This is a genomic window from Rhodococcus sp. B50, assembly GCF_013602415.1.
Lineage (GTDB): Bacteria > Actinomycetota > Actinomycetes > Mycobacteriales > Mycobacteriaceae > Rhodococcus.
Genome location: NZ_WPAG02000003.1, coordinates 1 through 115,343 on the forward strand (window position 1 = coordinate 1; position 115,343 = coordinate 115,343).

The 115,343-nt window shown below is 64.7% G+C and carries 104 protein-coding genes, 16 pseudogenes and 1 riboswitch (1 of these 121 running past the window's edge); of the genes and pseudogenes, 60 read left to right on the forward strand and 60 right to left on the reverse strand.

Annotation, left to right across the window (positions count from 1 at the left end):
* Positions 1-283 (forward strand): hypothetical protein (locus GON09_RS24450; protein ID WP_213934634.1); only part of this gene is annotated, 283 nt, incomplete at its 5' end.
* Positions 284-372: 89 nt separating this feature from the next.
* Here GON09_RS24450 and GON09_RS24455 read toward each other — a convergent pair.
* On the reverse strand, positions 373-1,119 hold the full coding sequence (locus tag GON09_RS24455; protein ID WP_307854531.1) for a DUF3560 domain-containing protein: 747 nt from the start codon (positions 1,117-1,119) through the stop codon (positions 373-375).
* A gap of 351 nt (positions 1,120-1,470) precedes the next feature.
* Entirely contained in the window at positions 1,471-2,058 is a 588-nt protein-coding gene (locus GON09_RS24460) for a hypothetical protein (protein ID WP_213934635.1), read from the reverse strand.
* A gap of 181 nt (positions 2,059-2,239) precedes the next feature.
* Between GON09_RS24460 and GON09_RS24465 the strand changes: the two genes are divergently transcribed.
* Both GON09_RS24465 and GON09_RS29110 read left to right on the forward strand, forming a co-directional pair.
* Positions 2,240-2,503 carry a helix-turn-helix transcriptional regulator gene (locus GON09_RS24465; RefSeq protein ID WP_213934636.1) on the forward strand — a complete coding sequence of 88 codons (264 nt, stop codon included), beginning with the start codon at positions 2,240-2,242 and terminating at the stop codon, positions 2,501-2,503.
* 33 nt (positions 2,504-2,536) lie between these two features.
* Positions 2,537-2,686, forward strand: a pseudogene (locus tag GON09_RS29110) (translation initiation factor IF-2 N-terminal domain-containing protein); the annotation flags it as partial.
* 335 nt (positions 2,687-3,021) lie between these two features.
* On the opposite strand, the gene GON09_RS24475 reads toward GON09_RS29110, so the two are convergent.
* Positions 3,022-4,416 carry an IS1380 family transposase gene (locus GON09_RS24475; RefSeq protein WP_213934638.1) on the reverse strand — a complete coding sequence of 465 codons (1,395 nt, stop codon included), beginning with the start codon at positions 4,414-4,416 and terminating at the stop codon, positions 3,022-3,024.
* 121 nt (positions 4,417-4,537) lie between these two features.
* Positions 4,538-4,699 (reverse strand): hypothetical protein, encoded by a 162-nt coding sequence (locus GON09_RS24480; RefSeq protein ID WP_213934639.1) that lies wholly within the window; start codon positions 4,697-4,699, stop codon positions 4,538-4,540.
* 187 nt (positions 4,700-4,886) lie between these two features.
* On the opposite strand from GON09_RS24480, the gene GON09_RS24485 reads away from it, so the two are divergent.
* The 3 genes from GON09_RS24485 (at position 4,887) to GON09_RS29115 (ending at position 8,900) form a co-directional block, all read left to right on the forward strand.
* Positions 4,887-7,130 (forward strand): AAA family ATPase, encoded by a 2,244-nt coding sequence (locus GON09_RS24485; RefSeq protein ID WP_244867004.1) that lies wholly within the window; start codon positions 4,887-4,889, stop codon positions 7,128-7,130.
* Complete coding sequence (mcrC, locus tag GON09_RS24490) at positions 7,127-8,179, forward strand: 5-methylcytosine-specific restriction endonuclease system specificity protein McrC (RefSeq protein WP_213934640.1); 1,053 nt, start codon at positions 7,127-7,129, stop codon at positions 8,177-8,179. Before GON09_RS24485 ends, mcrC begins: the two co-directional genes overlap by 4 nt.
* A 481-nt stretch (positions 8,180-8,660) precedes the next feature.
* On the forward strand, positions 8,661-8,900 hold the full coding sequence (locus GON09_RS29115; protein WP_441347328.1) for a hypothetical protein: 240 nt from the start codon (positions 8,661-8,663) through the stop codon (positions 8,898-8,900).
* On the opposite strand, the gene GON09_RS24500 is transcribed toward GON09_RS29115, so the two are convergent.
* A complete protein-coding gene (locus GON09_RS24500) occupies positions 8,890-10,392 on the reverse strand; it encodes a hypothetical protein (protein ID WP_213934641.1) in 1,503 nt (500 codons plus the stop codon). The two genes, GON09_RS29115 and GON09_RS24500, sit on opposite strands and share 11 nt — an antisense overlap.
* Before the next feature lie 67 nt (positions 10,393-10,459).
* Entirely contained in the window at positions 10,460-11,674 is a 1,215-nt protein-coding gene (locus tag GON09_RS24505) for a hypothetical protein (RefSeq protein ID WP_213934642.1), read from the reverse strand.
* 116 nt (positions 11,675-11,790) lie between these two features.
* On the opposite strand from GON09_RS24505, the gene GON09_RS24510 reads away from it, so the two are divergent.
* Both GON09_RS24510 and GON09_RS24515 read left to right on the forward strand, forming a co-directional pair.
* The gene (locus GON09_RS24510; RefSeq protein ID WP_213934643.1) at positions 11,791-12,156 is read left to right on the forward strand and encodes a helix-turn-helix domain-containing protein; all 366 of its coding nucleotides are present in this window, start codon (positions 11,791-11,793) and stop codon (positions 12,154-12,156) included.
* A 71-nt stretch (positions 12,157-12,227) separates the two neighbouring features.
* On the forward strand, positions 12,228-12,755 hold the full coding sequence (locus GON09_RS24515; RefSeq protein ID WP_307854598.1) for an RES domain-containing protein: 528 nt from the start codon (positions 12,228-12,230) through the stop codon (positions 12,753-12,755).
* Between the two features lie 168 nt (positions 12,756-12,923).
* On the opposite strand, the gene GON09_RS24520 is transcribed toward GON09_RS24515, so the two are convergent.
* Both GON09_RS24520 and GON09_RS24525 read right to left on the reverse strand, forming a co-directional pair.
* Complete coding sequence (locus tag GON09_RS24520; RefSeq protein WP_213934645.1) at positions 12,924-16,340, reverse strand: Swt1 family HEPN domain-containing protein; 3,417 nt, start codon at positions 16,338-16,340, stop codon at positions 12,924-12,926.
* Positions 16,341-16,352: 12 nt separating this feature from the next.
* Positions 16,353-18,638: a hypothetical protein gene (locus GON09_RS24525; RefSeq protein ID WP_213934646.1), complete on the reverse strand. Its 2,286-nt coding sequence runs from the start codon at positions 18,636-18,638 to the stop codon at positions 16,353-16,355.
* A 236-nt stretch (positions 18,639-18,874) separates the two neighbouring features.
* Between GON09_RS24525 and GON09_RS24530 the strand changes: the two genes are divergently transcribed.
* Positions 18,875-20,269 (forward strand): IS1380 family transposase, encoded by a 1,395-nt coding sequence (locus tag GON09_RS24530; RefSeq protein ID WP_213934647.1) that lies wholly within the window; start codon positions 18,875-18,877, stop codon positions 20,267-20,269.
* A gap of 172 nt (positions 20,270-20,441) precedes the next feature.
* On the opposite strand, the pseudogene GON09_RS24535 reads toward GON09_RS24530, so the two are convergent.
* Both GON09_RS24535 and GON09_RS24540 read right to left on the reverse strand, forming a co-directional pair.
* A pseudogene (locus tag GON09_RS24535) lies at positions 20,442-20,843 on the reverse strand (DUF1156 domain-containing protein); the annotation flags it as partial.
* A gap of 116 nt (positions 20,844-20,959) precedes the next feature.
* Positions 20,960-24,439: a helicase-related protein gene (locus tag GON09_RS24540; protein ID WP_213935203.1), complete on the reverse strand. Its 3,480-nt coding sequence runs from the start codon at positions 24,437-24,439 to the stop codon at positions 20,960-20,962.
* Between the two features lie 333 nt (positions 24,440-24,772).
* Here GON09_RS24540 and GON09_RS24545 point away from each other — a divergent pair, with 333 nt between their 5' ends.
* The gene (locus GON09_RS24545; protein ID WP_213934648.1) at positions 24,773-25,267 is read left to right on the forward strand and encodes a DUF6932 family protein; all 495 of its coding nucleotides are present in this window, start codon (positions 24,773-24,775) and stop codon (positions 25,265-25,267) included.
* A gap of 122 nt (positions 25,268-25,389) precedes the next feature.
* Positions 25,390-26,310, forward strand: a complete 921-nt coding sequence (locus tag GON09_RS24550) for a hypothetical protein (protein ID WP_213934649.1) — start codon at positions 25,390-25,392, stop codon at positions 26,308-26,310.
* A 94-nt stretch (positions 26,311-26,404) separates the two neighbouring features.
* On the opposite strand, the gene GON09_RS24555 is transcribed toward GON09_RS24550, so the two are convergent.
* The 4 genes and pseudogenes from GON09_RS24555 to GON09_RS24570 form a co-directional block, all read right to left on the reverse strand.
* Positions 26,405-26,956 (reverse strand): hypothetical protein, encoded by a 552-nt coding sequence (locus tag GON09_RS24555; RefSeq protein ID WP_244867005.1) that lies wholly within the window; start codon positions 26,954-26,956, stop codon positions 26,405-26,407.
* A 77-nt stretch (positions 26,957-27,033) separates the two neighbouring features.
* Positions 27,034-27,267, reverse strand: coding sequence for a hypothetical protein (locus tag GON09_RS24560; RefSeq protein ID WP_213935268.1), 234 nt, complete (start codon positions 27,265-27,267; stop codon positions 27,034-27,036).
* A gap of 270 nt (positions 27,268-27,537) precedes the next feature.
* Positions 27,538-28,347: an N-formylglutamate amidohydrolase gene (locus GON09_RS24565; RefSeq protein WP_213934651.1), complete on the reverse strand. Its 810-nt coding sequence runs from the start codon at positions 28,345-28,347 to the stop codon at positions 27,538-27,540.
* A 573-nt stretch (positions 28,348-28,920) separates the two neighbouring features.
* Positions 28,921-29,163: pseudogene (locus GON09_RS24570) on the reverse strand (hypothetical protein); the annotation flags it as partial.
* Here GON09_RS24570 and GON09_RS24575 point away from each other — a divergent pair.
* Positions 29,163-29,396 (forward strand): annotated as a pseudogene (locus tag GON09_RS24575) (succinate dehydrogenase iron-sulfur subunit); the annotation flags it as partial. The pseudogenes GON09_RS24570 and GON09_RS24575 overlap by 1 nt on opposite strands.
* Before the next feature lie 13 nt (positions 29,397-29,409).
* Here the strand turns inward: GON09_RS24575 and GON09_RS24580 are convergent.
* A complete protein-coding gene (locus GON09_RS24580) occupies positions 29,410-30,450 on the reverse strand; it encodes an NAD(P)-dependent alcohol dehydrogenase (RefSeq protein WP_213934654.1) in 1,041 nt (346 codons plus the stop codon).
* Positions 30,451-31,711: 1,261 nt separating this feature from the next.
* Positions 31,712-32,161: a hypothetical protein gene (locus tag GON09_RS24585; protein WP_213934655.1), complete on the reverse strand. Its 450-nt coding sequence runs from the start codon at positions 32,159-32,161 to the stop codon at positions 31,712-31,714.
* Positions 32,162-32,239: 78 nt separating this feature from the next.
* Here GON09_RS24585 and GON09_RS24590 point away from each other — a divergent pair, with 78 nt between their 5' ends.
* From GON09_RS24590 to GON09_RS24600, 3 genes are all read left to right on the forward strand, one after another.
* Positions 32,240-32,464: a cold shock domain-containing protein gene (locus GON09_RS24590; protein WP_213934656.1), complete on the forward strand. Its 225-nt coding sequence runs from the start codon at positions 32,240-32,242 to the stop codon at positions 32,462-32,464.
* Between the two features lie 6 nt (positions 32,465-32,470).
* Positions 32,471-33,238: a hypothetical protein gene (locus GON09_RS24595; protein ID WP_213934657.1), complete on the forward strand. Its 768-nt coding sequence runs from the start codon at positions 32,471-32,473 to the stop codon at positions 33,236-33,238.
* 113 nt (positions 33,239-33,351) lie between these two features.
* The gene (locus GON09_RS24600; RefSeq protein ID WP_213934658.1) at positions 33,352-33,903 is read left to right on the forward strand and encodes a DUF2716 domain-containing protein; all 552 of its coding nucleotides are present in this window, start codon (positions 33,352-33,354) and stop codon (positions 33,901-33,903) included.
* Between the two features lie 96 nt (positions 33,904-33,999).
* Here the strand turns inward: GON09_RS24600 and GON09_RS24605 are convergent, their stop codons facing one another.
* A complete protein-coding gene (locus GON09_RS24605) occupies positions 34,000-34,356 on the reverse strand; it encodes an amino acid permease (protein WP_213934659.1) in 357 nt (118 codons plus the stop codon).
* Between the two features lie 101 nt (positions 34,357-34,457).
* On the opposite strand from GON09_RS24605, the gene pip reads away from it, so the two are divergent.
* Positions 34,458-35,417, forward strand: a complete 960-nt coding sequence (gene pip, locus GON09_RS24610) for a prolyl aminopeptidase (RefSeq protein ID WP_213934660.1) — start codon at positions 34,458-34,460, stop codon at positions 35,415-35,417.
* A gap of 87 nt (positions 35,418-35,504) precedes the next feature.
* Here the strand turns inward: pip and GON09_RS24615 are convergent, their stop codons facing one another.
* Both GON09_RS24615 and GON09_RS24620 read right to left on the reverse strand, forming a co-directional pair.
* Positions 35,505-35,678, reverse strand: a complete 174-nt coding sequence (locus GON09_RS24615) for a hypothetical protein (protein ID WP_213934661.1) — start codon at positions 35,676-35,678, stop codon at positions 35,505-35,507.
* A gap of 434 nt (positions 35,679-36,112) precedes the next feature.
* Positions 36,113-36,319, reverse strand: a complete 207-nt coding sequence (locus tag GON09_RS24620) for a hypothetical protein (protein ID WP_213934662.1) — start codon at positions 36,317-36,319, stop codon at positions 36,113-36,115.
* Between the two features lie 5 nt (positions 36,320-36,324).
* Here GON09_RS24620 and GON09_RS24625 point away from each other — a divergent pair, with 5 nt between their 5' ends.
* The gene (locus GON09_RS24625; protein WP_213934663.1) at positions 36,325-36,579 is read left to right on the forward strand and encodes a hypothetical protein; all 255 of its coding nucleotides are present in this window, start codon (positions 36,325-36,327) and stop codon (positions 36,577-36,579) included.
* A gap of 223 nt (positions 36,580-36,802) precedes the next feature.
* Here GON09_RS24625 and GON09_RS24630 read toward each other — a convergent pair whose 3' ends face one another.
* Positions 36,803-37,417 carry a DUF2510 domain-containing protein gene (locus GON09_RS24630; protein ID WP_213934664.1) on the reverse strand — a complete coding sequence of 205 codons (615 nt, stop codon included), beginning with the start codon at positions 37,415-37,417 and terminating at the stop codon, positions 36,803-36,805.
* Between the two features lie 149 nt (positions 37,418-37,566).
* Between GON09_RS24630 and GON09_RS24635 the strand changes: the two genes are divergently transcribed.
* A complete protein-coding gene (locus GON09_RS24635) occupies positions 37,567-37,908 on the forward strand; it encodes an ATP-binding protein (protein WP_213934665.1) in 342 nt (113 codons plus the stop codon).
* A gap of 134 nt (positions 37,909-38,042) precedes the next feature.
* Here the strand turns inward: GON09_RS24635 and GON09_RS24640 are convergent, their stop codons facing one another.
* The 5 genes from GON09_RS24640 to GON09_RS24660 all read right to left on the reverse strand — a co-directional run bounded on the left by GON09_RS24640 (position 38,043) and on the right by GON09_RS24660 (position 41,277).
* A complete protein-coding gene (locus tag GON09_RS24640; protein WP_213934666.1) occupies positions 38,043-38,402 on the reverse strand; it encodes a hypothetical protein in 360 nt (119 codons plus the stop codon).
* Positions 38,399-38,866 (reverse strand): hypothetical protein, encoded by a 468-nt coding sequence (locus GON09_RS24645; protein WP_213934667.1) that lies wholly within the window; start codon positions 38,864-38,866, stop codon positions 38,399-38,401. Before GON09_RS24645 ends, GON09_RS24640 begins: the two co-directional genes overlap by 4 nt.
* A gap of 160 nt (positions 38,867-39,026) precedes the next feature.
* Positions 39,027-39,476, reverse strand: a complete 450-nt coding sequence (locus GON09_RS24650; RefSeq protein ID WP_213934668.1) for a hypothetical protein — start codon at positions 39,474-39,476, stop codon at positions 39,027-39,029.
* A gap of 10 nt (positions 39,477-39,486) precedes the next feature.
* Complete coding sequence (locus tag GON09_RS24655; RefSeq protein WP_213934669.1) at positions 39,487-40,257, reverse strand: hypothetical protein; 771 nt, start codon at positions 40,255-40,257, stop codon at positions 39,487-39,489.
* A 9-nt stretch (positions 40,258-40,266) separates the two neighbouring features.
* Positions 40,267-41,277 carry a hypothetical protein gene (locus GON09_RS24660; RefSeq protein ID WP_213934670.1) on the reverse strand — a complete coding sequence of 337 codons (1,011 nt, stop codon included), beginning with the start codon at positions 41,275-41,277 and terminating at the stop codon, positions 40,267-40,269.
* Between the two features lie 226 nt (positions 41,278-41,503).
* Here GON09_RS24660 and GON09_RS24665 point away from each other — a divergent pair, with 226 nt between their 5' ends.
* The 5 genes and pseudogenes from GON09_RS24665 (at position 41,504) to GON09_RS24685 (ending at position 44,907) form a co-directional block, all read left to right on the forward strand.
* The gene (locus GON09_RS24665; protein WP_307854533.1) at positions 41,504-41,902 is read left to right on the forward strand and encodes an ArsR/SmtB family transcription factor; all 399 of its coding nucleotides are present in this window, start codon (positions 41,504-41,506) and stop codon (positions 41,900-41,902) included.
* Complete coding sequence (gene arsB, locus GON09_RS24670; RefSeq protein ID WP_213934672.1) at positions 41,899-42,996, forward strand: ACR3 family arsenite efflux transporter; 1,098 nt, start codon at positions 41,899-41,901, stop codon at positions 42,994-42,996. Before GON09_RS24665 ends, arsB begins: the two co-directional genes overlap by 4 nt.
* A gap of 57 nt (positions 42,997-43,053) precedes the next feature.
* Entirely contained in the window at positions 43,054-43,413 is a 360-nt protein-coding gene (locus tag GON09_RS24675; protein WP_244867081.1) for an arsenate reductase ArsC, read from the forward strand.
* 16 nt (positions 43,414-43,429) lie between these two features.
* Positions 43,430-44,477: pseudogene (locus GON09_RS24680) on the forward strand (ArsO family NAD(P)H-dependent flavin-containing monooxygenase).
* Between the two features lie 22 nt (positions 44,478-44,499).
* The gene (locus GON09_RS24685) at positions 44,500-44,907 is read left to right on the forward strand and encodes an arsenate-mycothiol transferase ArsC (protein WP_213934674.1); all 408 of its coding nucleotides are present in this window, start codon (positions 44,500-44,502) and stop codon (positions 44,905-44,907) included.
* A gap of 52 nt (positions 44,908-44,959) precedes the next feature.
* Here the strand turns inward: GON09_RS24685 and GON09_RS24690 are convergent, their stop codons facing one another.
* Positions 44,960-45,451 carry an ArsI/CadI family heavy metal resistance metalloenzyme gene (locus tag GON09_RS24690; protein ID WP_213934675.1) on the reverse strand — a complete coding sequence of 164 codons (492 nt, stop codon included), beginning with the start codon at positions 45,449-45,451 and terminating at the stop codon, positions 44,960-44,962.
* Positions 45,452-45,548: 97 nt separating this feature from the next.
* On the opposite strand from GON09_RS24690, the gene GON09_RS24695 reads away from it, so the two are divergent.
* From GON09_RS24695 to GON09_RS24705, 3 genes are all read left to right on the forward strand, one after another.
* Positions 45,549-45,908 carry an Rv2640c family ArsR-like transcriptional regulator gene (locus GON09_RS24695; protein WP_060654893.1) on the forward strand — a complete coding sequence of 120 codons (360 nt, stop codon included), beginning with the start codon at positions 45,549-45,551 and terminating at the stop codon, positions 45,906-45,908.
* A 547-nt stretch (positions 45,909-46,455) separates the two neighbouring features.
* Entirely contained in the window at positions 46,456-46,671 is a 216-nt protein-coding gene (locus GON09_RS24700) for a FitA-like ribbon-helix-helix domain-containing protein (protein ID WP_244867083.1), read from the forward strand.
* The gene (locus GON09_RS24705; protein WP_213934676.1) at positions 46,668-47,087 is read left to right on the forward strand and encodes a PIN domain-containing protein; all 420 of its coding nucleotides are present in this window, start codon (positions 46,668-46,670) and stop codon (positions 47,085-47,087) included. The genes GON09_RS24700 and GON09_RS24705 overlap by 4 nt, the downstream gene beginning before the upstream one ends.
* A 46-nt stretch (positions 47,088-47,133) precedes the next feature.
* On the opposite strand, the gene GON09_RS24710 is transcribed toward GON09_RS24705, so the two are convergent.
* Positions 47,134-47,388, reverse strand: a complete 255-nt coding sequence (locus tag GON09_RS24710) for a hypothetical protein (RefSeq protein ID WP_238588785.1) — start codon at positions 47,386-47,388, stop codon at positions 47,134-47,136.
* A 77-nt stretch (positions 47,389-47,465) separates the two neighbouring features.
* On the opposite strand from GON09_RS24710, the pseudogene GON09_RS24715 reads away from it, so the two are divergent.
* Positions 47,466-47,804 (forward strand): annotated as a pseudogene (locus GON09_RS24715) (metalloregulator ArsR/SmtB family transcription factor); the annotation flags it as partial.
* Positions 47,805-47,928: 124 nt separating this feature from the next.
* On the opposite strand, the gene GON09_RS24720 reads toward GON09_RS24715, so the two are convergent.
* The 6 genes from GON09_RS24720 to GON09_RS24745 all read right to left on the reverse strand — a co-directional run bounded on the left by GON09_RS24720 (position 47,929) and on the right by GON09_RS24745 (position 55,219).
* Positions 47,929-48,933, reverse strand: a complete 1,005-nt coding sequence (locus tag GON09_RS24720; RefSeq protein ID WP_213934677.1) for a DUF2637 domain-containing protein — start codon at positions 48,931-48,933, stop codon at positions 47,929-47,931.
* A gap of 226 nt (positions 48,934-49,159) precedes the next feature.
* Positions 49,160-49,846 carry a hypothetical protein gene (locus tag GON09_RS24725; RefSeq protein WP_213934679.1) on the reverse strand — a complete coding sequence of 229 codons (687 nt, stop codon included), beginning with the start codon at positions 49,844-49,846 and terminating at the stop codon, positions 49,160-49,162.
* Positions 49,847-49,875: 29 nt separating this feature from the next.
* Positions 49,876-51,057: an insoluble domain protein gene (locus GON09_RS24730; protein WP_213934680.1), complete on the reverse strand. Its 1,182-nt coding sequence runs from the start codon at positions 51,055-51,057 to the stop codon at positions 49,876-49,878.
* Between the two features lie 116 nt (positions 51,058-51,173).
* Positions 51,174-52,583 carry a ParA family protein gene (locus tag GON09_RS24735; protein ID WP_213934681.1) on the reverse strand — a complete coding sequence of 470 codons (1,410 nt, stop codon included), beginning with the start codon at positions 52,581-52,583 and terminating at the stop codon, positions 51,174-51,176.
* A gap of 2 nt (positions 52,584-52,585) precedes the next feature.
* Entirely contained in the window at positions 52,586-52,936 is a 351-nt protein-coding gene (locus tag GON09_RS24740) for a hypothetical protein (RefSeq protein ID WP_213934682.1), read from the reverse strand.
* Between the two features lie 126 nt (positions 52,937-53,062).
* On the reverse strand, positions 53,063-55,219 hold the full coding sequence (locus GON09_RS24745; RefSeq protein ID WP_213934683.1) for an FtsK/SpoIIIE domain-containing protein: 2,157 nt from the start codon (positions 55,217-55,219) through the stop codon (positions 53,063-53,065).
* A 998-nt stretch (positions 55,220-56,217) separates the two neighbouring features.
* Here GON09_RS24745 and GON09_RS24750 point away from each other — a divergent pair.
* From GON09_RS24750 to GON09_RS24785, 8 genes are all read left to right on the forward strand, one after another.
* The gene (locus tag GON09_RS24750; protein ID WP_213934684.1) at positions 56,218-56,526 is read left to right on the forward strand and encodes a hypothetical protein; all 309 of its coding nucleotides are present in this window, start codon (positions 56,218-56,220) and stop codon (positions 56,524-56,526) included.
* Positions 56,527-56,573: 47 nt separating this feature from the next.
* On the forward strand, positions 56,574-56,966 hold the full coding sequence (locus GON09_RS24755; protein WP_213934685.1) for a hypothetical protein: 393 nt from the start codon (positions 56,574-56,576) through the stop codon (positions 56,964-56,966).
* Positions 56,967-56,968: 2 nt separating this feature from the next.
* Positions 56,969-60,046, forward strand: coding sequence for an ATP-binding protein (locus GON09_RS24760; RefSeq protein WP_213934686.1), 3,078 nt, complete (start codon positions 56,969-56,971; stop codon positions 60,044-60,046).
* 98 nt (positions 60,047-60,144) lie between these two features.
* Entirely contained in the window at positions 60,145-62,214 is a 2,070-nt protein-coding gene (locus GON09_RS24765) for a hypothetical protein (RefSeq protein ID WP_213934687.1), read from the forward strand.
* Positions 62,214-63,050: a hypothetical protein gene (locus GON09_RS24770; RefSeq protein ID WP_213934688.1), complete on the forward strand. Its 837-nt coding sequence runs from the start codon at positions 62,214-62,216 to the stop codon at positions 63,048-63,050. The genes GON09_RS24765 and GON09_RS24770 overlap by 1 nt, the downstream gene beginning before the upstream one ends.
* Complete coding sequence (locus GON09_RS24775; protein ID WP_213934689.1) at positions 63,047-64,648, forward strand: peptidoglycan DD-metalloendopeptidase family protein; 1,602 nt, start codon at positions 63,047-63,049, stop codon at positions 64,646-64,648. Before GON09_RS24770 ends, GON09_RS24775 begins: the two co-directional genes overlap by 4 nt.
* 302 nt (positions 64,649-64,950) lie before the next feature.
* Positions 64,951-65,307, forward strand: a complete 357-nt coding sequence (locus tag GON09_RS28460) for a hypothetical protein (RefSeq protein WP_307854534.1) — start codon at positions 64,951-64,953, stop codon at positions 65,305-65,307.
* 145 nt (positions 65,308-65,452) lie between these two features.
* Positions 65,453-65,917, forward strand: coding sequence for a hypothetical protein (locus GON09_RS24785; protein WP_244867006.1), 465 nt, complete (start codon positions 65,453-65,455; stop codon positions 65,915-65,917).
* 257 nt (positions 65,918-66,174) lie between these two features.
* Here the strand turns inward: GON09_RS24785 and GON09_RS24790 are convergent, their stop codons facing one another.
* From GON09_RS24790 to GON09_RS24800, 3 genes are all read right to left on the reverse strand, one after another.
* Entirely contained in the window at positions 66,175-67,173 is a 999-nt protein-coding gene (locus GON09_RS24790; RefSeq protein WP_213934692.1) for a GAF domain-containing protein, read from the reverse strand.
* Between the two features lie 83 nt (positions 67,174-67,256).
* Complete coding sequence (locus tag GON09_RS24795; protein WP_213935205.1) at positions 67,257-68,621, reverse strand: cytochrome P450; 1,365 nt, start codon at positions 68,619-68,621, stop codon at positions 67,257-67,259.
* 858 nt (positions 68,622-69,479) lie between these two features.
* Positions 69,480-69,911, reverse strand: coding sequence for a helix-turn-helix domain-containing protein (locus GON09_RS24800; RefSeq protein ID WP_068166605.1), 432 nt, complete (start codon positions 69,909-69,911; stop codon positions 69,480-69,482).
* Between the two features lie 489 nt (positions 69,912-70,400).
* Here GON09_RS24800 and GON09_RS24805 point away from each other — a divergent pair, with 489 nt between their 5' ends.
* From GON09_RS24805 to GON09_RS24825, 5 genes are all read left to right on the forward strand, one after another.
* On the forward strand, positions 70,401-71,012 hold the full coding sequence (locus tag GON09_RS24805) for a hypothetical protein (protein WP_213934693.1): 612 nt from the start codon (positions 70,401-70,403) through the stop codon (positions 71,010-71,012).
* Positions 71,009-71,515 (forward strand): hypothetical protein, encoded by a 507-nt coding sequence (locus tag GON09_RS24810; protein ID WP_213934694.1) that lies wholly within the window; start codon positions 71,009-71,011, stop codon positions 71,513-71,515. Before GON09_RS24805 ends, GON09_RS24810 begins: the two co-directional genes overlap by 4 nt.
* Before the next feature lie 140 nt (positions 71,516-71,655).
* A complete protein-coding gene (locus GON09_RS28465) occupies positions 71,656-71,814 on the forward strand; it encodes a hypothetical protein (protein WP_244867008.1) in 159 nt (52 codons plus the stop codon).
* 350 nt (positions 71,815-72,164) lie between these two features.
* Complete coding sequence (locus tag GON09_RS24820) at positions 72,165-73,607, forward strand: replication protein (protein WP_213934696.1); 1,443 nt, start codon at positions 72,165-72,167, stop codon at positions 73,605-73,607.
* Positions 73,608-73,898: 291 nt separating this feature from the next.
* Positions 73,899-74,147, forward strand: a complete 249-nt coding sequence (locus tag GON09_RS24825; protein ID WP_213934697.1) for an excalibur calcium-binding domain-containing protein — start codon at positions 73,899-73,901, stop codon at positions 74,145-74,147.
* Between the two features lie 617 nt (positions 74,148-74,764).
* Here GON09_RS24825 and GON09_RS24830 read toward each other — a convergent pair.
* A complete protein-coding gene (locus tag GON09_RS24830) occupies positions 74,765-74,932 on the reverse strand; it encodes a hypothetical protein (RefSeq protein ID WP_213934698.1) in 168 nt (55 codons plus the stop codon).
* Between the two features lie 48 nt (positions 74,933-74,980).
* Positions 74,981-75,727 carry a glycosyl hydrolase gene (locus GON09_RS24835; RefSeq protein ID WP_213934699.1) on the reverse strand — a complete coding sequence of 249 codons (747 nt, stop codon included), beginning with the start codon at positions 75,725-75,727 and terminating at the stop codon, positions 74,981-74,983.
* A gap of 372 nt (positions 75,728-76,099) precedes the next feature.
* Between GON09_RS24835 and GON09_RS29020 the strand changes: the two are divergent.
* A pseudogene (locus tag GON09_RS29020) lies at positions 76,100-76,285 on the forward strand (hypothetical protein); the annotation flags it as partial.
* A 48-nt stretch (positions 76,286-76,333) separates the two neighbouring features.
* On the opposite strand, the gene GON09_RS24840 reads toward GON09_RS29020, so the two are convergent.
* The 3 genes from GON09_RS24840 to GON09_RS24850 all read right to left on the reverse strand — a co-directional run bounded on the left by GON09_RS24840 (position 76,334) and on the right by GON09_RS24850 (position 79,530).
* Complete coding sequence (locus tag GON09_RS24840; RefSeq protein WP_213934700.1) at positions 76,334-77,359, reverse strand: methionine synthase; 1,026 nt, start codon at positions 77,357-77,359, stop codon at positions 76,334-76,336.
* Between the two features lie 26 nt (positions 77,360-77,385).
* Entirely contained in the window at positions 77,386-78,357 is a 972-nt protein-coding gene (locus GON09_RS24845; RefSeq protein ID WP_213934701.1) for a putative oxygenase MesX, read from the reverse strand.
* A gap of 219 nt (positions 78,358-78,576) precedes the next feature.
* A complete protein-coding gene (locus tag GON09_RS24850) occupies positions 78,577-79,530 on the reverse strand; it encodes a LysR family transcriptional regulator (protein WP_213934702.1) in 954 nt (317 codons plus the stop codon).
* A gap of 226 nt (positions 79,531-79,756) precedes the next feature.
* Here GON09_RS24850 and GON09_RS24855 point away from each other — a divergent pair, with 226 nt between their 5' ends.
* Positions 79,757-81,151, forward strand: coding sequence for an IS1380 family transposase (locus tag GON09_RS24855; protein ID WP_213934638.1), 1,395 nt, complete (start codon positions 79,757-79,759; stop codon positions 81,149-81,151).
* A gap of 384 nt (positions 81,152-81,535) precedes the next feature.
* On the opposite strand, the gene GON09_RS24860 is transcribed toward GON09_RS24855, so the two are convergent.
* The 5 genes from GON09_RS24860 to GON09_RS24880 form a co-directional block, all read right to left on the reverse strand.
* Positions 81,536-82,318: a hypothetical protein gene (locus GON09_RS24860; RefSeq protein WP_213934703.1), complete on the reverse strand. Its 783-nt coding sequence runs from the start codon at positions 82,316-82,318 to the stop codon at positions 81,536-81,538.
* Positions 82,315-82,587 carry a hypothetical protein gene (locus GON09_RS24865; RefSeq protein ID WP_213934704.1) on the reverse strand — a complete coding sequence of 91 codons (273 nt, stop codon included), beginning with the start codon at positions 82,585-82,587 and terminating at the stop codon, positions 82,315-82,317. Before GON09_RS24865 ends, GON09_RS24860 begins: the two co-directional genes overlap by 4 nt.
* A gap of 77 nt (positions 82,588-82,664) precedes the next feature.
* Positions 82,665-82,845, reverse strand: a riboswitch (cobalamin riboswitch).
* Positions 82,846-82,897: 52 nt separating this feature from the next.
* Positions 82,898-84,147, reverse strand: a protein-coding gene (locus GON09_RS24870) for an IS3 family transposase (protein WP_213934705.1) whose coding sequence is annotated in 2 segments (ribosomal slippage) — positions 82,898-83,817 and positions 83,817-84,147 — 1,251 coding nt in all. Because the reading frame shifts where the segments join, the coding sequence is not laid out codon by codon here.
* 150 nt (positions 84,148-84,297) lie between these two features.
* Positions 84,298-85,110 carry a hypothetical protein gene (locus GON09_RS24875; RefSeq protein WP_213934706.1) on the reverse strand — a complete coding sequence of 271 codons (813 nt, stop codon included), beginning with the start codon at positions 85,108-85,110 and terminating at the stop codon, positions 84,298-84,300.
* A 211-nt stretch (positions 85,111-85,321) separates the two neighbouring features.
* Positions 85,322-86,580 (reverse strand): IS3 family transposase gene (locus GON09_RS24880; RefSeq protein WP_153008518.1). Its coding sequence is split into 2 segments (ribosomal slippage): positions 85,322-86,235 and positions 86,235-86,580, totalling 1,260 coding nucleotides; the frame shifts between segments, so codons are not numbered across the junction.
* A 69-nt stretch (positions 86,581-86,649) separates the two neighbouring features.
* Between GON09_RS24880 and GON09_RS24885 the strand changes: the two genes are divergently transcribed.
* A complete protein-coding gene (locus tag GON09_RS24885; protein ID WP_213934707.1) occupies positions 86,650-87,294 on the forward strand; it encodes a hypothetical protein in 645 nt (214 codons plus the stop codon).
* A 133-nt stretch (positions 87,295-87,427) separates the two neighbouring features.
* Here the strand turns inward: GON09_RS24885 and GON09_RS24890 are convergent, their stop codons facing one another.
* Entirely contained in the window at positions 87,428-87,808 is a 381-nt protein-coding gene (locus tag GON09_RS24890) for a hypothetical protein (RefSeq protein ID WP_213934708.1), read from the reverse strand.
* 107 nt (positions 87,809-87,915) lie between these two features.
* Between GON09_RS24890 and GON09_RS24895 the strand changes: the two genes are divergently transcribed.
* Together GON09_RS24895 and GON09_RS24900 are read left to right on the forward strand one after the other, a co-directional pair.
* On the forward strand, positions 87,916-88,647 hold the full coding sequence (locus GON09_RS24895; protein ID WP_213934709.1) for a TIGR02391 family protein: 732 nt from the start codon (positions 87,916-87,918) through the stop codon (positions 88,645-88,647).
* Positions 88,644-89,174 carry a hypothetical protein gene (locus tag GON09_RS24900; protein WP_213934710.1) on the forward strand — a complete coding sequence of 177 codons (531 nt, stop codon included), beginning with the start codon at positions 88,644-88,646 and terminating at the stop codon, positions 89,172-89,174. The genes GON09_RS24895 and GON09_RS24900 overlap by 4 nt, the downstream gene beginning before the upstream one ends.
* A 196-nt stretch (positions 89,175-89,370) precedes the next feature.
* Here the strand turns inward: GON09_RS24900 and GON09_RS24905 are convergent, their stop codons facing one another.
* Positions 89,371-89,694, reverse strand: coding sequence for a hypothetical protein (locus GON09_RS24905; protein WP_244867009.1), 324 nt, complete (start codon positions 89,692-89,694; stop codon positions 89,371-89,373).
* A gap of 961 nt (positions 89,695-90,655) precedes the next feature.
* Here GON09_RS24905 and GON09_RS24910 point away from each other — a divergent pair.
* A pseudogene (locus tag GON09_RS24910) lies at positions 90,656-92,027 on the forward strand (ISL3 family transposase).
* A 12-nt stretch (positions 92,028-92,039) separates the two neighbouring features.
* Here the strand turns inward: GON09_RS24910 and GON09_RS24915 are convergent.
* The 4 genes and pseudogenes from GON09_RS24915 to GON09_RS24930 all read right to left on the reverse strand — a co-directional run.
* Positions 92,040-92,963, reverse strand: a pseudogene (locus tag GON09_RS24915) (IS1634 family transposase); the annotation flags it as partial.
* 167 nt (positions 92,964-93,130) lie between these two features.
* Positions 93,131-94,248, reverse strand: a pseudogene (locus tag GON09_RS24920) (CaiB/BaiF CoA transferase family protein).
* Between the two features lie 68 nt (positions 94,249-94,316).
* The gene (locus GON09_RS24925) at positions 94,317-95,096 is read right to left on the reverse strand and encodes an enoyl-CoA hydratase (protein WP_213934711.1); all 780 of its coding nucleotides are present in this window, start codon (positions 95,094-95,096) and stop codon (positions 94,317-94,319) included.
* 315 nt (positions 95,097-95,411) lie between these two features.
* A complete protein-coding gene (locus GON09_RS24930; RefSeq protein ID WP_213934638.1) occupies positions 95,412-96,806 on the reverse strand; it encodes an IS1380 family transposase in 1,395 nt (464 codons plus the stop codon).
* Positions 96,807-97,016: 210 nt separating this feature from the next.
* Between GON09_RS24930 and GON09_RS24935 the strand changes: the two are divergent.
* The 12 genes and pseudogenes from GON09_RS24935 to GON09_RS24985 all read left to right on the forward strand — a co-directional run bounded on the left by GON09_RS24935 (position 97,017) and on the right by GON09_RS24985 (position 105,663).
* Positions 97,017-97,817 (forward strand): annotated as a pseudogene (locus GON09_RS24935) (crotonase/enoyl-CoA hydratase family protein).
* A gap of 123 nt (positions 97,818-97,940) precedes the next feature.
* Positions 97,941-98,558 (forward strand): annotated as a pseudogene (locus tag GON09_RS24940) (IS701 family transposase); the annotation flags it as partial.
* Positions 98,559-98,669: 111 nt separating this feature from the next.
* A complete protein-coding gene (locus tag GON09_RS24945) occupies positions 98,670-99,278 on the forward strand; it encodes a helix-turn-helix domain-containing protein (protein WP_213934712.1) in 609 nt (202 codons plus the stop codon).
* Complete coding sequence (locus GON09_RS24950; protein WP_213934713.1) at positions 99,275-99,802, forward strand: transposase; 528 nt, start codon at positions 99,275-99,277, stop codon at positions 99,800-99,802. Before GON09_RS24945 ends, GON09_RS24950 begins: the two co-directional genes overlap by 4 nt.
* Before the next feature lie 3 nt (positions 99,803-99,805).
* A pseudogene (locus tag GON09_RS24955) lies at positions 99,806-100,390 on the forward strand (lipoyl synthase); the annotation flags it as partial.
* A 53-nt stretch (positions 100,391-100,443) separates the two neighbouring features.
* On the forward strand, positions 100,444-101,586 hold the full coding sequence (locus GON09_RS24960; protein ID WP_213935207.1) for an IS701 family transposase: 1,143 nt from the start codon (positions 100,444-100,446) through the stop codon (positions 101,584-101,586).
* A 230-nt stretch (positions 101,587-101,816) separates the two neighbouring features.
* A protein-coding gene (locus GON09_RS24965) for an IS5 family transposase (protein WP_374195417.1) occupies positions 101,817-102,613 on the forward strand; the annotation gives its coding sequence in 2 pieces (ribosomal slippage) (positions 101,817-102,152 and positions 102,155-102,613; 795 coding nt in all).
* An 11-nt stretch (positions 102,614-102,624) separates the two neighbouring features.
* A pseudogene (locus tag GON09_RS24970) lies at positions 102,625-103,074 on the forward strand (lipoyl synthase); the annotation flags it as partial.
* Positions 103,075-103,140: 66 nt separating this feature from the next.
* Positions 103,141-103,368, forward strand: a pseudogene (locus tag GON09_RS29025) (helix-turn-helix domain-containing protein); the annotation flags it as partial.
* Between the two features lie 106 nt (positions 103,369-103,474).
* Positions 103,475-103,648 carry a helix-turn-helix domain-containing protein gene (locus GON09_RS28470; RefSeq protein WP_307854536.1) on the forward strand — a complete coding sequence of 58 codons (174 nt, stop codon included), beginning with the start codon at positions 103,475-103,477 and terminating at the stop codon, positions 103,646-103,648.
* A 149-nt stretch (positions 103,649-103,797) separates the two neighbouring features.
* Positions 103,798-104,223, forward strand: a complete 426-nt coding sequence (locus tag GON09_RS24980; RefSeq protein WP_213934715.1) for a transposase — start codon at positions 103,798-103,800, stop codon at positions 104,221-104,223.
* Between the two features lie 214 nt (positions 104,224-104,437).
* Positions 104,438-105,663: pseudogene (locus GON09_RS24985) on the forward strand (transposase).
* A 182-nt stretch (positions 105,664-105,845) separates the two neighbouring features.
* Here the strand turns inward: GON09_RS24985 and GON09_RS24990 are convergent.
* The 8 genes from GON09_RS24990 to GON09_RS25025 form a co-directional block, all read right to left on the reverse strand.
* Positions 105,846-106,154: a transposase gene (locus GON09_RS24990; protein ID WP_213934716.1), complete on the reverse strand. Its 309-nt coding sequence runs from the start codon at positions 106,152-106,154 to the stop codon at positions 105,846-105,848.
* A gap of 179 nt (positions 106,155-106,333) precedes the next feature.
* A complete protein-coding gene (locus GON09_RS24995; RefSeq protein ID WP_213934717.1) occupies positions 106,334-106,624 on the reverse strand; it encodes a helix-turn-helix domain-containing protein in 291 nt (96 codons plus the stop codon).
* Positions 106,555-106,812, reverse strand: a complete 258-nt coding sequence (locus GON09_RS25000; protein WP_374195418.1) for a helix-turn-helix domain-containing protein — start codon at positions 106,810-106,812, stop codon at positions 106,555-106,557. Before GON09_RS25000 ends, GON09_RS24995 begins: the two co-directional genes overlap by 70 nt.
* A gap of 153 nt (positions 106,813-106,965) precedes the next feature.
* Positions 106,966-108,231 (reverse strand): cytochrome P450, encoded by a 1,266-nt coding sequence (locus GON09_RS25005; RefSeq protein ID WP_213934720.1) that lies wholly within the window; start codon positions 108,229-108,231, stop codon positions 106,966-106,968.
* Entirely contained in the window at positions 108,231-109,682 is a 1,452-nt protein-coding gene (locus GON09_RS25010; protein ID WP_213934721.1) for an aldehyde dehydrogenase, read from the reverse strand. The genes GON09_RS25005 and GON09_RS25010 overlap by 1 nt, the downstream gene beginning before the upstream one ends.
* Positions 109,679-110,905, reverse strand: coding sequence for an NAD(P)/FAD-dependent oxidoreductase (locus GON09_RS25015; protein ID WP_213934722.1), 1,227 nt, complete (start codon positions 110,903-110,905; stop codon positions 109,679-109,681). The genes GON09_RS25010 and GON09_RS25015 overlap by 4 nt, the downstream gene beginning before the upstream one ends.
* On the reverse strand, positions 110,902-111,093 hold the full coding sequence (locus tag GON09_RS25020) for a ferredoxin (RefSeq protein ID WP_213934723.1): 192 nt from the start codon (positions 111,091-111,093) through the stop codon (positions 110,902-110,904). The genes GON09_RS25015 and GON09_RS25020 overlap by 4 nt, the downstream gene beginning before the upstream one ends.
* Positions 111,094-111,106: 13 nt before the next feature.
* Positions 111,107-112,204, reverse strand: a complete 1,098-nt coding sequence (locus GON09_RS25025; RefSeq protein WP_213934724.1) for an NAD(P)-dependent alcohol dehydrogenase — start codon at positions 112,202-112,204, stop codon at positions 111,107-111,109.
* A gap of 369 nt (positions 112,205-112,573) precedes the next feature.
* On the opposite strand from GON09_RS25025, the gene GON09_RS25030 reads away from it, so the two are divergent.
* A complete protein-coding gene (locus tag GON09_RS25030) occupies positions 112,574-113,209 on the forward strand; it encodes a TetR/AcrR family transcriptional regulator (RefSeq protein ID WP_213934725.1) in 636 nt (211 codons plus the stop codon).
* Positions 113,210-113,940: 731 nt separating this feature from the next.
* Positions 113,941-115,343: the 5' portion of an acyl-CoA synthetase gene (locus GON09_RS25035; protein WP_213934726.1), read on the forward strand. 295 nt of this gene lie beyond the right edge of the window; 1,403 of the gene's 1,698 nt are visible here — the first part of the coding sequence; it begins with the start codon at positions 113,941-113,943; the stop codon falls past the right edge of the window.

The following is a 115,343-nucleotide window of genomic DNA, read 5'->3' on the forward strand; positions in this document are numbered from 1 at the left end:
GGACAACTCAGTGCGAGGGACGCGAATCGTCCACGGCGAGACGGTACCCACGGCCACCGGCGGTGGTGTGCAGGCTGTCGATGTTGATCGACACGACACGTCCGGGCTCGGTGGTCTGCCCGGTGTCGGTGTCGCGGGAGCGGATGACGGTGCACACCGCGCGCGAACCCAGGTTCCCCTCGCGAACGAGGTCGTCGATGCGCAGCGTCCGCACGGTGGTGCGGCGCGGATCGTCCGTCCACAGCTGCCCGACGGCGATCTCGTCGCCGCGGGCGGTTGGTGAGCGTCTTGGTCATGTTTTCTCCCATCGTCTCCATGTCGCGAGGCCGGGGCGCTCGGGCTGTCCGAGCGCCCCGGGAAGAACGACACAGGTCAAGCCGCGCCGGTCTCGGTGCTGGTCTCAGGTTCGGTCACCCGCGTGCCGTCGACGATCCGCACCACCTGGCCGTCGGCATCGCGCAGTCCCCGGATCTCGGTGTAGGGGACGCGATCTGTCCACGAACCTCCGACGATCGAGCCGACGGTCACCGATTTCGCATTGACCTTGAGGACTCGGTGGAAGTGCCCTGCGTACCGCACCAGATCGCCCACGGCCACAACGTCGCGGCTGTAGGCGGCGGCGGTGCCTGCGGTGATCTGATGCGCGCGCACGCCTTCCCAGTAGGCGAGCTCGTCGGCGGTGTGCTCGATCTCGGCGAGTACCCGCTCGCGGTAGTCCCTGGTTGCAGCTTCGTGGGTCTCGACGTACTTGTGGCCGGTCTGCTGGTTGGTGTGCAGCGTCCGGGTGTATCCGTCGCGGTCACGTTCGAGGCGGCGCAGCTCGGCGGTGAGCTTGTCGATCCGGCGCGCGACGGTGACCGGGGCGTACCGACGGTCGGTGGTCTCGGCGGCGGCGTCGGCGCGGCCCCGCGCGGCTGCGGCCTCACGCTCGGCTGCCACGGCCTTGCCGAGCGCGTTCCAGGACTTTTCCACCGCGCGGCGGTGCCGGGCCTCGCTGTGGTGGCCGACCTTGATCGGCTCGCCACCCTCGGGCAGCGCATCATGCGCGGCCTGGTCGGCGGCCCACGCGGCCTCGGCGGTGCCGGCCTTACGGTCGGCCTTGGCATCGAGAGCGTCCACGCGGGCGGCCTGGCGGGCGATCTTGTCGGCCTCGACATCGGCAGTGGGCCGGTAGGTGTCGTCGATGTCGACGTCGACGGTGAATCCGGCGGCGCGCAGCGCGGCGGCGGTGGCGTCGATCTGGGCACGCTTGGCGCGGCGGTCCCGCGACTGCGGGATGTACCCGGACCCGAGATCCTCAAGGACCAGCGCCAGCGCTGGGCCTTGAGGATCTCGGCGGAGCCGTCACCACGGCTCGTGCCGTCGATCAGGGTGCCGTCGGCGTGGGTGTGGGTGATGGTCAGTGCGGACATGAGTGGTCCACCCTTTCTGAGCGTGTGTGCGGATGAAGTGAGCCGGAGGAAGAGGCGGTCAGCGCACGAACCGCCAGGCCGAGCGCGCGGCGCGGGCACCGGGAACCTTGCGGACGGCGATGTTGGTGGCGATCTTGGCTGCGCGCTTGCCGTAGACGGCACCGCGCGAGGGCCCGGCCGGGCGGACGGGGACGCGTTTGGCCACGGGGCGGACAGACGGAGTCGGGACTGCGGGAGCGGTGTCGGTGGTCAGTTCCCGCTCCCACTGCGCGAAGTCGTCGGCCTGAGAGTGAATCCGGCCGGGGGTCGACTCCGGCGTGCTGCCCGTAGCGATGCGGCGCGCATGGCGGTGCTCGTAGCCGCGGACCGGATCGAGATAGCGCAACGGCGTGCGGATCACGATGTTCTCGGCCAGCCGCGAGGACCAGGTCCGGGTTTTGTAGGCGGTCAGGAAGTGACCGGCCAGCCACAGCGCCGCACCGACCAGGAGCAGCGGCGCGCGGGTGGCGATCGGGTCGCCGGAGACGATGCACAGCAACGAGGCGATCGCCAGCAGGGCGCCACCGAGGCGAGCGATCGGAGCGCCGATCGTCCAGACGAGCAGTGCCGCCAGCGCAATCGCTGCCATAACGGTGATGATCGACATCCGATTCCCCTTACCTCGGTCGTTCTTTCGCTCACAACTTTACAATACTTATTTGTATTGTTGCAACTCCGGGCACGCCCACACGTTTCCACAAAGCAATTCCGCTATGTAAAGTTTCGAGAACCGGACCCCGGCACACCCGGCGATGACCGTGGCCCCGAGAAACGAAAGGCCAGAAGCAATGGCGAACCCGAACCGCCTCACGGCACAGCAATGCGTCGAGGTACTGAAGGAAGAAACCGGCAACGAGATCAAGCCGGTGACCTTCCACTCCTACGTCAACCGAGGCCACGCCCCCAAACCGGTCGAGAAGATCGGCAACACACCCCTGTGGAAACGCAGCGAGATCGTCGAATGGGCCCGCAACCGTCCAGGACGCGGCGCACGCACCGACCTACGCCAACCCCGCCGGCGCACCAAGAACACCGGCACTGACTCCGAATAGTCTCCACACTCAAAGAACTCAGGCAGGGTCAAAATGGGGAAGCTCCGAGTACACCAACTCGCCCAAGAGCTGGGCGTCACATCACGAGAAGTACTTCACGCCCTTAAGGAACAAGGCGAGTTCGTCAAGTCCGCGTCTAGCACCGTAGAGGCACCTGCGGCCAACGAGCTGAGGAAGCGCTTCCCACAACCGGCATCAGCCCCTCAGAGGCAGGGACCGGCGAGGGCAGTTCGCCCGAGCCTCCAGCCGGCACAAAGTTCGACCGAGAAATCCATCTATGGGTGGAGCGCTAATCCAGTCCGAGAACCGACTGCATCGGACGTAATCAATAACATCCGCCAGCTAGCCTCAATCTTTCGTGAGTCCCGCGTGCCGGCCTGACCAGTTCGGATTCGATGGTGGAGGCGGTGGATCCGGTGTGCATCCACGCTTGGTCGCCCGACACGGTCGGGTGACGTCGGGGTCCACGGCCCCGAACTGAGTGTCCTTTCGACTCGATAAATGAAGATTCGTGCAGGTCACACAGGTGCAGGTAGCGCGGTGAGCCGGTTCAGGCCGGCCACGAGAACATCGACACCGGGAGCCGTCGCGGCCAGCCGCAGCCGAACCTGACGGGCATGGCGGGCGATCTTCCCGGCGATCGACAGCACCCGCAGCCGCAGCCGTTTCGGCTCCCACCGCCGCGCCGGGACCTCGGTGAATGCCAGCATCTGCATCCACGCGGTCAACTCGCATGCCAGTTGCACGAGCGCGAGCCAGATCCGGTTCTGATCGAACCCGTGCAGCGGAAGATTCTGCAGCCCGGTTGCTTTCGCTGTCCGGATCCGGTCCTCGCACCGAGCCCGACGGCGGTGCCGCAACTCCAGATCGGGGAGTTGCCCGCGGCGGGTGTTGGTCACGAACGCCGTCAACCGCAGGCCGTCACGGTCGGTGAACCGCAACTGCGCACCCGGATGCGGTCTCTCCTTCCTGACGATCACGCGCATGCCGGTCGGCCACGTCGACAGGTCGAGCAGCCCGGTGATCTCGGTGACCCAGGCCCCGTCCCGGACCTGCCCGTCCGAGTCGTAAGCCGGAGTCCATGCCTGCTCGGGAACCAGATCGATCGCGGCGGCATAGGCGTCGGTCAACCCGAATCCCACCGAATACGAGAGCCTGCGCTTGGTCAGATACTCGATCAAGGAGTGGGTGCCACCGGCACCATCGATCCGGACCAGCACCTTCTTCCCGACCCGATATCCCGGGTCGAACGGCAACTGCGCCAGGGCGCCCTGCACGACAGTGACGTGATCGGCGGCGGTGTTCGAACCGGCATTGCCCGGGCGCAGCAGCATCGCGACGGGTTCACCGGTGCCGTGCTCACCGTGGTCGACGAACGCACACAGCGGATGAAACCCGAAGCCGCGTTTGAAGTTCGGGGCAGCAGATTCCTTGTCCGAGTGCGCGGTGACGAGGGTGGCATCGATGTCGATGACCAGCGGTGTGTGCTCGTCGATGGCGTGATCGGGTGCCACCGACCCGGCGGCGGTCCAGGCGTGGGCGCGGGCGGTAGCGCGGGCCCGTCCGATCGCGGCGAGAGCGGTGTCGGCATCACCGGCGAGGGTGGTGATCAGGCGGGAGACAGTCGGGTCGGAGGCCACCTGGCCGAACAGTTCGGGGTGGGCGCGTAGTTGGTTGATGTCGGCGAGGCAGTCCCCGCCGATCGCCAGGGAGAGCGCGAGGTCGAGGAGGATCTTGCCAGGATCGTGGCGTGCCAACGGTTTCCGGAACTGAGCGAGTTCGGTCGTCAATGCTGTGGTGAGGCCGGTTTTCTCGGCGGTGCGCAGCAGCAGGACAGCGCCGGCATGGGACACGACGCCGGTTCCGGTACCCGATGCGGACAGGTGTGGGTAGGGGGACGTAGACTTGCTCACCTGAAGGGTGCTCCTGGCTCACGCGATTGTTCAACCTTAGACAAGTCGAATTATCGCAGGTCGGAGCACCTTTCTTTCTGTGTGACACGGGTTGAGGTCGAATTTCCGTGAAAGCCCCGGGCTAGTTGCTGCGATTGGATCCGCTGAGTTCAACCTTCTGCCGTCGACACGGCACCTGCCGATACGCATCCTTCACACACACATCACGCAACGCGCAGTCGATGCTGCGCCCCCACACCAACGACACGCGCTCACTCTGTTCATCGACGAGCAGCACCGTCACCGGCCCACCTGGGAGAACCGACACGACTTCGTCGGCGACTGAACTGGAACGACCCGCTCACCGCGTCGCGCGGCCGCTCCGGCGGTGTGACACGCCTGCTACCAACGTCCCGGCCGAGTAGAACTAGAGGGTTTCATCGCGAATCGCGGGGCGCCCCTATCTTGCAACGATCCGGCAGACTGCAGACATGTCCAAAGGTTACTTCGACGTCGACTCAGAGTTTGCCCTCGAAGCTTCACGGCCGGTCCCTGACATGAAGATCGCGCGCGAGATCGGCGAGGTGTTCACTCACATGCTCGGAGACGGTCGGTCCGTGATCGACCCGACGACCACGATCTGGACAGCTGAGGCGGCAGAAGAACTTCGGACCAGAATTGGGGACAACCCCATCGTCGGAAAGGACCAGGGCCAATGGGAGAAGCTCGACCGGCAACTCCAAGGAGCATCTCGTGAGGTCGTGCTCCTTGCAGCCGAACTCGTCTTCCTACGAGAGCACGCAATTCGGTCGGCCCGCCCCGAGACACGCAAGGCCCACGTCGACCGGGTGCTGACGCATCTCGACTCCCCCTTGGCAATCCCGGAGCCAATGTCTACCTGGCTGGCCCGCCCAGCCGGAACCGCAGGGTTCGAACCGGGCTCCTGGTACAACGGGGCACTGTGGCGACACGTCATCTGGGCTTCGACCTTCGTGCGCCACTGGAATGACCTGTCAGAGGCCGAGCGCAAATCGGCCCGAAGCGATCCGTGGGAGCTGCAGCGCGTCATGCTCACCTCCGGTGACGACCGCTCCGACATCCGCAACGCGCTGCAGTTCCTTGCGCGACCCGATGTGTTCGAGCCGATCTCTTCGGCCTCGATGAAGAAGAAAATCCGTGATGGTCTGGCCGATCGGATCGGCGGGGCATCGGGCGACACTCCCGGCTCGATCGACCGCGATCTACTGGCGATCCGCGCCGCCCTGGCTCGCGAGGTCGCGGGACCGTTCCATTTCTGGACGCCTGGGGTAGCAGAGCTCTGGGACGCCTCCCGCGCTGAATCCGCCCTCACAGCAGCGGAGATCGCTGAGGTGGCTGAGCCTCGTCCACGCCACTACTGGCTTTACTCCCCGGGCCGGCAGGCCTCACAGTGGGACGAGTTCTCCTCCAGCGGCATCATGGCGATCGGTTGGGACGAGCTCGACGATCTCGCTACATACCCGAGTCGAGAGTCGATTCGACAGGCGCTCGACGTCGAGGGGACCGGCGGGACGTTGAGAAACGACGTTCTTGCGGTATGGGAGTTCCAGAACGAGATCGCCGTAGGCGACATCATCTATGCCAAGCGCGGGCGGCGCGAGATCGTCGGGCGCGGCGAGGTCACCTCCAGCGCTCGGTTCGAGCCGGGTCGCACCTCGTATCGCCACGTGCGCTCAGTGAAGTGGACCCATACAGGGTCCTGGGAGCACCCTGGGGATGCCGCAATCAAGACGCTGACCGACATCACGAGCTATCACGACTACGTCGAGAACCTTGAAGAGCTCATCGCCGGCGAGGAAGAGCCGGAGTTGCTCGAAACTCCGACGCCCCTTCCAACCTACGACAAGGCGGCATTCCTCAAGGAGGTCTACCTGTCAGAGGAGCGATACGAGCGTTTGCACTCCCTGCTGGCGCGGAAGAAGAACGTCATCCTCGCTGGCCCGCCCGGTGTCGGGAAGACCTTCGCGGCGAAGCGCCTGGCATACTCGATCATGGGCGTGAAGGATCCGAGTCGGGTCCAGATGGTCCAGTTCCATCAGAGTTACTCGTACGAGGACTTCATGATGGGATACCGGCCCACCGAGACCGGTGGTTTCACGCTCGCTGAAGGGCCGTTCTACCGATTCTGCGAGAAGGCACGCGCTGACGACACCGACCGGCCGTACTTCTTCATCATCGACGAGATCAACCGCGGCAATATCTCCAAGATTTTGGGCGAGCTGCTCATGCTTATCGAAGCCGACAAACGCGGACAAGAACTCCGACTGTTATACAAGAACGAGAGATTTTCGGTCCCTGCCAACGTCCACATCATCGGCATGATGAACACCGCCGACCGCAGCCTTGCCGTCCTGGACTACGCACTGCGTCGTCGCTTCGGTTTTTTCGAGATGACCCCAGGCTTCCACTCGGCCGGGTTCACTCGCTGGCAACAAGACGCTGGAAGCCCCACCCTCGACCGTCTCGTCGAAGTTGTCATCGACCTCAACAAGACCATCGCCGACGACCCCGCACTCGGCCAGGGCTTCGCCATCGGACACAGCTTCCTCTCCAGCCCTCCAGACGACGCCACCGACGACGAATGGCTGTACTCGGTGGTCGAGGACGAACTCATCCCCCTTCTCGACGAGTACTGGTTCGACGAGCCGACCACGGCCGAGGAGTGGGCCGGCCGACTCAGGGCCGCCGTCGCATGACCCAGAGGTCCATCGCCATCCGCAACGTGTACGTGATGATGGCCTATGCCTTCCGAGCGATCCGCAGCGAAGGCAACGACCGAATCACAGCCGAGGCCTTCGACCATCTTCACGATCTGTTCGCGGAGATCCTCGTGCGTGGCGTCGGCACACAGGTCAAGCGCGGTCTTCACCGCGACTACCTGCACCGCAGCGAAGCGCTCGCCACCATTCGCGGACGTATCGATATCACTCGCACCGCAGCCACTCGCTCTACGTTCCGAGGAAAGCTGGTGTGCGAGTTCGATGAGTACGAGCTCGACACGCCCCACAACCAGGCGCTGAAGTCGGTCATCGTCCTACTCCTCCGCCACGGTGATGTCGCCGCACCCCGCCGGGCTGCGCTGCGTCGGCTTCTGCCGTACCTGGACGCGGTGACGCTGATCGCGCCGACATCGATCCGCTGGCGCACGCTGACCTACCACCGCACCACCGCCACATACCGACTGTTGCTCGGCGTTTGTGAACTGATCGTCCGCGGGCTCCTCCCCACACAGGACGCCGGAAGCACCAAGCTCACCTCATGGGTCTCGGACGACGCGATGAGCAGCTTGTACGAACGATTCCTGCGCGAGTACTACATCGTCCACCACCCCGAACTCTCCCCCACCGGCTCCACCGTCAAGTGGGACTACGACGATGCAGGCGCACTCGGAGCCGAACAGCTCCCGGTAATGCGCACCGATGTCACGCTGCGGCGTGGACACCGGGCACTCATCATTGATGCGAAATATTACGGCCAATCGATGCAGGCCGGGATGTGGGGCAAGTCGACTGTCCACTCGACCAATCTGTACCAAGTATTGACGTACGTGAAGAACGCCGATGTGAACCGTGACGGCTCAGTCAGCGGGCTATTGCTCTACGCGCGTACCGAAGCACCTGCGCAGCCCGGACTAGACGTCGTCGTCCAAGGCAACCGCATCGGCGCGCGAACACTCGATCTCAACCGTCCATGGAACGAACTCAGCGCTCAGCTCGAAGACGTTGTCACATGGCTTCAGAGCTAACACATTGTTCCTACAAGGACGTGATGCATCGAAGCTGACTTCAATCCCGTACTCCGCCGGCCGCCATCACCAACCCCCCGTGCTCGGCGCTCTCGCACTCCTCGCCGGAACAACGCACCGGGGCGTTCACCGGCCCGCATCACACCGTTGCGGCCACCGCACGCGACGTGCTCGACCTCTGACCACAAGCCCACCAGGATTGGTCGCACACCGTCTGATCCCCAGGAGGGACGGCAGGCAGCACCGTCTCCGTCCGCGCGGAAACATAGTCCGGGATAGGCCAGCGATGCGGGACTGACATGCAGGACACGTAACCGGGACAGGTGCGGGATCGTTCCGCAAGGTCGAGATTCCTCCCTCGACCTTCCCGAGCCGTCCCGTCTAAGGATCGTCTTACAGCACACCACTGAGACCGCGCGAATCGGCACGCCATGATTGTCCCGGCCCTCATCGGAGGCTCTCGGACTTCCGAGCAACCTCGATGGCAACGGTTGTCTTCCCTGTGGTCCAGATAGTGGAGTGCAACCTCATCCGCGAACGCACCCAGGTTGGGTTGGCTGCGGCCACCGAAGATGACCCCAACAAGATCCGGCAGGCGAAGTTGATTCGCGACAACGGGATGAGTCAGACCGGAGATCGCGGAGATCCTGGGGGTCGGCCGCACGACGCTGTACCGGCACTTGAAGTAAAGGAAGTGACCGGAATAAAAGTCAGCCGCTGACAAAAAGGGCAACCAGGGCGATAACCACGGCACAGATTGTGAATGCAAGTATCATACGCTGCAGATTAGTATCTGAAATAGATTGCAGGAGTTGGCTGGAGGACGAGATTGATCGAATCGCGGCATCCGATTCATCCACCAGGTCGCTAGCAGATTTGTTCAACTGTTCGCGTAATTCTTGTCGAAGGTATTTAGGCGGAACTTCAGCATCTGAACTATGTTGAAGTTGATTTACATCGATCAACGGGTCGATGCGGTGTCCGAAGTAGCTGTCTTTAGCGGTGAGGCGTGCGACATCTTTCGCGATGATCGTTGTATCATTTCCATCGGTCCAGAGAAATTCATTCAGACGCCGAGCCGTTCTAATCGATGATCTGTCCTGTGTGATCGAATCACGAATACTGCTGATCTCATGTCGATAGCGGTCGAGGAGTTGCGCAAGCGCCCAGACCCCTATCAATTCGGTGTGGTTACGAGAGAACGCGTCGACTAGCCCTAAGATCGATGCTTGGCCAGCAGACCTGTCGGCACCTGTCACAGAATTGAGGTTATCGCGAGTCGCGGCGATCACGGCAACTCGCCGCTCTTGTGGCCCGTAGCTGTCACCAAGAGCGAAATAGTAATCGTTCCGGCTCTCGTAGCTCCACAGTTGGGTTGAATAGTCCAGGTCGACGGCTTGGAGCGCGTGTCGTCGGTCGCCAAATGGCTCGATGCCCTCGGTTACGAACAGTCTCATCGACGGTCGGTCATCTAAGGGGATGGAACCGAATCGGCCCACACCCATTCCGGACATCCATTCCCAGCAATGCGCTTCGAGGTATGCAATTTTCGTATCGACTGCCTCGCGCTTCAGAATGGACGGATATGCGACATGCATCGAGTAGTACGGGTTCTTTGCGCGTGACCATGGGTTTTTTGCGCGTACTGTGCCCATCGGTCCCGGAAGTCGAATGCGAACGTTTCGCACCTCATTTGGAAAGTCTTTTGAAAGGATCGGGCTGAAATCGCCATCTGAATCATGAGGAATGAACACCGCGACAATTAGCGTCACTGAAGGGGATGCCATCATGGCAAAGAGATGCACGGCTTCGATTGGATCTGGAACGTTCGAGTCTTTCACAGCCGAGCCAATGAACCGGTTTCCGGGTTTGGTGAACGTCGTTACGGACTGCCACGCACCGTATCCTGAAGATGACCTCCAGTTCGCAATTTTTCTTTTCAGGTCATTCTTGTATGCGGGGGGATTTACTGGCCAAGAATCGATAGCGCCATACAGTCGCTGTATCGAAGCCGGAGTGAACGCTTCTGCAAGGATGAGCGCACCGAGTCGTACCGTCTCATCCTCTGCGAGGCGGGTTCGATCGTTCTCGGATTCAACGAATTGGTCGGGACGAGCTGCTTCTGCAACCAGCCGTTTCCGTTCCTCTGCGAGCGTCGTTCGTTGCCACCAACTCGGGATGGAGCCCTCACGGAGCGGTCCGGATCCTTGCACCTGCGGATAATAAGCCCTGGGTCTTCGGTGCGGTCGCGGTGGTGTGGGCGACAGCTCGGGTATGCCGTCAGGCGACCTTGCGGAAGCGGCCGTCGTGACGGCGGTGATGCGCCACCGTCCGGATTGCGGTCAGCGGGGCCAGGTCGACCCGGCAGACGCCGGGGTCGGTAGCGGCGATGCGATTGACCTTCTCAGCAAGGCTCACCGCGGCATCCGCCTGATCGGCGAGGTGGTGCCATTGCCACACCGGCTGCGGGATGGTGTCGAGATGGGCGAGGGACAGGGCGCGACTGACCACGGCATGAGCGCGGGCATCATGGAGCATGGCTGTCCCGGCAGGCGGGCAACACCGCTGGTCGGTGCACAGCACATCACGCCACAGGGTCCGGTGTGCATGTAGCGCCGCCACCGTCTTGGCCGGCACGCTGTGACCGAGAGCGCGAACATAGACCGGCCGGGGTCCCGGGCCGGTGCCGGACGGTGGACGTCGATGTTCGGTCATCTTCGATTGCAGGTCGCACTTCTCTCGCCAGCCGATACCGGTTTCGTACCCGGCGGCCCCGGCAACGACACACGCCTGACCCAGGACTCCTTGTTGCCAGGCCAGCACCGGATACTTCGGGCGTAGCCGTTCGATCATCAAGATCAGATCTATCAGGCGATCGGCGGGTTTGACTCCCGCGCCGACCTTCGAGGTTGCCAACGCAACCTCGGCGGGGGCAAGCATGTCCAGCGCCGACAGCACGGGGGCGAGCGCTTTCGGTCCCTGTACCGGATGCAACAGTCGCCATCCGAGCGCGAACACCGCCGTCACCGGCAGCGCGAGGCCGCTGCCATCCAAGTACCGTCGGGTAGCGCGCCACAGCTCGGCCTGCACCTCGATCCATTCACTGGTCGGTTTCTCGAGATGGACGTACGGCGGAATGATCGCGGTCGCACCATGGGCGATCTGGTGCTCGATGCTGCGCTCGATCACCGCGTGTCGCCGCGCCGGGTGGTGCAGGTCCCCTGGTGTCATCCGGGCGGGGTCGGCGAAGGGCAGTTTCGCCCACTTGTCCTCCGGATGCTGCCGATCCTGCAGATAAAACGTCTGTGGATCGATGAGCAGCGGCACTCCGGCACGACGGGCGATGGCGGCGATCTCCGAGCCACCGACCGGGGTGTGGGCGTCGACGACGATCCGACTGGGCACCGCGGCGGCGCGGCAGGTGCCGCCGAGCCCGTACAGCCGCCGCAGCAGGGCGGCATCGTTGACTGTGGCGCGAATCAGCAGTTCAGTCATGATGCTCTCCTCGTATCCCCACTAGAGTAGCAGCGAAATACGAAATTGAATCCGCAACTTGCACCGCAACTGGGTATGCAGCATGATGATGCTATGACGGAAAGGGCACGTCGGCGATGACCGACCGCGGCAGGCGAGACACCGACTCCGGCGGTTCGTTGACCTACATGCGGGTGATCGAGGAGGTCACCCGGTCCGGGATCACTCAGACCGAGCTGGCCCATGCCGTGGGCGCCAGCCCCCGGTCTGTGCAGAACTGGGCAAGCGGCCAGAACACGCCCCGGGGCAAGTCGGTGGAGAAATTGCTCGATTTGCGAGCGATCGTCGATCTGCTGAACGATTCGTATACCGAGGAAGGCATCGGCATCTGGTTGCACTCGCGCAACCGCAACCTCGATCTGCAACGCCCGATTGACCTGCTCGTCGAGGGACGGATCGACGAGGTCCTCGACGAGGCTCGCTGGGTCGCGGGAGGCATGTAACCGTGGACTCCCTCGCTGTCCGACTGTCGCAGGCGACACCAACGCAGGTTTCCGGCACTTGGCAGCGGCACGTGCCGTTCCGGTACGCGCACGCCGCTCTTGACGGACGTGTAGCCCTCGGGCGGTGGGGTACCGCGGACGGATTTCCGGTGCTGTACCTGGGACAACCGCGGAACTCGGTGATCGTCGAAGCATACCGACACCTGGTCGACCCGATCGACGATCCGGCGATCGCCGCAAACATCGCCCCGCGGGTGCTGGTGACCGCCACCGTGGCCGTCACCGAGATCCTGGACCTGCGTACCGCCACGAACCGGACATTGGCGGAACTGTCGATGGCGCAGCTTCAGTCTCCGCCCCGAGATCGTCGCGCCTACGCCGCCTGCCAGAACGTGGCCGCCGCCGCGCACCAGCTCGGATTTCACGGCCTCATTGCCCCTGCCGCGACGGACATGGGACACACCCTGGCCTTGTTCACCGACCTGCTGCCGCCGGAGGAAGAACCCACCGCTGTCACCCAAGAGCCGTGGATGCAATTGCCTGCCGACCCCCGCAAGCCCGGCCAAGGACGGCTTCGGATCGTCCGAGACATCAACTGAACAGTCCGCCCACACTCGCTGGCGTCGGTTCCACACCGAGAACCAGTAGAGGTGGCGCTCGATGGCCCCTAATGCGTAACCGTCAGCAATCCACGATTCCCAACCGTTCTCATCTCCGCGAGTAGGCCTCCGTAGCTGGGCGCCTACGGCACCTATCACCCGCTCGATTCAGTCCATTTCGAACCCGGCCTGATCGAATTTGAGGACGGTGGCGTTCTCGCTGACCGTGCGGATCTTGTTCTCGTCGAATCCGTTCGGCGTGGTGGCCGTGATCTCGACGCGCACTTCGAGGTGCACCCCTTCGGCGGCGGCGAGGTGCTGGATGATTTCGTTGGTGATCCTGCTGAAGTCGCGGGCGTAGAAGTCCGGGTGCAGGGCGGTGGACCCGAAGAATCGGGTTCTCGCCGCCGGCGCGGTCTCCCCTGTTTCATTGCGACTACCCGTGCGTGTGCCCGTGGTGGTCTGGACCGTCGCACCGCCAATCGGTGAGGTGTCCTCGTCACCGCCGGGGTGATCACCCTCGCGCTGAGATGCGCTCTCATCCTTGGCTGCCTCGTGCTCGGCGATTTCGCGTGCGCGTTGCGCCTCGGCACGGTCAGGCTGGACCAGCAGCAGCGCATCGGTGATCTGCGGCACGCTCACCTGATCGGACGGCAGCACCAGTCCGAGATAGTTCTGTCCGTCCCAGTCCACAGCCAGCGCGAAACCGGTCTGCTGCCAGTACATCTCGCGAGAGACCGACAGCACCCCCTCTTCGAGGACGGTGCGATCACGCAGCCTCGCCAGATACGGGTAGGTGGTGTAGTAGTCCCACAACTGGCCGAAGCTGATGTGTCCCTCGCGGTCCCAGGCGGCCTTGAGGGTGCCGGACAGGTCGTGGCGGATCAGACCGGCGCTGCGTTGGAGGGTCAGCAGCGATTCGTTACGTAGCTTGGCGGCGGCGCGGGCGGCCAGATCGGTGGTGGTGCCGTCGGCCTTGAACGCTTCGATCTCGAGGCGTTTGGTGGCATCACGCTGGGTGGGAGCGAGCACCCAGTGATAGGTCTGCAGCAACCGGTCGGCAACGGCCTGATTGTGGGTGGCGACCCGGTCGACGGCCTGCTGGCGTTGCGCGGCAGTGAGGTTCAGGTCCTTATCGGCGTTATCGCGGATGTAGGACCAGGCCAGAAAGTCCCGAACCGCACTGTCGAGTTCGGCCCAGCGGGCGTCATCGGCGGCAAGGAAGGCGACCATGTTGCGGTGGGCGCGGGCGGCACTGCCGCGGTGTTCGGTGACGTCTTTCGCCCAGATCGCCGCCGGGGAGTCGGCCTTGGCCTTGCGGTTGTGCAGATGCGCGGGCGGCACGATCACCAACCGCACCTCCGGCACGTCCGGCACATCCGCCGATGAGTCGGGGGCAACGTGCACGCCGGCGAAGCCGTCCGTCGCGGTCTTGCGGTGCTCCTGCAGGCGGCGCACGACCTCGGCCCACACGTCTTCCTTGTGGAGGCGTTCGGCGTGGTCGCGAGCGGTGCGGGTGGTGTTGGCTTGGGTGTCGTACCAGTACAGCGACCCGGAGTTGTAGAAGTAGGTGGCGGTATTAGCCAGGTGGTTCAACGCCGAATGGAAGTTGCCCGGCACATCCCCCGGCAGGGCGGTGCCGAGGAAGATCCGCTGCTTGTCCAAGCCCTTGTGCGCCGATGTCAGCGTCGGGGTGGCCCCCATGAACACGGTGCGAGCCAGGCGCTGGGTGGTCAGGCGTTGGCCGAGCAGTTGGTTGGTGTTGTCGACCTGGGCGGGGGCGGAGTTCGGTCCGTCGACGTCGGTGTCGATCAGGGCCTTCCACTGGTCGTCGAGGTACTGGGTCAGTTCGGTGACGACCTTGTCGGCGCGCAGCGGGATCGAGCCGGGCATGATCAGCGGGGCGGTGTCGTTCTCGCGCCAGAGCTGACCGACGATGACGTTCATCAGCCGCAGCACACCGCGGGTGCGCTGGAACCGCTCCAAGGTGGACCAGTCCTGATACAGCCGATCGAACAGTTCGGGGTGGATCGGATAGGAACGGCGGATGCGTTCCTCATAGTCCAATTCGCGGACCTCGCGAGGGAATTCGCCGCTGTTCTTGACGTAGAACGCCACCATCGCCTTGGCGGTGGCGTTGATCTTCGCCAGGGCGGTGCTATCCGGGGTTTCGAACAACCGGCGCCGGACGATGTGGAAGCTTTCCTCGGCGTTGGCGGCGCGCCACTGCTCGGCGACACGGCCGACGGCCTTGCGCAGCATCTTCAATGCTTCGCGGCCGTTTTGCCCGCCGACCTCTTCCTCGTCACCGACGTACTCGCCGTCCTTCATCTCCGCCGAGGCGGGGATGGAGATCAGCACCAACGTGCCAGGCACGGCCTTGGCCGCCTCCGTGAGGGCTTGGGCGAAGGTGAACTGCGCATCGAAGGTGCCGTCGGGTAGCTCCTCGTGGCCGAACAACAAGCGGGCGTAGGCCACCCATTCGTCGATAAGGATCACCGACGGGCCGAACCGCAGGAACAGCTCGCGCAGTGCTTCACCGCTCGGGTTGAGCCGGTTGGTGTCGGATTCGGCGACCATCGCATAGCCTTCAGGGCCGCCGAGATGCCAGGCCAGCAAACCGCCGATGGTGTTGATGCGGGTGCCATCGGGCATCACCTTCACCGCACCGGCCTTGATCTGGGTACCCACCAGCGCCACCCGCCGGGCAGCGGGAAGCTCAGTGCCGGCGAGCAGATCCTGGACTTCCTGCGGATAGTCCACCAGCGGCCGGCCGGACGCCAGATGCCATACCGCCAGCATGGAGTGGGTCTTGCCGCCACCGAAGTTGGTTTGCAGGTTGATGATCGGCGCCGCATTCGGGTCACCGGACAGGCGCCGCATCGCGGGTACGAGCAGATCCTTCAAGCCTTCGGTCAGATAGGTGCGGGCGAAGAACTCCACCGGATCGGTGTATTCAGGATCGCCTTCACCGCGGGAGACCATCGCCAGGTCCGCGGCAAATTCGGCCGCGTGGAAGTTGCCGCTCTGCACATCCTGATGCGGGCTGAGCACCAGCCGCCACGGCTCGAGACCGTCGGCGCCGACCTCCGCCGCCGCAGAGGTCTTGACAACCTTGCGGTCCTGCTTCTCCGAATTCAGACGCATCAGCTCGATCCGTGAGCGCCGGGCCTCATCAGCCTGATCCGGAGCCCCAATCGCACGCGGGAACCGCTCGGCGGTATCGAGCGCCCGGTAGGCATCGTCGGCGGTGAACGATCCGTTGTGCGCCCAGGTGTTGCGCACATCCTTGAGTTCCGTCGCCCAGGATTGCTCAGTGCGGGAGAGATGATCGGTGAACGGATACCACCCTTTCTGGATCTGGTTGGGGATCTGCTCGGTGATCATCCGCAGCCCGTTCTGCGGGTCGGTACGCACATAGGTCTTCGCCGCACCGGCACCCTTGGTCTTGTCCCGCGCCGCCAGGAGCGCCGTCCAGTCCCCGCCCTCCAGTTTCTTGGCGAGCACGTAGGTGTGGAACTCGTCCAGCGCGGGACCGAGAAGCTCGAAGATCCGACCGATCCGGTCGCGGTTGCTCACAGCCATGACAGGTTCCTTCTAGGTGTCCAGCATCAGCTGGGTAGAGGCGGTGCGGGATTCGGCGACGATGTCGTTCCATGCCGTACCGAGGGAGTTGAACTCGATCGCCACCTGGGTACGCTTCGAGTCCTCGGCGATGGTGAACAGCAGGAACGCCAGTTCCTTGCACAAGTCTCGATCGATCGACTCCGGTACCCGGGACAACAACGCCGCAGCGACCGGTACACCCTTCTCCGTCAGAGCGCGAGACAGGTGCATCACCACTTCCCACGTGCTGATGTGCGGGTCGGCGGCCGGATCGTACTCTTTGTCCGAGTAGATCTCCCCCAACGCCTCGGGGGAGAGTAGCGCAACCTTGCCAGCACGACTGGTCAGAATGCCGGACCGTTCCAAGTGTTCGAGGGAAGCGTTACGGGCACGGGCCATGTTGTCGGCATCACCGAACATTCCAGCGTCGAACCCGTACTGGCGGAACCATGCGATCGCGAACCGAGTGTCCGGGTCGAAGTCGCCTTCCTGCTCCGCTAGGACCTCGTCGAGGATCTCATTAATTCGGGCTAACGCGGCACGCACCGTCATCTTCGACCCGTCGTCTGTCAGCACACCCGAGAATCGGGAGAACACAGCCATACCTGGACCAATAGCTGCCTGTGGCAGATCCACCGGGGCGATCGCACCTTGTTGAAGTTCACGCAATGCGCCAGGCAGCTCATCTTTTAGCGCGTTAATGAACCCACGACGATCAATAGTCGGAGCGTTGTCGGGCCTAGCTTTAAGGGCAAGAACAATCGATGAGGCAAGGGCATTCGTGCCAGCACCGATCATTCGGCTACCCATCTCGCTTCGAACTGGCCATGTGGCTGCCACCGTCCAACCCGCACGAATCATGCCCTCCAAAAGGGTTTCCCATCCCGTCGAGGCCTCACCCTTGGAATCAATTTCTTGTTGCTTGAAGGCGTAATACACCGTCATAGGAAATTCCGAAATGGCAGCTTTACGCGCATTTGCAAAGACTCTCCGAAATCCATTTTCGAAGAACTGGTGAGCACCTTCTCTTCCGTTGTGCCGGTACGGATTCGCAACAAGTTCCTCGGCTTTAGGAACAAGCATCGTACTTAGCAACGAGGGATATACGGGGCGGAGAGACTGACGTAGCCACACGTAGAAGAAGTCGGACAGGTCCGAGTATCCAATATTGTCGTAATAAGGCGGATCGGTCGAAATAACGTATCCGGCGCCAATCCGGTCTTCAGCTGTAGCCTGCCGCGCCTCCGATTTTGACGCATCGGGTACCCCCAACGTAGTTAGCGTTTCGAGAACCTCGCATTCCGACTGAAGAACTGCTGGAAATCCTCCGCCAAAGTTCTCCAGAGGATGAGCTTCGGCGTAGTCCCATGTCAGTGGAATCGCCTGGCGCTGGAACGATCCGCGGAGCCGATCCATTCCTGTTTCCCAGGTGCACATTGTATTGTTGCGAGCTGTCGATTTCGAAAGGGTGAAACCCAGATAGGTTGTCACTGCGTCCGCGTAGGCCGCTGCTCCTGTGCCGTTTTCTTCGAGAGGGACATCTTCGGGGATCCCGGCAGTAAGCGCGTCCGCATGAATGCGTTCACGAACTTCACGGACTAGGTCGCTGAAGGTAGTAAGGGCCGTGAGCTGACGTGGGGTAAACAAGTCAGCGAAGGTCGTCAACCCATACGGCGGGGTCCAAATGTCCTTGGGGTGGTAGCCAAGTTCCTGATCTGGCACGTCTCCAGGTCGATCGACCTGTGCTGTTATCTCATGCTCTGGTGTCGGTGCCAAGTAAATCCGTGTGCGCTTCCCTTCAGCTACGGTCGCCATGAGCTGTGCACCCATCCGTCCCGACCGGCCTTCGGATTTGATGTGTTCTCGATCAACAGCTGCCCCACAGCCGATACACACTGCGCCCGTGCGCTTGACTGTGCCGTCGTTGTCCTTCGTTGGCGCCTTTTTGGGATCGTGGGCAATAGTGAATTGGACCTTGCCGTCCACAACCGTGGGGACGACATAGGCTTCCTTGTTCTTTTTCTTGCCAAGCCACCAGGAGCGAACGAGGGGCATCGCGATCCCGCAGGCAGGGTTGGGACAGGTGACGGTGCGAGCCCAGATCCATGCAATGACGGTGGCTTGCGATCCGTCCGGCAGTTGCGCCTTCGGATACAGGTGGCCGATACGTTTTTCGGCTTCATCGCGTATCCACTGTCCGTAGCGTCGAACATCTTCGGCGAGTCCCGTTGCCCGGGGCCATGTGGTGATTAGAGCGTCTGCAGCACCGGGATACACCGGGGGCCGTCCGGCGAACTTCGGGGGGATCTGAATTAGGGCTTTGTTAATGAGCACCGCGACCGGATTGAGGTCGGAGGCGTGAGCTTCGAGGCCGAGGCGTTGAGCTTCTAGCCTCGGGCTTTCGCGGAGATAGCGAACCGACCGAGTGTCGCATACAAAGAATGGTGCTCTGAACTGCGAAGATGTGACTTGTCTAGGGTCATATCCGCCGCAGTTCGAGGAGCACCATTCCGGTGAGCAAGTCTACGTCCCCCTACCCTCGCGTGTCCGCATCGGCCACCGGAACCGGCGTCGTGTCCCATGCCGGCGCGGCTCTGCTGCTGCGCACCGCGGAGAAGACCGGCCTCGCTGGGGCGTTGACGACCGAGCTCGCACCATATCGAAAACCGCTGGCCCGACACGATCCCGGCAAGATCGTGCTCGATCTCGCGACGGCATTGGCGATCGGCGGAGACTGCCTCGCCGACATCGCACAACTGCGGGCGCACCCGGAGATCTTCGGTGCGGTGGCCTCGGATCCCACCGTCTCCCGCCTGATCAGCGTGTTGGCCGCCGACGTCGACACCGCACTCGCCGCGATCGGACGGGCCCGCGCCACCGCCCGAGCCCACGCCTGGGCCGCTGCCGGCACATCGGCTCCCGACCACGCCATCGACGAAGCCCATCCGCTGGTCCTCGACATCGATGCCACCCTGGTCACCGCGCACTCGGAGAAGGAACAGGCCGCTCCGACGTTCAAGCGGGGCTTCGGGTTCCATCCGTTGTGCGCGTTCGTCGACCACGGCACCGGCGGTACCGGTGAACCCGTCGCGATGCTGCTGCGGCCGGGCAACTCCGGGTCGAATACTGCCGCCGATCACATCACCGTGGTGCAGGACGCACTCGCGCAGTTGCCGTTCGACCCGACATATCGGGTCGGGAAGAAGGTGCTGGTGCGCGTCGACGGCGCCGGCGGCACCCACGGATTGGTCGAGTATCTGACCAAGCGCAGGCTCTCGTACTCGGTCGGATTCGGGTTGACCGACGCCCACGCCGAAGCGATCGACCTGGTTCCTGACCAGGCGTGGACCCCGGCCTACGATTCCGACGGCCAGGTCCGCGACGGGGCCTGGGTCGCCGAGATCACCGACCTGCTCGATCTGTCGACGTGGCCGGAAGGCATGCGGGTGATCGTCCGGAAGGAGAGGCCGCATCCGGGTGCACAGTTGCGGTTCACCGACCGCGACGGGCTACGCCTGACCGCGTTCGTCACCAACACCCGCCGAGGCCAACTGCCCGATCTGGAGCTGCGGCACCGGCGTAGGGCTCGGTGCGAGGACCGGATCCGAGCAGCGAAAGTCACCGGGTTGCAGAATCTTCCGTTGCACGGTTTCGATCAGAACCGGATCTGGTTGGCGCTCGTGCAACTCGCATGCGAGCTGCTCGCGTGGATGCAGATGCTCGCGTTGACCGAGGTTCCGGCACGGCGGTGGGAACCGAAACGGGTGCGGCTGCGGCTGCTGTCGATCGCGGGGAGGATCGCCCGACACGCCCGCCGTGTTCGTCTGCGGCTGGCCGTCACAGCTCCGGATGTCGATGTTCTCATGGCCGGCCTGAACCGGCTCGCAGCGCTTCCTGCGCCTGCGTGACCAGTTCTTATCTGTCCGATCGAGACGAAAGGAAACCGTTCTCGGGGCCGTGGACCTCGGCGTCACCCGACCGTGTCGGGCGACCGAGCGTGGATGCACACCGGATCCACGGTCTCCACATCCAATCCGAAGCCGCTCAGGCCGGCACGCGGGACTCGCGAAAGATTGAGGCTAGAGGGATGGTGCCACCACCGGCAAATGGGTCGAGAATCGGCGGCGGGTTCCCGTCAGTAGAGGCGAGGATCTCATCATGAGCACGGCGCAGCAGGTTTTCGTCGCCGGCATTCTCCCAGACCACCAGCTGTTCGATGATCTCGTGGAGTCGCTTACGTTCCTTCGCGACAGCCTCATCCGTAGGGAACCGGTCCGGAAACGACGACGGGTCATCGACGAGCTGGGCGAACAGCACGGCTCGGGCGGCGGCGAGGGGTCGGCGGGCCCACCATAGATGCAATGTGGAGGGGTGACCGTGGCGGATCGACTTCTCGCGGGCCGATTCGGCGTTGATCTTCTCCAGCGGCAACGCGACCTCGATGAGCTTGCGACGGGGAACAGCGGTGGTGTCGGCGGTCACGAGGCGGGTCCTTCTCTACGTACATCGGTGCTGCTGGGAGCCTGGTATGGGAAACAGTAGTGTCGGGCGTGCCGTGATCCAGCGGGGGTGCCCGATCGGGTGAGACCGTGAGGCTGCTAGGAAGGTGGTCCGCCTTTCGCCCAGGTTTTGGCCCAGTGCAGGCGCACCTCGGTGGCGGCAAGATCGCCCAAGTCGATGCGCCGGAATGGTTCGTGCACATACCGCAGCTGATCGTGGTCGGGGCCGCGGTCGCTGACCGAGACCATGGCCAGGCGGTGCCGGTCGGGGACGTTCTTTCCGTAGAGGACTTCGTTGAAGGTGACGGTGAAGTCCTCGGCGCCTTCGATGCGGCCTTTGACCTCGATGAACACGTAGTGCCCGTCCTGCGGGTCGAGGGAGCGGATGTCGTAGCCCTTGTTGTTGTGCGGCATCTCCTCCGGAATCCGCCCCAAAGCGTGTTCGGCGGCGAGGACCTTGTCGACGGCGCGGCGTTCGATCCGCGCGGTGTCCTTGGCGTGCTGGGCGGGAGCGCCGGGCAGCCTTCCAGCGGGAATGACGAGCACGGCGCCGGCGATCTGTGGGGGTTTGGCGGCCAGGAGGGACTGCAGGTCGAGTTCGGTGGTGCGGGCGGTGAGGCGGGCTTCGAGGTCGCGTGCGCGGGCTTCGAGGCGTTCGGGGCTGTGGCGGGGTTTGGCGTGCCGGCCCTGGGTGCGGGTGGCCAGGACATCGCGCAGGCGGGCGGCTTCGCTGTCGAGATAGTTGATTTGCTGAGTGAGTCGTTTGTGCACCGCGGCGCGGGTTTTGTCGAGCAGCGGCACGATCCGCTCGGTCACCTGGGCGAGATGTTCGGGTTGGGCGTGGGTGATGGCCCATCTGGCGGCGAGTTGCTCGACGCCGCCGGCAAGCCAGCGGTGGCCGAGGACCTCGTCAGCGACGGTACGTGCCTCGGCGGGAAGGGGCTGCAGGTCAAGATAGGGGGCGGGGCCGCACACGGTGGCGGTGCCGTCGGGGGTGAGGGTGATGAAGTCGAAGCGTTTGGACACCACGGTGCCGGTGCCGTCGGTGATCTCGCCGGTGACGGCCACGATCAGCCGGGGGTGTTCGGCCGGGTCGTGCGGGTCGAACAGCATGGTGCCAGTCTCTAATGCCCGTTGGTGGGTTTCGATGGTGGCGTCAAGGACGGTGTCGAGCAGCGGATGGCCGGGGGCGAGCAGTTCGGCGCGCGGTGCGGTGGGCTCGCCCAGGTCGATGCGGTCGGGATCGAAGGTGACCCGCTGATAGCGCGAGACGATCGGCACCGCCGCACCCGGACGCTGCCGGGCCCGCAACGCGGCGGGGACGTGGGTGGTCTCGAACCGGCCGGCTTCCCGGCGCGGTAGCCGTCCGCCAAGGCGGGGGAAGGCGTCGTGGAAGAACGCGGCGATGTAGTGCGGTTGTAGCCGGCGGGCGCGGGCTTCGTCCATCTCGCGGCGCAGCCGCTCGAGTTCGTGCGGGGCGAGGGCTTCGTGGGCCAGGGCGCGTTCTTCGATCAGGGTGTCCAGGCCGCGGGAGACTTCGGCGTCGACGACCTGGTCGAGGGCGGCCAGGCGGGCCGGGTCGTCGCCGTAGCGGATCGCATCGAGCAACAGGGTGCGCAGCGGGCGGTCGGTGAAGGCGTCGCCGAGGACGTCGAACAGGCGGCCGCCGTAGGCGCGGCGCTGGGTTTCCATCTTCTCGAGCAGCCGGGTGAACACGTGGCCTTCGCGGGTGCCGTCGGCGACGAGATTCCAGAGTCGGCAGGTATGGCGTTGGCCGATGCGGTGGATCCGGCCGAAGCGCTGCTCGAGCCGGTTGGGGTTCCACGGCAGGTCGTAGTTGATCATCAGGTGGGCGGCCTGCAGGTTCAACCCTTCCCCGGCGGCGTCGGTGGCGATGAGCACCTGGGTGTCCGGGTGGTGAGTGAACTGCTCGCGGATGGCGCGGCGGTCTTCGCGGCGGGTGCCGCCGTGGATGGTGACCACCGCGTCTTCACGGCCGAGGATGTTGCGGATCTGGGAGGTCAGATAGTCGAGGGTGTCGCGGTGTTCGGTGAACACGATCAGCTTGCGCGGTGCGCCCTGGGCGTCGCGCAGCAGATTCCGGTCCAGCAGCAGCGAGCGCAGTTCGGCCCACTTGCGGTCCTCGCCGGAGTCGCGGACCTGCTCGGCGAGGGCGACGAGCACCCCGAGGCGGGCGATTTCGATGTCGAGTTCGGCGACGGTCTGCGCCGCGGTGGCGGCGTCGACGACCTGCTCTTCCATCTCTTCGCGTTCGCCGGCGTCGTACTCGTCCGGATCGTCGAAGTCGATCCCGGTCAGGGCGAAGTCGTCGACCCGGCTCGTCGGGGTGGGGGTGAGCAGGTCGCGGCGTTTGGCGCCGAGGCGTTCGCGGCGGCGTTGCAGCGAGCGGACGATCGCGTGCGGGGAGGACGCCAGGCGTCGTTGCAGCACGGTCAGGGCGAAGCCGACGGTGCGGGCGCGGGGGTTGTCGGCACCGAGACGGTCGGCGCGGTTCATCTCCTCGCGCACGTAGCGGGTGACCTCGTCGTAGAGCTGGCGTTCGCCGTCGGAGAGGGTGTACGGCACGGTCTCGGCGATCCGTTCGGGGAACAGCGGGGTGCCGTCGAAGGTGAGCAGTTCTTCTTTGACCATGCGGCGCATCAGCCCGGAGGTGTCGGTGGTGTGCGCGCCGGATCGGTATTCGCCTTCGAAGCGGTCGGGGTCGAGTAGCGCCATGAACGCCTGGAAGCTGGTTTCGTTGCCGTTGTGCGGGGTGGCGGTCATCAGCAGCAGGTGCCGGGTGATCTGCCCGAGACGCTGGCCGAGCTGGTAGCGGCGGGTCACATCGAGTTCGCCGCCGTACCAGGTCGCCGACATCCGGTGTGCCTCGTCGACGACCACCAGATCCCACTCGCTGGTGTCGAGCAAGGCGAGCAGGTCGTCGTTGCGGGCGAGCTGGTCCATCCGTGCGATCAACAGCGGATAGCGTTCGAAGGGGTTCGCGTCCGGGCTCGAGGCGATCATCTCTCGCGAGAGCAGCTGGGCGTCGATGCCGAACTTGGTGGCCAGCTCGTCCTGCCACTGCTCGACCAGCGAGCCGGGGGCGACGATCAACATGCGGGTCAGGTCCCCGCGCAGCATCAGTTCTTTCGCGTAGAGCCCGGCCATGATCGTCTTGCCGGCGCCGGGGTCGTCGGCGAGGACGAACCGGAGTGGGGTGCGGGGCAGCAGTTCGCCGTAGACGGCGCGGATCTGGTGCGGCAACGGATCGACCGCGCTGGAGGAGACCGCCACCATCGGATCGTGCAGGCCGGCCATGCGGATGCGGAGTGCTTCGGCGGCGAGGCGGAAGTCGGCCGGATCGGCATCGAACGACCAGCGGGCCTGCGGTGTCTCGATCCGCAGGCGTTCCTCGTCGGTCCGGTACAGCAATTGTTGACCCAGACCGCCAGTGGTGTCCTTGAACGTCACCGTCACCGCGTCGGGGCCGTGCCGGTCGACATCGACGAGGGTGACCGGACCGGGTTGCAGACCACAAAGCAACTGACCGCGGTCGAGATCCTCGAGCCGCACCGGCATCCCCTCCGGCGATGATCCCGACACTGTCCGTACTCCTTCTCCCCTGCGGCGTCGTTGCCGTACGTGTGTGATCGTTCGCCGGGCGAAGAACGTCACACGCACCCGGAATTACAGATATTCCGATCCGACTGTGCGGACTCTGTCAGGCATGTTCCTAGGGTGTTCTCGTTGCTCGGGGTCGGACAGCGCAGGTACGCAACGCTAGTTGCGATGCTCGGGGGTCGTCGCGGGATTCCCGGGCGTGCCCGGTGCTGTCGCAGTACCCACGCCAAGTGCCACGGTATGTTGACGCACGAAACTGCTTCAATCAGGCAAGATGAGGGGAATCTACGCGTGATCCCGGCGACCGATCCGATGAGTGGATATCTCCCTGTCGGGAGATATACCTGCACACTTGAGGAAGTTCAGCGTGTCTTCGTTGAAGATTCGCAGTTCGCAGGATCTGTCACCCGCCGCAAGCTGTTCGCAGGCCTCGTGCGCTACATGGCCGAATGGGAACGCCTCGAGGACATGGTTGGTACGAGCGATGTACTTCGTCGAATCTGGGTCGGCGGCAGCTTCACCAGCGCCAAGCTGGATCCCGACGACGTTGACGTGTCACCGATCTTGGACGGCCCCAAGCTTGACGCAATCAAAGGCAAGCCGGGCTGCGGGAAGATAGGCAAGCTCTTCGGGAACCGGGAACCGGGAACCGGGAACCGGGAACCGGGAACCGGGAACCGGGAACCGGGAGTCGGTTGTACGGGATTTCGGGGTAGAGCCGTTCCCGGTCACCTGGTGGCCCGTCACGACGATGCATGCGCGCGAGATATCGATTCTCGAACATGACTATGTGCTGGTCCGCGGATTGATGGATGATTTTTGGCAGCGCGTCCGTTCATCTCCGGTGAAGGGGCCACTTACCGTCGCAGATTCGGCGCCGCGCCGCGGGTACCTGGAGGTGATCAGAGATGGGCTTGGCGGATCGCTTTCCTCAGCTGCTGCGTGACTACCAGTCCCCAGCCTGGCTCGACACCGATGACAATGACGATGACGTCGACCTCGTCTCCGGTGCTCGTCGCTCACTCGCGACGTCACTTCAAGCGATCGAGCCGCGAATGGGCCTGCCGACGCTGATCAGCCTGCGTATCTTCGGAGCGAATGTCGAGAATGGCAGCTTGACCAGCAACATCGCGTTCGTCCTACCTCGGTTTCAGAAAGAGATCGAAGCGGCACTGCCCCAGGACGCTGTGAAGCGTGGAATCGGCCGCATCGAAGCGGTCGGTTTGCGCGAGGGAAGTACGATCATCGACCTTCGCCCGGTCTTTCCGGAGCCCGCACCCGAAGGGTCGATAGGCGAGGACGCAGATACGGAGTTCGACTTCGCCGTGCGTCGCGTCCTCGCAATCCACGATGGCCTTGAGCAGGGGGAATTACCCCTGAGCTGGAAAAATGGGGACAAGGAACTCCTCAATGCGGTACGCATGATGGCCGACGATCTCCGGACTGCGGGCGTCGGCCTGGAAGTGACCGCCTTTCAGCACAGGGGGGACCGGCGGAGATCGCGACTCTCCATGGCCGGTGTCAGGCATGCCAACGAGGTGTTCAAGGGTCGACAGCGCACCACCCCTGAAGAACTGGGTGGTTATACGCACAGCATCAGCATCGACGGCAAGCTTGTCCTCGCGACCCGCATGGCGCCACGGGCGAAGAAGCACGAAGTGGTTGGAGTCCCTCAATCGCTGATCAAGGAAAATCAGATCCCACTGGGTGAGTACATCCGTGTGGAAGTTGATCAGACGATTACTTCCGATCGCACAGGAAAAGTGCTCGACACCACCAATGTGTTCCGGCGGATCATCCAGCACGACGAGAAGCTACTGGACGGCTGACGGACACGCAGGTCAGCGAAATGTCATAAGAGGCCGATATCGGCGGCTATCCACTCGGCGTCAGGATAGGCACGTCCAAATGAGCTGACGGCGGTCAGTGGCGCCACTTCGGTCGGTAGTGCCGGGCGCGAGCGATCCCATCGTCGTAATCGTCGACGTACTCCCCCGCCCCCGGCGTGTAGTCGCCGCCGACGCGATCCCGGTCGTAGGCCATGAACACCACATCGGGACGCCCGTCGTTGTACGCACGGAAAGTGTTGTAGTCCCATCCCTCGGGTGCGTAGTCGTCGTTCCACTTCAGCCGCGCAACGGGCACGAATCCCGCATCGGCATACAGATCGGGCAGGACCGTGTCGAAGCAGTCCAGGCGCCGGCCGCCAAGCGCGGTGGCCTGGGAGAGCATCGACTGCACGGCCTTCGGGTGCGCGCAGTTCCTGTGGGCGAACGCCGAGACGATCTCGTCTCCTTTGAGCGCGACACCGGCCCGTCCGTCGTCGGTCACCAGAAGACGCATCTGTCGGTATTCGTCCTCGTCGTAGACGTACACCGACGCGGCGTAGGGATTCTTGCGGGTCAGTTCGAGCATCTGGGCGCGATAGACACCGGAGTCGGATGGATCGAGCTCGTAGAGCGTCGGCACCGACATGCCAGCGGAGGTGAAGCGTTCACGTTCGGTGTCGGGCAGGTTGTGCTCGGCAGCAGGGGTGATCCGCTGCCCGTTGATCAGAAGCCCAGAGCTTCGGCTTCCTCGATCTTCGGGTCGGTGAAGCGCTGCTCGATCTTCTTGCGTTGGTCCTCCGGAAGCTCCGGGCTCCACCCGTACTGCCTCCAGAACTTCTCGCGGCGTTCCTGCGTCATCGGTTCCTCGTTGTGCATCGTCGGTTCCTTCCTGATGTGTCTGTCCTGCGCGGGCGCGGCGCAGCGCGTCGGTTTGCTCAGCTCGTAGTTTTTCAGCATCGCGCAGACGCTCGGTCAACGCGTGCCGGGTATTCGGGTCGGTGGTGGCAGCGACTGCTGCTCGGAGCTCGCTCTGCCCGCCGGGCGTGGCGTCGTACAGCGCCAGGGCCTGAGCATGGTCAGCTTCGGCTGCCACGAGTCGTTGTTGCAGCCGCAGCTGAGCCGGGTTGTCGGCGAGCCGCGCGCGTGCGGTGTCGACGCGGGCGGCGGCTTTGGTGAGGCGGGCGCGCATGTGCGGGGTGCAGCGGGGGCCGGGTTTGGGTTTACACATCAGCTGGCTACCTGTGCGGTGATCGCGTCGATCAGGTCGGCGAGGGCGCGGCCGAGCCGGTCGATGCGCGCAGTATCGGGGGTGCGCGGATCGGTGAGGTAGGTATCGCGGCGCAGCTCGATCATCACCGAGCTCACGCGTTCGTCGCGGCCGTAGTGGCGCAGCGGCACGTAAGTTCCGCCGTAGGGGGTGTTCTCGGCGATCTGATCGATCTCGGACAGGGAGGCGAACGCACTACGGACGGCGTCGATCAACCAATCGGGGGTGTGGACGGTGTCGGTGCCGATGCACAGCGCCGGACGCTCGGCGATGGGGTCCTCGAACCCGGACGGGGCGGCGGGATAGGAGTGCAGGTCGATGATCACCGCCCGCCCGCACGTGTGCAGGCGGTCGTCGACGGCGGCGGTGACCGCATCGGCGTAGGGACGGAAATAGGCATCGATCAACTCGGCGGTGCGCGGATACGGCTCGGCGCGCAAAGGGCCGCCGGCGCAGGTCCGGGTGTAGACCGCGCCCCGGCCGAAGACATTAGCCGGCTCGCCGGCATCGGGGAACCGTTCGGGGTCGACCACCAGCCGCGAGAGGGTGTTGACCACGGTCGTCGGTTTCAGGCCGGTGTGGCGTAGTGCTGCTGCCGCGATCTCGTCGGTGGCGGTGTCGGTTGCTTCGTCGAGTTCGGCTGCGAGTTCGATATCGGTGAGCAGTAGGTCCGGACGCAGTTCGAAAGGGATCACACGGGAGGCGTGCGGTACGTGGATCAGTACCGGGGATCGGTCGTCTCCTCGGGCGAAGAGTGCGGAGTTGGGCACGTTGTGTCTCCTCTGCGGGGTCCTTGTAGCGAGTGTGCGTGCGGCGGTGGGGCTAGGGACGCGAATTGTCCTCGAGGTGGTAGCGATTCACCAAGCAGGTGGGACGCACGTTGCGCTGGCCGTGTGCGGGATGGCCGGTTTCCGGCTGCTCTTGTGGCTGTGGAGCGAGGCGGGAAGCGAAGAGTTGTCGATCATCGACACTCACCACAGAACTGCAGGTCGCGCGCTTCGTACCCGTTATCAAAACCGCTGCGACGCCGCAGAATACGGACTGCGCACTTCATCTCGATCGGCTCGAGGATCCGTGATGCATACACGCCATGTGCGCAGTCGAGGAATTGGACACGGTCGTGGTCTGCGAGCTCGGCTCCGGTAGGGCGGTTGTGGTGGGAAGAAATGTTCAGGTTGGACGTCGCTGCCTCATAAGACGGGTCGGGTTCGATCAACCGCCCCAGCCTCATATCTGCCGACACACTAGTCACGTCGACGGTCGAGCCGCTGGAGAACTCCTCATCCGAGTGTTCGAGACCCCTCGGTCAGTTCGTCGGCAGGTTCTCGCTCACGTTCCTACCATCACGTCATCGAGTAACGGCCGAGGAACTGCTCGCCCAGCGCACCGGCGGCCGGGACAGTATCCGATGTCACGTCGTCGAAGATGGCGATGGTGGAAGTGCGCGGCGACCGCAGCTGCTCGACCAGCTTCGCGATCGCGACACTGGTCTGGTCCTGGGCGCAACGAGCGACGGCAAGGGTGGTGAAAACGATTGTCAGGTGCGCTTCGATGGAGTTGCGGGTGCGGTGGAACATCGGTCGTGCTGAAGGAGTGCTGCACTATCTCGTGCCCGGTGTACTGGAGCGACGGCAGCTACTTCGGTCCCGCGCCATTGTCAACGCGCACCGGTTCATCTTCGACAGCCGTGAGCAGGCGTTGCCGAGCGTCTCGACATCTTCAACGACGTCGAAGACTTGTGGCGCTGCCGCACCACCGTGAACTGCACCGACGCGTGACCCGCGGCATCCAGGTGACGAAGGCGATCCAGGAGGCCAAGTGCATTCTGGGGATTAGCCCGGGACGACCACGCCGCGACCACGGATGCTGCCCTCGCGCAACCGCCGGTAGGCCGCGGGCCCCTCGTCGAGAGTGAACGTCTCGGTGTGGATGTCGAGGCGGCCCGCGCGGGCCAGGTCCACGACCTCCATCAGCTCGGACCGGGTGCCCCAGTACGGGGTCACGACGGAGGCCCCGAACGGGATCATGAAGAAGCCGACCTTGGCGTGTGCGCCGGCGTGGATGCCCACGATCGAGATGTGCCCGTCGATCGCGACCACCTGCTGCGCCGTGTCGATCGTCGACTGAGCGCCGACGAAGTCGAACACCGCCGTCGCGCCCTCACCGCCGGTCAGTTCCCGGATCGCGTCCGCCGCACCGGCGCCCGACTTCACCGCCGCGTCGGCGCCGACCTCGCGGGCGAGCGCGAGGCGGTCGTCGTCGAGATCGACGGCGATCACGCGAGCCGCGCTGACCGCGCGCAGAATCTGGATGCCGACGTGACCGAGTCCCCCGACCCCGATCACGACCGCCGTCGAACCGGGCCCCAGCAGCGGCAGGACCCGCGAAATCGCGTGGTACGGCGTCAAACCGGCGTCGGTGAGCGGAACCGCGGCGACGGGGTCGAGGTCCCCGATCGGGACGAGGTGGCGCGCCGAGTCGACAATCATGTACTCGGCCATCGACCCGGGCGAGCCGAGACCGGGCGGGGTGATACCCAGCTCGGTGGCGCGGGTGCAGTAGTTCTCGCGGCCACGCGCGCACGCGTGGCACGCACCGCAACCCCACGGCCCGTACACGGCGACCGCGTCCCCCGTCTCGAATCCGGTGACGCCGTCACCGAGTTCGGCGACGGTGCCGACACCCTCGTGACCGAGAGTGAGGGGAAGACCGTAGGCGTACTGCTCCGCCGGCATGTCCATTACGAAGATGTCCGAGTGGCACAACCCGGCCGCGGTGACCTTCAACAGGATCTCACCCGGCCCGGGCGCCGGAGTAGGGAGGTCGACGACGACCGGCTCGGAGCCGATCTCGGTGTACTGGAGGGCTTTCATGCGCCCGACTCTACGACCGGGAGTGTGGGCCTGCCCGGCACTGCAGCGAATCTTCCGCTATACGACGCCGGCCGTTCCGGCTTCGGACGTCAGACGGTCCGGACGAGGACACCGACGCCGAGCCGGTTGTAGGCGAACACGAGCATGTAGAGCAGCCGGGCGTTGATGCCCACAGTCCGTCCTGGACCGGCGAGCTCGTCGGTCTTGTGCGTGGTTGGGCCCGATAGCTGACGGCTTCACCCGTGGGCCACGTCCGCGATCTGCGCAACGGGCGTCGGCATCGCGTTTACGTGCAGCCGAACAGTTCCGCTGCGCCCGGGAGTGATTCCCCTACAAAGGAGTTCACGACTTTTTCGGCTCCCGCGAGTGCCACTGCACCCCGAACAACAGCGGTCCGGTGTGGGGAGGAATGAAGATCTGGGCCGCGCACTCGACGCATCTGTAGGTGCGATGACCTCTCGCACCTGATGGTCGCAGGGACGACTCGCACCAGCAGGCCGTCCATCCCACTATCACGCGCTTCGGTCCCAGTCGATGCCCGTTCGGGCAGAACTTCGGAGCGCGCTCGTAGGACGCCATGTGCACGATTTTCGCACATATGTTCGATTACGCACGTTAGAGTGAGACTTGGCAGGCCGATGGAGGGACGCGCCCAGCGGACTTCGGGGAGCATTGGCCTGCCGCCTTGCTTCGGCGCGCCAAGGTCGAGACCCCTCGAACCCGATGACCAAGCGGTCGAGTCCAGGCCGAGAACCCCATCGACTTCCCACCCGAGGAGCGAGAAGTAGCGGCCCCGCTCACCCGCTGGACGGGACTACAGCCCACTCTGCGGACCGACCGGTACACGTTCCAGGGATCGCAATCAGGGCAGAAGAGCGAAGTAAAGGGGACGGGCCTTCATCACGTAGATGAGAAGTTCGTTGCCGATGCCGAAACGGCAGGACGACCAGTTCCAGGAGGCGGCATCAGGGTCGAAGCCGGAGGCGGAATTTTCGTGCGGTCGGGACCGGGTTTGACGTCCCGGAGGGCATTGAACGCCTGTCGTGCCTGTTCTTGCTCCACGGCACTAGGATGTTCGATCGCAGACATGCACACCTCCTACAACTGAAATGTGTGCAGCAAACGAAACAAAACGCACAGAGACCGGTGCTCGAACCGTGAGGCCGTCGGGCGGAAATCCGCACGGGCCCGCTGGGCACGGCCACGAGTGTGCTGTTGAACGATCGTCGACAGCACGGTCCGAAGAACCCGAAGACCTTCCCTATTCGCCTCGTTGCTGCTGGTGCACCCGTTCGAGAAACGACTGCGCGCTGACCGAGGTCGTAGTGCCTCTCTCCGCCAAGCGGCGATGGAACCCGGCGAGCACAGTGGCAGCCACCGCAGTGGCGACCAGCATCATCGCGACACCGCCCACCATCACGAGGGCCACGATTGCAGCGACAACCAGCGTCCCCACCGTCGCCCACGCCACGCTTCGTCGCGGGACAACCACCGGAACGGCACACAGCACAGTCGGCAACAGCATTGCCGCGATGTACCCGGCACCGCCCCGATCGGTCAACGATTCGCTGCACGCGACGGGATCGTAGGCGGGGTCGATCTCGCAACTGGTGAACTCGGATTGGGGCCAGGACGCCACGTACGTGGCGGTCATCGCGAACCCGCCCACCGCGAGCACCAGCAACGACCACGCAGCTCGGATCATCCTCATGCCCCGAGCCTGCCAGTGGCCTCACCGGACGGTTCACCCAGCACGTGGACGACGGATCGTCGTGGCATCGTGAGCGGCATGAGTCGGACAATCGGAACGGTGCGGGAATGGCACGGCGAGCTGGGATGGGGAGTGCTCGACTCACCCGACACTCCCGGCGGATGCTGGGCGCACTGGAGCAACATCGACGGAACCGGATTCCGCGCACTCACGGTGGGCGCGACCGTTCAGCTCGACTGGGAACACGCACAGCAGGACGGATTCTCGTTCCGGGCCACCCGCGTCCACACGCCGACTGAGTGACCCGCGATGACCCCGCACGACGAGGACCGGGAGCTGGTGTGGCAGGCACACGACGTCCTCGACGATGTATCTGCCGGTGACTGGGTCACCGCCGAGCTGACCCGCTTCGGTTCCACCGTCGGATCCTTGGTGCCGTCGAGCTACCCCTCCTACACGCGGGTCCTGCATCCCGCGATGCGCGTCGAGCGCGACTCCGGCGAGTCGGTGCCGGTGCGGTGGGCCGAGGTCGCGGCCGCGACCGGGGCGGTGATCCATCCGACCGTCGAATGGTTCTCCCTGCTGCACGCCGGGACCATCCGCGGCGTCGGGGACGGCCAGGGCACCGTATGGGACGACGGACCCGAGATCGGGGACATGCCCGAAGAACAGTTCGCCGCACTGGCCGCGGTGCTCGCTAAGCACACCGCCACTCCGGACGACTGTTGGTTCGGGTTCTGGGAAGGGCGCGGCGCAGCGCAAAGCCTGGGGCTACCCCGGTTTGGGCCCCGGGTGAGGATTCCGGATGGGGAGAACTTTCTGGTCCACGGCACGGTGCGCGATGCGGTGCGCACCCTCGACTCGTGGGGACCGAATCTGTGGTGGCCGCAGGACCGAGCGTGGTTCGTCGCTACCGACATCGATCTGATGTCGACCTATGTCGGCTCGTCCCTCGACTGCGCCCGGGCGTTGCGTGCCTGCTCTGCTGTCGAGGCCGTCGACACCACCGCTGCGAATTCGGTGACCTGGACCAGTGACGGCATCAACCCGCTCCCCCCGAACCCGTACATGCGGTGACGAAGCCGGTCGCTGACATCGAAGGGCGGCGTGGACCCCGTGAAGCTCCTTCGCGCCGACAGCAACTCTGTGCAGGAACACCGGGGCGATACCCAGCGGCAAGGAGGCCCACCATGATGAGGCACACGCTCGACTTCGGTAGTCCGCTCCCGCCGGGCTGGACCACACTCGACGAGAAACATCGGTCTCGGTACTGGGATCGGTTCACCGCTCGGTTCGGATTCCGTCCAGGCCTTGCCGAGCCGGATTGGCCGGCGATCACCGAACCGACACCCTCGATCACGTTCGATCTCACCGCGCCCGGCGATGTTGCGGGCGCATGGTCGAGCCGATTCGATGCGGTCAACGCCGAAGCACTGCGGTGTTTCGTGACCGAGTTCGCCGACGATCCGATATTCGTGGTGCTGGACTGGCAGCACACCTGCTACCGGCTCGACGCGGCCGTGCATGCGAGCACCCCGGACACCGAGTGGCGGGTGCCGGTCTACCCGAACGGCGACTACTACATCTTTCTGCGCGACGACCTGAGCGAAGGCACCTTCGGGCACCCGTGGGAGCAGACCCTGTGCGTGTTCGGCGAACGGCTGCTGGCCACGCTGGGCCGGACCTTGGCGACGTGGCTGCCCGTCACACGAATCGACGGCCGCCGACCCGAGGATGCGTAACGTCACCGAACATCCCTGAATACCGCAACGTCGTTGCCTTGCTTGTCATTTCAGGTAGTTCGCAATGTCCTGCAGGACTCATCGACGATGGCGGTGTCACAACCGACGCCGCCGCCAGGCCCACACGCACCACCCGATCCCCACGAGTGAAGCCACCGGCAGCACCCATCTCCACCGGTGTAGTGTCGCGAACCGCTGGTACTGCTCGTTCGACAAGAACTGCAAGCCGGGTCGATTCGCAGTGGGCGGTTCCCACCAGTAGCTTCCCGAGCCGGTCAACACCTGAGGCCACGCGAAGACGCCGATCGTGGTCGCGATGATGATGCAGGTGGCGGGGAACGCCACCCAGAACCACGGGAACCCTGGGGCGCTGCCGAGCCGGGCGCGTCGCGGCACCACCACGCCCGCCACTACCCCCATCAGTGCCAGAACACCCAACATCAACCACGCCATGTGGTCGGACGATACGGCGCTTCTACCGGCAGGTCCGGACATGACGCACGGTGTGCTGTCGGAGAGTCCGAACAGGGAGATGCCGTGACACACTCACCCGAATGGATCTGTTCCCGGCAATCGAACCCTACGACTCGGGACATCTCGCGGTAGCCGACGGCAACATTCTCTACTGGGAAACTGTCGGTACCCCGTCGGGCCTTCCCATCGTGTACCTCCACGGCGGACCGGGGTCAGGCTGCACCGCGGGTACGCGCACGTACTTCGATCCGAGCGTGTTTCGCGCGGTGCTGTTCGATCAGCGCGGCTGCGGACGCAGCACGCCCCGAGCCGATGATCCGAGCACCGACCTCTCCACGAACACCACCGATCACCTCATCACCGATATCGAGTGCCTCCGCGAACATCTCGGGATCGATAAGTGGGTAGTGGCCGGGGTGTCCTGGGGCGTGTGCCTCGCATTGGCCTATGCGCAAGCACATCCCGACCGAGTGGCCGCCATGGCGCTGGGAGCGATCACGACAGGTAGCCGCCGGGAAGTCGAGTGGATCACCCGGGACATGCGGCGGATCTTCCCGCGCGAGTGGGAACGGTTCGTCGAACCGGTGCCACCGGCCGAGCGAGACGCAAACCTCGCGGCTGCCTACGCGCGCCTGCTCGCCCATCCCGACGCGGCCGTTCGGGAGAATGCGGCGCTGCGCTGGTGCGAATGGGAGGACACCCACGTCTCGCTCGTTCCCGGATGGGTGCCCTCCCCCCGCTACCAGGATCCGACGTTCCGGATGATGTTTGCGCGCGTGGTGACCCACTACTGGGGCAATGACCACTTTCTCGGTGAGAACCAACTGCTCGACGGCATGCACCGGCTGGCGGGCATACCGGCGGTTCTTGTTCACGGCCGGTACGACATCTCCGGTCCGCTCGACACCGCGTGGGAGCTTTCGCGCCGGTGGGACAGTAGTCGCCTCGTTGTGGTCGAGGACGCCGGTCACGGCGGGGGCAGTTTCACCGGCGAGCTGGTCGAAGCGATCAGCAGCGTGGCCGAGACGACGCGAAGGTGAGGACGGTGGTTGTGCACGCGCTTGCTTCCAGGTGCCGGTACAACGTCATACGGCCCATCCAGAAGATCTCCGCGATCTCGGATTGATTCATCCCGTTGTCGCGCACCACCCGCGCCAGCTGATCTTCTTCGCCGTCATCGCCGGCGGCCGGTCCCCGACCCCGGTGCCGGCACGGACCGCGGCCAGGCCGTGTGGCTGGAAGTGCGGGGCCAAGAACAGTCCGGGGTGGGCCTCGAAGGCGCGCGCAGCGACGGCGACCACGCCGACATCAAGCGTGTCCGCGCTGCACGACGGGTGCCGTCAGCCAGGCGCCCGCCTGCGAACGACTGGATATCCGGAGCTCCGACAGGCGACGAGCCATGGCAACGACGAAAACGTCCCACCTTGACGGTGACGTCGAGGTGGGACGTTTGTGCGGCCTGAGAGGTCGGGGGTCGCTCAGGTCGCAATTGGATCATTGGCGATGTGTGCGCACAGCGCAGCTGAACGGCTTGCCGGTCGTGACTTCGTGACGCGATCGGGACCCGATGGTTGCGGGATGCCCGCCTCGCCCTCCCCCGATCGAAGGCGAGACGGGGCGTGTTCCGAAATCCCCGACTAGAACACGTTATCGCCGAACTCGGAGTCTTGCAGGTCGTTTCGGGAAGCATGCGGTGTGGGCGGTGCCGGACGTCAACGTTTGACATGCCCATCGATCAGCCCGGGTCGATGCCATAGAACCGGCGGCCGTCGGCCGTAGTGACCTCGGCGATGACCCTGAAGTCAGGGTCGTAGACGACTTCGATATGTACGGCGCGCTCGGACGGCTCGTCGGGCTCCCGGCTATTGTCCGAACGACCGTCGGTAGTCATCGATCCATCCATCCAGTCAGCGATGCCAGTATCGATGTGCAGTGTGATCACCCTGCATGGTGATCGGCTACGAACGGGACCTCCGCAACCAGATCGGGACGTTGCCGCAAGCACGTGGCCGACAGGTGATGTCCGGCAAGATCTGGCTTCGGTGCGTACGTGCAGGTCTCGGGTCTGCCCCGTTGCAGCCATGCGCCGATTACGAGGTGCGCTCCTTCAACGCTGCGGACCGGTCGAAGGGGGCGGGTATCCCCCTCACCATGGGCTACGTGAACTGGTTCGAGCTGTTCATGGTGAACGGAACCGGGTGACTGAACGTCTGAACGCGGACTTCTCGGAAATGCCATGGTGCGTCGGGCCGGCCGCTGAAGCGGATATATGCCCTCGAGTGTTCTGGCCAGCGGTGGCTACGTGAAGGATCTGCGCACGCTATTTGCTGTCGCGTTCCACGAACGTTCGGGCGCGCAGAACTCAGCAACACCCCTCGTGCAGGACGGTGGCGGGAGTCTGCTCCGGCATGAGCTCCTGCTGCGCTCAGAAGGTGTCGTTGATGGTGATCCTGTCGTACGTCGCTGGGAACTTGTCGCCACTGGAGCAGTTCAAGGACGTGGTTTGACCGACCGGGATCTGTTCTGTCGTGCAGTCGACGAGCGCCACTACTTCGTTTCCGTCCATGAACTTGATCTCCACGAACGCACCGTCCCTGTCGCCTCGCGCATTGGTCACCTTCAGGCCCTCTATCTGGACGTAACCGAGTCCGTCCTGCGTGACGGACCATCCGGGTGCGTACTGGAAGCCCGAAACCTCGAAGGGTTGACCCTCGGAGATCGTCAGGGGGTTGTCGGGCCCGCCAGGGGCGGAGTCCTGGGCCTCCGCGGTTTCGATTGCCTCGTTGACCTCGTTCGCGGCGACAGCGAGGAATGCGATACAGCCGCCGATCGCCAATACACCCACTGCGACCAGCGCCAATAAGATGTTGCGCACGGTGTGCGATTTCTTGGGCGGCTGGGGTGCCGACGGAGGCGGTCCGCTGTTCTGTACGCGATCGGTCCACCGGCTTCCATCCCACCATCGCATGACACCGGATGGGTCGGGGTAGTAGCCGGGTGCGGGCGAACCGGCAGCGCCGGGATTCGATGCGTCGGACATCAGTGGAATCCTTTCCGCTGGTGGATGTTCGGTTTCCACCGAACGTAGTCACGGGAAGTACGTTCGGTCGCGTTTTCGGTCACGATGTAGTCCCGCATCGGTGAGATGAATCCTTCGAGATGCACAGGCGCTTTCCGGTTGGGGTCTCGATGTCGCCGATGTTCAGGAGGATCCCTGAGCATCTCGATGGAGCGACCCGCACGACCATCAGCGCGATTGCCCGGACCGAGTTGCTCGTCGTGGGCGAGATCGGGATGCTGCCGCCGGGGTCAGGCTGCCGCCGAAGCGTTCACTGTCTCATAGGTGCTGCCGATGAGCGGCGCGGCGTCGTGGTGATCAGCAACCTGCATCTGTCCGGGATCGACACGATCGTGCCGAAAACTCTCGCATCGGCTGCCACCGTCGCGGGCTGTTTGCAGCGCGGCGGTACCGCGGCCCCCGCGAGATCGAAACACGGGCGCACACAAAGGAAGCAGTACGCGCCAAACTGATTCCGCGTCGACAGATGCATCAGTCGGCGTGACGGTCGATAAACCTGTCTGCGAAACGAAGAACAACGCGTGACTGTGGTCCGCGTAGTCACACAGCCGAGTACGCATTCGATGACAACGCCCGCCTTGAAAGATCACTCCATCTTTTCCGGGTGCGCTGTACCGGCATACCTCAACCACAACGTGCACCGCTCGACGTCCATCAGATACCAGATTCGCCTGTCGGCAGTGACCTCGTACTGCCACTGCTCCCTCTCACTACCGTTGCGCACCCCGGACGCGAGCGTGCCTTGGAGCCGGTGATGACGCGTGGTGGGCACTTGCTCGACCTCGCGGCGCCGCATCTCCTCGTAGGCCACCAACGTGTTCGCCGGCGCCTGCCGACACAGCTCGTCCCAGCCTTTCGCAGCCTCGCGGGTCGCGAACCGCAGCTCCCACAGAGAATCGGAATCGGATGCCGGCAGCGCGACCTGCTTCCCTCGTTCAGGGCTCACAGCTCCGGCACCGGCACAGTTCCGAAATCGCCCTCGGATGGCGTCGACAGGATGCGGGCGAGCTCCGGGTCGGCATACACCTCCGCGGTATGACGCCACATCTCGATGGCGCGGGCCGCGAGAGCCGGATTGTCCAGGGATGAGCCTGCGCGCAGCGATGTGATGAGCTCGTTGATGAAGTCGGCGCCTTCCTCGTCGGAGAGGTAGCTCACCCACGGAAACGCCGCCTCGACGACCGTGCGGACAAGCCCGGGATTGTTCGCGTGCAGCAGGGCATCGACCATGGCCGTCGCCGCTGTCAGGACCGCACGTTCCTGCTCGGCTCGGGTCGCTGTGATCAGGACCAGATCTTCGTCATCGCGTCGGGTCACGCGCAGCGGGCGTGCGCCTGAGCGCTGCCACGCCGACAGCGTCGCTTTGCCCTTGTTCTGGATGTCCGAGAACGGAACCTCATGCGCCGACATACTTTCAATTTACTTTTAAAGTATGTCTTCGGCGAGGTGGTCCTAGGGGTAGGCCGTGCTCGGTGGGAGTCAGCCGAAGTCGACGCCGATCCCGCTTTACCGTGCGCGTCGTTCCAGCGATCGGGTCGAACGCGCTCGCGGGGTTGAGAGGGTCACTGGCTCACGTGTGCCGGCGCTGACGCTGCGTGGGGGCGCTCCTGGTCGTCGTGGAAGCCGGTTCAAGGGTGACCTGCACGCTGATCTGAGGTCCTTCTCGCTTGATCTCGACGCGGACCTGCGCCCCCGTAGGCGCCGGGGATGCCTTGTCGAGCAGGTAGGCGCAGATCAGGCGGTCGTGGATTTCCGGCGCGACGCCGAGTGCGACTGTGCTCGAGATGGCTGCAGCGCCATTCGATGCGCGGAAGGCGGTAACGAGTTCGTCGACGATGCGGTCGAGCCGCAGCGCGGTTGCTGTGGTCACCTTCTGGCGGCGCACCAGAGTGTTGGGTGCACCCTGTCGGGATGCGACCCATCCTGCGCTGCCGAGTGTGGAGGTTCGGCGCGCGGCATGGGCACGCCGAAGTGCGGTGGACGCAGTCCGTGCGCGCAGCGGCAGAGACGATCTCGTCATCAGTTCCGCCCTATCCGTGGATGTAACGCTGGATCAGGGCGCTGAAGCGCGCGTGCGCCATGCGCAGGCCGGTAATGCGTTGTCCCTTGTCAGCCATAGTCGCTAAGCCTCGGAGGACACGCGCGGCGTCTTTTCGAGAACCTGTGCAGGGTTGGTCGAGTTTCCAGACCCGGAGGTCGTCTCGGTGTTGGTGGACGATGGCCATCAACGAGCTCAAGTCTTCGACATCCTTCGGGTGATGGCGGCTGTTCCAGGCGAGCGCTTTGAGCACGACCGCCGATTCCACGTCCGGTATGCATACGGTGAACGTGGTGGACTCACCGTTGTAGAGCTGGGCGTGGACCGTCACATCGAGCGGCTGGGAGTGCAGGGCCAGGGACAGTCCGGGAATGGCGTCGAAGCCGAATTTCTTGTCGCCGAGGAATTTTGTTTCTCGTCCTTGGCCGGAGGTCGCTGGTACCAGCAGGTCGACTGCGAGGGGATGGTCGGGATCGCCGGAGGGAGCCTCCCATCTGTTCCCCCGGACGCGCGTGTATCCGCGGCCTACGAGTTTGGTGTCGAGGTCGGGACTTCCTGCGATTTCTGGCGAGATGCCGGCGTCCGCGTCGGCGGTGGCACGTTGGTGTGCGTCGCTGGTGGGATAGACGTAGGTGAGCAGATGGACCATGTGGCCACCGATGACCCTATAGTCGAGACCTGCGGCTGCGGCGGCCAGGTCCGCAAGGGCGCGAAGACCGAGATCGGCTGCGTTCGATGCTGATTGGACGACGATGTCGGTCACTGCCGGCGGCTATCTACGTACCGCGCCATGAAGGATCGCGTCCTGTAGGTGTTCGGCTGCGTCGAGTGCGTCTGTTCCTTCACCATGCATCACATCGTGCAGCGCAATGATCGGGTCGACGAAGTCGGGGGTCGAGTCGGTGAGGACTGCGGCGGTATGCCAGAGGGTGGGATCTTCCGGGACGGTTGCTGTGAATGTGTACTCCTCGCGTGAAGCGACGCTGAAGCCGGCAGGAACGAAATCGAGAAGTTCGCGCATATAAATAGCCGCAGTGACCGGCATGCGCCAGGGAGCGTAATGGTCGGCGGCGATGTCTCCTGTCTGGAGGCAGTCGATGTCCATGTCGCGGCACAGCTGTCGTGCGTGGGTGATCTGCCCAGTGGGCGCGTCGAGTCCGTACCAGTAGGTGCAGGCACCTCCCGGGCCTGGATATTCGTCGAGGAAGCGGGTCAACAGCTCCTGCCGCCGGTGGACCGTCCAGCCGCCTTCTGCCGGTTCGACATACTCGTGGCCTTTGAGAGCTTTCGACACAGCCTGGGGTGTGGTGTGCAGATGATTGGCCACAATCGTCTGGGGCAGCGGTTGGGGGGACAAGAGCAGGAGGCGTTCGATCGCCCACCGGATCCACGGCGGTCGCCCCCTGCGGCGGAGCGGTATGTGGTCGGGTGTGGGTTGATTGATCGTCGTGGAGTAGTCGGTGCCGTCGACGATCAGACGCCGTTCATCTACAGCGAGGAGGTGGACGACCGAAGCGTGGGCCAGCTGCGTGAGATGTGAAGTGGCGCGGGCGACAACGAGAAAGAGCTTCACGTCGCGTTGCTTGTTATGTTGCGCGTCGACAAGTTTTTTCAGGGCGCTGGGTGTGGGCGGCGACGCAGACGCTTTCATTCGCACGGGTAGTGCCTGCCGACCTGGCGGGGTGAGCACCCAATCCGCGAGCGAGCCGTTCGTTTCCGCCCGGAAGTCGGCAGCGCGAAGCACGCTCAGCGCGTCTGTGATCAGGTCGCTTGTCGACTGCATGGCACCTACCAGATCTATAAACCATATGCAAACAACCTATAGTGTAGACGATTGGATTACGTTGATCGACGCGCCGCGCTGAATCCACACGCGGGCACACAAGAGTTCTGCGTCAGAGCTGCAGTCTCGGCGGTAGATGGCAGTGAAGAGTCTGCGAGACGGTCCTGCGCCGATGGCGGCCGTAGCCCGGTTTGCCCGCTGATTCGATCACTGTCAATATTGATGGGTGTCGATTCAAACTGATAGCGGTGACCTTTGTTGTGCACCACTGGTACGGGAACCTCTGACGGAGGACTGGGCCGGGGAGCTGGCTCGGATGTTCAAGGCGATCGGAGACCCGGTGCGCCTACGGATGCTCAGCCTGATCGCCAGCCACGAGGGCGGCGAAAGCTGCGTGTGCGACATCAGCCCGGCCTTCGACCTGTCCCAGCCGACCATCTCGCATCACCTCAAGGTGCTGCGCGAAGCCGGTCTGCTCGACTGCGAACGCCGCGGAACGTGGGTGTACTACCGGGTGATCCCCTCGGCCTTGACCCAGTTGTCGGCCGTGCTGTCCCCGGAACGCGGAGTCGTACCGGGCTCGGACTGCGCCGTCGTCGACAATGCCGCGGAGGCAACGCGATGACCACGACGAACACCGAGCACCCGGCGGTCGTCGGGAAGATGTCGACCCTCGACCGATTCCTGGCCGTGTGGATCGGCGCCGCCATCGTCGTCGGCCTGCTACTGGGCCGGATGATCCCCGGACTCGGTGAAGCATTGAGCTTCATCGAGATCGACGGCATCTCCCTGCCGATCGCCCTCGGCCTGCTGATCATGATGTACCCGGTGCTGGCAAAGGTGCGCTACGACCGCCTCGACACCGTCACCGGCGACCGCAAACTCCTCATCAGTTCCCTGATCCTGAACTGGATCCTCGGACCCGCCCTGATGTTCGCCCTCGCCTGGCTTATGCTGCCGGATCTGCCCGAGTACCGCACCGGCCTGATCATCGTCGGTCTCGCGCGGTGCATCGCCATGGTCATCATCTGGAACGACCTCGCGTGCGGGGACCGCGAGGTCGCGGCGGTGCTGGTGGCGATCAACTCCGTCTTCCAGGTGATCATGTTCGCCGTCCTCGGCTGGTTCTACCTATCGGTGCTTCCCGGCTGGCTCGGTCTCGAACAGGCCGCCCTCGATGTCTCGCCGTGGCAGATCGCCAAGTCGGTGCTGATCTTCCTCGGCATCCCCCTGATCGCCGGTTTCCTCACCCGCCACTTCGGCGAAAAGGCCAAGGGCCGTGAGTGGTACGAGGACACCTTCCTGCCGAAGATCGGGCCGTGGGCGCTGTACGGTCTGCTGTTCACCATCGTGATCCTATTCGCGTTGCAGGGCGAGCAGATCACCTCCCAGCCGCTCGACGTCGTGCGGATCGCGCTGCCGCTGCTGGCGTACTTCGCGATCATGTGGGGCGGGGGTTATCTGTTCGGCGCCGCGATCGGCCTCGGCTACGAGCGCACCACCACCTTGGCGTTCACCGCGGCGGGCAACAATTTCGAACTGGCCATCGCCGTGGCGATCGGCACTTTCGGGGTGACCTCCGGGCAGGCACTGGCCGGAGTGGTCGGACCGCTCATCGAGGTTCCCGTCCTCGTCGCTTTGGTGTACGTCTCCCTCGCCCTGCGCAACCGCTTCACCCGCCGTGAGTCGGCACACCTGCCCGCATCGAAAGAGGTTTGATCCGTGAGCACACCGAGTGTGTTGTTCGTCTGTGTCCACAACGCCGGCCGCTCGCAGATGGCCGCCGGTTTCCTCACCGCTCTCGCCGGGGACCGGATCGAGGTGCGCTCGGCCGGCAGCGCACCGGCCGATCAGGTCAATCCGGCCGCGGTCGCGGCGATGGCCGAGGTCGGCATCGACATCTCCGAGCAGAATCCGAAGATCCTCACCACCGAGGCGGTGCACGCCTCCGATGTGGTGATCACGATGGGATGCGGGGACACCTGCCCGGTGTTCCCGGGCAAGTCCTACCGGGACTGGGTGCTCGACGATCCGGCCGGTCAAGGCGTCGAGGCGGTGCGCCCGATCCGCGACGAGATCAAGGCCAAGGTCGAAGCCCTCGTCGCCGAGTTGACCACCCCGTCCACCCCGCGCTGACCTGCGCGGTTCTTCGATGACGACGAACGTCGAGGTGCTTGTGATCGGTGGTGGGCAGGCGGGTCTGGCTGCCGGTTACTACCTGCGCCGGGCTGGGCACCGCTTCGTGATCCTCGACGATCAGCACAGCCCGGGCGGGGCGTGGCCGCACATGTGGCCGTCGCTGCGGCTGTTCTCCCCGGCGGACTTCGCGTCGCTGCCGGGGTGGCCGATGCCGCGGTGGCCGGACGGTTTCCCGCCGGCACGTCATGTCGGGGACTATCTCACCGGCTACGAAGCCCGCTACGGCCTGCCGATCGAGCGGCCGGTGCGGGTGCAGGCGGTGCGCCGCGACGGCCCCGCTCTGCTGGTCGACACCGACCGTGGGCAGTGGCGGGCGCATCGGGTGATCAGTGCCACCGGCACCTGGCAGCGACCGTTTCGGCCGAGCTATCCGGGCGCGGGTCTGTTCGCCGGGCGGCAACTGCACACCGTCGACTACCGCACCCCGACCGAGTTCACCGGCGCCGATGTCGTCGTGGTCGGGGGTGGTAACTCCGCGGCTCAGCTCGTCGCCGAGATCTCCACCGTCGCGGCGACCACGTGGGTCACCAACCCGTCCGCCGCGGTTCCTGCCCGATGGTGTCGACGGCCGGGCCTTGTTCGAGCTCGCCTCCCGCCGTGCGGTGGCCTTGGCTGCGGGCCGGCCCGATCCCGGTGGCATCGCCGCCCTCGGGGACATCGTGATGGTTCCGGAGGTCCTCGCTGCACGTGAGCGCGGCGTCTTGACCGCGCTGCCGATGTTCGATCGGCTCACCGTCGACGGCATCGCCTGGGGTGAGCGTCACCAGCGGGCTGATGTCGTGGTGTGGGCCACGGGTTTTCGGCCTGCCCTCGCGCATCTGCGGCCGTTGCGGTTGCGCGATCACACGGGCACGGTGCCGGTCGGCGGTACCCGCTCGTTGAAGGAGCCGCGCTTGCATCTGCTCGGTTACGGCGATTGGACCGGTCCCGGTTCGGCCACCATCCTCGGCGTCGGCCGCACCGCCAAGGCTGCCGTCGCCGACCTCGATCTCGACAATTGACCTGCGTGAAAGGGCCTCGCCTGTGAGCACACCCTCGGTGTTGTTCGTCTGTGCGAAGAACGGCGGAAAATCCCAGATGGCCGCCGGGCTGATGAAAGCCGCTGCCGGCGACACCGTCGCGGTGCACTCCGCCGGCACGAAACCCGGTACCAGCATCAACGCCTTGGCGGCCGAGGTGCTGCTCGAAGTCGGCGTCGATATCACCGGGGAGATCCCGAGACCGGTCGATCCGCACTTGGTCCGCGATGTCGATTTGGTGGTCACCCTCGGCCGCGAGGCTCGTCTCGAGCCGGTGGCCGGGACGCGGTTCGAGAACTGGGACACCGATGAGCCGTCCGAACGCGGCATCGACGGCATCGAACGGATGCGGTTGGTCCGCGACGACATCGCCGCTCGTGTCGCCGACCTCGCCGAGCGGCTTCGTCGCTGACGACATCGATGTCGGCCACCCGAACCTGGGTGGCCGACATGAGGTGGGTTGTTCAGCAGCAGGACGTTGTAGTTGGGGTCTGCTGCGTCCCTTCGGTCGGGGCGGTGGCGGTGCCGCAGCACACGCCGCCTTCGGCGGGGGCCGGGTCGTCGAGGTGCTGTGGGCTCGAGCCGAAGGTGTCCGAATCGGCGAGGACGGTGTAGACCTCCCATTTCTCCCCGGCGGGGCCGGTGACCCACACCTTGTCCTGGGTGGCGAAGCAGCAGGTGGTGCCGATCTCCTCGTCGGTGAACAGTCCTTCGCCGGTCAGGCGGGCGATCTCGGCGTGGACCTTCTCGCTCGATTCGACCTCCACTCCGAGGTGGTTGATGGTGCCGCCCTTGCCGGGGTTCTCGAGCAGTACGAGCTTGAGCGGCGGTTCGGTGATCGCGAAGTTCGCATAACCGGGCTTGAGCTTGGCCGGTTCGACACCGAACAGTTTGGTGTAGAAGGCGACCGCTTCGGTCAGGTCGTCGACGTTGAGGGCGAGTTGTGCGCGGGACATGACATCCTCCACCTGTGTGACATATATCGAAGTACTGGGCGCCTACAGAATGCGCCACCTTTTCGACGTATGTCAAGAAAGTAGATAAGCTCGAAGGATGCCGAAAGCCCTACCCGTCATCGACGTCAGCGCCCCCATCTGTTGCGCGCCGGTCTCGGCCGCCCCCATGAGCGACGATGCGGCCCTCGAACTCGCCCTGCGGTTGAAGGCCCTCGCGGACCCGGTCCGCATCAAACTCGTGTCGATCCTGCTCACCGCCGACGACGGCGAAGTGTGCACCTGCGATCTCGCCACCGGCGTCGACCTGACCGAATCCACCGTCAGTCACCACCTCGGCCAGCTCCGCAAGGCCGGCATGGTCGAATCCGAACGACGTGGGATGAACGTCTTCCACCGCGCCCGCACCGAAGCCCTCGACGCGTTACGTGCGGTGCTGGACCCGAACTGCTGCCGCTGACCCCTCATCGACCGCGTGGGCCGATCGTGTTGCCCGGCGTTCGAGGGCAAGCCGCCGCGCAGCAGTGGCGGGGAAGCACCAGGAACGGGTGACCGCTCCCGCCCGAACTCACCGATCGAGCTCTGGTCCGCGCCCTCGGTCGACTCCGCAGGAAAAGGCGCCGTTGTCGTCGGCCCTCGGGGTCACCCTCGAGGACCGCCCCAGCATCTCCCGGAATGCTGCGGGGGTGAGCCGTCGCTGCGGCCGAAAGCCCGTCGAGCACAGCGCGATAGTTCTCGGCCGAAGGCTCGGCAACCGACTGCCCCACCTCCGCCGCGGGTGCCCGATCAGGAAGGAACGATCCGAGCCAGTTCGTCACGCGGGTAAGGACAAGATCGCGGTCATCGGTATAGACGGCCAGCCACTGAATTCCGACCGCGGCGATGCGGTCCAGGATGTCGCCAGCGCCGACGATGCCGTCCCGGATAAATCACCGGGTCGCGGTTCTCCGACATTCCTGGGTGATATCACTAGTGTGATATCGGAGGTGGTCACGGTGGAACAGATCCTGATCCGCAACCTTCCCGCGGGAACCAAGGCTGCCCTGCGGGCGCGTGCTGAGCAGCATCACCGGTCGGTCGAGGCGGAGGTACGCGACATCCTCGGCGAGGCCCTCGAGCGGGAGCCAGTCACGCTCGTCGACCTCTTGAGCACCGATGAGGGTGCCGACATCGAGTTCGAGCCCAAGCGCCTCGGTTTGACCGCCCGAACCGCCGAGTTGTGAAGTACGTTCTGGACACCAACGTGGTGTCCGCGCTGCGAGTTCGGGGCCGTAACCGGTCGGTCGAGGTTTGGGCGGCGTCGGTGCCGGTGGCCGACCTGTTCGTGACGGCCATGACTATTGCCGAGATCGAACGAGGCGTAGTCGCCAATGAGCGATCCGACCCGAATCAGGGAGTGGTCCTGCGCCGGTGGTTCGACGAACGGGTCCGGCCCGCCTTCGCTGACCGTGTGTTGCCGTTTGATCTGCCGGCCGCCCGGGTGCTGGCCACCTACCGGGCGCCCGAACATGCGCCGTTCGACGCCGCTCTCATCGCCGCTGTCGCCCAGGCCGCCGAGATGACCGTGGCGACGCGCAACACCAAGCACTTCGACCCGCTCGGTGTCCGGTGTGTCAACCCGTGGGAACCGAATCCCTGAAGGCCCGACTTCGGTGCAAACGCCCGTCGACCGGGCTCGAGTGCAGTCAATGAGGCTCGCTGAGCTGTCCGGTACGGTCGGCCTCGCTCGGCGGACGAATCGGGATGCCGTATTGCTTTGCGCTCCGGCTCATCTGCGGCACGCTGCACCCCACCTCGTGCCCGAGTTCCCGCCGCGTTCGCCGCTGGGTGACGTACTGGTCGTGGAACCATGCCGGATCGATCGGCGGGCCTGCGGCGATCGGCGTAATGCGGTGGTGTGGTGCCAGCCGGCCTGCTGCCTTCCTGTTGACGCCGATCATCGCGGCGATCTCGGCAAGTCTGACGAGCGAGCAGTCGCTCCCGTAGACGGCGGGCGTTTTCCCGAACGTTCGGCGTTGTGTGCGGACGAAGTGAGCGGCGAGATGCCGATTGGGACGTCGAGGTCACCCCCATGAGCGACGACGCCGCCCTCGAACTCGCCTTATGCCTCGAGGCCCTCGCCGATCCGGTCCGCATCAAGCTCGTATCGATCCTGCTCACCGCCGACGGCGGCGGAGTGTGCACCTGCGATCTCGCCACCGGCGTCGACCTGACCGAATCCACCGTCAGTCCCCACCTCGGCCAGCTCCGCAGGGCCGGCATGGTCCAATCCGAACGACGTGGAATGAACGTCTTCTACCGCGCCCGCGCCGAGTCGCTCGAGGCGTTACGTGCGGTCCTGGACCCGAACTGCTGCCGCTCACCATCCCAGAGCATGAGGCGTCGACGCATGACATCGCCCCGAAAGTGGGGACGCGAGCGGGAACGCGAAGTCGGGAAGGTTGCCGCGTCATGGACCGCAGCAACCCCTAAGACATGAGTTATGCGGGTTGCAGTTCCCGCACTCGTCCGGTGCTGTCGGCCGCCGGGAGCGGCGGCACGGCGAAGCCTTCAGCTTCGGCGGCCGCAACGAACGAGCGCCACCGACGACTGACCGTGGACTTATCGACGTGCAACCGCCGCGCAACCTGGGTTTGCCGCAGGTGCGGCTCGTCGATGAGCATCGCCGCCACGCGTTTGACCGAGTCGGTGAAACTGCCGTCGGCGAGGAACTGCTGCAACCCGGCCGCGGTATGCGGGTAACCGTTGCGCGTTGCATCGGCGCCGCGGGCGTTCACGACAACATCGGCGTCCACGGTCGTCTCGGCGAGGGCAACCCCCGCAACGCCGGACTCGTGTGAGGTTCCGGGTGATGCACCATTCGCTTCCTGGTGCACCTCGTGGGCGCGGCCTGCATCGGTTGCGCTCTCTCGCGTTGCCACGGCGACGAGCGTGAAATCATGCTCCGTCGTCTTCTCGGTCGCAGTGCAGATCGGTGCAGCGGTGTTGCCCTCGCGTTGCACGACATGAGCCACCGTTGCAGCATCACGGCGTTGGGTGCGTTCGTCGATGACAACCTGCAGCATCATGGTGAACAGGTGAAACAGTGCCAGCCACAACAGCGGGAAGATCGCCGCAATGATCGCGGCAATGGCTGGGGGTTGCGGGATGAACCCGAGGTGCTCCCCTGCTGCAACGCGTGCGAGGTTGCGGGCGGCGAGTTGATAGGAGTGGTACGAGTTGCCCACCACACTCAACGCGACGGTGACGACCGCCAAGCTCATGCAGTAGCGCCGCGCCCAAAGGTGCCGGTTGGCAACGCGGAAGATGACGTAGCCGGCTGTTGCAGCGGCCTGTGCAACGTCGATGGCAACCGGGGCCATCCATGCACGACTCGGATGCACGTTGATTTCGATGGCCAGTGCCCGCAACGCATCGAACGACAGCGTGAACGCCAACGCCGCAAGAAGCAACGCCATCGTTGCCACCGCGGCGACACCGAGCATCTTCGAACGCACCGGCCGCGCATCGTGGTGCAACGGCGGTGCGGACTGAGTGGAGTCATCGGACACGACGGAAGCCTCTTTCTACGAAATTCTCTAGAGGGGTGCTGATTCGACTACTGACACGTGCTCTTGGCGTCTGACTCCCCTCCCGCCCCGGTGCGGACAGGACATGGACGAGGTGCGCCGCACGAACCACACGGAAACGGGCGGGTTGCAAGGTCGGTGGTCAGTTGAAGACGTCGACGAACCAGGTGCCGTCGATCTGCTGGGTGGTGACGGTCTGGGTGATGCGTTGCACGCCGTCGGGGCGCAGTTCGGACAGGTCGACGAGGTAGACATCCTCGGACAGGGCCTTGGTGCGGACGCAGTAGTTGGTGCCGACGGGGATCTCGTCGATGAACGGCTGCAATTGCTCGGCCGGGACGACGGAACTGTTCGGGGTGGCCAGGGCGCGCGCGGCGACCGCGTCGCGCCGGACGTAGTAGGCGTAGTTCCAGGCGGCGATCACCCCGGCGCCACTGCGCTGGTCACCCCGGTCGGCGCGGCACTCGTCATCGAGATCCGACGCCGGCGCCGTCGGCGTTGCGGACAGTTCGAGAATCGGTGTCCCCACATTGTCGGACGTCGGTGCTGCCGTTGCGGACTCCTCGCCGCGTGCGCTCCACATCACCCCTGTGGTGACGGCGGCAACCCCCACTGCAATGGCGATGGCAACCACTGCAACGCGGCCTGTGCGCCTCGATGTGCGCGGCACAGGTCGCTCGTGTGGGGTCACCGCCGGTGCAACCAATGCACCGTCGATCGCATCGCCGGGTGCAACCGGATCGGCGGTTGCACCCGAGCGTTGGGTGGGTGCACCGCCGAGAAGGTCGACGACGGCCGGATGCCGAAATGTTGTCTTGCCGAGTTTCATCGGGGTGCACCCACATCCTTGTTGTGCGGTCAGGCGGAGGCCGGGGCGCCAGCGCCCTGTCCGACGGCGGTCGAGATCATCTCGGCGGCAGTGCCGGCCGAACCACCGAAGAACGCCTCCAGGGTGGAGTCGACGGCGGCGATCACGTTCTCGCCGCCGAGTTGCGCCGTGACCCATTCGCGGGCTTGTGAATCGATGTGAGGTGCTGTCTGCACCGCGCTGCGCACGACCTCCGCAGTGGCGGCACCGACCGGTCCGGAGGTCTGCCACTGCTCGACCGTCGCCGCGGTCTGCTCGGTGATCACGTCCTGCTGCACGTCCGGCAACTCGACCTCGATCGGCTGTCCTTCGTCGTCCCCGGCACCGAAGGCGGTACCGGCAGCCAACCCGATCGCACCACCGACGATCGCGCCGGGGACTGCGCCGACGGCACCGCCGATCGCCGCACCGGCCGCGGTGCCTGCGACACCGGTCGTGATCTCGGGCAGCACCGGGATCGGCAGCGGCACCACCCCGCCGAGGGCGGCGCCGCCGATGCCGCCGATGGTGCCGCCGATCAGCGCACCCGGCACCGCACCGGCCACGACACCTGCGGTCGCACCTGCGGCGACACCGCCGATCTGTGCGGCGGCGACGCGGTCGGCGCGATCAGCACCGACACCGACGGAACGCCAGAAGGTGGCCACCTGGGATCGGGTCAGGCCGGCGGTGTTGTTGGTGCGCTCGCGGTCGGCGTCGGTAATCCAGTTCGGCTGGGTGAGGTGGTAGTCGCCGATCATGATCTTCGCGGGCGGGGCGATGTAGATCGGGGCCTGCTCGACCGGGGTCGGAGCGTGCAGCGTCGACAGCTCCAGCGGCGGGGTGTACGTGGTCTGCCGGTTGTAGCGGCCGGTGTCGTAGTCGTAGTTCGGCAGCGGCTCGTACTGCGGCTGCACTGCGGGCGGGGCGGACCAGTAGATCGGCTCGGACGGCGCCTGCGGCACAACCTCCACCTCGGGCTGCGGTGCCGGGGTCGTGGTGGTGCCGCCTTGCGTCCCGCCACCGGTAGTGCCGCCCTGGGATGGGGCCGCCCCGACGGTCGGGGCCAGCACCAGTCCTGCCGCCACTGCCGCGGTCGCGACGAACGCGGCCGTGGCCTGACGCTGGACTGTGCGGTGGCGACTCGTTGCGCGGCGGGCGGCGCGATTCGGGGTGGGATTGTCGTTGCTCATCGGGCATTGCCTTTCATCGATCGGCCACAGAGATGGCCGGGCCTGGTCGGGGATCGGAAAAGGGTCAAGTGGAGCGGCCTCGCGCCCGGACCGAAAACGGTTCCGGACCAACGGGATCAGGGGGCGTCTGCGATCAGATCGACGACGGTGGCGGCGAGGACGGTCAACGCCTCGCAGGTACCGCGCCGTAGCTGGCTCAAGGTGATGCGCCCACCGGAGGCGAACAACGGCTCGAACGGCATCCGGCACACCGGCACACCGAGCGCGGAGAAGGCATCGACGGCGTCGATCTCGACCATCGGCACATCCCCCGGCCCCTCGGTGATGACCACGACCGTGCGGGCGAGCACATCCGGGCGGACGGCATGGATCGCGTCCAGGGTGCGCTGGGCAGCGACCGCGCTGTCGCGGCGCAGCGGCACCGGAACGATGACGGCGTGCGCGGCGGTGATCGCCCACCGCCAGCTGCCGGCGTGGCGCGAGTTGCCGGTGTCGGCGACCAGCAGGTCGTAGTGGTGTCCGAGGATCGCCGCCAACGTCGCGGCGTCGTCGTAGCTCACCGGTGCCGCCGCCCCGATTCCGCCGGCGACGACATACGAGCCGCACGGCTGACGGGTCAGATACCGAGTGAGCACGGACGGGCGCACCGGCTGCACCTGGTCACCGAGATCGGCGAGCAGCGACGCCACGTCCTGCCCTGCGGCCGGGGGAAGCGCGATCCGATCGGTGAAGCTGCCGCCGACCTCCCCGAGGTCCAGGCACGCAATCGTGGCGGGGCCGCGATACTCGGCCAGTGTCTCGGCCAGAGCGATCGCCATCGGGGTTTTACCGACGCCGCCTTTGATGTTGGCGACGGTGACGAGCGCGCCGTCCGGCAGCGGCCGGGCGATCGTGGTGTGCGCCGCGCGCAGCCGCATCTCGACCGAGTCGGGTTTCGGTGCAAGCCCCAGGCCGAGCATCGCGTTGAGCCGTCCCCGCATTCCGAGGCGGGCGGGTTCGCCGGCCGCTGGGTTGACGCGGGGTGCGGACAGCGCCGACAACGCCTCGATCCGGCCGCTGAGCGGCTCTGTGGCCAATTCTGGGGGTAGCGTGGACTTCGAACCCGGCGACCGTGTCGGCGCGGCGTGTACGGGCTCCTGAGCGGGCGTCTGGTCAGTCGGTGCGGGTGTCTCGTGGGTGAGCGGTTCGGTAGCCACGGTCACCGGCCCGGCCGGCGCCGCGGAGGCAGCCTCACTGGCCGCCGAAGCGGGTTCGCTCACCACGACCGGAATCGGGACGCTCGGAGCACTTTCGGTGAGCTTGCCGTCAGGGCCGACCGTGAGGAAGCGAGTGTCTTTGCCGGTGCGGTAGACGACCTCGACGGCGGACTGCTGTTTCGCTGCGAGGGTGCGCACGAAGTCGTGCACGACAGCGGCCAGTGCCCTGTCCTCGGTTGCCGCCAGTTCCATCGGGGGCACGTCGGCGCCGGTGAGCCTCGCGCGCGCGGTGGTCGCGGAGGTCGCCTCGATCTCGACGGTCGGCGCCATGGTTAGTTGATCCCGCCGAAGGCGCCGGCGCCGGCCAGTGCGGTGTCCATCTCGTCGATGACAGCATCGGTCTGCTCGAGCTCGGCCAACGCGTTGGTGCGGGCTTTGCCGTCGGGCAGCGCTTCGATGACCACGCGGCGCTTGGCCGACGCCTCACGGATCTCGGCGAGGCGTTCGCGCGTGAGTTCCTGCTTCTCGTCAAGTTTGCCCAGCCACGCCGGCGAGGTCTGTTTGAAGTACTCGCGCAGCGCCTTGATCACCGGGTCGTTGGCGCCCTTGGAGACGAACGGTCCACGCAGCGCGGCGACGTCCTCGGCAGTAGGGGTGATCGACTGAGAAATGCGGCGAGTCATCGGGGTTCCTTCCGGTGGTGATTACGGGCGTGGTTCACAGGGCCGACGAGCGGCCACTACGGGGGTTGATGCGATCGCGACGACACGGACAGCGATCAGACGCTCGTGCGGCGTGCCGTCCGATGCTCATGCGCTGTGACCGACGAGGTCGGGTTCGGGTAGGACAACGACGCCGTTCGCGTCGAAGGCAATGCGGGTGGTGACCCGACCGGCGCCGATGGTCAGGACAGTCTCGATGACCTCGCCTCGGTTGCCGCGACGCACATCGACGGCATCGACAGTGACCGGCACCAGGTCACCGTCCTCGTCGTCGATGAGCACGGTCTGCCCTGCGGTCACACTCGAGGCCGGGATGACATCAGCGAAGTCCTCATCCGCAGACTCAGGTTCCGGTGCGGCTTCGGCGCCAGCCTTGGCCATCGACACGGTGCCGACACCGCCCGTACTCGTACCGCCGAGGACGATCGGCTCGGGCACGCTTCCGTGGTTGCGTGCCCGCCGCGCCAGGGCGCGTTCGGATTCGATGAAGTCGGCCAGCTCCGGCGAGTAACAGGTGAACTGCGGCGCCTCGGCCGGCATCAACCCGTCGATAGTGGATTTCTCGCTCTCCGACAGCTGGTTCCACTTGTTCGGATGCTTATCGACGTTCGGGGTCCACCACATCTGTGCATCGACCGGTGACCCGTCGTCACCGAGCGCGATCCCGCGGCCCTTGACCGAGGTGTCGACCTCACGGCCCACCGTCGAATCACCCCACATCATCAACGCGCCGTCCTGCGAGAGATTGCCGAGCGAGATGCGGGTGCCGAAGTTGTCACGCGCATTGCCGGAGGCACCACCGAACAGGGACGCATCCGGACGCTGCACACCGAGCAACAACCGGATGCCGGCCGAGCGCGCCAACACTGCCAGATCCGCCCACGCCCCGAGCGGATCGAGTTCCTTGAGCAGAGTCTTGGTTTCGTCGTCGCCGGTCTTGGCCAGGCGCTGCCACTTGCCGGAGAGGATGAAGAACTCGTCGAGCACCGCGATCATCAGCGGCAGCTGCGAGCCTTCGATCTTCATCTGATGGATGTAGGCGTTGCGCGCCATCATCTCCGTATGCAGGGCGCGCACGAACATCGCCGCGCGCAGCGCGTCGTAGATGATCGCCCCACAGCCGGGGTAGCCCTCGAGGCCGTCGAGTTCGATCATCTTCGGATCGACCCCGACGAACGGAACCCCGCGACGTGCCGCTTCGGTGAGCAGCGTGCGGATCACCGAGGTCTTACCGCCGCCGGTGGGTCCGACGATCAGGCAGTGTGGCTTGTTCGAACTCGTCGAGACATCCCAGAACATGATCCGGTCCGCCGCGCCGGTCGCATAGGGCAGGTGCCGCAGGTTCTCATCGACCAGTTCCAGGGGGTGGTCGACGCGCTCGGGCATGGCGGTGACCAGCCGCATCACCAGATAGCCCTTGTTCGGATACCAATCGCAGGTCCAGTTCCGGCCGGATTCGTGCGGGCCGGCGAGCGAGGCGAGGGCTTCGTCGACCTTGGCCTGGAAGCCGGGTGCGCCGGCGTTCATCGACTTGGCGAAGGCGATGCGGTAACCGGTCTCGATGCCGTCCTCGTCGATGGTGTCGACGCTGACCTTGGGGCTTTTGAAGATCGTGGCGCCGTCGAGCGCATCCTGCAGGACCTTCTGTCGTTCGCTGCGGGTGTCCGGGGTGATCGGCGTGCGGGTGATGACGAGCCGGTCGCGGTGCGCGTCGTGCCGCACCGTCACCGCCGAAGTCTCGCTGGTACCGAAGGCCGATTCGACCGCACACGAGAGCGCCTCGAACTGTTTGGGGCGGATCACTGCACCGCGCGAGAGCTTGATTCTCGCGCCTCGGATCGAGCGCCCGGTGGTGGGCCGCGAGATCGAGATCTTGGTGGGTATATGCCCGGTGCTCTGTTGCACCATCGCGTCGAGCATCTGTGACCACTGGTGAGTGAGGTGCCGCGAAATGTCGAGGGCGATCAGCGGAGCGGTGACTACTGCCAGCGGCCACCGGTAGTCGTGCAGCCCGGTCAGCGCCTCGACGACCGAAGCGTTTCCCGCGACAGAGGCAATAAGGGTCGGGCTGGAGAAGGCAGCTGCGGCAAAGGTTGCCGTCAGCGGCGAGAAGGGCACGAAGCGGGACACGCAGGTCATCCGCCCGTCGCCGGTCCGATCGCCGCGAGCGTCGGTGGTGTCGCCGACCGTGTCGCGCCATGCAGCGACGAGCCAGTCCTTGAGAGGGTCTGGAGTTGCGCTCACTGCCTGCGCCTTTCACTCGTGCTCGTCTTCGCCGGATGCCGTCCGGTGCGGTGTGCGAGCACAGTGGCAGAGGGCCCGAGTTTTCACCAAGCAGGTGACGGCGTTGCGAACTGGTGCAGGTGATGCGCTCGGATCCGTGAGTGTCCGGCTCGATGAAATTGCGCCTCAACGTGTTCGGCGCTCAGCAGAGAAGACCTCCACCACAGCGCTTGCAGCGCTATGTCGCCGGGTGTTCATTCGAGTGGTGATCACAGCGCGCGCATACCGGTTCAGCGAGCGTTCATCCGAGCATGCGTGTGGGCACTCGTACGTGGTGTGTCGAGCGCTCCACACCCCGACTTCCCGTGCAGTTATCAAGCATGGGCACGACCGCCGCAGTGAGCGCTCCGAAGAGCGTTCGACGTGGTCGGTTGCGGATACCGTTGGCGCCGCGCGCAATTCTGGATTACACTCCCCCCAAGGAACGCCGGGGGGAGTGACCCCGTCAGGGGTGGGCGTCGCGAGCGCTCTGCGCAGCACTGGGATTCACCGCTCGAATCCACCGCCCATCTCACGCGCTCTGTCGAGTGCCATGATGCGCACTCCCCCACTCCCCCACTCCCCCACGATCACCCCTGTTTCCCCCAGCCCGATCACGGCCCTGCGAACCTCTCTCGCACAGGGCACACACCTGGCGTTGAGGCATGTTCGTCCACCGCCCCGGCCGGCCCTATCGCTCGGGTCGCTGTTCAGGCATCGAGAGCGCATCGACGATCGCCTCGCTCCATGTGCAGTGACGGCGCGCGTGAACATCGCTGCTCCGCACTTCCCGCCACGTGAGCTCGGCATGGCTGTCCGGTCTCGATCGTGGAGGTGTTTCTCGCGCTCGTTCTTCCCCGTCGACCTCGCCGGATGTGTCCGTTGTGTGCGTTCACCTGTTTGGGCGAGATCGCGTGCTCGTTTTACGTTCTCGGCCGTCGCCTTTCGGGCGTACCGACCGAACCATCACTGGAGTGCTCATGTCTCTCGCGCCAAGTCTTGCCGAACTGGCGATCACGACCATCCCGCGTGGTGACGTGCTCGCCCAGACCACCGAGGTCAACACGACCGGGGTCCGCGCTTGGATCGAAGACAACATCGTCTTCACCATCCTCGTGTTGATCGCGTGCGTGGTCCTGATGGGTGGGCTGCGCGGCAACCTTTCGAAGGTCGTCACCGTCGGCGGCCTGTCGCTGGTGGGCATGGCGTATCTGGGCATCGCGACGAACACCACCGCGGCAACCGGCATCGGCAATTGGCTCCTCGGTCTGGTCGGCATCCAGGTCTGACCACCGCACGCAAGCATCGGCCGACGACCGAAAAAGGGGTACCGATCGTGATCGACAACGACGACATGCTGCACCGCGTGGACCGGCACTATCTCGGCCCGACCGGCTTCACGCTGCCGTTCCGCCTCCGATATGCCGCAGTCGGACTCGGCGCGCTCATCACCGCGACGGTGTTCGTCATCGCCCGCGCGGTCGTGCAGGTGCCGCTCGGCTTCCAGTCTCTGGTGGTGATCGTCGGGATCGGTGTTGTGATCACCGTGCGGGTGACGAAGTACGTCAACGCCGACCGTTCGGTCCGGTCGGTGATCCGAGCTGCGTGGAACGACCTGATCGCACCGCGCCCACCCAAGGCAGGACAGACCGTCGTCCTCGCCATTCCCGCTGCCATGCGTGCCTCGCGCGGTACGCACGCCGCAGCGTCGAGCGAAGGGAACTGCTGACGATGGCTGTTCAGCCCGACAACGACATTGCCGCGTTGTTCGACCCGAACTTCGACGACCCCGAACCGACCGTGGTGCCGCCGGGTGCGTTACCCCCGTCGTGGGCGGCGGCGATGGCAGCACACCGCACCGCCTCCCCACCCTCGGTTCCGGATCCGAATGCGGACGCGACGCAGGCCGCGGAGCTGGCGTGGTCCCAGGTGCCCGACAGCAGCATCACCGCCCCTGATGCGGTGACCGCTTCCCCCACCGCAGCGAGTGCAGACGCACCGCCCGCACAGCGCAGGCGCGGACGCACCAAGCGCGGCACGTCCGCCGACACCGACGCGGAGTTCACCCGGCAAACCAAGGCCGCCGCCAAGCGCGCCGCTCGCACGCGCAAAGTAGTGCGGCTGCAACTGATCGGGGTCGAAGGAAACATCACGCGCACCCGTACCCAGTCCACAGCGTGGTTCGTCCAGCCTCCGGGGCCGTGGAACATGCGCCCGGTGGGCCGGCAACGTCGCTACATCCAGAATGAAGCGCTGGTGTTGGCGAACCTCGCCGAAGCCGGCGTCATCGGAGTGCACCGCCGGCTGGTGCGCACCCCGTGGCCGGTACGCCAGTGGGCGCAAGCTCACGACGGGTGGGCCGAACCGATCGCGGATGTGCCGGGCGCGTTGTCGTGGTCGGACTATCTGCGCGGTCAGCAGCACGCCATGCTGTGGGGCAGCCCCACCCTCAAAGGCCGCTACTGGGGCATCGAACTACCCCCGCGCTCGACACTGGCCAGCGGGCTCGACACCGTCTCCGACTGGTTGCTGCCCGCCGTCGAGGTGCCGCTGCTCGGCCGCGTCGCAAAACTGGTCCGCGCGTGGGCGCGCACGGCGTTCTTGGGCGAGCAGAAGGCGCTCGCCGAGCATCTCGCCACGATCGAACGCATCCTCTCGGGACAGGGGGTGCGTGCCAATCCCGCCACCGCCGCGCAGATGGACTATCTGCTGCTGCGCTCGGCCTCATTGGGGTTGCCGCTCGATGCCGAGGGCGTGATCTCCGGCGGCGGTGACTGGGCGCAGTCCGATGTTGCTGCGCTCGAGGACCTCACCGACCTCGAATTGACCCCCGGTGACGGGTACACGACCGTGCGCGGGAAGGTCGGTGGCTGGGACTACACCGGCTACGCGATCATCTTGACGGTCGGGCGCATGGCGCCGTTGCCGATCCCGGAGCGGATGCTGCCCTGGCAGGTCATCGGCGACTCCTCCGGTGAACCGCTCGAATGGTCCGAACGCATCCGGTTGAAGACCACGAGCCAGACCATCCGCAGTCTGCGCCGGCTCACCGCGCGCATCGAGGCGCAGTTCGACCACTACACCGTCGAACACGACCAGGTGCCGCCGCAGGAACTCGCCGAACAGCACGCGCTCGCGCAGCGGGTGATCTCCGACATCGAGGACGACCACTCGGGGCTGTCGGTGCGTACCGAGGGCTGGTACCGGGTGCTCGTCGTCGGCTCGTCCCCGGACGAGGCGAAGCAGAAGGTCTCGATGCTTCAGGAGATGTACGCCCCGCGCATCCGCCTCGAACACGAGCATGGTCAGTACCAGTTGCTGCGCGAGTTCATCCCTGGCGAACCGTTGGCCAATATCGCGCACTGTCGGCGCATGAGTGTCGAAACCGTCTCCGCCGGGATGGCCGCGGTCGGCGACCGGATCGGGGACCGCACCGGCGTGGTGATCGGCGAGACCGCCTCGATCGCACCGCGACCGGCGGTGTGGGATCTGTTTGCCGCGCACGAGAAGAAGCACAAGTCCGGCTTGACCCCGATCGTGGCGGTGCCTGGCTCGGGCAAGACGTTCCTGGCCGGGATGCTCGTCTACCAGGCGGTGCGTGCCGGTGCCTACGGGGTGGTGCTCGACCCGTCCGGACCGCTCAAGAAACTCGCGCAGCTCCCCGAGTTCCGGGGTATCGCCGAAGTTCAGGCGTTGACGGGGCGCACCTCGCGGCCTGGCTCGCTCAACCCTTATCGGGTGATCGTCGATCCGCGCCGCGACGATCCCGACTACGTCCCGGCCAATCCGGACTACGCCGACGATGCCGATCCCGTCACCGCAGCCCAGTCGCAGTACGAAGCCGACCTGCGGGCCGCGCAGGCCGAGCGGATCTCGGTGGCGGTGTCGGTGCTGAAGATGATGCTCTCCCCCGCCCGGCTCGAGCACGAGTGGACCGAAACCGTCCTGCAGACCGCGGCGAACACCGTCGGCGGCGGACGGCACCACAACCTGCGCGAAGTCCTCGACGCGATCGCCGCGCTCGGTCGCGACGACGAGAACCTTGATCTGCGTACCTGTGCGCGCAGCGTGCATCAGGAGTTGTCGATGATGGCTGATCTCGCCGAGGCCCGCGTGCTCTTCCCCGAAGCGGGCACCACCGGTGAGCCGGAGGACATCGTCGACAACAACACTCGACTGACGGTGTTGACGATGCCCGGCTTGCAGCTCCCACCCACCGGCACCGACCCGTCGCAGTGGACCCCGCAGCAACGCATGGCCGGCCCGCTCATGCACATGGCCGCGTGGCTTGCGAACCGGCTCGTCTACGAACTGCCCCGCTTTGAGCGCAAGGTGCTGTTTCTCGACGAGAACAAGTACCTCGAACAAACCGGTGCCGGCCGCACCCTGAACCTGCGCATCGCCCGCGACTCGCGCAAGTACAAGGTTCGCGCGTTGGTGTGCTCGCAGCTGCCCGACGACTATCTCGGCGTCGACGGCAGCGACGACAAGTCCGCACTGACCTACGAGGTCATCATCGGCGATCTCGGTGGCAACACCCATGCCATCGACGGCGCCCTCAAACTACTGAACCTTCCTGCCGGGGAAGGCTACGAAGCGTTGTTGGCCGATCTCGGTGGTGGCGGAGAAGACACCCTCGATGAGGACACCGACACCGAGCACCTCGACCAGGCACGCCGGTTCATCGTGAAGATGGCTGACGACATCGAACTGGTCCGCTCGGACTGGACCCACTTCGTCCACCTGGCACACGTATTCGCCGCGCTCGATTCCCGCGCGACCCGCGCCGCGATGGACACTCCTGCATGAGCGCGCAACGAGCACGCCGGATTCTCCCGGCACTGTCACTCTCAGTCCGCTACGTCGGGCAGCCTGTGGGGCTGGTGGTCCGTGTTCTGGTCGTACTGATGTTCGCTGCGGTCGTCCTGATTGGGGCCGGCACCGGGGTGGCCACAGCCAGCGGCTTCGACTGCAAGGACGTACCGGCCCCGGAGTTCCCCAATGAGACCGTCGAGACGACCTTCGACTCGTCCAGCGCCAACCGGCCGCCGATCGAAGGTGGGGGTGGCACGGGTTATGAAAGCTACGGTTGGGCCGGACTGAAATGGCACACCTACGACCTCGGCTGCGGTGAGGATCTGGTGCGCGCTCCCGACGCGGTCAACGACACCACGCTGGGCAACACCTTCCTGACGATCGGGAAGTCACTGGCGGCCGCGGCGTTCTGGCTCGACGACCAAACCAAGACCGGACGCGACGCGCTTGATGCCGGGGTCGACTCGGCACTCGAACAGTTCGACCGGATCGTCTACTCGATCAGCGACGGCATGCGCGGGGTCTACGGACAGTGGCTGGGGATCGCACTGACTGTCGTCGCTGTGATCGTGCTGTGGAAGTCGCTGAAGGCAGACACCGCCGGCGTTACCCGAACCTCGGCAATCGCAGCGGCCGGGCTGATGCTCGGGGCGCTGATGGTCGGTGCACCACAAAAGGCGGTTCAGGTCGCCGACGACACGTTCGGCTCGCTGATCACCGATACTCAGGATCAGATTTTCTCGGTCCAGTTCGGGGACGGCCCGGGCGGCGGCACACTTACCGGTGGACCGACCGACCCGCGCAACGTGCTGATCGACCAAGTTTTCCTTCCCGATTGGCGCACGGGTTGGTTCGGCACCAATTACGACGATGCGGACACCGCCGGGCTCGGTCCGAAGTTGCGTGATTCGCTGGCGTTTTCGTACGAAGAGCAGGAGCGCGTCAAGAACGACCCGGACGCCCAGGCCGAACTCGCCGCCCAGAAGGCCGACACGTTCCGCGAGATCGTCGCGTCGCTGGAATCCGACCATCAGTTGTCCTACTACCAGTTTCAGGGCAAAGACTCCGGCCGCACCTCGACCGGTTTCATCGGCATGGTCAAACTGGCGATGCCATCGATGCTGTGGATCGGCGCCTCGATCCTGAAGATCACCGCACTGCTCGCGATCCGCTTCGCCATCCTGTTCGCGCCACTGTGGGTGCCGTTCGCGATGATCGCCGGTGGTTGGCTGGGCCGCATCCTGCGCATGCTCGCCACCGCCTATGTGTGGGGCGTGGCCGGTGCAGTCATCGTCGCGCTGTACCTGATGGCGCTCGTGCAGCTCTACGTCGATGCCGACGGACAGGTCGACGGGTCCTGGCGATTGTGGTTCATGGTGCTGCTCACCGTTGTGTGCTGGGCGATCATGCGCCCATTCAAACGGGTAGGCCAGACGTTCACGCAGAACAGCTCGAGCATGGTCAACCGCAGAACCCGCGAAGCAAAGCGCTCCCTCAAAGCCAAGGCATTCGCCGCGGCAGGTGCCGCCATCGGCGGCCCGGGCGCAGCGATCGCAGCCAAGACCGGCGAACGCCTGACGCGAAGGAACCCCAGGGACAACGACGAGGTCGAGACGAAGTCCACCGGCTTCCGGCCTGAAGGCCGCGGACTCAACAACCGCCGACAACAGGCACTGGCCCAGGCGCGAGCAGAGGCACGCACGAACAGAACCGAGCACCTGGGCCGCGGCGACCGTATAGCCGACCGTGACACACGCATCGCCGGTATCGCAGCCAATGCCGGCCGTAATCTGGACCGGGGCGAGAAACCGCTGGGCGACAAGGACACCGAGCGGGCCGTGACCTCCGGTGCGGCCGCATGGAAACGGTTGGACAAAAACGAGGCCGAGGACCGACGCCGGGAGCGGCAGGCCCGCAAAGAACTTCTGACCGCCAGTGTCGGTCAGCGCTGGGATGGTGGGGATCGCTCGGCCATCGCACCGATGAAGGTCTACACCCCGACCCGTCACCGCGAGTCCGCACACGCCACCAGCATCGGCACTCGTGAGTCACGGTATGCCGCCCTCCGCGGTGAGCGTTCGACCGGGACCACGCCTTCCCGACCGCGGGTCTGGAATGCGCCCACCCCAGACGGTCCTCTCCCGCGGGACAGGTATCTCTGATGTCTCGGTCCGGACCCAACCCCGTCCTTGCCCCTGTCCGCCGCTGGGTGCTCTACTCACGCACGAACCTGACGGTATCGGTAGTCGGTGTCGTCGCAGTGTTGTCGCTCGTTGGCATGCTGGTCGGGGAAGATCCGCAACCGCAGCCAGCAGAAGAGACGGCGGCCGCTGCGACCGAGACTGCGGCTGCGGCGACGGTGGACGCGATCAGCTACGAGCTCTACGAGGTGAGCGAGTCTCAGGTGGTCGCCAGGACGGCGGCCCAAGCTACAGCCAGTGCACCGGCCACTGCGATGGCCTACGCCCACACCTTCGTCGACACCACACTCTCGGATACGCAGTGGACCACCACGCTTGGCCACTACACCGTCTCCGAGCCCGGACCGGCCATGGTAGCGGCACGGCCGCGCACTCCGGTGGTCATCACCGGACCCACAGTAAGCACTTCCGTCGCCGGCTCCGCAGGGACACAGAGCGCACGGGTTCTCGTGCCAACCCAGGCCGGAGAGATGACGGTCTCTGTCGTGGTCGAGGAGCTGTCCGGCGGGACGCAGCGGTGGGTGGTCGACACTCCCCTGCCGACCCTCGACCTGTCCGACATGGAGGATCTCGCACCGCGGACCACCACACCTGCAGCCCCTCGAACCTCGGCGGAGCCCACGACACCCCGACCGATACCGACGCCGACCCAGGCGCCCACCCCTCAACCGGCGTTCGACCCCCACCAACCGGAGCAGGACCCCATACCGAGCCCCAGTGTCGACCCCGCCCCGGTACCGGTACCGGGCCCGATTCCGATTCCCGACCTCGACACCCCGATCCCGGGGCAGCTGTGACCATCCACGGCGCCGGCAAGGCGCTGCTGCTCAGTGGCGCAGCTGTCATCACAGTCGGCATATCCGCCTGTACGACAGGAACTCCGGTGATTCCCCACGATCCGTGCCGGACCGTCCCCACCCGCGACAACAACTCTGACGGGACATCGGATCTGCAATCGCGTGTCTCCGGCCCGATACAGCTACCGGTCCACCCCGGAACCACCACCCACACATCCGGGTTCGGCCCACGCTGGGGGACGCACCACCACGGGGACGATCTGGCAGGACCTGTCGGCACACCGATACTTGCCGCGCTCGACGGAATCGTGGTCGCCGCAGGATCCAGTGGGGAAGGACCGGGCGTCGGATTCGAGAACTGGGTGATCATCGACTCGAACGTCGACGGCTCGCCCGTCAGCACCGTCTACGGACACATGTTCATCGCCGGAATCCACGTCACACCTGGCCAGCACGTCGCCGCTGGTGATCACATCGCCGACATCGGCAACGCCGGAAGCAGCACCGGCCCACACCTGCACTTCGAATATTGGCAGGGCGGCAGACTGCAGGGCGGCACCCCGATCGACCCGGTGACCGTGCTACCCGAGATCGCCCGGCAGAACGGCGGAGCACCGCCGTCCGTCGAAGACTCTCACGACAACAACAATCACGGTGATCAGGACAGCAACGTCCAGCTCGTCGCCACCTCCCGCTCGACTGCCGACTGTTCGGGATTCGGCGTGGCCGGCGGCGGCAATCTGGCCTTCGGGACCGTACCGGCCGAGTTCGAGCTGTGGCTGCGCCGCGCGGGCGGGGTATGCCCCGAGATCGACTCGCCGCTACTGGCCGCGCAGCTCCAGCAGGAGAACAACTTCCGCTACGGTCCGAACGCCCCCGTGTCACCTTCTGGCGCGATCGGACCGGCGCAGTTCATGCCTGGCACCTGGGTCACCTGGGGTAAGGACTACGACGGCGACGGAACAGCGGACCCGAATTCGATCGGCGATGCGGTGATGTCGCAGGCGCACTTCATGTGCGCGCTCCATCAAGATGTTGCTGGGATTTCGGGGGATCCGATCGAGTTGACGCTCGCGGCCTACAACGCCGGTCCCGGGGCGGTGTTGCTGCATCGCGGTATCCCGCCCTACGCCGAAACACAGAACTACGTCGCCAAGATCACGGCAGCCCGCGCGGCCTTCACCAACCCGAACTCGCGGGGTCGGTTCACGCCCAAGGCCTTGAGTGACAACAGCCAAGTCGTTGCGGCCGCGCGCGAATACCTTGGCACCCCGTACGTCTGGGGTGGCGGAGGCATCGCAGGCCCGTCCGGCGGAGGGTTCGACTGCTCCGGTCTGACGTCGTTCGCGGTCCACGCGGCCAGCGCCGGCACGGTCACGCTTCCTCGCACGTCCGAGCAACAGTGGAGCGTCGGAGTCGAAATCCCGATCGCGCAGGCACAACCCGGTGATCTTGTCTTCAGCAACTGGGGACCGAACGGGCCCGGTCACGTGGGAATCTACTCCGGTAACCGCCGGATGATCCATGCCCCGACGACCGGCGCCGTGGTCGAGGAAGCACCGCTCCAAGCAGAAATGAAAGCCCGCCGGGTGATGTAAGGGAGACATGTTATTCGTGCTGGCATCAAGCATTTTCACGTATATCGGAGGGGGCCCCTTTGAAGGCAGGAAAGCTTGTCGCGGGGGTGCTAACCGTCCTGGCCGTCAGTTGGGGCACGCATTCGTGTCTGTCGCCCCAGCGAGAAGTCGCGGGACCGGCACCCGCCGCCGCGGAGCTATCTATCTCCCCGACATCGGCTACACCCGCCACAACAGCGGACTCTCCTCCCGCGGCTGCGCAGGCCCCGACCCCGTCCCCGGCAGCTCAGGCAGCCGAGGACGCGGCGAAGAAGGGCCTGACCGTGGTGTTCACCTGGTACCCAGCCACCGACAGCACCCAGAACGACGCCTACGGACGTGCACGCGACTGGCTGACCGACGCCCTTGCCCAACGCATGATCGTCGACGCCCGCACCGAACGCGGTCCTGGGGCGCAGTGGGCTCAATGGTCCGAGCAGCAAGCGAAGGTCATCGCCGATGTCAGCATCGAATGCTCCGGCTGCCCCGGAGACACCGACACCATCATCCATCGCGTAGCCACCATCGAACAGACAGCGGTGTCCGGCAGCGGCACCGATACCGTCGAGCCCGGCACCACGGTGTGGGTCACGCTCGTTCGAGAAGGCGACCGTTGGCTCATAGACGAGATCCGTTACTGACCCCGGAGGACCTGTGAAGCCCAAAAATCTTTCCGTCACCCTGATCACCACAGCTCTTGCAGTCGGCCTGGTTTCGTGCGGGAGCGACGAGCCGACCTCCCCTGCGCCGACCACTGCCCCAAGTACGACCGCGACACCGGCGGCCGTGTCGGTTTTCGGCGAGGACAGCACCGACATCCTCTTCAAGATCCATCAACGGAACGCTGTGGCGATCATCGAGGCGGTGGAGGAACGCGGAGGTACACCGGAGCAGGCGGTCGCAGCTCTTCTCGCCGCTCAGGCCGAGACCAGTTGGAGGTCCGGGTTATCCTTGCCGGCCCCGGCCACCGCGATCGCCGACATCTACGGGTGGCGGTTCGCGTACAACATCGGTGCCGATTCCACGGATGCAGTGCGCGCCGCGACATACACGTTCATGGACAACGCTGCTGATATGGACGTCGATATGGGGGATCCGGTGGCGTACGCGCTGGCGGTGCAGCGGGCCGATACACGCGAGTATGTCGAGGACAAGCGCTTTTACACGAACGGTGAGACCGCCGCGTCGGAGTACGCGAAGGCCCAGCCCATCGCCGAGGCTGCGTATACGGAGTTGCGCGTCGAACGGTAGCTCTGGACACGTACGGTCCAGGTGTTCACAGTGTGTTCCCTACCGGCCTATCCGAGTTCGACAGGCAGCGTTCTTTTCAAAGAACGAGATTGTGCTCATTCTCAGCAGGAAGGGCTGAGCACCGACGAGGTCCCTAGCGCAATTCTGCGGTATCCCGGTGCCTCAAGCCCACAAGAACGGTGACTGTGTATAACCGTCCTGCGCTGCCGTGCCCGGCGTGGGTCGCGCGAATGCTCGAAGACGGCGCCGTTCAGGGATCAGTAAGGGTTATCTACCGGAGTGACCTGGATGAGCGTCAGCTCCGCATGAGCAGGACGATCCTTGAGTTGGAATGGGCGCATAGTTACCGAGGACTTCACCCACTCGTCCTGGCCGCCGTGCAACTGCACCAGATCCACAGTAGATGGGGCTTCTCCACGGCTGATTCGCTGGGCGCTGGCCTGCAAGGCAGGTAGATCGTCCGGGTGCACGACAGGTCCGGTCAGGTGCGCGTACTGCCATTCGAGCCACTCCGGGGCACGGCCGATCCATAACACGATCGAACCTCGGTGGGCTTCGAAGAGTGCGACGTGCACCTTTGAACCGTCGAGTCCTTCGGTGAGTCCGAGCTCGGCGAGCGTGGGCATGGATGGCGGATAGGCGTCAGAGAAGTCGTGGTAGAGAACACGCACGCCCTTCCCGTCCGCGGTAGGTCGCAGGATTACCTGCCACTGCATGGCATGGCCGTGATCGTGACGGACTGAGAACCAGGTGCTGAGCACCGTCCCCCGCTTGGGTGCCAGGGTGATCTCCAGGAACTCCTGCTCCTTCTCCATATGAATCGCCCGATTGATGTAATCCGAGGACAGTGCGGTAGGCACCCAGTCTTCGAGCAACGTTCCCGACATGGCCGCGGACTCCCAGGTCTGGTAGATCAGCCAATCAGTGGTCGACCAGAACACCCCTGACGTCAGTCGTCGCGGCGTCATCTTTTCTTTCGGATCTCCGACCCACATGTGGATGCCGTGCACGTCGCCGAAGGGGCCGATGATGGGCCAGGCGTAGAACCGCCACGCTCGGTTCAAGCGCTTCGAGTGCAGAACACGTTCGAACGGTTCCCGTGTCTTCCGTACGTGCTCGATGATCGGCTCGACGAGGATGTCCGCCGCAGGCGAGATGCTTCGTCTGGTGGAGAGCAGATTCTTCGTCTCGTCTTCCGAAGCCACCAGTGTCGCGACGCCCTCGGTCAACGTCTCGATCAGGTGCCACCCGCCCATGCAGACCTCACTTATTACGATTGCGTATCGATCAAGCGGTCAGTGTAACGGGCCTACATTCTTGAGCGATTGGGCGCCGCATGTCATCGCTTGCGGGGTTGCATGACCAGGCGCAGATCCTGGGGGCGGATCGTCAGAAGCTCCTCCACTTTCAGCTCGTACCCCGGGACGGGTGCGATATCGAAGCGTGTAAGGATGCGGGCCAGCGCGAGAACCGCTTCGTGCAGCGCGAATTGACGACCGATGCACGCACGCGCCCCGACACCGAATGGCTTGTATGCGTGGGCCGGGCGAGCTCGTACGGCTGCGGGCAAGAACCGATCTGGATCAAACCGTTCTACGTCGTCGCCCCACAGTTTCTTGTCGCGGTGCAGGGCGAGTAGGACCACCAAGACGGTTTCGCTCTTGCGGATCGGATAGCCGGCCAGGGTGGTTTCTCGACGAGCTTTGCGGAAGAAGGCTGGGCCGGATGGCCACAGTCGCAGCGTCTCATCGACGATGCGCCGTACGTATCGCAGCTTGGCGACCTGTTCAAAGCGCACCGGCGCGCCGTCCGTTCCGAGCACCTCGTCGATTTCTTCCCGGGCCTGTTTGACAATCTCAGGGTTGAGTGACAGGTAGTGCAAAGCGAACGACAACAATCCGGCGGTGGTCTCGTGACCGGCGATCAAGAAGGTCAGGACCTGGTTGCGGATGCTCTGATTCGACATCATTTCCCCCGTCTGGGGGTCCGGGTTCTCGAGCATCCGTTGCAACAGATCATCTTGCCGTGGTGTCTCACCACCGCGGCGGGCAGCGATCACCTGATCGACAGTTGACTGCATCAGCGCGATGTCTTTCGGATTTTGGCGCATAGCCTTCCATCCGAAGATCTCCCGGAAGACCGGAACATCATTCGCAGTTTGGGAGACGTACGCCATCGCGCGACTCATCGATTCGACGAACGGATGACGGCCGGGGGCGAACGAGTTGAAGCTGTAGCCAAACCCTGTGCGGCCGATAACCTCCAGGGTCAGCCGGTTCATGTCAGAAGATATGTCTGTAGGCTCGCCACTGGCCGTATCGACCCAGTAGGAACATAGTTGGTCGATGCATTCGACCATCGCCTCGTGATAGCTGCGCATCGATGCCTGACTGAAAGCCGGCATCAGCACATTGTGCGCCTGTGCCCAGGCCGGCTCGCTGTTGAATGCGGTGAAAAGTCCGTCACCTGCTAGTTCTCGCAGATTGCTTACTGGAGGGACGACCGCCTTGGCGAACCGGGTTTCGTCAAAGACCTCTGCGGCTGCGTCGCCACCTCCCACCACGACGACCTTGCGGCCGAGGATGCTGATCTCGAAGATGTCGCCCAACTCTTGCACGAACTGCGCTTCCCGCTGCACTGGTCGCTGAGGGTCGAGGCGCAACACATCGCCAAGCAATGGCAGCCGCCACGACGGCCGAGGCATCCGTTGTTCCGCCTCCTTGCCCTTCCCCGGAACGTTCGGCGTGGTTTCTCCGGAACACGCACTCCCCACAGAAGTCATGGCCCGAGTGTGCCGTACCGCTACCTCCTCCGCCGAACCCCCACTTGAGGCCACGCCTCACGGCCCGCGACGCGCCAGATCAGCTTTGACGACGCAAACAGGACATGTCATATTGCTGAGCCCAGATCCATTCTTGGGAATCGCGCCGTGATCGAACGCGGGACCCGCCTGGAGCCGAAAGGTGGATACGACTTCATCCCGTCGCTGAATCACTACGAATCCCACTGCGCACAGCGACTATTCACCAGCGTCTACCAAATCAGCCATACGAGCAATCTACCGACCCCTCAGACACCTTCGGCCGTTCCACCGTTGCGGTGCTGGCATTGGGGTCAGCGCATCCGGACTCCGCATGGGAAGAGCACACGACTGCGCCCGCTTGAACGGCCCTGCTGAGCAGAACGATGAATGGTTTGAACGCGGCCCTCATCCGGAACTCGAACCTCGAATGCGCTCTCGCACCGACGAGTCAGACACTGCCAACCAGAGCTATCGAGCAAGCGCCATCGGAAGCTCTCCCACGCCGATACGCCCCGAACATCGAGCGTTACAGTGATTTGCGGCACACACTTTGCCTCAGCTGTCCCACCTGGGTAAGTTCTCTTGTGCTCGGGGGAGTGCCTCCTTCGTGCTCGCACCGGTCGGTGAGTGATTCCCGTCTGGAAGCAGTAGGCCCACGAAAATCGTGAGGTCTTCTTCCAGCTACCCGGAATCGGAGACGACATGCAGAGTGCGAGCACCGACGACGAAGGACGCACAAGACGTCCGCGGGCGAAGGACCTACGAAGGCTCGCCGAGCGGCCTGTTTCGAGCGCGTTCGTGCGCCGCTCGCAGTTCGTCCTCCGAAATCCCCAACGCTGCAGAGAGCCTTTCGCCGACGTTGTCGGAAAGCGAAATCACACCACGCTCCACGCAGCTCACGATCTGAGTGGTAACACCAGCTTTGGCGCCAAGCTGTGGCTGCGTCAGACCCAGCAGCACACGCCAGTCACCCGGGTAGCGCTCAGCCTCGGGCACTTTCACCACGTCCGCGATCGTCACCCCAAGCACTTCGACAACCCGAGCGAGCAAATCGACCTGCGGGGACGACTCGCCCATCTCCCAGCGGCGGACGGTCCCGGTGCCCACCTTCGCGACCCGCGCGATCTCCGTCTGCGACAAGCCGGCGTTGAGGCGCGCCTGACGCAGAGCGTCGGGACTGAAGCCACGCATTACTCGTCGGCTCACCGTCCGAATCCTCCTTGTGAAGTCGCCATCGCTAGACACTGTGCAACTCCCTCGATACGATGCGCGCATATGGATTTGAATAGATCGTTTGTATAGATGGATGACATGGAAGGAGCGAAGTAGCTGATTAATGCGAACGGTCCCCCAGCCGTTAGCAGCAGCTGAGGGACCGTCCAACAGCAAGCCGACTGTTACAGCAGTCGAACAAGCCAGAGGCACACGGGTTAGCAGCCCGTGGCCTCGATTGCAGATATGGAGCCTGCGATGAACAGGTTAGTTGGCGCTGGGCAGATACGCCTAGTAGCAGAGAGTCCCGCCCCTCCTCACGGAGAGACTCACGACACAGTTCTTGGCAGCGAGGATCCTCACTCTCTCCTTGCTGAGCACCTTCCGAATCCGGAGGGCACCGCATGCTCGTCGTGCGGGTTCACCTACTCCACGGACCAGCCACTGTGTCCGCCCGTCGTCGAGGCGTTGCGCACGCTCACCGCACGCGCACACACGCGGTCGTTCAGCGACTACTCGACGAACCAGCTCCGGGCGCTCGAGCGGGAACACTGCGGCACCGGCCGGTGCCGACGATGCGGATTCGTCTACACCCCCACCGTGCGCGTATGCCCCACTTCGCGCCGTATCGCCATCGAGCTCGAATCCCGCTTCAAAGCCCCGATGAGCGAGGTCCACGCAGGTCAAGGTCTGTGCTCCGGGAAAGGACAGGTGTGGACGGTCAGCGGAAACAAGTCCGCCCCGTGGCGCCAGGCCGTCGCCGTCTGCGCACAGTGCCCGCTCCTCACCTCCTGCACCACGGAACTGGACCGCAGGCTGGCTAGCGGGGAGAAGATCTGCGATCAGATCCTCGCCGGGCGACTGTTCTCCGGTAAAGGCGACGAGATCGCTCCCGAGATGTTCGATGCCTATGCCGACCGGTGCGGAGCCAAGACCAAACGTCGAAAGCCCAAACCGAAGCCCCGACCTACCCGGCGTGCGGCGACCACGAGGACTGCGCCCGCGTCCTCTCCCGCGCAGGATGTTCCAGCGTCCCCCGCCGACGGACAACTTGCGCTGTTCAAGGGAGCGGTGGCATGAACCCCAGCCCGCACCTGAAGCTGTTCGAAGCTATCGCCCAGGGCGTCATCGAGGCACCGGCCGGTGATGATCATCCCGCTGCGGACCGTTGGCAGTGGTTCGCCGACCTGTACAGCCACCGCACGTGGGGTCTGGTCGCTGCCATCGACGGGTTCGCCCGCCTGGCGGCCGACCATATCGCCGCCGCCTGTCGGGACACTGCCACCGACACCGCGACAGTCGAGCAATGGCAGGCCATCGCGGACATCACGCGCACAGCCCGCACTACCGCCCACTCCCCCGGCCTCGCCATCGCGTGGAGTGCCGTCGCCGACACCTGCACCGACGCCCTCGACCATCTCGCCGGCCGCACCTTCAGCGGTCTCGAAGCCATCCTCGGCGCACTCGATGCCATTGGGCACGAGCACGAGCCCCCGATCGCGGTGTCCTTCGCTCGCGACGCGTACACCGCCTGGCAACACCGCGTGGCCCCGCCCGCGACGAGTGATCGGAATGTCGCGTGAACTCCCTGGTTGCGGTGGATCGAGACGGCCGCGAATGGGCAGTCCTTGCCGTCGATAGCGTGCTCAAAGCTCGACTCGTCCACGGGACCACCACGCCTGCCGTCCTGGACCTTAACGAGCTGGTGCACAGGTATGGACCAGTGGTCCTGTCTCCCACGTCTCTCCCGACCTCCGGTGGGTTCGTCGCGCTCGCCGACACGGTCGGTCTCGTCGCTTCCGATCCGGAAACAGCCTCGGTCGAGCAGATCAGGCAGGTCGCCGCATTCGCACAGTCGATCATCCTGCCGCACGGTTCGTAGAACCGCCTACCGGCTCCACACCCCGGATTCCGTCCGTGCGTACCTCGTCCATCGAGAACTACGCACGCTCCGGCCGGGAGTCGTCACATGCACCTGAACGCCGAGGAGACGCATCCATGACCACGTAACCCGAACCCGCCGATCCGACAAATCAACAGCGCAGTGACTCAACCCAAAAGCGAAACCCACCCCCGAAAGGGTGGGCTTCACCAGAACATCCACAGAAGGACCCGAAAATCCTTCACCACTCGAGCGAGAACGTCTGCCACAACGATCACGCTCGTGGGCCAGTCTCCGAAGTTTGCCGCTTCGAAAACTTTTGAGTTACTGCTTCCCCGAAGGGACTTACCGTGCCAGGTACGTCTCAGGGTAGCGCACACCCTGAAACTCGCCCAACCACCTACACTTCCACCCTCGGCACCTCAACCGACAGCGATCACGTCGACTTCCCACTTCCGCAACCGTTCACCGACGCCGAATGGGACGCGATCGTTGCCGCCGCCGTCGCGAACGTCGCCGCACTCGAAGCCGCCCAACCGCAGGACAACCCGGCCGAGGCAGCTGTGTGCGAGCTGCTCGACACCCAACCCGCACATACCCGTACCGCACTCTCGCTACCTGTCCCCGCAGGCGCGTGCGCCCGCGTCCCGACCTGGCACAGCCGCCGATACTGGCTGAGTTTGTGCGAATGGATCACCGTCCACACCGAGCGCGGACGCGCCGCGCTCAAGCGTCATGGCATCGCTGCGAGAACATTTCTGCAGGTTTGCGCCGCCCACGCCGCATATGCCGAATCGACCACCGGGCGCCACGTCTACGCCTCCCTCGACACCCTCGCGGGTGCAGAAACAATGTCGATTGACAAGCTCAAGCGCGGCAGACGCGTGCTCAAGGCGCTCGAGCTCGGTGTCGAGCTGACCCGCGGCAAGAAACTCAACGCCGTCGAGCGTGAGGCCGCAGCCCGCCTCTACACCCACATCCACGGACAGTCCCCCGTGCGACTGCAGATCGGCGCTGCCAGTGTGTGGGCGTTGTCCGCACCCGCCTGGGCGGTGGAAGCCATGCCCTCACCGGACAAACCACACAAGCAGCCACGACGCCGCCCGACGCATTCGACCCCGAAGACCGGGTCATCCACCACCCGCGCTACTTCACCGACCCAGCGCAGGTCCCCGGATTCCGCACCCCAATCCCCTAGTGGTTCCTCTCTTCAGGATCTTTCCGTCAGGAAAGATCACCAAGCGCGCGAACGCGCAGGCGAGAAGAACTCGATACCGAGCGTGACCCGACCACTGGCCCTGCAACGAGCAGCCGCGCAGCTGGTCGACCGTATCCCCGCACTACGCACCATCGTCGGCATCGACGACGCCACCGGAAGACGCCGCGGCCACATCGGAACGATCTGCGACCTGCTACTCGACGCCGGTATCGACACCGACCGCTGGACCGGCATCGACATCGCAGCCGCTCTCACCCACGACGGCACCAGTCGCGGATGGACGTGGCCGACAACCGAGACGATGACCGCGCCGCTGCGATTGGTGGCCTACCGACTGTCCGGCCTTGACTGGACCGGCCCCTCCCCCACCGAACAGAAACTCCGCGGCCGCACGCGGCGCGGCGAAACCCCGGCAGAAGCGGCACACCGACTCGTCACGTCCTACCGCCGCGTCCTTGCCACCGCGTCGGCCACGCAGGCCCCCTTGGCGTCGGACGAGCATCGACGGACCGTGCGTGCGCAATTGGCAGCGGACCTCGCGGCAAAGAAAGCACCTGCGGGTTGCGCTCGGTGAACGCGCTACCGCCTTCTGGCTGGTCGCACCAGTTCGAACAGCTCGGTGTCCGAGGTAATGCGCGCCGATTTCAGCGAGCCTCGTGTGAACCTGCCTGCCGCGTCGGTTGTTCAGATCGGTTTACGGGAAATCGTTCCGACGCAATCGGTACGGGCATATTTTACGCAATCGGTGCCGGCTCCCCCGGGCTGGGCGGCACAGGTTGGAGCGCCGGATTACTCGCTTGTGTAACACCGGTACCCATTCTAGCTATGTCACGTTTGTCTGATTCATCGCAAGAAACGAGAGAACATGAAGGCACGTTTGGCTGCGGCCGGTTTCGCCGCTGCACTGATGACGCTCGCAGCACCCGCCGTGGCATCGGCCGGCCCGTTGTCCTGGATTGCGTCCGGCTCCGGTTCCGGCTCAGCCGGACTCGGTGGCCCCTCCTACGCGAACTGCACAGAAGCGCGTCAGGCCGGCGTCGCTCCGATCTTCCGCGGCGAGCCCGGCTACGCGCCACACCTCGACGGTGACAACGACGGAATCGCCTGCGAGTAACCACGCCAGCTACAGCCCTGGGCACCCTGCCTCAACCGAGGTAGGGCGCTCTCGGCACGGAAGACCATCGGTTCCTGCCCCACGCGCTTCGACTTTCCCGACTCTCGAAATTCGCAGGTCAGAAGATTGCCGGTAACCGTCGTTACGTTAACTAAAGCGATTTGGGACCTCTCCCGGACATGGACAACCCCGTCGTCGGCGACCGTCGATCACCCGACGAATCGTCTCGACACACGAACCCCTGATCGCCGTCCGCACCGTGGTCACCGAGTCGCTCATTGCCTGCCGGACTTTCCGGCCGTGGCGCAACCGAGTCGCGACGCGGGCCGCACCGGACACCGGCCTGGCGATGATCCACCCTCGGACCTGCCGACCGGATCGGATGGGTCGTCGAATCGTGCACGGCCCGCAGCGCGGTGGTAACCGCCCAAGTCGTCGCCGAGGCGTGCATAGGTGAAAGCCCACCACTGCGCCGACCCCTACTGATCCTGATGGATAATCGTAGTTATCCATCAGGATGGGTAGGAAAAATACTCGCTCGTGCCATCAGTCGTGGGAAGATCGGGCACCTACAGTTCGACGTGGGGGCGGCCGGAACCGGAGCTCGAGCACTCGGGTCAGGAGCCGGACCGGATCGGTGTGCACGGTTGATCGGGCCCGTACCGCAGCCACGGCGGCAGTGCCGCAGTGAACGCCTCCTGCAGCTGCGGATCGTCGGTGACCGTCCAGTCCACCCGGGCATCGACCTCGGGCTCGTACTTGTCCCACTCGAACCAGTTGATCATCTTCAACTGTGGAAACCGATGCGGCACAGCCGGGTCGAACACCTGCTGTCACCACGCCTGCTTGAGCGCGAACTCCGCCGTCTGCCCCGACTCGACTGCGGTGTTGTACAACGCCCCGGTCTCGACGATCGCCACCGGTTTGCCGTGCTCGACCCCGTAGCGGGTGTAGAAGTCCGGGACGACGGTGTCATCCCCACCGGCACCGCGATAGTTGCCGGTCAGCTGCGCCGCCAGCTTGCCGGGCTCGGGCAGTTCGTTCTCTCCCCACGGATAGGCCGCGCCCCAGTGATACAGCGACATCCCCACCCAGTCCACCGCCTCGTCACCGGGATAGTACGGCGCATACGGATCATCCGCCGACGTCAGCGTCCCGTCCCCGTCCGTGTCGAGCACCGCCCGCGCCGCACTGCCCGGCGCGGCTTCGAACCGGCCGCCACAGAAGGGATAACCCCCGCCGTAGTTCGGTGCCCACATCATCGCGGACTCCGGCGCCTCCTCGTGCACCGCCGCGGCCACGGTGCGGAACATCGTCACGTACTGCTCCGGTTGCTGCCCCCACGGATACCACGAACCGTTCATCTCGTGCGCCAACCGCACGATCACCGGCACCCCGGCGGCGTTGAACTCGGCCAGATCCGCCGCCAGCCGGCGCGTCACCGGTTCGGTGACTGCCGCGAGACCGGCGAACGGTTCGAGGGTCAGCAACAGGATCTGCCCATCGCCGCGCACTTGCTCGACCGCCCGGGCCAGGTCGGCGCGCTGGGTCTCGGTGTACGGCAGATCCGTGAAGGTCACCGTTACCGCCGGTCGGTGCCCCAGATCGGCGGCATACTGCGCTAATGTCTTTCGGCCGAAGTCGAGGTTGACCCCCCACCACACCCTCCCCCTCCGGGGGCACCTGCGCACTCACGCACGCTTCCGCCGCAGGCGGCTGCGCCCGGTCTCGGTCCTCGACAGTGCGGATCAGGTTCACCGTCCCCCATCCCGCCACGACCGCCACCACCGCAGCCGGCACCAAGAACGGCCGTATCCGCTCCCACCGATGCGCCCACCGAGGGTTGTTCTCCGCTGCCGCCATCGGCACCCTTTCCCACAGGTAGACATGATCGGCCACCTGCCTGTACCCCACATTGTCGTGCCGGTACCACTACACCGCTTCCTGGCCGCAAGGGCGTCGAACTGCTCATCGGTCTCGAAGCGATCTCCGAGCCCGACGAGCGCGGCTACCGCATCGTCATGGGCATCCTCAACCGCCAGCTGCGGCCGGTGTCGGTACGCGACCGATCCGTCGACAGCGAGATCCAGGGCTCAGTGGGGATCACTCACGACTTGCCGGGCCCTGAGACAACCCCGCAGTGCCGATGTCACACGTACTCGGGTGCCGGCGAGTCGTCGGAGTCGCTAGCACAGCTCACGTCGCAGAAGTTCGGCCCCCGTAGCGAGCGCGACCATCTTGTCTCGTGCGACGCGTCGGTCGAGTGGCGCCATACCGCAATTGGTACTCGGGTAGAGCTTGTCTGCGTCAACAAACGGGAGCGCGCGACGAAGGGTTGCGGCGACCTCTTCGGGCGTCTCGACGGTGTCGTTCGCCACGTCGATCGTTCCCAGCATGACCTTCTTGCCTCGAAGTAATTCGATCAGGTCGGCAGGCACCCGCGAATTGTGACTCTCCAGTGACACGATGTCGATCGATGACTGTTGCAGCAGTGGAAACGACTCTTCGTATTGGCGCCATTCGGCCCCGAGCGTTGCCTTCCAGTCGGTGTTGGCTTTGATGCCGTAGCCGTAACAGATGTGAACGGCAGTTTCGCAGCTCAGCCCTTCGGTCGCACGCTCGAGCGTCGCTACGCCCCAGTCCTTCAGTTCGTCGAAGAACACGTTGAACGCGGGCTCATCGATCTGGATGATGTCGACGCCGGCCGCTTCCAAGTCCTTTGCTTCTTGGTTCAAGATGGTCGCGAACTCCCATGCGAGCTTTTCGCGACTCTTGTAGTGGTCGTCGTAGAGCGTGTCGATCATTGTCATCGGGCCGGGCAGGGCCCATTTGATCGGCTTGTCGGTCACTGCTCGAAGATGCGTCGCATCCGCTGCGAACACTGGCTTTTCGCGGCTGACCGCGCCGACAACCGTCGGGACGCTCGCGTCGTAGCGGTCACGAATTCGCACGGTCTCGCGCCGGTCGAAGTCGACGCCTTTGAGGTGCTCGATGAACGTGGTCACGAAATGCTGACGCGTCTGTTCACCATCGCTGATGATGTCGAGCCCGGAACGACGCTGCTCATGTGCTGCGAGCGTCTGGGCGTCGAGTGTGCCTTCGCGCAGTTCGTCGTCTCGCAGCTTCCACGGCGACCAGAGCTTCTCCGGCTCCGAAAGCCAGGAGGGCTTGGGCAGGCTACCGACGATCGAGGTGGGCAGGAGTGTGTTCATCGCTGGTACCTTTCGGTCTCGCACGGTCAGGCGGATTGCTTGGTAGCCCACTGTTGAAGAACAGCGCCATACGGTTTCATGAGATTCACCTCAGTGAACTTTCCCTGCATGCCCGCGAGGCGAGTGCGCTCGACACGGTCGTAGCTCACTTGTGGAAGTGAATAGTTGCTGTGGTCGAGACTCGGCCGGTACACCTCCGACGCCGCAGTGTTCGCGTTGTAGATCTCGGGACGATAGATCTTCTGAAAGGTCTCCATCGTCGCGATCGTTCCCGCGAGTGCGAGAAACGAATAGTCGTTGAGCAAGTCACTGCGGTGGTAGAAGGCCAATGGAGCGACGGCCCCCTGAGGCAGGAAGTAGCGCACCCTGAGCCCCATCTTCCCGAAATACCGATCGGTGAGCGACTTCTCATCTGCCGCATACTCCACCCCGAGAATCGGGTGGTGATTCGTGAGCCGACGGTACGTCCTGGACGTCGAAACGCTGATGCAGATGACCGGGGGCTGCGAGAACCGTTCGCGATACTCGTCCGATTCGACGAAACGCTGAAAGACCTGCCCGTGCAGATCGCCGAAGTCGTCGGGGAGTCCCGACGCTCGGTGCCCCGGGAGCCGAACGCTGAAATCGTAGTCGCGAATGTATGAGGAGAAGTTGTTTCCGACGATGCCTTCCGTGCGGGCGCCCGTGGTGGTGTCGACGATATCGACGTCGAGCACTTCGATCACCGGAAATGCGACGTCATCGCCGTCCGACGCGAGATGCAGGTCCACCGAGACGATGTCGAGCTCGAGTGCGTAGCGGTCACCGCGCGGGTTGTCCCAGTGCACCAACTCGTTGACACGGGTGTTCATCATTGTCACCGCGTTGCGCAGATTCTGCCGACGCCCCTCTCCGCGTGCGAGATTCGCAAAGTTTGTCGTGCTGCGCGACTTGGACGAGGGGGTGTAGTCCTCATCGAAGCGCGTCGTATCGATGCTGAAGACCCAGTCGTCGGTCATGCTGATCAGTTGCCCCAATCACGTGCGGGTGAGTGCAGCGACGAGCGCGTCACCGCGCGGTTCGCTGCCTGAGTTCTCGCAGCACTTCGACCGAATCTCCCGATGTCTCCAGGGCGAAACAGTCGGGAGCAGACTGTCCGAAGTGGCGCGGAAGTCAGTGTAGGTAAACCCGCCGCCATAGCCCAATTATCTATTTCGATAGCTGGATATAGACACTGCCTATGTCAGCAGATCGACTCCGAACCCCGACACCACGTCGCGCATCTCCGTCACGAATCGCTGAGCCTGGGTGGTCAAAGCTACCGAGGCATGACCGATCCAACCGATCTCGATGCGCTCGTCCACGTCGAGCGGAACGGCGACGATAGACGGATCGAGATCGTCCGAGACGATGCCGGTAGAGATGGTGTACCCGCCCAGCCCGATCATGAGGTTGAAGATGGTCGCTCGATCACTCACCCGAATGTCTTGCTTCGATGAACGGGTGGAGAGGATCTCCTCAGCGAGGTAGAAGGAATTGTTCACACCCTGGTCGAACGTGAGCCGCGGCAAATCCTCGAGATCACTGAGCGTCACGCTCTTTCGCCCTGCGAGGGGGTTCGTGCGGGCGATGAAGATGTGCGGCGACGCCAGAAACAACGGCGTGAAGACCAGCCCGGCTTCACGAATCAGCTTGTTGATCACATTTTCGTTGAACTCGTTGCGATAGAGCACACCGAGTTCACTTCGCAATGTGCGGACATCCTCGATGATGTCCCATGTGCGGGTCTCTCGAAGACTGAACACATACTCCGCAGCTTCGGACGCTTTCACCATGCGGGCGAAAGCGTCGACGACAAACGAGTAGTGCTGAGTCGATACGGCCAGGAGCCGGCGCGAGGGCCCGCGACCCAGATACCGCTGTTCCAGGAGTTCTGCTTGCTCGACCACCTGGCGCGCGTAGCCGAGAAACTCCACCCCGTCGTCGGTGAGCATCACTCCACGGGTCGAGCGAACGAAAAGCGTACGTCCTACTCGACTTTCGAGGTCTTTCAGCGCGGAGGACACGGTCGGTTGCGCGACATAAAGCAGGTCCGACGCGGCACTGATGGATCCTTCGGCGGCCACCTCCACGAAGTACCGCAACTGCTGAAGGGTGATTCCCCGCACCGTTCCCGCGATGTCACGTGCCATAGCAAAAACCTATCGCACCTGTGCACGTCGCCGATGCCGTGGGTGACCGCTCACCCGCAATGTCGCGCTTCGTCGAGAGCGAGGCCGCGCAGGCTTGGGAGTTACCCCGGGGCTTTCACGGAAATTCGACCTCAACCCGTGTCACACAGAAAGAAAGGTGCTCCGACCTGCGATAATTCGACTTGTCTAAGGTTGAACAATCGCGTGAGCCAGGAGCACCCTTCAGGTGAGCAAGTCTACGTCCCCCTACCCACACCTGTCCGCATCGGGTACCGGAACCGGCGTCGTGTCCCATGCCGGCGCTGTCCTGCTGCTGCGCACCGCCGAGAAAACCGGCCTCACCACAGCATTGACGACCGAACTCGCTCAGTTCCGGAAACCGTTGGCACGCCACGATCCTGGCAAGATCCTCCTCGACCTCGCGCTCTCCCTGGCGATCGGCGGGGACTGCCTCGCCGACATCAACCAACTACGCGCCCACCCCGAACTGTTCGGCCAGGTGGCCTCCGACCCGACTGTCTCCCGCCTGATCACCACCCTCGCCGGTGATGCCGACACCGCTCTCGCCGCGATCGGACGGGCCCGCGCTACCGCCCGCGCCCACGCCTGGACCGCCGCCGGGTCGGTGGCACCCGATCACGCCATCGACGAGCACACACCGCTGGTCATCGACATCGATGCCACCCTCGTCACCGCGCACTCGGACAAGGAATCTGCTGCCCCGAACTTCAAACGCGGCTTCGGGTTTCATCCGCTGTGTGCGTTCGTCGACCACGGTGAGCACGGCACCGGTGAACCCGTCGCGATGCTGCTGCGCCCGGGCAATGCCGGTTCGAACACCGCCGCCGATCACGTCACTGTCGTGCAGGGCGCCCTGGCGCAGTTGCCGTTCGACCCGGGATATCGGGTCGGGAAGAAGGTGCTGGTCCGGATCGATGGTGCCGGTGGCACCCACTCCTTGATCGAGTATCTGACCAAGCGCAGGCTCTCGTATTCGGTGGGATTCGGGTTGACCGACGCCTATGCCGCCGCGATCGATCTGGTTCCCGAGCAGGCATGGACTCCGGCTTACGACTCGGACGGGCAGGTCCGGGACGGGGCCTGGGTCACCGAGATCACCGGGCTGCTCGACCTGTCGACGTGGCCGACCGGCATGCGCGTGATCGTCAGGAAGGAGAGACCGCATCCGGGTGCGCAGTTGCGGTTCACCGACCGTGACGGCCTGCGGTTGACGGCGTTCGTGACCAACACCCGCCGCGGGCAACTCCCCGATCTGGAGTTGCGGCACCGCCGTCGGGCTCGGTGCGAGGACCGGATCCGGACAGCGAAAGCAACCGGGCTGCAGAATCTTCCGCTGCACGGGTTCGATCAGAACCGGATCTGGCTCGCGCTCGTGCAACTGGCATGCGAGTTGACCGCGTGGATGCAGATGCTGGCATTCACCGAGGTCCCGGCGCGGCGGTGGGAGCCGAAACGGCTGCGGCTGCGGGTGCTGTCGATCGCCGGGAAGATCGCCCGCCATGCCCGTCAGGTTCGGCTGCGGCTGGCCGCGACGGCTCCCGGTGTCGATGTTCTCGTGGCCGGCCTGAACCGGCTCACCGCGCTACCTGCACCTGTGTGACCTGCACGAATCTTCATTTATCGAGTCGAAAGGACACTCAGTTCGGGGCCGTGGACCCCGACGTCACCCGACCGTGTCGGGCGACCAAGCGTGGATGCACACCGGATCCACCGCCTCCACCATCGAATCCGAACTGGTCAGGCCGGCACGCGGGACTCACGAAAGATTGAGGTTACCTTCCGGCCGCACATTTGTGGTCGCGCTTCCCGACGGCAATCTCATCCGAGTCACCGTGATGGACCGACCGGCACGATTTCCGCCCACTGTTTCGCCTTCACGAGGCTGAGCACGTCCGAGAGTCAGCCGGCAGCTGCGACATCGAAGCAGCGGTCGTCGGTTCGGTAGCCCGTCGACCCTCAGCTGTTCGGGGTGCTGCGCCGCGTGTCATTCTTCGGCCATCGCGTCCTGGAACCGTTTCGTCCGTTCTTCCTGAGTGAGTCGAGAACACCAGGAGCAGTAGCGTCCGTCGGGGGCGGCGTACCAGTGGCAGCAGGTCCTGCGGTCGTACTGCAGACGGGGGCCACAGGGCCCGGTGAGGATCCGGAAGTCACCGCTGCGGCGCAGCTCCGGGCGAGCCGAGAGCAGTTCCTGGGCGTGCTCACGCAGCGTGTGCGCATCCAGATTCAGGTCGGACCGGCGCGCGAGTGTTCGGAAGGCACCGGCGAATCCCGCGGCGATGTTGCCCAGAAGGTTGCCCATCCCGGGGCCTGTCTCGGCGCGCACATTCTGCGCCAGGGGTGTCAGGTGCCCGTCGACGGTCGTTTCGAGGAGGTGTTCGGGTGTGGCGTCTGTCCGCGCTTTCGGTGCGTCGAGCACCAGCAGATCGGGTGTGCCGGCGACAAAGCGCACGCGGACACTCGGGGCGCGAAGGTCGAGCGCAACCCCGTACAGCACCCATGCCGCCGTCGCGACGCCGCAGACACGGTGGCAGTAACGCTGGAAGACCAGCGAACCGACGTGCCGTGCCACCGGCATCTGCCGGTGCCGGGCATGTAGTTCGATCATCCTCTGTGTCTGCCCGGACGTCGGGTCGCACAGTTCGGCGGCGGCGAACCAGTCGACCTCAGCAGCGTCGTCGGAGACGGTGTTCGCCGCGGACCGGGTGCCGATGCGAAATGGGGGCCCGAGTGCATCGATCTTCTCCAGCATGGTGTGCAGATCGGTCATGTGTCAGTCTTTCTACCTCGGGCGACCCGGTCCTGGGCCGTGCCGGTGCGCGCAGCAACGACCGTGTCGACATCGTTCAGCGCCGGGATCAGCTCGCTGTTGGAGTGGTTGGCCACCACGGCAGACTCGATCGGTCCGTCGAATTCCACGGTCCGACCCGCATCATCGACGACCGGGATCGTCCGTTCCGAATAATCCTCATCCGGCTGCTCCGGGGCCGAACAGGCGGCGGTCGCTACCAGCCCGAACGTTGCCGACGTCACCGCCATCTGTGGCGGGGCAGGCGTGGACGGAAAGTACGGATAGTCATCGTATGAAGGCTCCTCGGCCGTGTAGGCAGGAGGACTGGCGCACTCCTGGGCCGGTAGGTATCGGACTCGAAACCTGCTCGGCGACTGCGCATACGTGCGCCGAGGTCTCTCACCGTTGCGGGACAGTTCCGGGTTCTCACCGGATTCCCTCTTGCGTCGGCATCACCCCAGCCGATAGGCGCGGGACGGGGCGGTGCCGAACCGGCCGTGTGGAAGCCTACCCGAGCGTGGGCGTGGCCCCTGAAGAGTGGACACGGGGTTGTGTACGTCAAGCGGCCTGATCGAGGGTAGCCCCATGGTCGACCTCGAAGTCAAGTGGTGATCGGTTCCCCAGTGATGAGTGCCGTCGGCGTGTGTTGTATCGAGTGATCCAGCGGAAAACCTCGGTGCGGGATTGCGCTTCGTCGAACCAGCGTTTCGCGCCCTGAAGCGTCTCCCGCTTCAACGACGCATTGAAGGACTCGGCCATCGCGTTGTCGGCGCTCGACCCGATTTGGCCCATCGATTGCCGCACGCCGTGCCGGCGACATGTCGCCTGGTAGTCCGAGGAGGTGAATTGACGTCCGTGATCCGAGTGGAAAATCGCTCCTTCCAGCGACCCTCGTGCCGCGGCCGCATTGTCGAGCGCGTTCTCCACGAGCTCGGTACGCATGTGACCTGCGATCGACCAGCCGACGAGCCGTTTGGAACACACGTCGATCACGGTCGCCAGGTAGAGGAACTCACCGGTGCCGCTGTGGGGAAGGTAAGTGATGTCACCGACGAATACTCGTCCAGGCTCGTCGGCGGTGAAATCACGGTTGACCAGGTCTTCGAAGACCTGTGCCCCAGGATCCTTGATCGTCGTGTTCTTCGGTTTACGCAGATGCACACCGACGATGTTGTTCTGTCGCATCAACCTGGCCACCCGCTTGTGATTGACCGTGCCCGGCACCTGGTCATCATCGGCCAGTTCGGCGGTCATCCGCCGGTAACCGAGGGTGTGGTCCCATTCCTGGTGGTGGGCACGTATTCGGTCGACTAGCGCCGCATCGGCCTGCTGGCGGGCAAGCCGAGCCGCCTTTCCGGCTCGCCACTTGTAGTAGCTCGACCGGTGGATGCCGAGCACCGTGCACATCCGCTTCACCTCATGGGTGTCCCGGTGGTCGTCAACGAACCGGAAGCGGATCACCAGTTCGTCTCTGCCGCGAAATATTTCGTGGCCTTGCGCAGGATGTCTCGTTCCTCGCTGAGCTTGTCGTTCTCCGCGACCAAAGCCTGGTTGCGGGCCCGGATCTGCTCGATCTCGGCCTGCATCCGCGCGCACTGCTCCTCGGGTGTCTCCGAGGCATCCACGCTCTTTTCGGGCGCAGACCGCGCCATCGCGGCCTTCTTACGCGCCAGATGCACCCATGTCTTCAACGACCCCCGAGCGACTCCCAGATCCGCGGCCAACGACGAGTACGACACTTCCGGGCGGCTCTCGTAGAGTCGCACGGCGTCGGCCTTGAACTCGTCAGAGTACTTCTTCTTCGTCATGGTGATGTCCTGCATTCTCCGGCCCAGTATGGGCCAGTGTCAGCGTGTCCACCACCCAGGGGCTATCCCCTGCACCCGATTGACGACGCGTGACGATCGTCGTCTTACAGGTGGAAGCGGGTGCGCCCAAGCGCAGGTGACCGTCGCCGGTTACTGCCCGTAGGGGCGCGGCGGGAGCGGGTTGATCTCGTCACTGTCCCAGGTGACCTTCCGGAGGTTGCTGGTGTCGATGACCTCGAGGTCCGGGTGCGCGGCCAGCGCCCGGGCGCAGTCGGTGGATGAGCCGATATAGGTCGACATCAAGTCGATGTCGGTGGCGACGAACCAGGCCCGGTCCTGCGGCCACCACAGGTTCGGACCACACCATCCGAGAGTGCGCACCGCATCGCGCACCGTGCCGTGCACCAGAAAGTTGTCCCGGTGCGGGATGCGGACCCGCGGTCCGGGTGCGGGAAGGTGCAGGGCTTGACCCGCGCGGCCTTCCCAGAACCCGAACCAGCAATCGTCCAGGGTGCTGGTGTGCTCGACGAGAACCTCGGCCAGGGCCGCGAACTGCTCTTCCGGCATATCGCCTTCGTCGGGTTCCTGGTGCCAGACGAGGTTGCGGCCGTCCCCGACCCCGCGGTGGATACCGGCCTGCAGCAGTGAGCCCCACTCGACGGTCTGGTGGATCACGCCGCCGGTGCGGGCGGCGACCTCGGCCCAGCGCACCCGAACCTGCTGCCCGGTGTCGGGATCGATCCGGGCAGCAGGGTGCAGCAGCCGGGAATACAGCGTGTAGATCGGGGGCACCAGCGATCCGACGGTGTACTCGAAGCGGGGCAGGGCCTCGGTGATCCAGTCGCCGGGGGTGGTGTCGTCGAGTACGTCGTCGATCCGCCACACCAGCGACTGCGAGTTCGGGTCGACATGGTGATTCATCTGCTGCCGGTCGCCGGGACCAGAGCCGCTGTGCTCACTCACGTATCCGACCCTGCCACACCGCGGTCGTGCCGGGTGCTCGTCTAGGGTCGGGATTTGCTCTGGCGGAAGCGATGCAGCGGACCGTGTTGGGGCCTATTCCCGAATGCGGATCACCCATTCCAGTCGCGTCCAGATGGCGTGACTCGGTGTGCTGATGCGCAAAGCTCGACTCATGGGGCCTTACCCCCAGCAAATGGACACGGGTGGTGGATTACGCCGCGGATGCCAGCGTAGCGATGTAGAGGGTCTCGTAGGTGTTCGGGGACCGGTGTCCGCACCAGGAATGTCGTCGTCGGGTGTTGTAGCGGGTGACCCAACGGAACACCTGACGCCGGCACGTGGCTTCGTCCGACCAGACGTTCGCGTTCTGGAGGACTTCTCGTTTGAGGGCGGCGTTGAAGGATTCGGCGAGACTGTTGTCGGCGCTCGTGCCGACTTTACCCATCGACTGGGTGACGCCGAGGTCGGCGCAGAGGGAAGCGAAATCCTTCGAGGTGTATTGCGCGCCGTGATCGGAGTGAAAGATAGACCCGGACAATCCATTACGATCTCCATGAGCAGCAAGGAGAGCGTCGGCGACGAGGTCGGTGCGCATATGGTCGGCGATCGCCCAGCCGGCGAGTTTGCGGGAGTAGCAATCGATCACCGTCGCCAGATACAGGTTGGCACCGCCCTCGATCGGTAAATATGTAATGTCGCCGACGTAGATACAGTTCGGTGCAGGGGCGGTGAAGTCCCGCTCGAGCAGGTCGGGCACCTTCTGGTCCGCAGGTTCTGGGACGGTGGTCGTGACCCGTCGTCGACGGCGGTAGCCGACAATGCTGTTCTGACGCATCACCCGGGCCACCCGCTTGTGGTTGACCCTCTCGTTCACGGTGACGCCATCGTTGAGTTCTGCGGTGATCCTGGGTGCTCCGTAGGTGTTGTCCTCGGTATGGATCGCCCGGATTCGTTCGGCCAGCTGCGCGTCGGCCGCGGCGCGAGCGGTCCTGTCCGGCTCGGCGGACTTCCAGGCGTAGTAGGACGAACGCTCGAGCTCGACGAGCTCGCACAACCGCTTCACCTGATAGGTGTCGGAATGGTCGGCGACGAACTGGAAGCGGGTCACCAGTTCGTCTCCCCGGCGAAATACTTGGCCGCCTTACGAAGGATCTCGCGTTCGGTGGTGAGCTTGGTTGCTTCCGCTCGTAGGGCGGCATTCTCGGCTTCGAGACGGGCGAGTTTCTGCTCGACGGTCTCCGATTCGCTACCCGTGCCGGAGCTCAGGCTATGAGGCCGTGCCGGAGTATGCACCCGGGTGCCGTCGACGTGGGTTTTGGTGCCGGTCCCGTACTGGTCGATCCAGCCTGTCAAGGTGCCGCGCACGACCCCGAGGTCAGCGGCGATACCTCGGATCGTCGCGCCCGGCGTGGACTCGTACAACTCGACCGCCTGGCGCCGGAACTCCTCCGAGTAGTTCTTTCGTGACATGACTGAAGATCATCTCGCTTCCCCAGCAGATGCTGGATTCAGCGTGTCCAAGAACCGGGGTCAAGGCCCATGAACGGCGATGACACGCCACCGGCGCCGCGGCAGCCGTGGGTGTTGCGTGATCCGATCGGCCGCCCGGCACGCCCACCGGCGCTGATCGTGGCAGGAGCGTCGGTGCTGTTGTGCACCGGAATCGTGTTCGCCCTGCTGGATTGGTGGCCGGGCCACGGGCACACCATCGATGCCTTCACCAATTCGATGGTCGTCCTGGTCTTCGGGGCTCTGTTGATGATCGTCGGTCTGGTGTGGGCGGTCAAGTCCGCGTTGGTGATCGGGCGGGACCGGCGGTGGTCGTGGTGGATCGCGGCTGCGCCGATCACGGTGCTCGTCGCGGCGGTGGCTGTTCTGGTGATTCCGTCGCCGTCGTTCGGGTCCTCACGCAGCGACTTCGACGCCGCTGTCTACGCGGTGCTGTCCTCACGGGAGTCTGCCGTGTTCGGGGTGCCCGTCGGGCCGTACACGATGTCCCGGGTCGAACGACACAGCAACGATGCGGTGTACTTCTACGACGCCGATCAGAATTTTCTGACCACCTCCGGCGGCTGGATCTACTCGCCGGCAGGACCTCCCCCGGACCGTTCGGGAATAGACCGGATCGACGCGGCTCACCTCGACGGCCGGTGGTACGAGTTCACCGCCGTATGGGACGAATGATCCTCGGCCGGGTACATACTACCGTCCGTCGTCGCTCAGGAAGAGACCGTTATGCCCGACCAGAACACCCTCGAAGAACTGCTGCTGGCCGAACGCCGCGCGATACGCGACTGGGTGTCCATCGCCGACGTACTCAAAGCGATGGGAACAAACTCCTGGGTGGCAGGGACGCGAGGCCGTCCGATCCGTTCTGGACTGCATCGACACCAGCACTCGTCTCCGCATCGGTCGCGTCGACAACCAGTACCGGGAAATACCCAAGCCTTTGCCCGTCGAAGAACTCCTCGACCGGATCTTCACCATCGACGATGCTGCCGACCGGTCTTTCGAGATGATGCAGTTGTTCATCGACACCACAGACACTTCCGCTGACAACGCGCCCGGCCGTCGCTGACCGCCCACTGCGATTGATCTCGCCGACGTCGACGTACGCAACCTGTCCACATCTCTCGACGGCCATTGCGCGCCAACGAGCATCGGTCCGGGCCCGCCGGGGAGCGAGGATCTCGACCACACACCCGACTGGCGGGGCAGATCTACTCGGTGCGCAGCCGTGCAGCAACGTCGAGTTCGACGAGTGTGCCGGCCGGATCAAGCAGATACCACGAGGTAACGACGGGATTGCCGCCCGGCATCGCGCCAGCTGTATATCCCAAGCAGACCTGCCCCGAGCATGCCGCGCTAGCAGCCGCGCGCAAGGTCGATCGTGCTGCAGGCAAGGCGCGCGAGGCCTCGGCCATCACAGGAATGAAGATCGCCGTAGAAGGACGCGGCGCGATAGACCCGATCGCAGCCTGGGGAACCATCAGGCAGCCTCGACCGCTCCTGGGAGTCGACGACGTGTACACCGGCTGTGACCAGATCAAAGGTCATCTCGAACAGATGATTGCCCACGCAGAGACCCAGACAGCGCCACCGATGGATAGTGCGGCGGTGCACCCGCTCGTTTGGGGTGCTGCTGGCCGACTGTGGCGCGACGGCCACTATCGCCTTGCAGGCACATCAGCGGCGGAAGCACTCGTCGCACAGGTCACGACGTTGACGAATCGCAACGATGTGGCAGAAACAGCCCTTTGGCAGGAAACCTTCGCCGATAAGCCTCCAGCGCCGGGTCGACCACGGTTGCGGTGGCCAGGAGATTCAAACGACCGGACCGTGAAGTCGATGAACGAAGGGCTGCGGCAGTTCACGGCGGGAATGCAGCTGACGATCCGAAACTCAGCGGCGCACGATACTCGTGAGATGCTGCAGCAGGATGCCCTCGAGCGACTTGCGGTGCTGAGCGTGGTCGCGCGACTGGTCGACCAATGTGACCTGCTCGAAGCACCTACATCGCAGGGGAATTCCCCATGACGGTCGCCGCTTTCGTCCTCGGTGTTCTTGGTTTCGCTGTTGCCATGGCCTCGCTGACCTGGCAGGTCTACACATTTCTCATGCAGGGCGCTCGACCGACACTTACTCCCGTTGTCGGCTTGTTGACCGCTGGCGGTGGTCTCGTCACGAACGACGCTACCCGTGACGTACGGGCATCTCTGATGAGTGCGGCCGCCCAGCTGCCGCCAGGTCAGTTGATCGTAGGCGTCAAGGTCGTCAACGCGGGCAGAGCACCGTTCCATGTCGCACAGTGGGCTCTGCGCGCCGACCCCAGCGGCGCTGCATTTCAGGTGATCGGCGAGCAAATCGGTTCTCCGCCGGTACCGTGCGATATTCCGCCCGGTGCCGAGCAGATCTTCTTCATGTACCTCGCCGGTGCGGTGAACCTGAGACGAAGTCTTGAGAGTGTCGAAGGTGACCCGCAACGGATCGTCGCCACGGTATCAAGCGGCGGCCGGACCTATGTCTCCAAACCCATTGCGACGGAGGTGTTATCGATCGTCTAGGAGATCCACAAAGAGTTCTCCCTCTCCGCTTCCGCCTGTCTGTCCGGGACGTGTCGGGCCTACAGAAGATTGGTACGGGGATCGTTCTGACGATGACGAGAATGAGCGCGGGCGATAGCCGCCACCGGGACTGGGTACGGCGATCTGGGAGTTGGATCGCCGACTGACCCGAGCCGATTTGCTGTGTGCTGACTGGTCAGAGCTCGATCGGGCACTTTCGTCGGAGCTCGATGACCGTGCTCATACCTGCGCACCAGTCCCGAACCTCGGGGCTGATCGCGGCGAGGAGGCGGAGCGCATCGTTGTGCCGGGCAGTGATGTTCACACCGAGCAGAGGCTCCATGTGTGAGACGCGGTTACGGAGCCCATGCAGACGACCGGCCCGGTCGGCGACGATATATCCGTGGGGATCATTCGTGTTGTGGGGGAATGCGTGACGCAGCGCCTGCTGCCACAAGATCTGCCGGCCGCGGAAGCTGGCGTCGGTGGTGTTCTTCGTGGGAAGCAGTTTCGGCCACACGCCGAAAGTGATCTGCGCGAGGATGTCGTCGTGCGTGACTGGTGCACCTTTCCGCGGGTGCGCGGCATCTCTGGTTCCGTCGGCCTCCGTGGCATGCTTCCGGCCGATCTCCGCGAGTCTCGGGTCAACGAGTTGAGAGGACGAGCCGCGTCGATAAGCCAATCCTGGCCATAGCTACCGCCCCGCTGGACATGGCTACTGCCCGGCTCGCTGCGGCGCGGCTGGGCAGCATTCCAGATACGCAACTGCTCATCGATGGCATTGCGCAGGGCGACCTCGGTCACTGCGAGGACCTGCTGGAAGGCCGCCGACAGCTGCAGGTTCCACTTGTACAGCTCCAGCGCCAGATAGGGGTCATTTCCGCACCGCGAAGTGTAGGTGGAAAGGCGGACCGGATGCAGATGCTTGGTGACCGCGAGAATCGTCGCGTGCTTTGGCATCCGTTCGGCCCTCCGCTATCATTGATCTCAGATACGAGGACAAGGTCCCTCGTAAACACATGGAGTTCCCCCCGCGGCAGCTAGGCCGCGGGGGTTCTTCGTTCCAGGAGCACCCTATCCGCTGCCCTGGTGTGCCTCACCCATCAGGCCTCGGTGCCGCGACTCCATTCTGGATGGACACCGCCGTGGTCGACGAGGTGTGCCTCGCCAGCGCCACCGACATCTGACACATCGGCCGCGTCGTGCCGCCGGCCGCGTCGTGCCGCCGGCCGGGCTCGGCAGCCGCACCCGCACCGGCCACGACTTCCTCCCCACCCCGTGCGCCGCATGTTCCTGCCATCTCGACGACTACACCCCCAGCGTCGAGGACGAGCGCATCTGGGCTGCACCCGCGCCCGGTTCGGGCGGGCCGGGTCCGCGCTACCCGCACCCATGGCTATGCCGGCTCTACGCACTTGGTAGGGGCGTGATGCTGTCCGACCCCGTGCCGTGTCGGTGATTGAAAAAGGGCCCGCGCCCTTGTGAGCTGGGTGTTCTTCAGGCAACCAGACCAGCAAGGAACGCGGGCATGCTCCACAGTAGTGGCTCACTGCTGCTCGATCTCGACGGCATCGTCGTCGAGTCGGTGCAGCGCATCGACGACGGCAACCGGATCGTCCGGCTCGGCACCGACCCGAGGTGGGCCGGAGTGTGCCCACAATGCGGGCAGACATCGATCCGATCGAAGGGCTGGGTCACCACCCATCCCCGCGACGTGCAGATCGGTCCGGACCGCCCCGTGCTCGAATAGCGGAAACGGAAGTGGTTGTGCACCAATAGATTCTGTGATCGCAAGGTGTTCACCGAGTCGGTGCCGGGCATCCCGGCCCGCGCCCGCATCACCCCGCGAGCGAAGACCATGATGGCCGCCGCTGTCCTCGACGAGGATCGTTCCGTGGCCGCCGTCGCCGCCGAGTACCGGTGCGCCTGGCACACCGTTCACGATCGGGTCATCGCTGTCGCCGACACCGCACTCGACGACGAACCAGAGCCCGTGCGTGTGCTCGGCATCGACGAGACCCGCCGCGGCAAGGCCAAGTGGGAGACCTGCCCCGACACCGGCGCCCGGCGATGGGTGGACCGATGGGACACCGGCCTGGTCGACATCGCCGGCCACCAGGCCTGCTCGCCCAGGTCAACGGCCGCACTTCGACGGCGGTGATCGACTGGCTCGAGGCACGCGATGAACAGTGGCGCCGGCAGATCACCCACGTCACCATCGACCTGTCCGGCGTGTACGCCAAGGCCGTACGCGAAGCATTGCCGCATGCCGAGCTGGTCGTCGACCGGTTTCACCTGGTCAAAAAGGCCAACGAGATCGTCAATGCGGTGCGCCGGCAGGTCACCCAGACCCACCGTGGTCGCCGCGGCCGCAAAAGTGATGTCGAGTGGATCAACTGTCGTCGGCTGCTGCGCGCAGCGCAGACCCTCACCATCGAGCAGCGCACCGAACTGTTCACCAAGCTGCTCACTGCCGACCCGAGCGAGGAGATCGCCGCCGCCTGGATCGCCAAGGAGCTCCTATGGGACCTGCTGGCCTGCACCGCCCGTGGTGGGCTGCGGTACGAGATCCGGGCTGCGTTGTATCGGTTCTACAAGTTCTGTGCCGCCTGCCCGATCCCGGAGGTCACCACGCTCGCGCGCACCGTGGAGACCTGGCAGGGCCCCATCATCCGGGCGGTCGAGACCGGCCTGACCAACGCACGCAGCGAGGGTTACAACCGGATCGTCAAGCACGTCGGCCGGATCGCGTTCGGATTCCGCAATCCTGACAATCAACGCCGCCGGGTACGGTGGGCGTGCACTCGCCGCTCCCGGCGGAGCGCACCCAGCCGGCATCAATGCCACTGCTAACCGCGAAGAGCCGGTTTTGGCGTGGCGCGGGGTGACCGTGTCGATGACCTGCCCGTCGGTGAACACGTCGCCGTGCCAGTGAAAGTGGCTGGCCAGATCAGCCGGGGCCTTCGTCACCCTCGAGCCGACGATGAACTTCAGGCCGGCAGCATCGAGGTCCTTCAGGTTCGTCGCCGACAGCATCCCGGCATCGGCGGCGATAACCATCTCCACCCCGTCGAGATCGTAGCGGGCCTGGAACTGCCGCACGATCGGCACGATCGTGCGAGTCTCGGCGTGGTTTCCTTCGAAACACCCAATCTCCAAAGGGAATCCGGTGCTATCGACGAGCAGCCCGACGACGATCTGCGGGTCCACCCGGCGTTCCTTGGAGTATCCGACCTTGCGCAGCTCGTCTTCCTTCTCGGCTTCGAAGTACAAGGTGGTGACGTCGTAGAGCAGCAGGTTCAGATCTCCTGCGGTGGCGGCGTGCTCGAAACACCGCTGCGCGATGTCGTCGCGGTAACCGTGGGCGGTGCAGCGCTGCAGGGTCCGCACGAAGGTGTTGCGGTGGGCGGGTGCGATCCCGATCTCCCGCAGCACCCTGCCCGCGTCCGCAACCGATGTCGGCTCGACGAGTCGGGCTGCCACGAGCTGGAAGAACGAGTCGTTGTCGACCACATCGAAGCCGAGATGCCGCCAGGCGGAGTCGATGATCTCGATCAACCACCGGGACCGCTTGCCGGTGATCGTTGGCGGTGCGCTGCTGGTGGCGCCCAGATCGAGGTCGAGTTCCTGTTGGCCGGCGAGCAGTTTCTCCCGGGCGGTGTCGAGTAGGGCGGCGAGTTCGCTGTCGGTGTGGGCGGATCCGAGGTGCTCGAGGACCTTGTCGCGGCGGCCGTGCTTGGCCGCGATCTGCACCGCGGTTGCTCCCGAGGCGGTGCGGACTTTGCGGATGTAGGCGGCCTTCTACCGAGCTGTTAGTGTGCAATTCTCCGAACACGCACCGCCGCTACCTGCACGGATATGTCGGACTACCCCGGAAATCGACCAACCTGGTGCAACTCGGGGGGGCACGTACAGTGCAATCCCTCGACGTCACGGGTTGGTACGCGCGGCCGGATTCACTCACCGGCCTCGCTCACCAACCACTCCCCCACCACCTCCGCGAGATCGGTGCCCCCTCGCTTCGGTGAGGTGGGTGCGCCCGGCTGAGTTCGAGAAAATCGTGGAGTCGGCTGCCGGCGCCGCCTGCGGTACACCATCGATGTCGAGAATCGTCCCTCGTTCCCGCAGATAGGAGTCACCGGCAACTTCATCGAACGACAACACTGGCGTGACACACGCATCCGTGTCATCGAAGACAGTTCTCCAATGGTCGCGTTCTTCGGACGCAAAGATCTCCGCGAACCGAGCTCGCAGGGTCGACCACTCCGTCCGATCGTTCTGATCCGGCAGCGTTGTTTCCGCGAGCCCGAGGCCGGCGAGCAGAGCTGCATAGGATTGCGGTTCGATGGCGCCGACTGCCACAGCTTTCCCATCGGCGCATTCATAAGTGTCGTAGAACGGCGCTCCTCCGTCGAGGAGATTCGTTCCGGACTCAGATGACCACTCACCGAATCCCTGCATCGACCACATCATCTGGGACAGGGCGGAGACACCATCCAGCATGGCGGCGTCGATCACCTGCCCTGAACCAGATCGTTGCCGCTCGAACAATGCTGTCAGGATCCCGAGGAGCAGGAACATCGACCCGCCACCGAAGTCCCCCACCAGATTCAGGGGCGGCACTGGGCGCACCCCCGCCTTCCGATCGCGTGCAGTGCTCCTGTCAACGAGATGCAATTGATGTCGTGCCCGGAGCGCAATGCCATTTTCCCGTCCTGGCCCCAGCCGGTCATCCGGGCGTAGATCAATCGCGGATTGGTTTCGGCGCACTGCTCAGGTCCTACCCCAAGACGTTCGGCCACTCCCGGTCTGAAGCCCTCGATCAGGACATCCGCCTGCTCGATCAGCCGGAGCACCAGGTCGCGTTCGTCGGGATTCTTCAGATCGGCCGCGATTGAGCGACGGTTGCGCAGCATGTAGTCGGGGTGACCGTCGAGGACGTCGACGCCAGAGGGGGTGGGCCGGTCGACCCGTACAACCTCGGCGCCGAGATCCCCCAGGATTATCGCCGCATGAGGTCCCGGCCAATTCCTGCCAACTCGATCACTCTCAACCCGCTTAGCAGCCCGGCCATGTTTGCACTCCATTCATGTCGTGATGCTCAGATCTACTGCTGCACCATGTTTTGATCGGTCTGAACTGTCAGCGGATAAATTTTGGAGACCGCTTGTTCTGGAAGGCTGCGACGCCTTCGATGAAGTCGGGTGCCTCCAACAGTGCGAGTTGCCCCGCACGCTCCCGCTCGAAGGCAAAATCGAGTTGGGTCAGCGTCGCCGCATTGATCGCGTCCTTGGTGGCGCGGAGGGCGGACGCAGGGCCCGCGGCCAGCCGACCGAGGAGCGAGTCGACTTCGGCATCGAACTGATCGTCCGCGTACACCTGGGCAATCAGGCCCGCCTGCTTGGCCTCATCGGCGGGGAGGCGTTCCGCCAGGAGGGCCAACCCCATAGCCCGCGCGCGACCGACCGATGCCGCTACCAGTGCCGTAGCACCGCCATCGGGCATCAGTCCGATTCTGGTGAACGCTAAAAGGAAGTAGCTCGATTCGGATGCCACCGTCAGGTCACATGCCAACGCCAGTGACACACCGACGCCTGCCGCCGCGCCGCGAACTGCTCCGACAACCGGGTGCGGGAAGGCCCTGATCGTCGCGGTGACTCGATTGGCCGCATCAATCGTCGCGGCCGAGGGCGCGGCGGACAAATCCAAACCGGCGATGTCCGCGCCGGTGCAGAATGCTCTACCCGCACCGGTGAGGACGGCGGCGCGTACCTCGGGGTTTTCCGAGTGCGCTTCGAATGATTCGGCGATCGCGTCGAGGGTTGCTGTGGTGACAGCGTTCATGCTGGCAGGGCGATTGATGAGGACATGGAGCACGCCGTTATCGACGCTGCTCACCACTCCGGTGTCGACGGTTGTCACAGCGACTCCTTTAGATGCGGGGAACCGCCCCCGCTACTTCGACGGGGGCAATTCGGGGTTCGAGTTGGTATGCGAATACCGATGCCGGCTTGACGGTGGTTCGGCTCGGTCGAGGCTAGCATGACTAGTATAACGACCGTTAGCCTCAATCTTTCGTGAGTCCCGCGTGCCGGCCTGACCAGTTCGGATTCGATGGTGGAGGCGGTGGATCCGGTGTGCATCCACGCTTGGTCGCCCGACACGGTCGGGTGACGTCGGGGTCCACGGCCCCGAACTGAGTGTCCTTTCGACTCGATAAATGAAGATTCGTGCAGGTCACACAGGTGCAGGTAGCGCGGTGAGCCGGTTCAGGCCGGCCACGAGAACATCGACACCGGGAGCCGTCGCGGCCAGCCGCAGCCGAACCTGACGGGCATGGCGGGCGATCTTCCCGGCGATCGACAGCACCCGCAGCCGCAGCCGTTTCGGCTCCCACCGCCGCGCCGGGACCTCGGTGAATGCCAGCATCTGCATCCACGCGGTCAACTCGCATGCCAGTTGCACGAGCGCGAGCCAGATCCGGTTCTGATCGAACCCGTGCAGCGGAAGATTCTGCAGCCCGGTTGCTTTCGCTGTCCGGATCCGGTCCTCGCACCGAGCCCGACGGCGGTGCCGCAACTCCAGATCGGGGAGTTGCCCGCGGCGGGTGTTGGTCACGAACGCCGTCAACCGCAGGCCGTCACGGTCGGTGAACCGCAACTGCGCACCCGGATGCGGTCTCTCCTTCCTGACGATCACGCGCATGCCGGTCGGCCACGTCGACAGGTCGAGCAGCCCGGTGATCTCGGTGACCCAGGCCCCGTCCCGGACCTGCCCGTCCGAGTCGTAAGCCGGAGTCCATGCCTGCTCGGGAACCAGATCGATCGCGGCGGCATAGGCGTCGGTCAACCCGAATCCCACCGAATACGAGAGCCTGCGCTTGGTCAGATACTCGATCAAGGAGTGGGTGCCACCGGCACCATCGATCCGGACCAGCACCTTCTTCCCGACCCGATATCCCGGGTCGAACGGCAACTGCGCCAGGGCGCCCTGCACGACAGTGACGTGATCGGCGGCGGTGTTCGAACCGGCATTGCCCGGGCGCAGCAGCATCGCGACGGGTTCACCGGTGCCGTGCTCACCGTGGTCGACGAACGCACACAGCGGATGAAACCCGAAGCCGCGTTTGAAGTTCGGGGCAGCAGATTCCTTGTCCGAGTGCGCGGTGACGAGGGTGGCATCGATGTCGATGACCAGCGGTGTGTGCTCGTCGATGGCGTGATCGGGTGCCACCGACCCGGCGGCGGTCCAGGCGTGGGCGCGGGCGGTAGCGCGGGCCCGTCCGATCGCGGCGAGAGCGGTGTCGGCATCACCGGCGAGGGTGGTGATCAGGCGGGAGACAGTCGGGTCGGAGGCCACCTGGCCGAACAGTTCGGGGTGGGCGCGTAGTTGGTTGATGTCGGCGAGGCAGTCCCCGCCGATCGCCAGGGAGAGCGCGAGGTCGAGGAGGATCTTGCCAGGATCGTGGCGTGCCAACGGTTTCCGGAACTGAGCGAGTTCGGTCGTCAATGCTGTGGTGAGGCCGGTTTTCTCGGCGGTGCGCAGCAGCAGGACAGCGCCGGCATGGGACACGACGCCGGTTCCGGTACCCGATGCGGACAGGTGTGGGTAGGGGGACGTAGACTTGCTCACCTGAAGGGTGCTCCTGGCTCACGCGATTGTTCAACCTTAGACAAGTCGAATTATCGCAGGTCGGAGCACCTTTCTTTCTGTGTGACACGGGTTGAGGTCGAATTTCCGTGAAAGCCCCGGGTTAGATACTTCGTTGACCTGATGTTGACCATCCTGATTTCTCTGTATCGAACGTTATATAAACAGTTCGATCCATCTTGAGGAGGCTACGTGGCCGACGAGTCACTCCCATCCGAACCCGAGGCACTGTACGAGCGGCGTGGCAACATCGCGCTCATCACGCTGAACCGTCCGCGTGCCCTCAATGCCGTCAACGGCGCACTGTCCACGGCAGTGGGCACCCTGCTCATGCAGGCGGACTCCGACGACGAGATCCGCGTCATCGCTCTCACTGGTGCCGGTCGCGCGTTCTGCGCCGGTGCTGATCTTAAAACCATTGCGGCGGGCGAGAACGTCGACGCCGACGTGAACCCGGAATGAGGTTTTGCCGGCTACGTGCAGCACTGGGTGAGCAAGCCGACGATTGCCGCGGTCAACGGCTTCGCCCTGGGCGGCGGCACCGAACTGGTCCTGGCCAGTGACCTCGCGGTCGTCGACGAGAACGCCCAGCTCGGCCTGCCGGAGGTCAAGCGTGGCCTGTTCGCGGCCGCCGGCGGGGTGATTCGCCTGCAGCAGCAGATGCCGCGCAAGGTTGCCCTCGAACTCGCGCTGATCGGTGAGCCGATCACCGCAGAGCAGGGCAAGGAACTGGGCCTCGTCAACCGAGTGGCCCCGGCGGGGACCGCCCTCGACGTCGCGCTCGAACTCGCGTACCGAGATCGCGGCGAACGCGCCGATCTCGGTACGGGAGTCGAAGGCGATGATCCATGCCACTGCCAGCGGCTCTGACTGGGACCGGGGTGTGTGGGATGCGAACGCGAAGGCGATGACTGTGGTCTTCAGCAGCGCTGATGCCAAGGAAGGCCCGACCGCATTCGCCGAGAAGCGTGCCCGGTCTGGCAGGGTCGCTGACTCTTCAATCTAGGTCCGGTGCCCCGTTGATTCGCATCCAGGGCACCAACCCCAGACACCTACAAACTTAGTACTGCAACGACAGTTTGTGACCACCGGTGCACGTGTGGTAATTGATCACTTGTGCAGTCGGAGGTGTTGGAATGGTCAGCGGGGTTCACGGCGTTCTGCAGTCGGTTCGCGCACCGGTTCTCGCGGGTGGAGTCACGGCGGCGGATGGGTGCCTACGTGCGCGGCCTGCTCGCGGAGGTCGAACGCAAGAACGGCTGGACGCTGGCCGAGGCCGCCGGGGACACCGGCCCGGAAGGCATGCAACGACTGCTGAACTTCTACACCTGGGACTGCGACGGGCTGCGCAATGACGTGCGAGACGTGGTGGTCGAGGCGATCGGCGACGAGCAGACCGGGGTATTGATCGTCGACGAGACCGGATTTCTGAAGAAAGGCAACAGATCCGCGGGCGTGGCGCGGCAGTACTCCGGCACCGCCGGACGGATCGAGAACTCCCAGATCGGGGTGTTTTTGGCCTACGCTTCCGACCGCGGTCGGGCATTGATCGATCGAGAGTTGTATCTACCCAAGTCGTCGACCGAGGACCGCGATCGGTGTCGCGATGCCGGCATCGACGACAGCATCGAGTTTGCGACCAAACCCGAACTGGCGCAATCGATGATAGACCGTGCTCTCGATGCCGGCATTCCGTTCGGGTGGGTCACCGCCGACGAGGCCTACGGTCAGGTCGGCCTCGAAGACATCACAAACTGCGGCTGCAGTACTAAGTGCTGAGTTCCTCTTTGGAGGCGTAGATTAGAGGGTGAGTATATCGGTTCGAGTCGATCGGAGGCGAGCCGGATGCCGAAGATCCTGCGCGCACGCCCGGCCGTGGACAGCGACGAGGAACGGACGGTCCGCCGATTGGCCGGCGCCCGGCACGCTCCCGCCGACTGGGTGCAGCGAGGCCGGATCATCGCGCTGAGCTGGGACGGACTGCGGGTCCCGGCCATCGCCGCGCAGCTGGGCTGCCACGAGCAGACCGTGCGTCGATGGCTCGAGCGGTTCAACGCCGACGGGCTCGACGGGCTGGCCGATCGGGGTGGTCAGGGCCGCAAACGTCGGATCACCGAGGGTGAGCGGTCCCGAATCCTGGCCCTGGTCAAGCAGACTCCGCCCGGTCGTCCGGACCGCACACCGGACGGGCAGCTCGCGGCCGCCGAGGCGGCCGGTCCGCCGGAGTGGACCCTGAACGCCCTGACCGCCGCGGCCCGGGCCGAGGGCATCGACGTCCACCGCAGCCAGGTGCGACGGATCCTGCTCGCCGAGGGGGTGCGGTGGCGGCGCACCCGCACCTGGATCCGGTCCACCGACCCGGATTTCGCGGGAAAAGGACACGGATCGTCGCGCTCTACACCGCACCACCGGCGAACGCGACGATCCTCTGCGCCGACGAACTCGGCCCGGTGATCCCGCGCAGCTTCCCGCCGGCGCCGGGCGGGTCTCCCGACGGGCACCGCATCAAGGCCACACTCGATTACGGGCGTGGGCCGGAGAAGACCTGGGTGTACGGGGCGCTGCGTCCGAGGGACGGCCACGAACTTACGATGACTGCATCCTGTCGTAACAGTATTGCCTACCAACGGTTTCTGCAGGTCATGGAGCGGGACAACCCCGACGGCGAGATCGTGGTGGTCACCGACAACCTCTCCTCCCATCGCAGCGTGTCCACGCGAGCTTGGCTCGAGGAACATCCCCGGATCCGGCAGGTGTTCATCCCGGTCGGTGCGTGCTGGCTGAATCTGCAGGAGGGGTGGTGGCGGATCTTCCGTAAGGCCGCGCTGGCCGGGCAGACCTTCGCCGATCCCGACGAGATCGAGGCGGCCACGCTCCTGGCCACGGCGCAGCTCAATGCCCGAGCCCGACCCTGGCTCTGGGGGCGCCCGGCCCCTCCGACCCGGAAACTACGCCGACGTTTTGTCTACTTTCTTTGAGGAATTCAGCACTACAATTCCGGCTCGCGTCCGGATCCGAGTGAGCGCAAACTGCTTCGCATCGAGGTCCGTAACACGGGGACGCCGATCGAACGCAAGCCGAACTGGATCAAGACCCGCGCGAAGATGGGCCCGGAGTACTCCAAGCTCAAGTCACTGGTCAAATCCAAAGGCCTGCACACCGTGTGCGAAGAAGCTGGCTGCCCCAACATCTACGAGTGCTGGGAGAACCGGGAGGCGACGTTCCTCATCGGCGGCGACCAGTGCACCCGCCGCTGCGACTTCTGCCAGATCGACACCGGTAAACCTGCTGAGCTCGACCGTGACGAACCCCGTCGTGTGGCCGAGTCTATCCGCTCGATGGGGTTGCGCTACTCCACAATCACCGGTGTCGCCCGTGACGACCTGCCAGACGAGGGCGCTTGGCTCTATGCCGAGACCGTCCGCAAAATCCACGAACTGAACCCAAACACCGGGGTGGAGAACCTGATCCCGGATTTCCATGCCAAACCCGACCTGCTGGCCGAGGTGTTCGACGCACGGCCGGAGGTGCTCGCGCATAACCTGGAGACGGTGCCGCGGATCTTTAGTACTGCAACGACAGTTTGTGACCACCGGTGCACCTATGATAATTGATCTTGGTGCAGTCTGAGGTGTTGGAGTGGTCGGCGGGGTTCACGGCGTTCTGCAGTCGGTTCGCGCACCGGTTCTCGCGGGTGGAGTCACGGCGGCGGATGGTGGCGTATGTCCGTGGATTGCTCGCGGAGGTCGAACGCAAGAACGGCTGGACGTTGGCGGAGGCCGCCGGGGACGCCGGCCCGGAAGGCATGCAGCGGCTGCTGAACTTCTACGCCTGGGACTGCGACGGGCTGCGCGATGACGTGCGAGACGTGGTGCTCGAGGCGATCGGCGACGAGCAGACTGGGGTGTTGATCGTCGACGAGACCGGTTTTCTGAAGAAAGGCAACAGATCCGCAGGCGTGGCCCGACAGTACTCCGGCACCGCCGGGCGGATCGAGAACTCCCAGGTCGGGGTGTTTTTGGCCTACGCGTCCGCTCGTGGTCGGGCATTGATCGACCGGGAATTGTATCTACCCAAGTCCTGGACCGAGGACCGCGATCGGTGCCGGGACGCCGGCATCGACGACGACATCGGATTCGCAACGAAACCCGCACTGGCACAGTCGATGATCGAACGTGCCCTCGATGCCGGTGTTCCGTTCGGGTGGGTCACCGCCGACGAGGCCTACGGTCAGGTCGGCCGGCTGCGGATGTGGCTCGAATCGCGCGGTGTGGCGCACGTGTTGGCGGTGCCGAAAACGCAGATGGTGGTGTCGATGCAGTTGCGGCAACGCCGCGCCCACACCGTGATCAGTGAAGTGGACGCGTCGGTATGGCAACGGTTGTCGTGCGGGGACGGCGCGCACGGACCGCGGGTCTACGACTGGGCTGCGGTCCCGATCCGGCCGCTGCGCGAGCCCGGCCGGGGTCACTGGCTGTTGGCCCGCCGTTCGATCGCCGACCCGGAGCAGATCGCCTACTACATCTGCTACGGTCCCGCCGACACCCCCCTTGCCAAGCTGGTGCGGGTGGCCGGCAGCCGGTGGGCGATCGAGGAGTGTTTCCAGACGGCGAAGAACGAAACCGGACTCGACCACTACCAGGTCCGGGGCTACACCGCCTGGTACCGGCACATCACGTTGTCGATGGCCGCGGCCGCCTTCCTGACGATTCTGCGTCGACACGCTCAAAAGGGGGGTCTTCAGGTGGTCCCGGTAATCTGATTCCTCTGACGGTCAACGAGATTCGACGACTGTTCAATCGTATCGCCTGTCCCGTTCGGCACGCCTTCGCTCACCTGTGGCATTGGTCGAACTGGCGGCGCATCAGGCAAGCCAGAGCCCGCGCCAGCCACTACAAACGACGACATCACAAACTGTCGTTGCAGTATTAGAGCATGTCTCTTGTGGGTGGGATCTTCTGTGCGGCATAATGCACCATCGTGGTCGATGCGTTGTCTTCCCGGCTGGTGCCGGATGCGTTGTGGGAGATCGTCGAACCGCTGTTACCCGGATTCCGGGCGCGGCCACAGGGCGGCGGCCGCGCAGCGCTCGATGACCGGGCAGTGTTCACTGCCATCGTCTATGTGCTCACCAGCGGGTGTGCGTGGCGGCACCTGCCACCGTCGTTCGGGGTCAGCGTTCCCACCGCGCACAGACGCTTCACGACCTGGGCCCGGGCCGGAGTATTCGACGAGCTGCACCGGCGCGTCCTCGACCGGCTCGGCGCCGGCGGGGACCTGGACTGGTCCGCCGCGATCCTCGACGCCGCCCACGTACGGGCGAAAAGGGGGGCTCTCTGACCGGTCCCAGCCCGGTCGATCGAGGCAAGAACGGATCGAAGATCCATATCCTGTCCGACGCGGACGGCATCCCGCTGGTCACTGCGGCGACCTCGGCGAACACCCACGACAGTGTCATGTTGCAGCCCATGGTCGCCGCTATCCCCGCAGTGCGCTCGCCTCGCGGGCCGCGTCGCCGCAGGCCCGGACGGCTGCGGGCGGACAAGGGCTACGACTATCCCGTCCACCGCCGGTGGTTGCGCGCACGGAGCATCGTTCCGCGGATCGCCCGCCGCGGCGTCGACAGTAGCGAGCGTCTCGGGCGTTACCGGTGGAAGATCGAACGCACCCTGGCGTGGCTGAGCGGCTACCGGCGGCTGACCATCCGCTACGAACGTCTCGGTGAGCACTTCGCCGCCTTTCTCCAACTCGCTGCGGCGTTGACCTGCTTCAAGAAGCTCGCCAAATGAGACATGCTCTTAAGCGCATCCGTCCCGCGTTTCGGTACGAGCGGTCCCTTGAGGTGATCACTGCAGCCCGCGCGTTCGGTCTGGTCACCAAGTCGAATCTGATCCTAGGCATGGGTGAGACGCCTGAGGAGGTGCGCGAGGCGATGGCGGATCTGTACGAGGCCGGCTGCGACATCATCACCATCACCCAGTACCTCCGCCCCTCGCCGCGGCACCATCCCGTCGAACGCTGGGTCAAGCCAAAGGAATTTGTCGAGCACTCCGAGTACGCCACCGAGCTAGGCTTCGCCGGCGTCATGGCCGGCCCGCTGGTCCGGTCCTCGTACCGCGCCGGACGCCTCTACGCCCAGGCCATGGCCCACCATGGGCGCACGCTGCCCGGCGGTCAGGCACACCTTGCAGAGAGGGGCATCGCGTCACAGAAGGCCGATTCACTGCTCGCCCGATCTGAAAGTCATTAAATGATGTTTCGGTAATAGATCGTGTCGCTGCACGTGATTCGCACCGCGCTGCTTGATCATTGCCGAATGGCAGGGAAGGAGACCGGTTCCAGCGAGGAGTCCAACGCCCGGAAAGTCAAGCAACGCGGTGTTCGTCGTGATCTCGACGCGTTGCGTGAGCGGCGGATGCGGGCGGCGGAGATGTTCGCTGCAGGACGACGGCAGATCGATGTCGCGGTCGAGCTGGAGGTCTCCCAGCAGACTGCGTCCCGGTGGTTTCGGCAGTGGGCGGAAGGCGGTAGCGAAGCGCTCGAAGGAGCAGGTCGTGCGGGTCGCCGGCCGCGCCTCGATGACGCCCAGGTCGAGGTGATCCGAGAGGAATTACTCCAAGGTCCCCCAGGCTCACGGCTTCGCCACCGGGGTGTGGACCCTGGGCCGGGTCGCGATCGTGATCGAGCGGCTCCCTCGCGTGCACTACGGTCCCACCCAGACCTGGACGATCCTGCGGACCCGGCTCGGCTGGAGCCGGCAACGTCCCGCCCGGCGCGCGGTCGAACGCGATGAGGACGCCATCGGCGCCTGGCGCGAGAGATGAGTGGCCGCGGATAAAAAAATAGCGCGGCGCCGAGGTGCATGGATCTGCTTCCAGGACGAAAGTGGCGTGTCGCTGCTCCCGGTGGTCCGCGCAACCTGGGCGCCCAAAGGCGTCACACCGGTTCTGCATCACCGTTCTCCTGGAAGCGCATGTCCATGGCCGCAGTCCTGGCCTATCGGCCTGACCGCAGCGAAAGCGCGTTCGTGTTCTCCATGACCGACGGCGCCTACAACACCGACACGCTCATCGAGTTCCTCACCGAACTGCGCACCCACTTCGCCGGGCAGAAGCTCATCGTAATCTGGGACAGGCTCATGGTCCACCGGTCCCGGGCGATGACCGCATGGCTGGCAACCCAACGCCACTGGCTCCACGTCGAACGTCTCCCGGCCTATGCACCCGAGCTCAATCCCATCGAACAGGCATGGGGGAACATGAAATCCACCGAACTGGCCAACCTGTGTCCCGATACCCTCGACGAGGTCCGCACCGCGACCGAGACCGGACTGACTCGCATCGGCTCGAACTACGACCTGTGCCACAGCTTCCTCGACCGCACCGGACTTTCCTTATGATCCGAACTCACTCAATTACCGAAAGGTCTGTAATTTCGCGCTTTCAGGGAAATTCGCGATCGCCGGGTGCCCTAAACGAAGAATGGTGCTCTGAACTGGGATTATTCGACTTGCTGAGGGTCGAGTTTCAGACAGTTCGAGGAGCACCATTCAGGTGAGCAAGTCTACGTCCCCCTACCCACGCGTGTCCGCATCGGCCACCGCAACCGGCGTCGTGTCGCATGCCGGCGCGGTCCTGCTACCAAGCACCGCGGAGAAGACCGGCCTCGCTTCGGCACTGACGACCGAGCTCGTAGCGTATCGAAGACCGCCGGCCCGCCACGATCCCGGTAAGATCGTCCTCGACCTCGCCGTGAGCCTGGCGATCGGCGGGGACTGCCTCGCCGACATCGCACAACTGCGCGCCCACCCCGAACTCTTCGGGCAGGTGGCCTCCGATCCGACCGTCTCCCGGCTGATCACCACCCTCGCTACACACCGGAACAGTCGCTGGCTGCGATCGGGCGTGCCCGCGCCGCCGCCCGCTCCCCGCGCCTGGACCTCCGCCGGTACGTCGGCTCCGAACCATGCCATCGACGAGCGCCATCTGCTGGTCATTGACATCGATGCCACTCTCGTCACCGCCCACTCCGAAAAAGAATCCGCTGCCCCGACATTCAAGCGGGGCTTCGGGTTCCACCCGCTGTGTGCGTTCGTCGACCACGGCGACGGCGGCACCGGGGAACCCGTCGCGATGCTGCTGCGACCCGCATCGACGGCGCCGGCGGCACCCCCCAACTGATCGAGTATCTAACCAAGCGACGCCTGTCGTATTCGGTCGGGTTCGGCTTGACCGACGCTCACGCCGAGGCGATCGACCTGGCTCCCGAGCGTGCGTGGACACCGGCCTACGACGCCGACGGCCACGTCCGCGACGGTGCCTGGGTCACCGAGATCACCGACCTGCTCGATCTGTCGAGCTGGCCGAAAGGCATACGGGTCATCGTCCGGAAGGAGCGCCCGCACCCAGGTGCGCAATTGCGGTTCACCGACCGCGACGGCCTGCGCCTGACAGCGTTCGTGACCAACACCCGTGGTGGTCAACTGCCCGATCTGGAGCTTCGGCACCGGCGTCGGACACGGTGCGAGGACCGGATCCGGACAGCGAAAGCCACAGGGTTGCAGAACCTTCCACTGCACGGCTTCGATCAGAATCGGATTTGGCTGGCGCTCGTGCAGCTTGCGTGTGAGCTGGTGGCGTGGATGCACATGCTCGCGTTGACCGATACCCAGGCACGGCGATGGGAACCGAAACGGCTCCGGCTGCGGATGCTGCCGATCGCTGGGCGGGTCGCCCGGCACGCCCGCCGGGTTCGGCTCCGGCTGGCCAAGACAGCTCCCGACGTCGATGCCCTCGTAGCCGGCCTGAACCGACTTGCAGCCCTTCCTTCACCTGCGTGACCTGCACGTATCCGTCCGATCGCGACGAAAGGGAACGATCTTCGGGGCCGTGGACCCCGACGCCACCCGACCGTGTCGGGCGGCTGACCGTGACTGCACACCGAATCCGCGGTCTCCACACCCAATCCGAAGGCCCTCAGGCCAGCGCACGGGACGCAGGAAAGATCGAAGCCAGTGGCTCGTCATGCAACCTTGGCCGGGTAATGCGGGTACTCGGCCCACGACCGGATCGGTGAATCAGGAACAAATCGGGTCTTCGGCTCGGCACGAGCATTACGCCACCGCGCATATGCGGCGATCGCGGCGTTCTGCTCGGCATGACTGCGATGGTCGGTGCCGTTCAACGCGAAATACCGCAACGCCGCGAACTCCGACTCGATCCAGTTCAACCACGACCCGTACGTCGGCAGAAACACGAGTTCGACATCGTTGTCGGCGATCCACCGACGCACACTCAGGTGCCGGTGCGGGGAGAAGCTGTCGAGCACCACATACAACTTCTCCCCAGGCCACCTGGCCCGCAACACTTTCACGCTTGCGCGGACGAATCCGGTAATACATTCGGCCACTGGATAAATCGAGTGCGGCGAGCATGTGCATCACACCGTCGTAGCGGTGATACGTCGCCCGCAACCGCAACGGATGCGCGGTCGGTCGCCACGATTTCCCTTCACTCGGCTGTAGGTTCAGCGGACCGAACTCGTCCACACAGATCACCCGTCCATGTCGTGGTGGCCCGCCAGGTGACCTTCCCGTCACGCAGGATGCGACGCAGTGTCTCGCGACTGATAGTCGGCCCGATCGTCGTTGCGATCAGATGCTCGGCCAGCTTGGTCAGACTCCACGTGGAGAACGCGGTGATCTTCCAATCGGTGGGGGACGTCCGGGCGATCAAGCAGATCTTCTCGCGAGTCTGCTCATCGATCGCCTTCGGGCGTCCCCCTCTCCGTTTTGGGTGCACGCCTCGAACCCCTGCTCGATGAATGCGTGGATGACATCGCGGACGTGATCATCGCTGACCTGCATCAACGAGGTGATATCCTCGACGGTCTGGCCTTGGGCGGACATCAGCACCACGATGGCGCACCGGAGCTTGATCGGGTCCTTGGCGGTGCGGCTGATCTTCTCCAGCCGTCGGCCTTCCTCCACGGTCAACGATCGGACGAACACGCTCGGTTGACATCCACGACCACCTCCTTATCGGTACAGAGACAGTCTGCCGCGAACCTCACCTCGTCTTTGGGACTACCCGGTCAACGATCCGAGACGAGCCACTAGCCACTAGCCACTAGCCACTAGCCACTAGCCACCGAAGTAGCATGGCATCTCTCGAATTGCGTGGACGAAATTCCCTGTGACGTACTGTGGTGATCCGGCTTGAATATCAGGGAGTTGCAGGAACAGTTCGCGAAAGATCGCCCGAAGTTGAATCTTGGCAACCTGATTTCCGAGGCAGAAGTGCGCTCCACCTCCACCGAATGCGAGGTGGGGGTTGGGGTCCCGGCTCAGGTTGAGTACGTCGGGGCTGCTGAACACAGAGGTGTCCCAGTTCCCGGAAGCGTAGAACATCACCACCTTGTCGCCGGCGGTAATCCGCTCGTTGTTCAGTTCGAAATCGGTCGCGGCGGTGCGGCGGAATGTCATGACCGGCGACGCCCAGCGGACGAACTCTTCGATCGCTCCTCCGATGCGCCCGTCGAAATCCTCGAGCAGCCATGCCCGCTGGTCAGGGTTGTCCGTGAGTGCCTTGAGTGCGTGGCTGGTGGTCTGCCGGGTCGTGTCGTTCCCCGCCACGCACAGCAGCACGAAGAATGCCGCGATCTCGGCGTCGGTGAGTTGTTGCCCGTCGACCTCGGCTTCGACCAGACTTGTCATGAGGTCGTCGGTGGGCTCCCGCCGACGCTGTTCGGCTACTGTTAATGCGATCTCGTGGAGTCGCTGGGTCCACTGCCCGACCATCTGAAGCGGATCCCTGCCCGCGAGGTAGACCTGATCGGCCCAGGAGACCAGGGCTTCGGCACCTTCCGATACGTCCCCGCGGAGGTCGTCCGGAATTCCGACCATGTCCGAAATGGTCTGCAACGGAAGAAGTCTCGCGCAGTGGGTCACGAAGTCCGCGCCGCTGCCGGCTTGGGCGAGGCCACTGACGATGGCCTTCGCATTCGCCCGGATCTGGCTCTCGATGCGCTTGACCTGTTTGGGCGTGAACGCGGCGCTCACGAGTTTGCGCAACTGGGTGTGCCGGGGAGGATCCATCGCGAGGAACGATTGAGAGGCCTCGAGGAGTTCCTCCGGGACGTTCTCGAACATCGTGCCCTGGCCGGAGATGAAGACATCGTTCCGGCGGCTGACCTCGACGATGTCGGCATGCCTCATGACGGCCCAGTAGCCGGGATCGTCCGGGTCTTTGAGTAGTGCGTCCTCTACCGGGGGATGCCAGGTGACGGGGCGATTGGCACGCAGGTCGGCGTACACCTGCTCGCGGTCCGCTGCGGTGGTGGACCAGAACGCGCGAGCCGACAGGTTCGTGCTGTCGTAGGGCCGGAGGAGGGCTGCTTCGGTTGTCATCAGCTGTCCAATCGAGGAAGGTAGATCGACTTGATTTCGCTGTAGGCGGAGATGGCCTCGGGGCCGAGTTCCCTGCCCAGGCCACTCGCCTTCACTCCGCCGAACGGAGCACCGATGTCCAGGTCGAAGTAGTTGATTCCGACGGTGCCCGTCTCCACCCGCCGCGCCAGCTCCAGGCCCTTCGCGGGATCCGCGGTCCAGATGGTTCCACCGAGTCCGTAGTCCGAATCGTTGGCAATCGCGACCGCCTCATCGATGTCGCGGTACGGGATGACGGTGAGGACCGGACCGAAGATTTCCTCACGAGCGATCTCGGCTCCGTTGTCCACGTTCCCGAACACGGTCGGCTCGACGAACCACCCTGTGTCGGCGCTCGGTCGGCCACCGCCGACCGCGATCGTGGCGCCACTCTTCTTGCCGAGTTCGATATAGGACTCGACACGCTGGCGCTGGCGCTCGCTGACGAGTGGACCGATCGCCGTGGCCGGGTCCATCGGATCGCCGATGGGCAACGCGCCTGCGAGTGCCGCCACGGCGTCGAGCACCTCGCCGTACCGGGACGAGGGCGCGAGGATCCGCGTGGACAGGTAGCAGGTCTGTCCGCTGTTGAGAAGCGACGCGGTGGCGAGCCCCTCGACGGTGCTGGCCAGGTCGGCGTCGTCGAGCACGATCGCAGCGGACTTGCCGCCGAGTTCGAGGGTGACGGGGCGCAGAAGCCGTCCGCACACCTCGCCGATCTTGCGTCCGGCCGCGGTCGATCCGGTGAAGGCCACTTTGTGCACCCCGGGGTGCGCGACAAGGTACTCGCCGACATCCGCGCCGCCGGTGACGATGTTGAGTACGCCCGCCGGCAGTCCGGCACGGTGAGCCGTCTCGGCGAGCATCAGTGCGTCGATTGTCGTTTCGGGCGAGGGCTTGAGCACGACGGTGCTGCCTGCTGCCAGCGCCGGTGCGAGTTTGAACATCGTCAGGACCTGCGGGAAGTTCCACGGAACGACGGCGGCGACCACGCCGATCGGCTGGCGGCGGACAACCGTCTGGCCGTTGCCGTCGAGGCGGTCGCGCGTTTCCTCGAGCGGCAGGGCACGGGCGAGCGCGGCGTAGTAACGAAGGATACCGACCGGGCCGTATCCCTCTGCGGGGGTCGAGATCGAGATGGGCATCCCGTTCTGGATGGTCGTGAGCTCTGCTCGCTCGGCGGCGTTCTTCTCGAGTTCGTCGGCGAATCGCTCCAGCACATCGGCCCGCTCGGCTGGGTCGAGTGTGCCCCAGCCCGTCGATCGCAGGGCACCTGCGGCGGCCGCAACCGCAGCGTTCACGTCGGCCGGGCCGGCCAGCGGCACATGTCCGATCGCGCGTTCGGTGTACGGAGAAACGACCGAAAGTGACTGTGCGGAAGAAGGATTACGCCACTCACCGTCGATGTAGAGACGATCGTACTCGTGATTCATGCTGTGCCCTTCGTTGCCAACTGCTGCCGAGTCCGGGCAAAGGACAGCGCATCCGACCACGATGCCCGCCGCGCGATCAGCGCCCGGAATTTCATGATCTCGCGCTGCTTGTTCAGCGCGAGAACGCCTGCTACACGGTCTTCGGAGCGGTAGAGCGCTACGAAGGAACCGGAGTCTCGTTCTCCCAGAACGATTTCGACTTCATCGCAATCGGGGACACCCACGAATTGGATTCTGGAGTCGTACCAATCGGACCAGAAGTAGGGAATCGTCTCGAATGGTTGCGCACATTCCGGCATGGCTGCGGCGGCGCCGGCCGCCGCGCCCTGGCCGGCCGCGCTGCTCCAATGTTCGAGCCGCATGTGGCGGCCGAAGATCGGGTTGTACCACCGCGCGACATCACCGGCGGCGTAGACACCAGGCACGGTCGTCGCGAGGTTCTCGTCGCAGACGATTCCGTTGTCCAACTCGAGCCCGGAGCCCTCCAGCCACTGGGTGGCCGGTTCCGCACCGACCCCCACGACGACAAGGTCGGCTTCCAAGACGGTTCCGTCCGTGAGCCGGACACGTTCGACGCGGCTGTTTCCTTCGACGGATTCCACGGAAACACCGCACCGCAAGTCCGTGCCGTTGGCGAGGTGCAGGGCGGAACATGCGTCACCCATGACCTCCCCGACCGATCGCACGAGGGGAGTCGGATTGGCTTCGACGATGGTCACCGGCAGATCGCGCTTGCGTGCGCCGGACGCAACCTCGGATCCGATGAACCCGGCTCCGACGACCACCGTACGTGCGCCGGCGTCGAGTGCCTCGCGGACTGCGATGGCATCGTCGAGCGTCCGCAACGTGTGCACACCCTGCAGGTCCTTCGCATTGGGAAGGGATCGCGCAGTGGCACCCGTCGCAATGACCAGACCGTCGTAGGAAATCTCCTCCCCACCAATCAGAATCGTCCGCTCCGACGCGTTGAGCTTCTCGGCTGGCGCTCCAAGCACCAGCCGAACGTCCAGTTCGTCGGCTATTTCCGACTCGGATCGGAAATAGGGCGGATCGCACGGGCCCTCGAGGAACGCCTTCGACAGTGGGGGACGGTCGTATGGCAGATGCTGTTCGGCACCGACGAGACTGATCGAACCGTCGAAACCTGCCTTTCGTGCGCCTTCGACCGCGCGGATGCCCGCAAGCGAAGCACCGACCACCACCAGTTTTGAGCGGGTGCTCACGGGACGATCCGTAGGGCACGGGTGGGACAACCTTCCACCGCTTCCTCGATGGTGGCGAGCATTCCCTCCGGCACAATGTCGGTGAGCAGCACCAAGTCGCCCTGATCGTCAACCTCGAACACCTCGGGCGCGATCGCCTCGCAGATGCCCAGGCCCGTGCACTTCGTCGCGTCGAGTGAAATCTTCATCGGTTACACCACCTCAGGGGTTCGGCAGAAGGACCGGCTTGACGACGTCCCCGTTGAGAGTCGCCTGCTCGGCTTCGTTGATGTGATCAAGGGGGAAAGTCTTGATCAGTTTGTCGAAGGGGAAGCGGCCGCTGGCCCACAACGCGATGAGCTTCGGGATCAGCACCTGCGGGACGGCATCACCCTCGAGAATCCCCATTACGTTGCGGCCAACGGCCAAGGCAGCGGGGTCAAGAACCAGATCGCCTTGCTGCACACCGACCAATCCGCATGTCCCGGTCGGCCGCAGCGCGTTGATGGCGGTGGTGATCACCGATGGAATGCCCGTGGTGTCGAGCGCGTACTGGGCGCCACCTGCGGTGGCTTCCACGATTGCCTCCAGCAAATCCTGTTGTCCGCCGTCGAAGGTGTGGGTCGCGCCGAGTTCGCGAGCAAGCTCACGACGCGCTGGGTTGAGGTCGACTGCGATGATCGTGGTGGCGCCGGCGACCTTCGCCGCCATCACTGCGCTCAGTCCGACTCCTCCGGCGCCGAAGACGACGAAGCTCGAGCCCGCGGTAACCGAGAGCGCCACCAGCACCGAACCGGCCCCGGTCTGGATTCCACAACCAAGGGGACCGAGCAGTTCCAGCGGGAGAGTCGGATCGACCTTGACCGCGTTTCGCTGGCTGACCAGGGAATGAGTCGCGAAAGAGGACTGACCGAACCACGCGGCCGCCACCGGCAATCCTTCCTCGTCGGTCACCGTGCTCACCCCGTCGAGTCGGGCGCCGGTCAGGTTCCTGGCAAAGAAGGTGTCGCAGTACGCGGGATGCGCACTGACGCAGTTCGTACAGGCCCTGCACGAATCGAAGCTGAGCACCACGTGATCTCCAGGCGCGAAATCGATTACCGCCGATCCCACGGCTTCGACGATCCCCGACCCCTCGTGACCGGGGATTATCGGTGGTGCTGCAAGAAAGCCGGGGACGCGAGGCAGCACGTCCGTGTGGCAGAAGCCCGCACCGACAATTCTGACCCGCATTTCCTCCGGTCCCGGCTCGGCGAGGTGAACCTTCTCGATGCGATACGCCGCATCAGGCGCGCGCAGGACGGCTGCAGTGATTTCCATGGGCTGTTCCTATGACTGTGCGGAGATTCCGGAGAAGATTGATGTCGCACTGAGCTTTTCAGGCAAGTCCGATTAGGCGGTCACGCAAAGCGGCCAGGCCAACGCCCCACAGACTTCGGCATACCGGAGAGTGACGGCACCGATAAGACCGACACAGAATCCCTGCGGACAACCTACGACATCACCAATGACGCGCATCACATTATGCAGAGCGATACACACTGTCAAGGCATATTGTCAGACAGTCTGTAAGATCGCGGCGAAAGGCTGGCGACTGCCCCCGAGTACTGTTCGGGTACGGTCCGGGTGCTGCACTGGCGCCAGCTTCAGCGGGCCCACAAGGCGCGGAGGCCAAGGAAGGACACGGACATGCCGTCGATAACCCGGGGTTCTCAATCGAGTCGCAGACAGCGCCGAGAAGAGATCGAGCGAGAGATGCTGTCCACCACCGACAGACTGATGGGGATGGGCTACACCTTCACCGAACTCAGTGTGGAGCGCCTGGCAACCGAGGCCGGGATCTCGAGGGCGAAGTTCTACGCTTATTTCGAGGACAAGAGCCATCTACTACGCCTTCTCGCTCGACATGCCTTCGCAGAATTGTCCGAGGCCGCTAGCCAATGGTGGAGCACGGCCGCACGCAAGGAACCCGCTGATCTTCGCAATGCGATGCGGGCCATCATCGCTGCCTACGAGGCTCATCGCGCACTGATCGCAGCAGTGATCGAGATGGCTGAATACGACACGGAAGTGAACGAGGCGTATCAGTCGATAATGGAGTCCATCGTCGATTCTGTCGAGACCCTCATCGTCGAAGGGGAAAGCGCCGGCTGGATCAGATCCCCCCTCGCTTCCCGTGACACTGCCAGCGCACTCACCTGGATGGTGGAGCGCACGGTCCATCAGGCACTCCGCAGTTCACCAGCGCAAGACCTCGACGAAGTTGCCGACTGCATGACCGAGATAGTTTGGCGTACTTTGTATCTCGAATCTGCAGGCTCATAGAAGGCTTGACTCACACGTTCCTCGATGCGATTCGATTGGCGCCCTGCGCCAACTGGAACTAGCCGCCGACTCAGGTTGAGTGTCTAGTCCGGGGAGACTCTTGAAACAAGTGCGCGTAGCGACGAAGTCAGGAAGTGCTCGTCGCGGATGGTCAGCTGCCAGTAGCCGGGCAATCGTGCATTCAACCTTCCACCAGTGCCGGCCGAGTCGGTTGTTGCGGACGATTCCGCATCGCACTATTGCGTGCAACGATCCCGTGTCCAGGCGTAGCCATAGGCGATGTTTGTCGTAGTTGCTACCCGCCAGCGACGGGCCGTCCGGGTTCGAGCCAGCGTGGTCCGCCGATGAGGCTCAGCATGGTGGGCGGGCGAGCCGCTGACGGGCCTTGATTCGTCTCGCGGTCCCCATGCGAACGCGACTCCTCCCAGGTGGAAGATCACCCGAGCAATGTGGCGCATGCCGCCGTGATAGCCGACGTCGGCCATGCGCCGACAGCCGAGTCGATCACATGTTGCCTTCGCCCGCACGAAATGTTCTCCGCCACAAAGACTCACCGGTTCCGTTTTATGCCGATACTGAGGGCAGACACCTCGCGACCTCGCCACGTGCGGCGGTAGGCGATGGGCCGACGGCGCGTCATTCCGCCTCCCTTCCAGCGCGTCCATTCAACCGATCTGCATCTTGATTCAATCGAATTAAGCATCTAACATCATCGACGCCAAGGAGGTGTGATGCACAACATAGATTCTGAGACCGATGCCGTTGAACGATTGCTCGGCGAACGAGAATTGAGCATCGACGCGTACTGGGACTCCGTCGAGGCGACGACGGACATTCCGATTGATCAGTGGTTCAACATCGCCCACGAAGCGTGCGACCGTTGGGCCGAGGATCCAACTCGACTGGCCATCACGTTCGTTGAAGGAGGCGGCCGCGACGAGTGGACTTACGCACGACTACGTGACGAGTCCAGACGCCTGGCGACCGCCTTCACTGCTGCGGGACTGCGGCGAGGCGATCGGGTCGCCGGCCTGCTGACCAAGCAACCTGAAGCATATGTCGCCGCCCTCGCCGCTTGGCGGGCCGGCATGGTATATGTGCCGATGTTCGTCGGCCTGGGCTCCGAGGCGCTGGCGCATCGCGTCCGTTCCGCGGATCCCGCGGTGGTGATCGTCAACGCTGACTACCGCGCGAACTGGGCCGCGGCCGCCGCTACCCTCGGAAGCCCTCCCACGGTGTGGGTAATCGACGATTCCGGGGCAGGCCTTGCCGACGGCGATATCGACCTGCGTGCCGCGATTCGGAAGAGCGACACGGGCTTCACGACCGTTCGGACACAGGCCGACGATCCCGCCACGATCATGTTCACCAGCGGAACCACCGGCGCGCCCAAGGGTTGCGTGATGCCGCATTCGGTTCCGCTGCTGAATCGTCCTTTCGTCAACCACTGCTTCGGACTCGTTCCTGATGACGTGTTGTTCGCAGGATCCGACCCGGGTTGGTCGTACGGGCTCTACACGACCGGATTCTCGGTCTTGTCCACTGGGCAGCGCATTGTCGTACGGCGCGGCAAGTTCGATCCGCTGGCGTGGTTGAGCACGATCGAGGACGAAGGCGTCACCTACATCGCGGCGGCGCCCAGCGCCTTGCGCCGACTGGTGTCGACGGCCATTGCCGGCGCGGGGATCCCGGCATCGGTGCGTGGCGCGACGTGCGGCGGAGAGCCCCTCGACGCCCCGCTGGTGAACGCGTGGAAGTCCCTGACCGGCGGGCAGATCCGCGACGGATACGGACAGACCGAAGCCGCGATGCTGCTGGCGAACCTCGAAGGCGGACCTGAGATCGTACCGGGCTCGCTCAGCAGCACGGTTCCCGGATTCGAAGTGGCTCTGCTCGACGAGTACGACGGCACGACACCCCTCGAGGGCCCCGCACAAGGCGTGGTTGCAGTACGCAAGCCTCGGTATCAGGGGACCCTCACCTATTGGCAGCAACCCGAGAAGTGGACTGCCCGCTGGCGCGGGGACTGGTTCATCACCGGGGATGTCGTGCGTCGGGACGAAGACGGTCGGTATTGGTTCGTCGGCCGAGGTGACGACCTGATCATCACCTCTGGCTACAACGTCGGACCGAC

Bases quoted from the DNA above. Each gene is read 5' to 3' on its own strand.
- GON09_RS24460 (WP_213934635.1), bottom strand. From the start codon at position 2,058: ATGTCGATCATCACCGTTATGGCAGCGATTGCGCTGGCGGCACTGCTC.
- GON09_RS24465 (WP_213934636.1), top strand. From the start codon at position 2,240: ATGGCGAACCCGAACCGCCTCACGGCACAGCAATGCGTCGAGGTACTG.
- GON09_RS24485 (WP_244867004.1), top strand. From the start codon at position 4,887: ATGTCCAAAGGTTACTTCGACGTCGACTCAGAGTTTGCCCTCGAAGCT.
- mcrC (WP_213934640.1), top strand. From the start codon at position 7,127: ATGACCCAGAGGTCCATCGCCATCCGCAACGTGTACGTGATGATGGCC.
- GON09_RS29115 (WP_441347328.1), top strand. From the start codon at position 8,661: ATGGCAACGGTTGTCTTCCCTGTGGTCCAGATAGTGGAGTGCAACCTC.
- GON09_RS24505 (WP_213934642.1), bottom strand. From the start codon at position 11,674: ATGACTGAACTGCTGATTCGCGCCACAGTCAACGATGCCGCCCTGCTG.
- GON09_RS24510 (WP_213934643.1), top strand. From the start codon at position 11,791: ATGACCGACCGCGGCAGGCGAGACACCGACTCCGGCGGTTCGTTGACC.
- GON09_RS24520 (WP_213934645.1), bottom strand. From the start codon at position 16,340: ATGGCTGTGAGCAACCGCGACCGGATCGGTCGGATCTTCGAGCTTCTC.
- GON09_RS24540 (WP_213935203.1), bottom strand. From the start codon at position 24,439: ATGCCGGTGCGGCTCGAGGATCTCGACCGCGGTCAGTTGCTTTGTGGT.
- GON09_RS24550 (WP_213934649.1), top strand. From the start codon at position 25,390: ATGGGCTTGGCGGATCGCTTTCCTCAGCTGCTGCGTGACTACCAGTCC.
- GON09_RS24555 (WP_244867005.1), bottom strand. From the start codon at position 26,956: ATGTCGGTGCCGACGCTCTACGAGCTCGATCCATCCGACTCCGGTGTC.
- GON09_RS24560 (WP_213935268.1), bottom strand. From the start codon at position 27,267: ATGCTGAAAAACTACGAGCTGAGCAAACCGACGCGCTGCGCCGCGCCC.
- GON09_RS24580 (WP_213934654.1), bottom strand. From the start codon at position 30,450: ATGAAAGCCCTCCAGTACACCGAGATCGGCTCCGAGCCGGTCGTCGTC.
- GON09_RS24585 (WP_213934655.1), bottom strand. From the start codon at position 32,161: ATGAGGATGATCCGAGCTGCGTGGTCGTTGCTGGTGCTCGCGGTGGGC.
- GON09_RS24590 (WP_213934656.1), top strand. From the start codon at position 32,240: ATGAGTCGGACAATCGGAACGGTGCGGGAATGGCACGGCGAGCTGGGA.
- GON09_RS24595 (WP_213934657.1), top strand. From the start codon at position 32,471: ATGACCCCGCACGACGAGGACCGGGAGCTGGTGTGGCAGGCACACGAC.
- GON09_RS24600 (WP_213934658.1), top strand. From the start codon at position 33,352: ATGATGAGGCACACGCTCGACTTCGGTAGTCCGCTCCCGCCGGGCTGG.
- GON09_RS24605 (WP_213934659.1), bottom strand. From the start codon at position 34,356: ATGGCGTGGTTGATGTTGGGTGTTCTGGCACTGATGGGGGTAGTGGCG.
- pip (WP_213934660.1), top strand. From the start codon at position 34,458: ATGGATCTGTTCCCGGCAATCGAACCCTACGACTCGGGACATCTCGCG.
- GON09_RS24625 (WP_213934663.1), top strand. From the start codon at position 36,325: ATGGTGATCGGCTACGAACGGGACCTCCGCAACCAGATCGGGACGTTG.
- GON09_RS24630 (WP_213934664.1), bottom strand. From the start codon at position 37,417: ATGTCCGACGCATCGAATCCCGGCGCTGCCGGTTCGCCCGCACCCGGC.
- GON09_RS24635 (WP_213934665.1), top strand. From the start codon at position 37,567: ATGTCGCCGATGTTCAGGAGGATCCCTGAGCATCTCGATGGAGCGACC.
- GON09_RS24645 (WP_213934667.1), bottom strand. From the start codon at position 38,866: ATGTCGGCGCATGAGGTTCCGTTCTCGGACATCCAGAACAAGGGCAAA.
- GON09_RS24650 (WP_213934668.1), bottom strand. From the start codon at position 39,476: ATGACGAGATCGTCTCTGCCGCTGCGCGCACGGACTGCGTCCACCGCA.
- GON09_RS24660 (WP_213934670.1), bottom strand. From the start codon at position 41,277: ATGCAGTCGACAAGCGACCTGATCACAGACGCGCTGAGCGTGCTTCGC.
- arsB (WP_213934672.1), top strand. From the start codon at position 41,899: ATGACCACGACGAACACCGAGCACCCGGCGGTCGTCGGGAAGATGTCG.
- GON09_RS24675 (WP_244867081.1), top strand. From the start codon at position 43,054: ATGGCCGCCGGTTTCCTCACCGCTCTCGCCGGGGACCGGATCGAGGTG.
- GON09_RS24690 (WP_213934675.1), bottom strand. From the start codon at position 45,451: ATGTCCCGCGCACAACTCGCCCTCAACGTCGACGACCTGACCGAAGCG.
- GON09_RS24695 (WP_060654893.1), top strand. From the start codon at position 45,549: ATGCCGAAAGCCCTACCCGTCATCGACGTCAGCGCCCCCATCTGTTGC.
- GON09_RS24710 (WP_238588785.1), bottom strand. From the start codon at position 47,388: ATGATCGGCGTCAACAGGAAGGCAGCAGGCCGGCTGGCACCACACCAC.
- GON09_RS24720 (WP_213934677.1), bottom strand. From the start codon at position 48,933: ATGCTCGGTGTCGCCGCGGTGGCAACGATGGCGTTGCTTCTTGCGGCG.
- GON09_RS24725 (WP_213934679.1), bottom strand. From the start codon at position 49,846: ATGAAACTCGGCAAGACAACATTTCGGCATCCGGCCGTCGTCGACCTT.
- GON09_RS24730 (WP_213934680.1), bottom strand. From the start codon at position 51,057: ATGAGCAACGACAATCCCACCCCGAATCGCGCCGCCCGCCGCGCAACG.
- GON09_RS24735 (WP_213934681.1), bottom strand. From the start codon at position 52,583: ATGGCGCCGACCGTCGAGATCGAGGCGACCTCCGCGACCACCGCGCGC.
- GON09_RS24740 (WP_213934682.1), bottom strand. From the start codon at position 52,936: ATGACTCGCCGCATTTCTCAGTCGATCACCCCTACTGCCGAGGACGTC.
- GON09_RS24750 (WP_213934684.1), top strand. From the start codon at position 56,218: ATGTCTCTCGCGCCAAGTCTTGCCGAACTGGCGATCACGACCATCCCG.
- GON09_RS24760 (WP_213934686.1), top strand. From the start codon at position 56,969: ATGGCTGTTCAGCCCGACAACGACATTGCCGCGTTGTTCGACCCGAAC.
- GON09_RS24765 (WP_213934687.1), top strand. From the start codon at position 60,145: ATGTTCGCTGCGGTCGTCCTGATTGGGGCCGGCACCGGGGTGGCCACA.
- GON09_RS24770 (WP_213934688.1), top strand. From the start codon at position 62,214: ATGTCTCGGTCCGGACCCAACCCCGTCCTTGCCCCTGTCCGCCGCTGG.
- GON09_RS24790 (WP_213934692.1), bottom strand. From the start codon at position 67,173: ATGGGCGGGTGGCACCTGATCGAGACGTTGACCGAGGGCGTCGCGACA.
- GON09_RS24795 (WP_213935205.1), bottom strand. From the start codon at position 68,621: ATGCCTCGGCCGTCGTGGCGGCTGCCATTGCTTGGCGATGTGTTGCGC.
- GON09_RS24800 (WP_068166605.1), bottom strand. From the start codon at position 69,911: ATGCGTGGCTTCAGTCCCGACGCTCTGCGTCAGGCGCGCCTCAACGCC.
- GON09_RS24810 (WP_213934694.1), top strand. From the start codon at position 71,009: ATGAACCCCAGCCCGCACCTGAAGCTGTTCGAAGCTATCGCCCAGGGC.
- GON09_RS24825 (WP_213934697.1), top strand. From the start codon at position 73,899: ATGAAGGCACGTTTGGCTGCGGCCGGTTTCGCCGCTGCACTGATGACG.
- GON09_RS24830 (WP_213934698.1), bottom strand. From the start codon at position 74,932: ATGATCAACTGGTTCGAGTGGGACAAGTACGAGCCCGAGGTCGATGCC.
- GON09_RS24840 (WP_213934700.1), bottom strand. From the start codon at position 77,359: ATGAACACACTCCTGCCCACCTCGATCGTCGGTAGCCTGCCCAAGCCC.
- GON09_RS24845 (WP_213934701.1), bottom strand. From the start codon at position 78,357: ATGACCGACGACTGGGTCTTCAGCATCGATACGACGCGCTTCGATGAG.
- GON09_RS24850 (WP_213934702.1), bottom strand. From the start codon at position 79,530: ATGGCACGTGACATCGCGGGAACGGTGCGGGGAATCACCCTTCAGCAG.
- GON09_RS24860 (WP_213934703.1), bottom strand. From the start codon at position 82,318: ATGACCGATCTGCACACCATGCTGGAGAAGATCGATGCACTCGGGCCC.
- GON09_RS24865 (WP_213934704.1), bottom strand. From the start codon at position 82,587: ATGGCGGTGACGTCGGCAACGTTCGGGCTGGTAGCGACCGCCGCCTGT.
- GON09_RS24885 (WP_213934707.1), top strand. From the start codon at position 86,650: ATGAACGGCGATGACACGCCACCGGCGCCGCGGCAGCCGTGGGTGTTG.
- GON09_RS24900 (WP_213934710.1), top strand. From the start codon at position 88,644: ATGACGGTCGCCGCTTTCGTCCTCGGTGTTCTTGGTTTCGCTGTTGCC.
- GON09_RS24945 (WP_213934712.1), top strand. From the start codon at position 98,670: ATGCCGAAGATCCTGCGCGCACGCCCGGCCGTGGACAGCGACGAGGAA.
- GON09_RS24980 (WP_213934715.1), top strand. From the start codon at position 103,798: ATGTCCATGGCCGCAGTCCTGGCCTATCGGCCTGACCGCAGCGAAAGC.
- GON09_RS25005 (WP_213934720.1), bottom strand. From the start codon at position 108,231: ATGACAACCGAAGCAGCCCTCCTCCGGCCCTACGACAGCACGAACCTG.
- GON09_RS25010 (WP_213934721.1), bottom strand. From the start codon at position 109,682: ATGAATCACGAGTACGATCGTCTCTACATCGACGGTGAGTGGCGTAAT.
- GON09_RS25020 (WP_213934723.1), bottom strand. From the start codon at position 111,093: ATGAAGATTTCACTCGACGCGACGAAGTGCACGGGCCTGGGCATCTGC.
- GON09_RS25025 (WP_213934724.1), bottom strand. From the start codon at position 112,204: ATGGAAATCACTGCAGCCGTCCTGCGCGCGCCTGATGCGGCGTATCGC.
- GON09_RS25030 (WP_213934725.1), top strand. From the start codon at position 112,574: ATGCCGTCGATAACCCGGGGTTCTCAATCGAGTCGCAGACAGCGCCGA.